Consider the following 110,753-nt stretch of genomic DNA (forward strand, 5'->3'; position numbering starts at 1 on the left):
CGGATCGACCTGCGCGAGCAGGTCGTCTCGTTCCCGCCGCAGCCGGTGATCACCGAGGACAACCTGACGGTGAACATCGACACCGTCGTGTACTTCCAGGTCACCGACTCGCGCGCCGCGGTCTACGAGATCTCGAACTACATCATCGGCGTCGAGCAGCTCACCACCACCACGCTCCGCAACGTGGTCGGCGGCATGAGCCTGGAGCAGACGCTGACCTCCCGCGACGCCATCAACACCCAGCTGCGCGGCGTGCTCGACGAGGCCACCGGCCGCTGGGGCATCCGCGTCGCCCGCGTCGAGCTGAAGGCGATCGAGCCGCCCGCCTCCATCCAGGACTCGATGGAGAAGCAGATGCGCGCCGACCGGGAGAAGCGCGCGATGATCCTCACCGCGGAAGGCCAGCGGGAATCGTCGATCAAGACCGCCGAGGGCCAGAAGCAGAGCCAGATCCTCGCCGCGGAAGGCCAGAAGCAGGCCGCGATCCTCGCCGCGGAAGCGGAACGGCAGTCGCGGATCCTGCGCGCACAGGGTGAACGAGCCGCCCGCTACCTGCAGGCGCAGGGCCAGGCGAAGGCGATCGAGAAGGTGTTCGCGGCGATCAAGGCCGGCCGCCCGACGCCGGAGGTCCTCGCTTACCAGTACCTGCAGACGCTCCCGCAGATGGCGCAGGGCGACGCGAACAAGGTCTGGATGATCCCGAGCGATTACGGCAAGGCCCTCGAAGGCTTCGCCCGCGCACTCGGCGCCCCCGGCGACGACGGCGTGTTCCGCTACGAGCCGCCGAAGGACGACACCCCGGCCCGCCCGGACCTCGACGACGACGAGGTCGCCGGATGGTTCGACACGAGCAGCGATCCGAAGGTCGCCGAGGCCGTGGCGGCCGCGGAAGCGGTGGCGCGCAAGGAGGTCGACGGGCCGCTGGGCGCGTCGGCGGAGCGCCGGGCGATCGGCGGGGCTCCCGCCGCCAAGCCCGAGGCTCCCGCGCCGGTCCGGGAAGAGGAGCCGCCCGCCCCGCCGGAGCGGCCGCAGCAGCCCAGCACGCCGCCGCCTGCCCAGCAGCAGCAGTCGTTGCCGCAGCCGCACCCTCCCGCAGGGCCGCAGGGCGGTCCGTACCAGGGACCGCCGCCGCAGCAGTTCGGCGGACCGCAGGGACCCGGGCCGGGCAGCGGGCCGTTCCCACAGCAGGGTCCGTTCGGCGGACCGCAGGGCGGGCCGCCGCCGCAGCGCTGATTAAGTCGCGCGAAGGGGCTGCCACTCCGGATTTCGGGGTGGCAGCCCCTTTTTCGTACGCTCAGCGGGCGTAGACGCCGACGTCGTCGATGTCGGCCTTCGAACGATCGGGCAGCGCGATCACGCACAGCACGGTCACCACGACCGAAGCGACGATGTAGATCGAAATCGAATACGGCGTGCCGGTGGTGTGCAGGAGCCAGACAGCCAGCAGAGGTGCGGGGCCGCCCGCGAACACCGACGCCAGTTGGTATCCCAGCCCCGCGCCGCCGTAGCGCAGATGCGTCGGGAAGCTTTCGCCGATCAGCGCCGCCTGCGGGCCGTACTGCATCGAGTGCGCCACCAGGGACACGATGATCGCCAGGAAGATCATCGCGTGGCCGCTGTGGGTCAGCACGGTGAAGTACGGGAACGCGATCACGCCGGTCAGCACCGCGCCGGTCAGGTACACCTGTTTGCGGCCGATCCGGTCGGAGAGCTGGGAGAACAGCGGGATCAGCAGCAGTTCCGCCGCCGCGCCGACCAGGACCGCGTTGAGCACGAACGTTTTGCTGAATTCCGGTCGTTGCACGACATAGAGCAGGACGTAACTGGTGAACAGGTAGAACGGCATCTGCTCGCTGAACCGCAAACCGGCCGACAGCAGGATTTCCCGCCAGTGGTGGCGGACGACGTCCTTCACCGGGGCTTTCGAGGTGCGGTTGGCCGCGACGGCGGCGGCGAACATCGGCGTTTCCAGGATGCGCAGCCGGATGACCAGGCCGATCGCCACCAAAACGAGGCTCAGCAGGAACGGGATCCGCCAGCCCCACGACGAGAAAGCGTCCGGAGACAGCGTCGCGGAAAGCAAGGTCATCCCGCCGGTTCCCAGTACGAGTCCGACCGGAACGCCGACCTGCGCGAAACTTGCCAGCAGCCCGCGCCGGCGCTGGTCGCCCCATTCCATGGCCAGCAGCACCGATCCGCTCCACTCGCCGCCGATCGCGATGCCTTGCACCAGCCGCAGCAGGACCAGGATCAGCGGGGCCGCGATGCCGATCGTCGCTGCGCCCGGAAGCAGGCCGACCACCGCCGAGGACAGGCCCATCAGCAGGAGCGTCACGATGAGCGTCGCCTTGCGGCCCAGCCGGTCGCCCCAATGGCCGAAGATCGCCGCGCCGATCGGGCGGGCCGCGAAACCGACCGCGTAGGTGGCGAACGACTGCATGACCCCCGCGTACGAGGAGGAAGCGGGGAAGAACAGATGGGGAAAGACCAACGCGGCGGCGGTGTTGTAGAGGAAGAAGTCGTACCACTCGATGGTGGTGCCGATCGAACCGGCCAGGGCCGCCCGGCGTACCTGCACCCGGCGGTCGCCGGAGGAAGCTTGGACTGACTGGGTGACCTCGTTGTCGCCTAGAGTCATGGTCGTGCACCTCTCGTGACGGTCGTCACACTACAGTGTGAACGACCGGCAGAGGTTTGACGATTCCTGACGTCTGCTCCGGACGGGTTGTTTCCGACCCTCCGGCACGCCGAACCCACCTGGATCGGGCGCCGTGCGGGCAGGACGCGCGACTACCATCACAGCCGTGACCGAGGACAAACCGCTGCGCGCCGACGCGCGGCGAAACCGCGCCAAGGTGCTCGAAGCCGCCGAGACCGTGTTCGCGGCGAAGGGCACCGGCGCGCCGACCGAGGAGGTCGCCCGCGAGGCCGGCGTCGGCATCGGCACCGTGTTCCGGCACTTCCCCACGAAAGAAGCGCTCCTGGAAGCCGTGCTCTACGCACGGCTGAACCGGTTCGTCGACGAGGCGGACGCGGTCGTCGCGCAGAACGCCGAGGACGCCGGAGCCGCGTTCTTCACCTTCCTCACCAGCTGGATCGAGATGTCCAGCGCCAAAAACGCCTACTTCGAAGCGCTCACCTCGGCCGGCGTGTGCGTGCCCAGCACGGGTTCGGTGATCGGGGAGCGGCTGCGGGAATCGCTCGGCGTGCTGCTGCGGCGCGCTCAGGAGAGCGGCGCGGTGCGCCGCGACGTCACCACGACCGAGCTGATCCCGGTGATCATCGGCACCGCGAAGGCGGCCGAGCACGTCGGGGCCGATCGCGAACTGCGCGACCGCACCATCGCGATCCTGTTCGACGGCCTCCGCACCTGAGTCAGCGAAGCACGGCAGCCAGCAGGTCGGTGCCCAGCGCGGACAGCTGCGGCAAGGCGAGGGAGTAGCGGACGTACCGGCCTTGGCGCTTGGCGGTGAGCAGGCCCGCCCGGCGCAAAACCGCGAGGTGCCGGGACACCTCCGGCGCGGACAGATTCCAGTTGTGCGCGAGTTCGCTGGTGGTGTGCGGGCTGCGCGCCAGCGTGCGGACCAGGCGCAGCCGCACCGGATGGGCCAGCGCGTCGAGCCGCAGCTCGACCGTTTCCAGCGGCACCGGAGCGGCCGCGTCGGCGACCGGGTATTGCACCACCGGCCGCCAGCCGGAGGCGTGCACCACGACCAGGTGCGGGCTGCCGAAGACGCTGGGGATGAACGTGACGCCGTCTTGGGCGGTCGCCTTGTCCTGCAGCTTGTCCACGACGATCCGGGACCCGTCCCCGGACAACGCGACCGCGCTGGAAACCGCGTCGAGAGCTGTACGGATTCCCTTGTGCCGCAGCAGGTCTTGTTTGTGTCGCAGGTCCGCGGCGAGCTGAGGTTCGAGTCCGGTCCAGGCGCCGTCGAAGAACGCTTCGGCGCATTGTTCGAGGGGGTCGCGGACGCGGGCTCGCGTGGCTTCGGGGTCCGTCAGGAGGCTTTCAGCGAATGCTTCCTGGCGAGGGCCGCGTGCCTGGGCGAGGTCGAGGGCACGGTCACGGGAGTCCGGGTCGGCGAGCGGGGAACGAGTCGCGATCCGGGTGCTGCCGCAGGTCGAGACGAGCGCCGCGGTCGCGTACGTTTCGTGGTCGATCGCGTCGACATCGGCCAGTTCCTCGGCGAGAGTCGGGCGCGGGCGTCCGGGCAGCAGGAAATCGGCTTGCGAGGACCGCCACAGGGAATCGGCCTCTCGCACGCGTTCGGCCAGTTCGGGCCGCATCCCGGCCCAGACCTCGCCCGCCCGCGCGGCGAACCGCGGATGATGGCCCGGCTCGGCCAGCACGTGCAGCATCGCGGTCAGCTCCGCGAGCGGCGACGCGGCGAACCGCACCTGCTCGGCCGGCTGCCCGGCGATGTCGATCCTCAACGGCACCACACCAGCATCGCCGATCGCCCGGCCCGGACCTTCGCCGGTTGACGAAAACCGCGAATCGGCGTGCTCCGGCCGAGGCGGGCGCGGGAGCGTCGAGCGTCATGACCACCAAGATCCGGCCGAGCGCGCTGGTCCGCGCCTCCGGCGGCCCGCGCTACGCGGCCGCGATGGCCGTCGACGCACTCGGCACCGGCCTGCTGCGCCCGTTCCTCCTGATCTACGGCGTGACCGTGCTCGGCCTGTCCGCGCCCGCGACCGGCGCCGCCATGACCGCGGGCGTCGTGGTCGGGCTCGGCTGCATGCCGTTCGTGGGGCGGTGGCTCGAGCGAGGCGCGCGCACCACCGTGGTAGCCGCTTCGATGCTGGTGCGTGCGGTCGGTGTCGTGCTGCTGCTGACCGCGCCGCAGGGGGAGCTGTGGCCGTTCGTCGGTGCCGCGATTCTTCTCTCTGCGGGCAACCAGGCTTGGCCAGCGGCGCACGCGGCGCTCGTCGCGACGCTCGCTGAAGGCAGGCAACGCGACGCCGCCCTCGCTGGCGGTCGTTCGCTCCGCAATGCCGCGCTCGGCATCGGCGCGCTGCTGGCGACCGCGTGTCTCGCCGGCGGCTCGAATGCCTTGCGCGCCATGGCGACCGGCACCGGGATCGCGTATCTGATCGCCGCCGTCCTGGCTTGGTCAGTCCACTTGCGAGCTCCGGCCGCCGTGGCGGAACCTGGTGCCGAGAGCGCGCCGCGGATGGGTTCGCTGCTGGCCGCGAACGTCATCTACGCGTTTTGCCTCAACGTCCCGGAGATCGCGTTGCCGTTGGTGCTGACCGCGTATCTGCACGCGTCCCCGGTGTGGTCGGCGGCGATCTTCGTGGCCAACACCGTGCTCGTCGTCGCCTTGCAGGTGCCGGTCACTGTCCTGCTGGCGCGGGTTTCCCGGCGGACCGCGCTGGCGGGCGGCGGAGTCGTGCTCGCCTTGTCGTATCTCGGCTTTCTCGCGGCGACCTTGCTCGGATCCGGCTGGGCGGCGCCCGCGATCGCCGCCGTTTCGGTGGTCTGCACCATCGGCGAGATCATCTACGCGGGCAGCGCCACCCCGTTCGTCATGGCCCTGGCGCCCGCACGCCTGCTCGGCCGGGCGGTGGCCCGCTTCGAACTGTCGACCGGCGTCGGGCTGGCGGTCTCCCCGGCGGTGCTCACCGCGCTCGCGCCGCTCGGCCCCGGCGCGCTCTGGGGCGGCCTCGCCGGAGCTACCCTGGTGTCCGCGGGCGCCGTCGCGAGGGGTGGGGGAGCCGGGCCTAAACTGAGCCAATGACCAACCGCTTAGTCTGTATTGGCGATTCGTTCACCGAAGGCGTCGGGGACGACGATCCGTCCGCGCGCAACGGGGTGCGCGGCTGGGCCGACCGGGTCGCCGAGGTGCTGGCCGCCGGGGAGCCCGGGTTTCGCTACGCCAATCTGGCGGTGCGCGGGAAGCTCCTGCCGCAGGTGCTGAACGAGCAGGTCGAGCCGGCGCTGGCGATGAAGCCGGACCTCGTCACCGGCTACGCGGGCGGCAACGACCTGATGCGGCCGCGCGTCGACGTCGACAGCCTCGCCGATTCGTACGAGCGCGCGGTGGCCCGGTTCCGCGCGGCCGGCGCGCAGGTGCTGTTGTTCACCGGCGTCGACGGCGTGGAAGACGCGCTGTTCCGGCAGATCCGCGGCCGGGTCGCGATCTACAACGAGCACGTGCGCGGCATCGCGGCCCGGCACGAGACGCTGCTGGTGGACATGTGGTCGATGCGCCAGCTGCGCGACCGTCGCATGTGGTCCCCGGATCGCCTGCACCTCAACGCGGCCGGGCACACCGAAATCGCCATCGCCGTCCTCGACGCGCTCGGTGTCCAGCACAGCGTCACGCACGCCGCGCTGGGTCCGCGGCCTCGCCTGTCGACGCGGGAACAGCGCGCGGCGAACCTCCGCTGGGGCCGGGAACACGCGCTGCCGTGGATCGGCCGCCGCCTGCGCGGCGAGTCCTCCGGCGACACGATCGCCCCGAAATACCCGGAACTGCAGTCGTTCGAAGCGGCCGACTGACCTGCCGCTCAGCCCACCAGCTGCCGCGCGCGATGGTCGGCGACGTTGACCCGCGTGCCGCAGCGAGTGGAGCAGAACCGCCGGCGCCCGTTGCGCGAGGTGTCCACGAACGCGATGCCGCACCCTTCGCGCGCACAGACGCCGAGGCGGTGCGGCTCCTCGCACACGAGATGCGCGAGCCCGCCCGCGGTGTAGGCGTAGAACCGCTCGACCACGCCCGCGCCTTCGCTGGAGTAGTGCAGATGCGGCGCTTTCCCGTCGTGACTGGCGATGTTCGGCCGACACGCGGCAACGGCGAGCAGCTCGTTTAGGAGATGGATCCGCTCGGCCGTCGTCTCCGCGACGAACACCTCGTGCAGCCGCCGCCCCCACGCGAGGATCCGCTCGGCTTCGTCCGCGGCGATGCGCGGCAGCACCATGTCGCGCGCCTGCCCGGCGGCTCGCACCTCGGCGGCCGTGACGCCGTCGCGCTGGGCAAGCGTGGCCAGGTCGGCGGCTACTTGCGCGCCCGCGCCGCCGTAAGGATTGAAGTGCACTCGACCATTACAACACGATCTGCCGCCCAGGGAAATGCTTCTCCGGAAAATAAGATTGACGCACCGCTTCGGCGTAGGTGAAGATGAATGCACCACAGCGGATGAAGGAGCGGACATGACGAACAGGCGGCAACGGGAGACGCGAGGCCAATATCCGGCCGCGGTCCGCGCTGCCCAGCGTTCCGTTCATCAGCGCCGCACCTGCCGAAAAGGCGGCCCCTCGCCGGTATCCGCTCCCTGACCTGACGCAACAGCCGTCGCGCACCGGGAGCCGCCCGTCGGGAAACCGACCCGGGTGGCTTCTTTTATCAGGGCCTCCAAACGCACTTAATTGCGCCTGTTATTTCCGCGTCGGCATTTCCTGCTGCCTATTTCGCGGACGCGGTCCTTTGACAACTGCACAGCGGAGCAAGACATTTCCGAGACTCGTCCCCGTCGCCTCACCCGCGGCCAGGACGAGCGCCGGGTCCGGCAGCCACGCGCCGCCGGACCCGCACGGTGAAGACGGGGCGGTGGCGGCCCCACCCGGCTGTAACCCGGGCGCCTTTGCGGGCAATGAGGGTTCGACTCCCTCCTTCACCACTGCGCCCTGGCCAGGGCGCGTCCTGCGGTCGTGGTGAACTCGGCGGACACGTCGGTCTTCCAAACCGAAGAAGAGGGTTCGATGCCCTCCGGCCGTTCGCGACCGGCCCCGCAGCCGGACGCAGACCCCTGTAGCTCATCGGGAAAGAGCGCCGCACTACGAATGCGGAGGCGCCAGGTTCGAGTCCTGGCAGGGGTACGGCCCCGGTGCCGAGGGGGTGCCGGGGCCTGCTCGTGCGGGTCCGGCCCGCACTCCCCGGATGCGAGGGGCATCGGCGACCCCGCCTGGTTCGGGACCAGGAGACACCGCGTTCGACCCGCGGGCATCCGACTGGCTACGGCCCGTTCCCGGTTGGTGTAACCGGCAGCATCGCGGATTTTGGATCCGCGGGCCCAGGTTCGAATCCTGGACCGGGAGCCCATGCCCGTTCGTCCAACTGGCAGGACGCCGCGCTCTGGACGCGGAAACCGAGGTTCGAACCCTCGACGGGCAGCTCCTTTTCCCGCCTCGCCGCGGGCCGTTAGCTCAATCGCGCAGAGCAGCCGGCTTTTACCCGGCGGGTTCAGGGTTCGAGTCCCTGGCGGCCCACTTTCTGACCCCAGGTCGCCGGTGTTGGCGACCTGGGGTTTGTGCTGTTCGGACGAGGTCCTCCCGACACTGCACTGTCCATTGTGGTCTCCTGTGAGCCCGAGGGCGCGGTGCAAAGCGGCCTGCCGGGGGATCGCTGACGCGAGTATCCGGACGGCGACTTCCTGGGTGACGTTTGCGTAGATGTCCGCGGTGACCTTCATCGACGATGTCTAGGCGTCAAAACCGACGTCGAACTCCGCCGGAGGTCACCACAAGCGGACCAGCCAGTGTTCCGTTCTCACGTCGAGGTCGAAGACGTCGTCGTAATCGCGGGACACCTCGGTGAGATACGCCGCGACGGAGTAGTCCCTGGCACCGGGGAGAACGAGCGCGGGGTCGTTCGGCGACGGCGCCATCGAGACGATCTGGAGCAGTTCGCCGTCTGCCGAGAGGGCGCCGGTGAATCTCCGGGTCGGTGCTGGGAGAGGAGCCGGTGCCTCGGCCCAGACCTCGACGGTCAGCCGGACGTCGGCGGTTCCCGCCTGGAGGGTGAAGAGCACGCAGGTGTCCGACGAGGTCGCCTGGCCGCTGCCGGACCGCCGCTCGCTGAGCTGGTGTGCGGCGGTGAGCACGTCGCCGGTCCCGACGGCGAACTGGTGGAATTCCGGCCTGAGTTCGGCGCGGACCGCGGCGAGAGGCGCTTCTGCCGTCATGGTTCGGCAGCGTAGTCCTCGGTTCGGTGCGCACCGGGTTCCATCGCAGGCACGGACACCGATGGAACCCTTCCCGCCGCTGAGCGCCCGATCCTCGACGGAAGAATCAAGTCGGTGTGTTCGCCGGTCATTTCAGCTGACCAGCTCTTCGAAGCGTTTTACCACTTGAGAAGGCTTGGGCATATCGGCCAGTTCTGCGCGGACCTCCTGCGCCGCGGTGCGCAAAGCTTCATCTGTGACGAGTCTCCGCAACACGGCCGCATCCAGCATGTCCAGTGCGCACGCCATGCCGGCACCGCGCGCGACGATGGCGTCGGCGTTGACTTCTCGGTCGCTCGCTCCGTCAGGAACCATCAATTGCGGCACGCCGGCATCCAGCGCCGCGTACATCGTTCCCGAGCCTCCGTGGTGCACCACGGCTGTGCAGGCAGCGAGCAGCGCTCCCATCGGCAACCAGCCACCAGCGCGCACATTGACTGGCAAGGCACCGAGCTTGTGACGGTCACGCGGCTCCAGTGCGAGCACGAAGTCCGCGTCTACCTCCGGTGCAAGCGCTAGGATCCGCTGTGCCACACCAACACCCTGCATCCGCGGCACGATCGTTCCCAGCGTCACCGCGATGAGCGCTCGCCGCGGCTTCCGGCGTAGCCAGCTCGGAAGCTCTCCGCCCGCATTGTGCGGCACAGGGCGCATCAGCCAGCCGCCGCGCCGCGCGCCGGTGATGCTCGGCGGGGCGATGTCGAGCCACGGGCCGTCGTCAACCAATTCCTGAACTCCGTGCCGCTGCAGCGCTGCGGCCATGTGCCGCAACTGCCCTGCTCGTTCCCCGTGCGAGATCCCGAGGTCGTGCCGAACCGCAGGCACGCCCACCACCTTCGCGGCCAGCAATCCGAACGGTGCCATCCGCTCGTAGACCACCAGATCAGGTCGCCACCTCTGCGCGGTGGCGACCGCCCCGTCTGCCAGCCAGTCGGAGAAGGTTCCGAAGTGCACGCCCTCCAGGTCCTCGGACACGACACCAGCCATGATGCGCTCGTTGACTTCCCGGTACCCACGGTGGAAGTCGGTGAAGAGGCTTTTCAAGGTGATCCCGGGTGCGATGTCGGCAATGGGCAGCGCCGCCTCGGCCAGCAGTTCCTCTTCTCCGCACGAGCCCATGAGCACTTCGTGCCCAGCGGCCTGCGCTGCCCGAGCCAACGGCACCAGCGGGAAAAAGTGACCGACTGCTGGCATCGAGAAGAGCAAAATACGCATGAACTTCCTCAGCGATCTGGCGGGTATGCGATGCGTCGACGACTTTGGATATTGTCCGCACCTCCGCAGGCTGGTGGCACCAGCGTCCCGCATGTCACTGGGTTGTGCGCAAGTGCTTCTCGTGTCGGCCGTGGCTCACGGCTCGTTCCGAAGGTCTCGTACGTAGCCGTCTAGTTCCGCCTGGACAATCTTGTCTGCCATGGCCTCCAGGTGTGCAACGACTCCGCGAGGCCCAGACCCTTCACCGGTGACAGATACCGAATTCGGCACATCCGGTCTGCTGCCGCCGTCCGGCAGCCGAACCCGCCCCGCCAACGTCTGCCTGCTCGCCGGGGTAGCGTAAGCCGTGCCCGAGGATCTGGACTTTTCCCCCTTTTCCGCCCCGGTCGATCCGGCGGCGGTGCTGGCCCACGCGGAGCGGAACGGCGATCGCCCGGGTCGTGACGTGGCCTGTTGTGCGCTCTGGCTCGTTTTTCTCGCCGTCGTCTTCTTCGGGCTGATCAGCGTGCCGCTGAGCATGTACCTCACGCACGCTTACCCGAGCGGCGGGTTCGGCATCCGGATCCTCGGGCTGTCGCCGTTGCTCGTCGGGCTGGCGCTGGTCGTTCCGGTGGTCCGGCTGCTGCGCAAGGACGGCGCTCGGGGGCGGATCAGCCGCTACCGCATCATGCAGTTCGCGGCGCGCAACGGGCTGAGTTATCGCTGGGCTGTCGAGAATCCGGAGCAGGCGGCCGGGATCTTCGCCGTCGGCACCCGCCGGGCGGCGGGCGACGTCGTCGTGTTCGACCAGCCGCGTCCGATGGAGTTCGGGTGGTACCAGCATGTCACCGGGACCCGCGAGGTGGCGGCCGAACGCTGGCACTACGCGACCACTCCGCTCGACTCCAAGCTCTCTCATCTTCTCCTGAACTCGCGGGCGAAGCGCACCGGCGTCCTGACCGGCGGCGCGAACGACGCACTCGGCCATCCCGACCTCACCGGCCCCGGCACGACCGTCTTCTCCGTCTCCGGTCCGTTCGGCAGGGCCCGCCAGATCCAGGCCATCCTGGACCGCACCCTCTTCTCCCCGGACCTCCTGGACCGGTACACCGCGCGTCCGGTCCACATCGAAATCGTCCAGAACCGGCTGTACCTCTTCGCCCGGAAACCGTTTGTCACCAGCGATCCGGACGACTGGCGCTGGATCGTCCGCCTGCTCGTCGACACCGCCGAACGCCTGGAAACCCCGCCCTCCTGACCGTCCGCCGGAGCCACGCCGTCGCGGTATTCGCCGCTGCCTGAGGTCGGCCTCCTGCGGAACAGCGGCCCCGTACACTTTCGTGCGAGCAGGGAGCCGACGGAGCTGAGCCGTCGTCGCGCTCGCTACTTCGCACCGAAGCGAGGCGGTATGGGCCAGGAGTACGCACTGACGTGCGAAGCGATCGACATTGTCCTCTCGGACTCGCCGCCGAAGGCGAAGCGCCTGCTGCTGGGGGATGTCCTGCGTCGCATGCTCGGGGCGGACGTCTTCGCGTCTTTCGTCTGCGATTCGTCCGGGCCGTACGCCGATCCGGTTCAGCTTGACCTCGGCGATGACGCGCTTCGCGCCTACCACCGGCATTTCCGGCACGTCGACGACCTGACCCCGAAACTTTTCGCGCGGGGAAGCGCTTCGCGGGTCTCTCCGGCTGTCGGTGTCTCCGCCGAGTTCGTCCAGGACTTCCTGCACCGCGGCGGCATGTATCACGGCATGAACTACTTCCCGGCCAATGCCGGTCCCGGTTCCGTGGACCTGCGGCTGTGGCGGGGACGCGGCGGCCGCGCGTTCACCGAGGCGGACGCGCGGGTTTTCCGGTCTTTCGGGGACTTGGTCTCCCGGACCTGGCCTCGGCAAGCCCCGTCCGGCCAGAAGCCGCTGTCCAGCCGCGAAGCCCAGGTGGCTGAGCTGGTCGCGGACGGGTACAGCGACAAGCAGATCGCCGCGGTCCTCGGCATCGCGCCGCCGACGTTGCGGACCCACCTGAGCAACGCGTTCGCCAAGACCGGTGCCGCCAACCGCGCGGCTCTGGCGGCGCACCACCTCCGCCATCGTCAGAAATGACGATGGCGGAGACCGCCCGGCATGCCGAGACTCCCGGATAAGCCTCATTCGCTGCAAAGGAGCCCCGGATGCCGCTTACCCCGGCGGGCGTCACCGCCCGCACCGCTGTCCTCGACACGGTCGAACGACCGGAACCAGGAGACTGGACGCAAACCTGTACTGCCGACGAGATCGCGGCCCAAGTGCCGTTAGCGGGCGGGAAGCCGTATCCGCTCGCGGTGAAAGCGAACATCTCGGTGCGCGGACTGCGCCGATCCGCGGGATGCGAGCTCTTGGACGTCAGGCCGGAGGAGGCCGACGCCCCGGTTGTCGCGCTGCTTCGCCGCTCCGGCGCGGTGGTCGTCGGCATGGCGAACATGCACGAACTCGCCTTCGGGATCACCTCGCAGAACGCCTCCTACGGCGCGGTGCGCCTGCCCGGCCGCCCTGGCTATCTCGCAGGGGGATCCTCGGGCGGCAGCGCCGCCGTCGTCGCGCGCGGCCATGCCGAGGTCGCGCTGGGCACGGACACCGGGGGCTCGATCTCGATCCCCGCCAGCCTGTGCGGGGTCGCGGGATTCCGCCCCAGCACCGGACGCTGGCCGAGCGCGGGCATCGTCGGCCTGTCGTGGACGCGGGACACCCCCGGCCTCTTCGCGCGATCGGTGCGACGCCTCGCCGAGATCGACCTGACGATGCTCGGCGGAACAATGGATCCGGACCAGGACTTTCCGCGTCCTCGGATCGGTGTGCCCGCAGAGCTGTTCCGCGAGCTGCACCCCGCTACGCGAGCGGCGATCGAGCCAGCCTTGGACGCGCTCGCGGACACCGTCGAGCTGGTGCCGGTGAAGCTCGCGGACATCTGGGAGCTGACCCGTGCGGCGGCGATGCCGATCGTCTGCTGGGAAGCCCGCCGTCTGCTCGGCGACGTCGCCGCCCGCGCCCTGGGCATGGACCCCGAGCAAGCGTTCGCCCGGTTGGTCGCTGACGTGCGCAGCCCTGATGTCCGGCAGATCCTGGAAGCGGAGCTAGAGTCACCGGTGTCGCCCGACGCGTACGCGATCGCCCAGCGGCAAACCGACCAAGCGAGAGCGAGCTACGCGGAACTGCTGCGCAAGCACGCACTCGACGCGCTCGCGTTCCCTACCACGCCCGCACCGGCTCCGTCGGCCGACTGCGACGGGACTGTGGAGCATCTGGGAAGCCGCGTCGACGCTTTCGAGGTCTACACGCGGAACACGACGCCAGGCGCGATGCTCGGCGCGCCCATGGTCACGTTTCCGCTGGCCACCCCCGAGGCAGGCCTTCCGGTCGGGCTGACCATCCAAGGAGCACGGTTCGACGACCGGCGGGCACTGCGCCTTGCCGAAGGAATGGCGGGGACGCTGTCGAACACTGTGGCCAAGCCGCTTGATTGATCGGGAGCGGGATGCCAGCGTCACCGCTGCACGGCTGTCTCACATCAGGCGGGGTCCGCCGAGCGCTTCGGCCCGGTTGGAGAAGACTGCTTGGGCAAGGCGTCGAGTAAGCGTGCGGGAGCCGAGGGCATCGGTGCTGTCGGCGAATTGGTCGATGGCACCGGTCAGCGGCAAGTCGCGCAGCGCGGGGTCGTGGATGGTCGCGATCAGGGCCGCGGTGAAGCGCTCGGCGTGCAGCACCCGGTAGGGCCGGTCGTGGAACGAGCGCGTGCGGGGGTCGACCGGTTCGGTGAGCCCGGTCTCGTTGTGGAGGGCGGCGACGGCTTCGTAGGCGGCGGCCAAGCAGTGCTCACGCTCGTGCCAGTCGGTCGCCGCCACGGCAGCAGCGAGTATCGGCGCGAGCCGCGTCGCGCAGGGCAAGCGGGCGAACGCGCTGCCGAGCCACTTGCTGTAGGGCGGGTAGACCCGGTTGAGGAGCAGGCACAGGCGCATCAGGTCGCGGGCGAGGCGCGCCGCGATGATCGCCGATCCGAGTTCGTCGCCGACGTCGCCGCAGCGTCCGACGAAGGGTTCTTCCTGGCTGACGCGCTGCCATTGGCAGGCCAGCAGGTAGCGCCACACGTCGTCGGGATACCAGGCCAGCTGCCGTCGGACAGGGTGAAGCTGGGCCAGGCCATCGTGGAAAACGGCGCCGGCGGTGGCCCCGGCCAGAATTTGGGTGGGAGTGGCCAGCCAGTCGAGCGTGGTGATCTCGGCTCGGGGATCGAAGCCGAGGTAGTCCGTCAGCCAGGCGCCGGGTTCGGCAATCACGGCCCCGTGCTGGACGCGTCCGAGCGCGGGCCGCATGTGCCGCGTCCCGTGGTCGCCGGTCGGGACCAAGTTGGTCGAGTAGCCAGCGATCGTGGCGGGCAGTCGCTCGGCGAATACTTCGGAAATCCTGGTGCCGTATTCAGCGAGGTCGTCGGGGCGCAGGAAAAGTTGCAGGCGCGGTCCCCAGTCGTGATCGGTGGAGCGGACGGTGTCGAACCCGAGCACTTCGGAGCCGGCACCGATCAACGCCGCGGTGTGGGTCAGGCCAGGAAAGTGGCGGGACAGCAGGGGATGGACCGCCTCGTGATAGAGGCGGTCCGACAGTTCCACGCCGGAGATATGCGCTGGAGACACGCGGAGCAGGGTGCCCGACGAGGTGCTCGGCCCGCGACCGGATTTAACGCGGGCAGATCAGTTTGCCGAGGCCAGGTCGGGGTGGCCGAGAGCCGCCCGGACGGCGATGTCGCCTACCGGACCAGGGCACCGCCTGCAGCGCAAACAAAGTAGGCGCCGCCGTTCGATGCTGCGAGAGTGGGGCTCATGTTCTTCCAGTTTCTCGCGGCGGCGGGGATTCTCGCAGTGCTGACTGTGGTTCCCGGTCCCGACATGGCGGTAGTGACCAAGCGGGCCATCGCCGGCGGGTGGCAGGACGGTCTGCGGACGGTCGGCGGCATCACCGCGGGGTTGCTGGTGTGGGGCCTGCTCACCGTGGTCGGCCTGGCTGCCCTGCTGGCCGCGTCGGCCACGGCCTACACCGTCGTCAAGCTCGCCGGAGCGGCCTTTCTGCTCGTGCTCGGCATTCAGGCACTGCTCCACAGCCGAAAGCGCCCGGCACAGTCCGGCCCGACAACGTCGCCCCCGGGCGGAAACCCGTGGCGGACCGGCCTGATCAGCAACCTCTTCAACCCGAAGATCGCCGTCTTCTACACCGGCCTGCTTCCGACGCTCGCGCCTGCGGGGCTCGCTCCGCAAGCTGGGATGGCGCTGCTGGTCTTGATCCACGCTGTCCTCACCCTCATCTGGCTCGGCAGCTACGTGCTGCTGCTGGCGAAAGCCCGCGCGTTCTTCGAAAAACCCGCCGTGCGCCGAGCCATGCACCGCATCACCGGCGTCGTCCTCATCGGATTCGGCGTCAAGGTGGCTACCAGCCAGCCGTGACCGCGCCCGCGTCATCCCGCCGCTGGGGAACGAAAACGTGTAGGCCGCAACGGCCGGAGAACAGGCTTCGAGGAGGTCGAGGCCCGCGATCCGCTGCTGACACTGCCTGGCCCTCGGCATAACAGCCGCGCTCCGCTACAAGGCAGTTACGATCCACAAGTGCCCACAATCAAGGATGTAGCGCGCCTGGCAGGCGTGACCCACGCTGTGGTTTCGCGCATCCTCAACGGCGACAAGGCGTTGCGGGTCCGGTCCGAGACCCGCGAGCGCGTGCTGGCGGCCGCCGCTGAGTTGGAATACATCCCGCATCACGCGGCGAAGGCGTTGCGCGCGTCTCGAGCCGGTGCGATCGGGCTGGCGGTGCACGACTTGAGCAATCCGGTGTACAGCGAGGTCATCAAGGGCGCGCAGGAGGCCATCAACCGGCATCGCTCAGTGCTCATGCTGGCCGACGCCGCCGAGCTTCACCGGGACGCGGCGACGTTCCGCCGGTTTGTCGCGAGCGATGCGATCGACGCCCTCCTGCTGCTGCCCGCGGGCGACGATTCCGACGCCGCGATCGCGCACTCCGCCGCCGCGCGCATCCCGACGGTTCTGGTCAACGAGCGATCCGCCGACTATCAAAGCGTGAGCGCCGACGAGCACACGGCCGGAATGCTCGCGGTGCGGCACCTGGCAGACCTGGGACACCGGGAGATCGGCCTGCTCCACCTGGACGGGGCGACGCAGCGCGGCGCGGACCGGGTCGACGGGCATGTCGCGGGGCTGCGGGAGCTGGGCCTCGAACTGGACGACCGCTGGGTCGGGGACGGCGGCCACGAGCCCGAGTCCGGACGGCGCGCACTGCTCCGGCTCGCGGAAAACGGGCCGCTGCCGTCGAGCATTGTCGTGCACAGCGTGCAGGCCGCGGTGGGCGCGCTGATCGCGGCGAGGGAACTCGGCATCGACGTGCCGGGGGAGTTGTCGATCGTCGGGTTCCACGACATGCCTTACGCCGCATACCTCGAACCGGCCCTGACTGTCGTCCGGATGGGGTTGCGCGAGATGGGCGCGGCCGCGGTCGAGACGGCGATGCGGCTGCTCGACGGCGAGACCGTGGACAAGCAGGTCAAGGTCACGGAGCCGGAGCCGCGGATCGTCGTGCGCGACTCCACGGCACCGCCGCGCGCGTCCAGTCAAAGAGGCGGTTCTCCCGCTCGTTGACGGCGGCCTCGGAGCCCCGTCATGCGTCACGAGGGTCCGAGGTTGTCTCTTTGCCAAGTTGGTAACACGTGTTACCGTCGCCTTGTTCGTGCTTCCCGGTGCGCTCGCCGGACCGTTCCCCCACGTCAAGGAAGACGCCTCATGCCGACCTCACCCAGCAGCAGACCGCGGATCGTCGCGGCCGCCGTCGCCGGAAACTTCGTCGAGTGGTACGACTTCGCGATCTACGGCTACTTCTCCGCCGTTCTGGCGAAGGTCTTCTTCCCGGAGAGCGAAGGGTTCGTGGGCCTGCTCGCGACCTTGGCGATCTTCGCGGCCGCCTTCGTCCTGCGGCCGGTGGGCGCGCTGGTGTTCGGGCACCTCGGGGACCGGCACGGCAGGCGCTGGGTCCTGTCCGTCGTGATCCTCATGATGGCGGTCGCCACCGCGTTGATCGGCGTCCTGCCCACCTACGACCAGATCGGGGCGCTGGCGCCGATCGCGCTCACCGTCCTCCGGCTCGTGCAGGGGTTCTCCGCGGGCGGCGAATTCGGGGGAGCGGCGTCGCTGCTGTTCGAGTCCGCCGACCGCCGCCGCAGAGGGTTGATGGGCTCGGCGCAACCCGCGAGCATCGTGGCCGCGCTGGCGGTTTCCGCCGGTCTGGGCACCGCGCTGACCTCGGCGATGAGCGAAGAGTTCCTGCACGGCTTCGGATGGCGCATCCCGTTCTTGCTCTCGCTGCCGCTCGGCCTCGCGGGGTGGTACATCCGGCGCCGGATCGACGAGTCGCCCGCCTTCACCGAGCTGCAGGCGACCGGCACGCTGGAGGAGGCTCCGATCAAGGAGGTCTTCCGCTCGAGCTGGCGCATGATCATCGCGGGCACCGCGGCGATCGTGTCGTGGACGGCGGGCGGTTACGTCACGCTCCAGTTCCTGCCGACGTTCTTCGAAGGCGTCCTGAAGCGGCCGATCAGCCAGGGCCTGACCGCGTCGCTGGTCGGCCTCAGCGCGTACGCGCTGTTCGTCGTCCTCGGCGGCTGGCTGTCCGACAAGTTCGCGCGCTGGAAGGTCATGCTGGCGGGCGCGGTCCTGCTCGCCGTCGTGGCGGTCCCCGGCTACCAGCTGCTCATCGCGGGATCGACCGTCGCGATCGGCGCCGCGGTGCTGTTGTTCGCCGCGTCGCTCGGCCTGGTCGCCGGCCCGACGCCCGCGCTCCTGGCGGAGCTCGCGCCGGGCAGCGTGCGGACCTCGTTCCTCAGCATCGTCTACGCGGTGGCGAACGCGGCGTTCGGCGGCGTCGCCCCGTACATCGTGGTGGCGCTCGTGTCGTCCACCGGGTCGCTCCTCGCTCCCGCGTACTACCTCGTCGTGCTGCAGGTCGTGGCGATCGCCGGCCTGGTCGCCGTCGGCATCCATCAGCGCAACCGGGCGCGCAATCCGGAGCCGCGGGCAGCGCGCCCGGCCAGCCCCGTCCATCACGACTGACAGGAGAACCCAGGCCATGACGCGCCTACGGGGGCTTACGTGGGATCACCCCCGCGCCATCGACCCTATCGTCCGCACGTCCGCGGAATACGAAGCCCGCACGGGCATATCCGTCGAGTGGACGGCGCGGTCGCTCGAGGAATTCGAGGACGTTCCGCTCGACGAACTGGCGGACGAGTTCGACCTTCTGGCGATCGACCATCCGCACGTCGGAGACGCCGCGCGCGCCGGTGCTCTCGCGCCGTTGCCGTTGGAGGTGCTCGAGAACCGGGCGACGGCCTACGTCGGGCCGAGCCTGCGGAGCTATGTGTGGGAGAACCGGCTGATGGCCCTGCCGGTCGACGCGGCCTGCATGGTGAGCGCGGCCAAGGCTGGGACCGACCTCCCGCGCACGTGGCCGGACGTCCTCGCGCAGTTGGCCGCGCTCGGGCCTGCCCGCGCTCTGCTCGCCGCGAATCCCACGCATCTGTGGGGCACTCTGCTGTCGATGTGCGAAGCCGTCCGTCCGGGCGACCTGCCCGGCTGGTGGGGCGACGACGGGCTGGATGCCGACACCGTGTCGGAGGCATTGGCATTGCTGCGCGAGGTGCTGGCGCTGCTGCCCGAGAGGTCGTTCGAGGCGAACCCGATCCAGGTGCTCGACGAACTCGCAGGCGCCGGGCCCGCGCTGTACACGCCGCTTGTCTTCGGCTATTGCACTTACGCCCGCGACCGGCGCGTCGTCTTCTCGGACGCGCCGGTCGCGGGTGGGCGGATGGCAACGGGGTCGCTCACCGGCGGGGTCGGCCTCGCCGTGTCAGCGCGGTCGGCCCAGCCGCAGGAGGCCGCGGACTTCGTCGTTTTCGCCACGTCCCCGGAGGTGCAGGCCGGGGTTTACCTGGCGGCAGGAGGTCAGCCCGCAGCGGCCCGTGCCTGGAGCGACCCGCTCGCCGGAGAGTTCTTCAGCGGAACGCTTTCGACCATGCAGCAGTCGTTCCTGCGCCCCCGGGTGCCGTCCTACCCGCGGTACCAGCGCGTGGCGGCATCTGCGCTGCACGACATGATCCGCGCGGGAGCCGATGACGCGCGGATCGTGGTGCGTCTCAACAACTTGTGGGCCGGTGCGCATGTGGGCTAGCCGCACGCTGCCGGAGATTCTCGAGCACACCTACGAGGCACACGGGGCCGCCCCCGCGCTGCTTCACGACGGACGCTGGCTCACGTTCGCCGAAACGGCCAGGCTCGCGCGAGGCATCCACGCCCTGCTCGTCGAGCACGGTGCCGCCGAAGGCGACCGCGTCGTCGTGCACCTCGAAAACGGCGTGACGACCCGGCTGCTCGATCAAGCCCTGCTCGGATTCGGCCTCGTTCGGGTCGCAGTCTCCGCGAGACTCCACGTCCGGGAGGTCGCGGCTATCTGCCTCGACGCAGAGGCGGCCGTCGTGTGCGCCGACCCCGGACAAGCCGACCTGCTGCGAGCCGCACTGCACGACGCTGGTGCCCGCACCGTCGTCGTCGGCCTGAATGCTGACTGTCTGCCGTCCCTTGACGACGGGCAGACGACAGCACCGGTGCGCCCGCAAGATGACGACGTCGCAATGCTCATGTACAGCTCCGGCACGACCGGCGCGCCGAAGGCGGCTGTGGTCACGCAAGGTGCCTGGGTTGCGCGAACCCGACACTCGCTCGCGTGTCTGCCTCCCGTGACGGAGGCGGACACGGTGGTCCTCGCGGCCCCGGCGGCCCATTTCGCCGGGTCGGTCGCGCTCGACTGCTTCATCCAGGGCGCCCGGACGGTGATCGAGCGGCGATTCGACGCCGGAGCCGTCCTCGACCTAGTCGACCGGTACGACGGAACGATCGTGCCGCTGGTGCCGGTTCTGCTGGCACGCCTCGTCGAAGCAGCGGAGGAACGGCCCGCGAGCGGACGGAACCTCCGCTGCCTCCCGTACGGCGGCTCGTCCGTGAGCACCGACGTGCTGGTCCGCGCGTCCCGTCGATTCCCGGGCGTGCTCACCCAGTTCTACGGGCTCGCCGAAGCCCTCGCACCGCTTTCCGTGCTGACACCGGCCGACCACGACGAATCCGCCGCCGTCGGCTCAGACTCGAGCCGCCTCACGTCAGCAGGCAGGTTCGTCGACGGCGTCGAGCACCGCGTCGACGACGGCGTCCTCGCGGTGCGGGGCAGCGTCGTCATGCCGGGCTACTGGCGGCGACCCGACCTCGACGCGAAGGTGCTGTCCGACGGCTGGTTCGCCACCGGCGACCTGGCTCGTGTCGACGATGACAGCTATCTGCACCTGACTGGGCGCAGCTCGGACGTCATCGTCTCCGGCGGGTACAACATCCAGCCGCGGGAAGTGGAACAGGTCATCGAGCGGGTCCCCGGGGTGGCCGACGTCGCGGTGGCAGGCGTGCCGGATCCCCAGTGGGGCGAGGCGGTGCACGCGTTCGTGGTCGTCGACGACGATGCCCTGCGCGACCCCGAAACCCTGGCGACGACCCTGCGCGACGCATGCGCGGGCGCCATCGCCTCGTACAAGAAGCCGCGGCACGTCCACGTGCGAAACAGCTTGCCGCGCAACCACTACGGCAAAGTCGACCGACGGGCCCTGCGGGATTCCGTCGCGCCCGAGCCGCCGACGAAGGAGGCAGTCGCATGACCCAGGCGCTCGAAGGGATCCGCATCCTCGACTTCACGCAGATGATGCTCGGCCCGTACGGGACGCAGATGCTCGCCGACCTCGGCGCGGACGTCATCAAGGTGGAGGGCCCCGAGGGGGAGTGGGAACGCTCGCTGGAGATGATGGGCGGCCTGGTCGCCGGGGAATCGGCCGCGTATCTCGCGATGAACCGCAACAAGCGGTCGCTCGCATTGGATCTCAAGGACCCGGCCGCGCGGGACGCGCTGCTGCGCCTCGCCGCGACGTGCGATGTCGTGGTCGAGAACTTCCGCCCGGGAGTCATGGACAAACTGGGACTGGGCTACGACGACATCCGCGCGGTGCGGCCCGACGTCGTCTACTGCTCCGGGTCGGGCTGGGGGCAGGACACGCCGTTCGCCCGCGAGCGCCGTCCCGGACAGGACCTCCTCATCCAGGCGATGTCGGGACTGGCAGCAGCGACCGGTCGACGCGGCGACCCGCCGACACCCGCCGGGACGGCGATCGTCGACCACGCCACCGCGCTGACTCTCGCGAACGGGATCCTCGCGGCTCTCGTCGCGCGGGAACGGCACGGAATCGGGCAGCGCGTCGAAGTGGACCTCTACTCGACCGCCATCGCCATGCAGTGCCAGGAGATCTCCGCTTTCCTCAACCAAGACGGCAGCTACGAGCGGTCCGAGGAAGGCATCGGCCAGGCGTGGCTGTCGGCTCCGTTCGGCGTCTACGCGGCAAAGGACGGCTGGATCGCTCTGGCGATGGCCCCGCTGGAGGTCGTCGCGGACGTAGTCGGCGACCCGTCGCTCGCCGATCTCGACCCCTGGGCGGATCGGGACGAGGTCAAGCGTCGCCTGGAGTCGCTCGTGCGCCGGGAGCCCGTGGCACATTGGGTCCAGACTCTGGGTGCCGCAGGACTTTGGGCAGCGCGCGTGCGGACCACCGAAGAGGCCGTCGCCGAGCTGCGGGAGCAGGATTCGGGCCTCCTGATCACCACCGAAGGCCCCGACGGATCCCCGATCTCGCTGATCGGATGCCCCGTCACCCTCAGCGAGACGCCCTGGCAGCTCCGCTCGGCCCCGCCGCGGGCAGGTGAGCACACCGCGGAGGTGCTGCGCGAGGTGCTCACCGACGAAGAGATTGCCCGCTTCACGACTCCCGCGGTGAGGAGTGCCGCCCATGACTGACGTCCACCCCAACCTGGTCGTGCGCGACGAGGGCGCGGTCCGGATCCTGCGGATCGAGCGCGAGGACAAGCTCGGTGCCTTCTCCGGTTCGCTGATCACCGCTCTGGGGAACGAGATCGCGGCCCTGCGCAACGCCGATGCCGTGCGTGCCGTCATCCTCACTGGCACGGGCCGGGGCTTCGTGGCCGGTGCGGACATCGGCGAGTACGGCACTTCCTCGCGAGCCGAATTCGAGGCGTACCAACGACGTTCGCGGGTGGTCTTCGACGCGCTCAGCGCACTGCCGCAACCGACCGTCGCGGCAGTCAACGGCTACGCATTCGGCGGCGGCTTCGAAATCGCCCTCTGCTGCGACGTCATCCTCTGCGCGGAAACCGCCCGCTTCGGCCTGCCGGAAATCAAGCTCGGCCTCATCCCCGGCGGAGGCGGTCCGCAGCGACTGGCCCGCCAGGTCGGCCCGAGGTGGACGAAGGAGCTGGTCCTGACCGGACGCACCGTTTACCCCGACGAGGCGCTCGCGCGCGGGGTCGTCGCGAAGGTCGTCGCCCCGGACCGGTTGCCCGCCGAGGCGCTGGAACTGGCCACGACGCTCGCTCTCCTGCCCGCCAAGGCCGCCCGCGCGGCGAAGCGACGCATCGACGAGGGAGTGGAGCAAGATCTGGAGACCGCGCTCACCGACGATCAAGCGGCGCTGGGCAGGTTGTTCGACACGCCGGATGCGAAGGAGGGCATCGACGCGTTCATCCAGAAACGCCCGCCCGCGTTCGGACGTCTCTGACGCCGCCGGGCTGATCACCGCCACAGGCCTGCGGCGGCGCGGGCGTAGTCGGCGAAGGAGACCGGCGGCCGGCCGGTGATCCGCTGGACGTCGTCGGTCACGTCGGCGGCACAGTCGTTGCGGATGCCTTCGTACATGGCGGCGTAGAAGTCGGCGACCTGACCGGGGGTGCCCCCGCCGCGCAGGGCTTCGCGGAACTCGGCCGGGTCCGTCGCTTGGTACCGCACCGGTCTTCCCGCGGCGTCGCCCACGATCGCGGCCATGTCCGAAAAGGACAGTGAATGGGGTCCGGTCAGGGAGCAGGTCTGGTGCTGATGCCCGCCCTGGGTCAGCGCGGCCGCGGCGACGGCGGCGATGTCCTCGACCGAGATCGGCGCCACCCGGCCGTCGCCCGCGGGAACCGAGACCACACCGGTACGGATTCCCTGCAGGATCGCAGGGTGTTCGGAGAAATTCTCCGCGAAGACGTTGGGACGCAATATCGTCGCGGGCACCGGCCCCGTTTCGAGGAATCGCTCGACTCCGTGCGCCGCGAATCCGCCGCCGGACAGATGCGCGGTCATGTTCGACAGATGGACGACCCGGCGAACCCCGGCGGCCTTGGCGTGGTCAAGCAGCGCCGCGACCTCTGCCGTGGGGTCGGGGCTGATCGGGAACCACTGGTAGATCGCGTCCACGCCGTCCAGCGCGGGCGGGTAGGTCGCCGGGTCGTCCCAGTCGAGGCGGACCGGCGTCACCGAACCCTCCGCGCTCCCCGGGGTCCGGCTCGCCGCCCGGATCGTGTGCCCCTGCTCGGCCAGCAAGGACACCACGCGGCGTCCGGTGCGTCCGGTCGCGCCGAGGACAAGAACTGTGGCGGGCACGCGTTCCTCGCAAGGTAGGGTCGAAACGGTAACGACATCACCGTATGAATGGGTCATCGACGCGCGCCATGACAGTTCTCGACAGATTCATGTCCGATCGGCGCCGTGCCGGAGCGAATCGGGTATGACGGTGAAGGCGGTCGGCCGTGAGCGCGACCATGTGGCCGAGGTCGTGGGCGACATCGTCGCCGCACTCCGGCGCGGCGGCGTCGTCTACGGCAGGGCGCTGCTGCACGCTCCCTGGGGCATCGCGTTCGAGTCGCGCTCGATCGCCACCATCTACGTCGTGATCGCCGGTTCCTGCGTGCTCGTCCCCGACGGCGGACAACCGCTGCATCTCGCGCAGGGAGACGTCGCGTTGCTGCCGTCCGGCGCCGGGCACGTCGCCGCCGACACCCCAGGCCGACCCGCACGCACCGTACGAGAGCTGTTCGGCGCCGACCTGGAGGAGCTGTCAGCCACCGACCTCGTCATCGAGGGAGACGGCCCCGAGACCGTTCTGGTCTGCGGCGCGTACCTGCTCGAACCGGCACCGCAGCACCCGTTCATCGCCTCGCTGCCCGACGTCGTGCACGTCACGGCGAGCCAAATGCGCGGCACCTGCCTCGCCGCCGCCGTCCACTTGCTCACCACCGAGGTCGACCAGGCCGGCCGCGGCACGCCCGCCGTGGTGGCCTCGCTGCTCGACCTGCTGTTCACCTACACCCTGAGGTCCTGGTTTCTCGGCCAGCCCGACCAACTGGTCGGGTGGGCGCACGCGCTCCACGACCCCGCGGTGGGCCCCGCGCTCGCGCTCCTGCACGACGACCCCGGCAAACCCTGGACTGTGGAGGCACTCGCACACGCCGTCGGCGTCCCGCGAGCCCGGTTCAGCCGCCGATTCGCCTCGACGACCGGTCACGCCCCCATGGAGTACCTCGGAATCTGGCGGATGACCGTGGCCGCCCGCCTGCTGCGCGAGGGGCAAGCGCCTCTGCGGCAGATCGCGCGGAAGGTGGGGTACGACTCGGAATTCGCGTTCGCGCGCGCTTTCAAACGGGTCGTGGGGCACGCTCCTGGTCGCTATCGCGCGATGCACCGTCGCAATGAGGGCGCGGCTGATCCGCGGCAATGACTCGTGGCCCAGCTGACCCGGCTCCGACGTCCGGGAAGGCAGCTTCGATTCCTGCCGGAGCGCGATTGCCACCCGGACGATCGTCAGCATATGCTGACGGCCATGTCGATGATTGCCGATCTCGACCGGGCCGTTCGCGGAGCCGACCCCGATGCGGGATTGCGGGCTGTGGCCCGGCTTCGCACGCTGGTCGAGCAGTTGGAGGCCGAGCAGGTGGCGGCGGCGCGGCGGAACGGATGGTCGTGGCGGGACATCGCTGTCCGCCTCGGTGTCACCAAGCAGACCGTGCACCGCAAGCACCACCGCGCCGAGGGGGCCTGATGTTCCGAGGAGATCACCCTGAGCTGAGCCAGGTGGTGCGCCAGGCGATCACGCTGGCGCGCGGCTTCGGACATCCGCGCACAGGCAGTGAACATCTTCTGCTGGCCCTCGCCGCGGGCAGTTCCGTCGCCGCAGTACTGGCCAGCCACGGAGCGACCGGTGAGGCGATCCGCCGGGCCGTTCTTCTGGCTGCTCCGGCGGGCGCTGGCGCGGCCGCGGACCGAACTGTCCTGGCGCCGCTCGGGATCGATCTCCAGGGCCTGGCCGGGTCAGCACTCGACCGCCCGCCTGTCCGCGAACCGTTGCTGCCTCTTGGAACGACGGAAGCACGCCGACGATGCGCCCGGCAACAACCTCCGCTCGGATTGGACGCGCAAGCGGCGTACGAGGCGTCGTTGCGGCTCGCCCTCGCCCGCCGGGAACGGGAGCACCGGACCGAACACCTGGCCTTCGTGCTGGTCGCGCTTGATCCCGGCACGTCGTGGGTCTTCGACGTCGCAGGCGTCGATCAACGGGCCCTGCTCGCCGGCCTCGCCGCGGCCTTCCCCATCCCGCAGCGCAATCCGGTGCTGCGAGCCGAAAGACGGCTCGGGTGCCGCTTCCGTCATCGCGACCTCGTGCGGCGCTACCAGCGCACGACAGGACGCACAGTCTCCGCGGGGGACGCCGTCGCCGCACTCATCGTCGCCTGATCTCCGTCCTCATCGGACGGTCCTCGCGCGGGGTTCGGTGCCACGGCGCGCGACTCCGACCCGGTTGAAGCCGCGGAAGTCCCGCTCCGCCCTGCGGCAATCCGTAAGGGTTGAACTGCACTGAACCATTACCGCACCATGACGGCATGGAAGAAAACCGTTGCCCCCGTTGCGGCTGGCCCCTGGCCGAGCTGCCCGCCTCCGCTGTCGTTCCCGCGTCGGCGGCCAGCCGGACCGAGTACGTGCGTTGTGTGTGCGGCAGCTGGATCGCCCGGCTCGGCGGGGTTGTCGTGGGATCTACCCGGCCGCGCTGACTACCAGTGTTCGGGGCGGGCCAGCCGTGAAGGCAGCTTGGTCGCAGCGTCGCCGCGGGCGGCGTTGACTTGGGACTGGGTAAGGAAAAGGCTGTCGGTGAAGTCGGCGCCGCGGATGTCGGCGTCGCGCAGATCCGCACCGATGAGGTCGGCGCGGCGCAGGTCCGCGCCCCGGAGATTGGCGGCGATCAGGTACGCGCCGCGCAGGTTCGTGCTGCGAAGGTCCGCTCCGGCCAGTTTCGCGCCGATCAGATCGGCCCCGCGACGGTCCTTCTTGCGTCCGGCGCCGGCGCGGACCAGTTCGCTGGTGCGCGCCAGCAGCGGGTTCACCTGGGCCCGGCGTGCGTCGACGTCGATCGCCAGCACTGCGTCCGCCTGTCCGGCGGTCGTCTGCTCGATCTCGGCGATCGCCGCGTCCAATTCGGCGTGGATCTCGCGGGTGGCGGCCAGCGAGCGCGCCTCGGTGAGATACCAGAGCAGCTCGTGCAGGTGCCGCATCACGGGCAGCGCGGCGAACATCTGCTTGCGGGTTTCGGGAGCTTCGCGCCAGCTGCGGCCGCTGAAGGTCACCTGCGACACTTGCTGTCCGGCACCGAAGCAGTCGTACCCGGTGCAGCCCGCGAAACCCTTGGGGCGCAATTGATCGTGGATGCCGCACCGGAAGTCGTGCCGCAGGTTCGGGCACGGGTCGCCGGCGCGCTTGTCGATGGCGAAATCGGCGGATTTGGTGAAAGTGAGCGCGACGCAGCAGAGCGCGAAACAGCTCCCGCAGTCGGCGGTCAGGATACGGCGGTCGGACAAGGTCTCTCCAGCGAAGGCGGGCGAACCTGTCCAGCGTAGCCGCCGCTCAACTCCCGGCGACGACCACGACGCGTCGGCGGCGCGTGCGCATCGCCAGGGCTGCGAGCACGAACACCTGAAGCTCCGGTTCTACGCCGGGCAGGTCAGCCGAGCTGGCGGAGACGGTCCCGGCCTCGTCGACCCGAGCGTGGTCGCGGCGGCCGGTCCGCCGGAAGCGCAGCACCTCGTCGCCGCTCTCGACGCTCCAGTTTCGCGCGCCCGGGCGGCGAGTGCTGGCGAGCACCGACCCGTCGGCCGCCAGCAACTGGTAGGTGCCGAGCCGACGGCGGATCCGGTAGCCGGTGCCGTCCAGCCGAAACTGTCCTCCGGACCGGCCTTCGACCACGGTGAGCGGGCGGTTGTCGCTGGTGATCTCGTATTTCGTCAGGCCCGATTTGGCTATGTGCAACATGGAGCCACTCCACCATCGACCCGCCGGGACGGCCCGTGCCGTTTGTCATGGGTGATCATCAGCGAGTCACCCGTACCATGATCGACGTGCGCGAACCCGATCCGGACCGGTTCTCGGCCCGTCAGTGGCCGGACTGGAGTTTCTGGACGGACGCGCGCAGCGGGGCGCCCGCCCGGCACCCCGGCCGCGTCCGGTCCGTGGTCGTCAACGGACTCATGATGGGCTTCCTGGCCGCTTGGGTCATCGCGCTCTCGGACGGGCGGTACGGGCCGGTGCGCACCGGGCTCGTTTTCGGCTTTCTCGGCTGCTACGCCCTCGCGTACCTGCTGGTCCTGTGGTTCGGCCCGCTCGCGCTGCGGCGGCAGCGGATCGCGATGGTGGCGGCGATGTTCGCGCTCGGCGCCACGCCCGCGCTGATCCTGAGCTCCCCGGAGTACCTCACCGGGCTCACCTACGCGATCGCGACCGGCCTCATGCTGTTGCCGCTGCGGTTCTCCCTGCCGCTCGGTTTCGGGACGGCCGTCGCGCAGATCGCGTGGATGGCGATCGGGGAGGGCCGGGTCAGCTGGGGCGAGGTCCTGACGCTCGTGGCCGTCACCGCGATCCTCGGCGTCGTCTACGCGCTCACGTTCACCATCGGCCACCTCAAACTGGCCCGCGAGCAGATCCGGCGGATGGCCGTCGACCAGGAACGGCAGCGCGTCGCCCGCGACCTGCACGACGTCCTCGGCCACAGCCTCTCCACGATGACGCTGAAACTCGGCCTGACGCGGCGCATCCTGGAAACTTCCGGCGACACCGCGGCGGCGCTCGGGGAGATCCGGGACCTGGACGACCTGTGCCGGGAAGCCCTTTCCGACGTCCGCGCTACCGTGTCCGACTACCGCACAGTGTCGCTCGCGACCGAAGTCGCCGGCGCCCGGATGGCACTGCGCGCCGCCGGAGTCCACGCCGACCTGCCCGCGCCCGATGCCGCGGCCCCTGAACTGCAGGGCGTTTTCGGTTACGTAGTAAGGGAAGCCGTGACCAACGTGCTCCGCCATTCCGACGCCCAGCGCTGCACGATCCGCGTCGGCCGCGACTGGCTGGAAGTCGCCGACGACGGCACCGTCCCGGACGGCGTCGTCCCCGGGCACGGTCTCACCGGCCTCGCCGAGCGGATGGCCGCGGTGTCCGGCTCGCTCGAACACGGCCGCGGCCCGCACGGCGGATTCCGGGTGCTGGCCCGCGGACCGGCTGGTGCGGCGTGATCCGGGTCCTGCTCGCCGACGACCAGGCGCTCGTGCGCGGCGCGATGGCTTCCCTGCTGCGGATGGAATCGGACCTCGAGGTGGTCGCCGAGGTCGGCTCCGGCCTCGAGGTCGTGCCCGCCGCGCAGCGGACCACACCCGACATCGCGCTCGTCGACGTCCAGATGCCCGGCCGCGACGGGCTCGCCGTGACCGCCGACCTGCGCCGAGAGCTGCCGGACTGCCGCGTGCTGATCTGCACCACCTTCAGCCGCCCCGGGTACCTGTCGCGCGCGATGTCCGCGGGCGCGGCCGGGTTCGTGGTGAAGGATTCGCGCCCGGAACAGCTGATCAACGCGATCCGCCGGGTGCACGCCGGACTGCGGTTCGTGGACCCAGCCCTCGCCGCCGAATCGCTGGCCAGCGGCGCGAGCCCGCTCACCGACCGCGAGGCGGACGTCCTGCGCGCCGCGGCGGAAGGCGGAACCGTCGCGGACATGGCGACCGCACTGGGCCTGTCGGCGGGGACCGTGCGCAACCATCTGTCGTCGGCGATCGGGAAGACCCAAGCCCGCACCCGCGCGGAAGCGGTCCGGGTGGCCGAAACGAGCGGATGGCTGTAGCGGCCAGAGCTGGACCAGGCCGTCGCCGACCGAGTCGGGAAACTGGACATCCCGGTCCTGGCGTTCCTGGCCAAACACCAGGGGCCCGGTGGCACCGTGTCTCTGCGTGGCACCACCGGGGAGCCAGGGGAGTCAGGACAAAGGCTGGTCGATCTGCTCGCGCAGGATGTCGCCGTGGCCCGCGTGCCGGGCGAATTCCTGGATCATCGCGAGCAGCGTCCAGCGCATGCTGACGGTTCCCTCACCGGGGAATTCCTTGGTGTCGTCGAGTTCGAAGCGCGCGGCGATCTCCCGCGACCGCTGGCTGGCGCGCTCGTACTCGGCGATCACATCGGCCACGGTCTCGTCGTCGGTGACGGTGAAGGTGCCGACGTCGCGCTTCGAGTAACCGTCGCATTCGGACTCCTCGAGCCCGGCCCAGAACCGCTGGAACCAAATCCGTTCCGCGGCGGCGGCGTGCTTGACCACGGAAATCGGCGTCGACAACGACGCGACGAGCCGCCGTCGGGCGTCGGCTTCGGACAGGCCGCGCAGGGTTTCGACGAGCGCTTCGCGGTTGCGGTCGAGCGTGTTCTCGAGGAGAGCTCGTTCGGTACCGTCGGTGAGGCGTTCGGTGGGCATGGTTCTGCTCCGTTTCTCGGGCATGGCCGGGGACGACCTGACGAGGCAGGGATCGATGAAGTGCGCCGATGCGGGCCAGGAAAAGCACCGCAGGCAAGAACAGTCGGCCGGGAAGAACCGGCGACTGAGATCATTCAACCACAACCCAGCCGGGCACGCGGCCGCCTCAGTGCCCAGCCTCCTCTTCCGCCTCCTCGGCCTTTTCTGCTTCCCGCAGGCGTTTCAGCTCGTCCAGCTCAGCCTGCTGCGCACTGACGCGAGCGCGCAGTTCCCCCAGCTCAGCGTGCAGCGGCGCCAGCGTTTCGGCGTACCCCTTGGTCGCCTGGCTCAACTGCGCCGCTGACTCGGCGACCCGCTGATCCGCCGCGAGCTGGACCCCGCGCACCCGCTCGTCCGCCTCCGCCGCGTGCTCGCGCATCCGCAGTTCCTGGTCGCGCAACCGGCTTTCGTGCTCGGCGGCCAACGACGTCCGCAGTTCCTGCTGTGCCTCCGCTGCGTCGCGACGGGCCTGTTCGAGATCCTCGACCGCCGTCGCGCGCAACGCCGAGATCTCGCGCTGCAACCCCGTGACCCGGTCGTGCGCCGCTGCCGCCTGTTCGAGCGCGCGCTGACGGTTGTTCTCCGCCTCATCACGAACGGCCAACGCCGCTTCCTGCGCTTTCCTGGCCGCAGAAGCATTCGAGAGCGCACTGTCGCGCTCGGCACGGTCCACTTCGGACTGCTTCTTGGCCTCCGCCTCAGCCGCGCGCGCCTCCTCCGCGGCAGCCACCGCATGCGCTCGCTCCGCGTTCGCCACCCGGGCCTGCTCCAGCGCCTCGTCGCGAGCCGCCTCAGCCTCTTCCCGCGCTTTGAGGGCCGCTGCGGTCTGGTCGGTGACGTGCGTGCGCAGCGCGGACAGCTCCGCGTGCAACGGGCCCAGCGCCGACAGCGCCGAGCCGAGCTGCTCGTCGAGCGCCTGGGTGTCGAGCAGGGTCATCGGCTGGTCGGGACCGTAGACGGTCACCCAGATCTCGCGCTGCTCGTCGAGCATCGCGCACGTGACGACCTTCGCGCCCCATCTGCCGTACCGCTCGGGGTCGGCCGGGCAGTACGGCGTCGGCCGCCCGCCCTGGCGGGGGATGGGCGGCAGCGGCTGACCGCAGTAGGCGCACCCCGCCTCGTCCCCGGCGGCCAACGCGCGCACGGTCGCCTCCCGCCGTTCCTCCCGGCTCCCACGCCGGATCGGCGGCCCACCCGTCTCCATCGATGCCCCTTTCCGCAGGTGGAACCAAGCCTACAGTTTCAGTAGCGATACTCAAACACCGGGTATTGCTTTCATAACTGGAACACACGACAAGGATCAGGAGGGGAGAACTATATGGATAACTGAGATTATTAATATGGTTGTGGCGCAGGCGGCTCGGAGAGCCAGCGAAGGCCCTCGGGGGTGGGTGCCGGAGCGAAATTTTGTGTCTTGGCGAGCGGCTGAGCCCGGGTCGGCCGTCGATGCACATCGATCGTAGGCGCGCCTGTGCGGAAGTTCGGCGGACAGGCCGGAGATCTCAGGCGGACGAGATGGACGCCGATGCGGAAGCGGGGGCCTGAACCCGAGGCGTGGGTTGAGGCGAGACGGACAGCGGCCTCACCGCTGGCAGCCGCCCCCTCGCCGCGAGCCGCCCTAAAGCGACCGGCTCACCACGCTGAACGCCCGCTCCGTCGAGAACCCCAGCCGGTGGTTCACCTCGATCATGTGCGTGTTGCCCGCCCCGGTGGCGGTCCAGACCTGCGCCGCGTCGACCCGGTCCGCCGTGAACCACCGCAGCATCGCGGCCTTCATCGCCAGCCCCAGCCGGTGTCCGCGATGGGCGGCGAGCACGGCGGTGTCGCCCTGCCGCAGCCGCTCCCGCATCAGCGGACGCACCTCCATCTGCGTCAGGCCCACGACCTCGCCACCAGGATCGACCGCCACGACCGTCCGGTGCTCGATGTCCCGCTCGCGATACGACGCTTCCACCCGGCGGACCCGGTCTGCCGTCCACTCCACCGCGCCCAGCTCGGACTCGCCGAGCGGCGCGTCGCCGATCGCGGCACGAGCCTTCGCGAACGCCTCGACAAGGTCGTCCGGCGCGGCACCGATCCACCGCACCAGCCGGTATCCCGAGGGCACGGCCACCTCCCACCGCCCGCGGTCGACGTCGCCCAGTTCCAGGATCTGCAGGACAGTGGTGTGCACGAACCGGAACCCGAGCCGCTGAGCCCAGCGCTCGCCGGGACCGCCGAGGGTGAGATTCCATCCCTCCACCTGGGTCCGGCCGCGGTCCCGCAGCATCGCCTCCACCGTCCGCAGAAACTCCGTCCCGATGCCCTGGCGACGCACTTCCGGACGCACCTGGATCCGCACGACGGCGAGATGCCGGTTCCCGTCGGCGGGCAGGTTCACGATCGCCCTGGCGACGAGGCGGCCGTCCCGGTACGCGGTCCACACCAGCTGCTCGCCCGCTTGGACCTGCGGCGCGCGCAACGCGGAGATCGTCTCCTGCCGCGTCAAGGCCGGACGTTCCGGGAATTCGAGCCGATAGACGGAAAACTGCAGTTCGTGCAGCTCGTCCCACTCCGCGTCGCTTGCCCGGTCGACGTCGAACGCCCGCACGTCCAGCACTGTCGCCCCCTGCTCGGAAACCCGCCCCTCCCGGCAACCTACCGCCAGTGCACCGAGGTTTTCCGCCGAATGGACACGTGGACCGGCAGCGCCGTCAGCCCGCGCAGGGTCGCGGTGTCCTCCCAGGCCGGACAGCCGGCCAAGGTCAGCGTGATCCCGTTGTCCCGCAAGCAGTCGAAGAGCGTCCGCAGCTGCAGGCCGACCAGCGCGGCGCCGAGACAGGAGTGCGCGCCGCGGCCGAATCCGAGGTGCAGGCCGCGCCGGGGCCGCGGATTCACCTCGTCCGGGCAAGGAAACACGGCGGGATCCCGGTTGGCGGCGGCCAGCAGCACGATCACGACGTCGCCGCGCCGGATGCGCTGTCCGCCCAGTTCGCCGTCGGCGACGCAGATCCGGCCGTCGGCTTGCACGGAGCCGTCGAGACGGACCAGTTCGTCGGCGAGATCGTCCGCACCGTCCAGCGCGGACAACTGGTCCAGCAGGCCCGGCCGGCGCGCCAGGCGCAGCAAAGCCGCGCCGAGCAGGCGGCTGGACGATTCGTAACCCGCGTGCAGGACCGCTCGGAGCGAGTTCGCCAGCAGGTCCGCGGAGATGCCGGGACGGACGTACCGCGCACGGCGGGCGGCGGCGACGAAACCGGTCTGGTTGTCGTCGGCCAGCCAGCCCGCGACGAGCTCGCTCAGCCGCGCCCGAGCCTGGTCCCCGGCCTCCGCCCGGGACGGGTCGAGACCGGAATCCATGCTGCGCACGATGGCGTTGGAGTAACGCTCGAACTCCTCGCCGTCCGGCCGTTGCACGCCGAGATAGCGGCTGATCGTGTCGAGCGCGACGGGGCGGGCGAAGCCCCACACCAGGTCGGCCGGGCAGTCGTCGGCGAGCGCGAGCAGTCGGGAGGTCATGGTCGCGCGCAGGCGGTCGGCCATCGCGCGTTGCGGCACCTGGTGCAGCGCACAGACCAGCAGGCGGCGGATCCCGGTGTGCTCCGGCGGGTCGAGCTGCTGCAGGTTCACCGACGCCGCGGGAACGTCGGTCCCGACGCGGCGGAAGTCCGAGGCGTAGCGGGCGGTGTCGGCGAGCACCTGGCGTCCGGCCGCGTGTCCGGTGACGACCCAGGAGTCCAGCATTCCGTGCCAGTACACCGGATGCGCCTCGCGCAGCCTGCGGTAATACGGGTGCGGATCGGCGAGCACGCGCGGGTCGAGCGGCTCGTAGTACGGGTCGTCGTGCGGTGCCAAGACGTCCTCCGGTTCCCGGGCGGGCACGCCGCGGTCGAGTCGGAGCGGGCGCGGCGCGGCCGCCCGGCCACGACGCGCCCGCACTGCGCTTGCCGGGTCAGTGGCGGTACAGCATGGGGCTTTCACCTCCCGATTTCCTTTCGCGGCAGCAAGGAATCGCGCCGGGGCGGGCGAAAGCCGGCGGGCGCGTTCTCCGATGCGGGGCGACGCTGCCCGGGCCGTGGCCCATCGTGGCCGGGGCGCCTTGTCGAAACCTTGCCGTCACCTTGAAACCGCGGCGGCGGGACTGGTATCCCGGAAACAACCCAGGGAGGTTCCGTGAGCGGCACCGAGGTCAGGGTTCTCGGAGAGGTCGAAATACGGGTCGGCGAAAGGATTCTCGCGTTGGGCCCGCCGAGGCAGCGCCGGCTCCTCGCGGCGCTCCTCATCCAGCCGAATGTCCAGATCTCGACCGGCGAGCTGATCAGCCGGGTCTGGAACGGCTCCCCGCCGGCACGCGTGCACAACGCGCTCTACAGCTACGTTTCCCGTCTCCGCGCGGTGTTCCAGGACAGCGATCGGCTGGTTCTGACGCGCGGGCACCGCGGATACGTGGTGATCGTCGACGAGGACGACATCGATCTGTGCCGGTTCCGCGGGCTGGTGGCGCGGGCGCGGAAGTCCGGCAGCGATCGGCGGCGGGCGAAACAGTCGTACGAAGCGGCGTTGTCGTTGTGCCGGGGCGTGCCGTTCGTCGATGTCGACGCCGGGTGGCTGGTCGATCTGCGCGCCCGGTTCGCCGGCGAGCGGCTCGGGGCGGAGCTGGATCTGTTCGACATCTGCCTGCGGGAAGGCAAGTCGTCGGAACTGCTCGGCCCGCTGAACCACTACGCCGCCGAACATCCGCTGGACGAGCGGATCGCCGCGCAACTGATGACAGTGCTGTGCCGGCACGGGCGTCAGGCGGACGCGCTGCGCCGGTACGCCGGGTTGAGCCGCCGCCTTCGCAACGAGCTGGGCGTCGATCCCGGCACACGGCTGGTGGAGTTGCACGGCCGGATCCTGTCCGGCGCGTGTCCTTAACCCGGCAAAGCGGCCTTCAGCAGCAGATCCCGCAGCGAGAGCGCGACTTCGGACGGCTTTTCGGGCAAGAGGACGACCTGGTCGGCAGTCGTCGAAGGACCGGTCAGCGGGATGATCCGCAGCCCGGGCGGCTGGTGGTCCAGGGCCGACTCGACGGTGATCCCGATGCCCGTTCCGGCCGCGACGTGGGCGGCGATCGCCTGCACGCTGTCGGCGGTCCGGATGATCCGCAAGTCCGCTCCGCTGATCTGGAACGCGGACAGCAGCCGGTCGCACAGCCCGCTGTTGATCTGGTGCGGCCAGGTCAGCAGCGCGGTCGACGACAGCTCGGCGGCGCTCAATTCGGCATGTCCGGCAAGGGAATGCGCCGCGGGCACGAGCGCGACGAACCGTTCGGCGGACAGCACTCTCGCCCGCACGCCGTTGATCCCGCCGGTCGCCCAGCCGATGCCGAGCCCGACGGTTTCCGCGCGCAGGGCCGCGAGCTGCGCGGTGGTCGGCATCGGCTCCGGCACGATCGTGACGTCCGGGAACCGCTCGCGCAGCTGCGGCAGGCAGCGCATCAGCACCTGGTGCGCGGTGTATTCGGCGTGGGCGACGACGAGCGTGGTGCGCGCCCGGTCGCCACCGGCCAGGGATCGGCCGCGTTGCTGGAAGCGGCGCAGCTGGTCGAGGGTGGCGTGGGCGTCGGGCAGGAGCGCTTCGCCGAGATCGGTCAGGGAGACGCGGCGGCTGGTGCGGTGGAACAGCTTGCCGCCCAACGTTTTCTCGAGACGGCGGACGGCGTCGCTGACGGTCGGCTGTCCGCGGTGCAGGCGTTCGGCGGCGCGGCCGAAGTGGAGCTCCTCCGCGACCGTGACGAACGCTTCCAGCTCGATCCTGTCCACCGGATCAGGCTAGCCCGATCAATCGGTGTGACCGATCGCTGGGTGTTGGAGAACGGCGTTGATGGCACCCAGCGATCGGGATGAGATGGGGAGCAAGCAGGGGATTTCCCCACGACCGGAAGAAGTTTTCGCATGACAGCCAATGCCGTTGACGGCATCCCGCACGCCACCGTGACCGTCGCCTGCCATTCGGTGCACGGGCACACCCGCCTCCTGGCCGAGCACCTCGCCGAAGGGGCGCGGCAGGTGCCGGGCGTGGAGGTGCACCTCGTCGACATCCGCGCCGAGGACGTCGCCGCGGGCCGCTGGCACGACAGCGAGGTCATGGCGTTGCTGGACCGTTCCGACGCGATCGTCCTGGGCTGCCCGACTCTGATGGGCAGCGTGTCGGCGGTGTTCAAGGCGTTCATGGAGGCCGCGTTCACGCCGTTCACGACGCAGGCGTGGAAGGACAAGCTGGCCGGCGGGTTCACCATGTCCGCGTCGCAGAGCGGCGACAAGCTGGCCGTGCTGCAGCAGCTGTCGGTGTTCGCGGCGCAACTGGGCATGCAGTGGATCGGCGTGGGCGACATGCCGGGCAACAACTGGAGCGGCGGCACCCGCGACGACGTCAACCGGCTCGGCTCGTGGCTGGGGCTGATGAGCCAGAGTCACGCCGACCTGGGCCCGGAGGACGCCGGTTCGCCTGGCGACCGGGTCACCGCGCAGCGGTACGGCGAGCGGATCGCCCGGCTGGCGCAGCGGTGGGTCAACGGCGTGCCGTACGAGACCGGCCGGATGACCGAACACGAGGCCCGCGCGCTCTCCGCCTCCCTCCGGGAAGCAGTGGCCGGGTGAGTTCGCGGTCGGTGAAGGGCTCCTTGCGGGAATCTAATTCCCGCAAGGAGCCCTTCACCGACCAGGCAGGCCTAGGTCCCGGCGACGAACTCGGCGAGCAGGCCGTGCGGTGCGTCGGGACCGAACATCTGCCGTTGCAGGTGCGCGCCCTCGGCGGCAGTTTCCGCGCTGCGCGGGAACATCGCCTGCTCGTACTCGGCGAGCGCGGCCTCGACGTCGCCGGGATGGGCGGCGAGCGCGATCCCGAGTTCGGCGCCGTCGAGCATGGCCAGGTTCGCGCCTTCTCCGTTGGGCGGGGCGAGGTGCGCGGCGTCGCCGATCAGGGTCACTCCCGGCACCCGCTCCCACCGGTGGTCGATCGGCAGTCCGTAGTGCGGCCGCAGGACCGGCGCGGTGCTGGTTTCGGTGATCAGTGTGGTCAACGCCGTCGACCAGCCCTCGTACTCCGCTGCGATCCGGGCGGTCGCAGCGGCTGTGTCGGCTGTGTCGGCGAAATCGATGCCGTCGAACCATTCCAGCGACCGTTCCAGCCCGAGGTAGGCGTGCAGGATCCCGTCGCGCTCGCGGTGCGCGGTGATGCCGTGGCCCGGCGCGAGCACCAGCAGCATCCCGCCGCCGACGGCCTCGGCCGTGGCCGGGAACCGGCGGTCGGAGTCGTGGACGAAGGTCTCGACCGAGGACACCCCGCTGTACTCCGGCTTCGCCGAGGACAGCAGCGGCCGGACCCTCGACCAGGCACCGTCCGCGCCGACCAGCAGGTTCGTGGTGACCGTGGTTCCGTCCGCGAAGGTGACCTCGTAGCCCTCGGCCAAGGCGCGCACGCCGCTGACCTTGTGTCCCCAGTGGACGGTGCCCTCCGGCAGCGAGTCGATCAGCAGTTGCCGAAGCTCGCCGCGGTGGACTTCGGGGCGGCCGCCGGTGCCGTCGTCGGGTTGTTTGAACAGCACTGTCCCGTCCCGGTCGAGCAGCCGCAGTTCTTGTCTCCCCTCCAGGACCAGGGTGCGGAATTCGGCGGTCAGCCCGGCGGCTTCGACGGCGAGCTGACCGTTGTAGTCGTGGATGTCGAGCAGGCCGCCCTGGGCGCGCGAGGTCGGGGACGCCTCGGCTTCGTAGACGGCGGCGGGGATTCCGCGGACGTGCAGGACGCGGGCGAGCGTGAGACCGCCGAGCCCGGCGCCGACGATCGTGACGGGTGTGTTCATGACACGGCTCCTTCGAAAGAGAAGTTCTGGTACGCCATTCCATATTGGAACGGCGCTCCAGATGTGTCAAGATAGGCCCATGGCTACGGGGACGCGCCGGGCACAGCGGCGCACGGAGGCACTCTCTCGGGAGCGCATCGTCGAAGCGGCGGTGGAACTGCTGGACGCGGCCGGCGAGAGCGGCCTGACCTTCCGGGTGCTCACCGAGCGGCTCGCGACCGGTCCCGGCGCGATCTACTGGCACGTCGCGAACAAGGGCGAACTGCTGGTCGCCGCGACCGACGCGGTGGTGGCGGACGCGCTGGCGGCGGAGTCGGCCGGCTCGCCGCGCGAGGAGGTGCACGCGGTCGCGCTCGGGCTGTTCTCCGCGATCGACGCGCATCCGTGGCTGGCCGCGCAGCTTCTGCTCCAGCTGTCCCGCAGCCCCGGCGGACCGGTGACGCCGCGGATCCTCGAAAGCCTCGGCCGCCGGGTCCGCGCGCTCGGCGTGCCCGAGGAGCACTGGTTCACCGCGACGTCGGTCCTGATGCACTACGTCCTGGGCGCGGCCGGGCAGAACGCGGCGAACAGCCAGGTCACCGAGCCGGACGCGGACCGGGCCGAGTTCCTCGCCGCCACCGCGGAAGCGTGGGAGGCATTGGATCCGGAGGAGTACGAGACCACCCGGGCGATGGCGGGCCAGATGAGCGAGCACGACGACCGCGAGCAGTTCCTCGCCGGGATCGATCTCGTGCTCGCCGGGGTCGCCGCGCTGTATCCGGGCGGGCGCGCATGACCCTCGCGCTCACCGATGCCGGGGGAGCGGGCAAGGACGCGCGGGAGCGGTTCGGGGAGTTCCTGCGCGTCTACGCGTCGGTCAACACCCGCGTCGCCTACGCGACCGATCTCGGCATCCCGCTCGACTGGGTGCCCGGCTACCAGCCGCCGGACCCGGGCCGTCGCCGCGGCCGGGCGCGGCGGACCGATCCGGACGCGCTCGCGTGGCTGCCGTGGTGCCTGCGCAACGGGTTCACGTCGTTCGCAGACGTCCGGGTGGAGCACGTCGAGCAGTGGCTGGACGAGCTGGCGCGGGCCGGATACCGCGACGCGACGCGCGGCCGGATGCTGTCGGCGGTGTCCGCGTTCTACCGCAAGTACCTGCTGCGGGAGGGCTTGGCCGGGCACAATCCCGCCGCGCTCGTCGACCGGCGCGCGCAGCATCTCAACCGGCCGTCCGGCGTCCCGTCGCAGACCGCGCGCTGGTCTTTCGACGCGTGCCGCGCGTTGCTGCTCGCCGCCTGGCTGCTGGTCGACCACAGCCGGAACGGCCCGCGCGACCGGGCGATGGTCGAGATCCTGATCGGCACCGGGGTGCGCGCGGAGGAACTCGTCGGCGTCGACCTGGCCGACTACCGGCGGCCGGCCGCGGGCGGCATCGGCGTGCTTCGCGTGCACGGCAAGGGATCCAAGGACCGCGAGGTCGCGCTGGCCGCACCGGTGGCGGACGCGCTCGACGCCTATCTCGCGGACCGCGTCACGCCGCAGGTCCCGGCGCTGCGCGGGCAGGTCGGCGCGAACCGGGCGGAGCCGCTTTTCGTCACCAGCACCGGCGCGCGCGTGCACGTTTCGCACGTGACCGCGTTGCTGCGGCGGCTGTGCGCGACGTTCTGCCAGCCGCCCAAAACCGCGCGGCTGCGGGAACTCCACGACACCGCCGAGGCCCGGTTCGTCGCGACCCACCTGCAATCGTTGTGCGACACCGTCCACCCGCATTCGGCGCGCCACTCCTACGCGACGCACGCGATCGAGCGAGGGGTCCCGCCGCGCCAGGTGCAGCGCGACCTCGGGCACGCCGCGTTGTCGACCACGGAGGGGTATCTCCACGACGAGAACGCCATCCGCGATTCCGCCGCGCACGAACTCGCTCCGGCGCTGCACCGCGGGTGGCTCGGCTGATCATCCGCCGCTGATCCGGGCGAGCCGCTGGGCTTGTCCTTGGTGCAGATCCCGGACCCACTCCCAGCCTGGCTTGGCCGACGGGCCGATCCGCGGGTCGTCGGGTTCGCGGCCGTCGCGCAGCGCCTGTACGTACGCGCGGTCGAGGTCGATTCGCCTGCTGATCTGGTCGGTTCCGACGGATCCGTGGCCGGGGATGAGGACCTCGACGTCGTCCGCCACGGCTTCGAGCGCCCGCAATCCGGCGAGGTAGTCCTCGATCGGGTCGGCGGCGGTGTCGAACATCGGGACTAGGACGTCGGAAAGCATGTCGCCCGCCACGAGAACCCCGCGTTCCTCGATCAGCAGCGCCGCGTGCCCCGGGGAGTGAGCCGGATGTTCGATGATCCGGGCTCGCGGGCCGTCCCACGGAACGTAGGCGGTTCCGGCGGGCAGGCCGGTGATGCGGCCGAACAGGTCCAGCGGCACGTCGCCGGCGATCTCCGGCGGCAATCCCTCGGCGATGAGGGTTTTCCAGTCCGGCTTCGCCAGCAGGTCCCGCAGATCGGCCGCACACCGGGCGGTGCCGTAACGGGGCGCGTCGCCGAATTCGGCGTGCCAGAGCGCGTGATCCCAATCCGGATGCGTCGCGAAGCCTGCCGCGACCGGCTGGCCGAGTTCGCGCAGATCGTTGGCGAGGCAGGTCAGTTCGTCATCGGTGAGCCCGGGATCGACGAGCAGCACGCCCTCCCGGCCCTGCACGACGATCGCGTTGTTCTCGAGCAGTTCGCTCTGGTGGACCAGCACGCCCTCCGCCGCCTGGCTGAGCATGGCGGCACCCCCTTCCGTTCGTGATGCGCGACGGTATCCCGAAGTGATGGCAAAGTGCAAGCACTATGTGTTGCCGCGTCAGCGGTCAAGCCTCGATGAACGGTTCGGAGCACAACGTGCAGGCGATCGGCCCCAGTTCCAGGATCGACCGGGCTGCGCGGATCCGGCGGGGCGGTTCGCATCGGCAGATCGCCGCGACGTAGTTGGGCCCGCCGCGATGCGCGCCGCGGCCGTCGACCGGAGCGATCACCACCGGCGGCGCGAGCGGTTCGGCCACCTCGTCCGGCCCTTCGGGATCGTTCGACGGGGCCGCGACGGCGCGGCGCGCGACTTCCTGTTCGGTGTGTCGCCACACGGTCAGCGCGTCTTCGAGCCGGGAGAGTTCTCCTTCGTATGCCTTGAGAGTCGCGGGGAGGGCGGTCGTCGCGGACCAGCCGATCCGGTCGGCCTGTTCGGCGCGCAGGCCGAGTTCGGCGGCGAGCGCGGCGAAGCGTTTGTTGTGGTAGCGGCCGTCGCTGACGTCGACGATGTCGCGGGTGGCGGCGAGTCCGTGCGCGGCCTCGTGCAGTGTGGTGGAGAGGATCTCGGCCGCGCCGCGCCGGAGGCCTTCCGCGCCGAGGAAGAACTCGGCGCGCGGTTCGACGCCGTCGCCGACGTGCCAGCGGGACCGCGCGAAATGGCCGTGGATCTCGGTGGCGGTGCCCATCGTTCCGGACGCCAGCACGAGAATCGCTTCGGGAACGTCCGCGTGCCGCCGCCGGATTTCGGCCCACAGCTGTTCCATCGCGTGCATGACGCGGGTCGTCGGGCCCAGCGCGGCGGTGTTCATGCGCCCATCTTGCCGCTTAAGCGGTAACTAGCTCAGGGAGAGTCCGGAGAGCACCCGGTCGAGGCCGGCGGAGAAGACGGCGTCGCCGTCGGGGTGGACGGCGTCGCGCGCGGTGCGGAGGAGGGTGGGGTAGCGGCCGGAGTCGAACATCCGCTGCAGGTACGGCGCGGCGGCGCGCTGCCAGCTTTCCTCGTCGAGGCCGGTGTCGCTGATGAGCCGCCGCTCGCGGATCTCGCTGCGCACGGCGCCGGTGACATAGGAGTGCACGGTGAAGACCGTGATCATGGCGTCCTCGATCGGGCCCGGACCGGCCGCGGCGGCGAGCGACGCCTCCAGGTAGGCGAGCGCGTTCGGGCCGAGCCCGGGCCGTCCGCCGATCAGGTCCGCGAACCATTCGTGTCGCTGGACGGCCGCGCGGCAGCCGTGGGCGAGCGCGCGGAGGGCGGCGAGCCCTTCGGTTTCCGGGTCCGGCAGCGGGATCTCGCCGTAGACGGCGTCGGTCATCAGGTCGAGCAGTTCTTCTTTGGTGTCGAGGTAGCCGTACAGCCGCATCGGCCCGGAGCCGAGCGCGGCCGCGACCTTGCGCAGCGACACTGCTTCGAGCCCGCCTTCGTCGGCCAGCGCGCAGGCGGTCTCGACGATGCGGGCGCGGCTCAACGGCGCCGGCGCCGCGCGCGCCGGCGGTTCGGGCCGTTCCCACACCAGTTCGTCCATGCTCGCTCCTTTTCGGGTGACAGTACCGGGGCGCTTCCGATACGGTGTATTTAGTAAATACGGTGTATCGAGGGGATGTCATCATGCGAATCGTCATTGCCGGGGGCGGGCTCGGCGGGCTCACCTGCGCGCGGGTGCTGCGGGCGCACGGCGTCGACGCCGTGGTCTGCGAACGCGACGCCAGCCCGGAAGCCCGGGTGCAGGGCGGCACGCTGGACCTGACGGTCGACGAGGGCCAGTGGGCGCTGCGCGAGGCCGGTCTCGAGGCCGGTTACCGCGCGATCGCCCGTCCCGAGGGCCAGGACATGGTCCTCTACGACTCCGCGGGAACCCTGCTGCGGCAGGAAATCACCCCGGACGAGGGCGAAGCGCGCTGGGGCCGTCCCGAGGCGGACCGGCCGGCGCTGCGGAAACTGCTGCTCGACGCGCTCCCCGAGGAGACTGTCCATTGGGGACACGCGGTGACCCGGGCGGAGCCGCTCGGCGACGGACGGCACCGCGTCCATCTGTCCGGCGGCGAAACCCTGGAGTGCGATTTCCTCATCGGCGCGGACGGAGCCCGGTCGAGAATCCGTCCGCTGTTCACCGACGCGGAACCGGCGTACTGCGGCGCGCACGGGATGGAGCTGGTCATCCATGACGCGGACCGCGCCTACCCAGCCGCATCGGCGCTCGTCGGGCGCGGCGGCTTTTCCTCGATCGGGGATCACCAGACGCTTTCCGCGCAGCGCAACGGAGACGGCACGATCCGCGTCCACCTGACCCTGCGCTGCGCCGAGGACTGGGTTGAGACCTCGGGGATCCCGTTCGACGACCCGGATCGCGCCCGCGTCGCGCTGAAGGAGTTGTACGCCGGATGGCCGGAGGAGTTCCTGGCGTTGCTGGACGCGACGTCCGGGCCGGTGCTGGTGTATCCGCTGACCGCGCTGCCGGTCGGGTTGCGATGGGACCCCACGCCGGGCGTGACGCTGATCGGGGACGCGGCGCACCTGATGTCCCCGTTCGCCGGACAGGGCGCGAACCTCGCGATGCGGGACGGCGCCGAGCTTGCCCTTGTTCTCGTTCAAGGCGGCGACGTGCGGAAGTTCGAGGAGGCGATGTTCGACCGCGCCGAACCGGCGGCGCAGATGTCGGCGGACAACCTGGAGCTGTTCCTGTCCGACGGCGCGGCGGAGAAGGTGCGGCACCTGTTCGCGAAAATGTCCGGGGAAGAGGACTGATCTAGCCGAGTGTTGCCGGGCCTTGGCACACCGCGTTTTCCGCGACTGCGGGCGTTTCCCGGGCATCTTGCTTTCGGCGTGCGCTGACCGCGGCGTGCTGGTTCAGCTCGCGGGACCTGTTCAGGCGGGTTCGCGCAGGCGGTAGTGCTGCGGACTGCGGCCGTACTCCCGCTTGAACGCGGTGCTCAGCGTGAAGGGGCTGCGGTAGCCGACCTGCCGGGCGATCGCGGTGAGCGTCGCGTCGGGTTCCTGCCGCAGGAGATCGGCGGCGAGGGCGAGCCGCCAGGTGGCGAGGTACGTCATCGGCGGCTCGCCCACGGCGTCGGTGAACCGCCGGGCGAGCGCGGCGCGGGAAACCCCGGTCGCGCTGGCCAGCCCCGCGACGGTCCACGGATGCTCGGGCCGGTCCTGCAGGAGACGCAGCGCGTGCCCGGCCACCGGGTCGCCGTGCGCGCGGTACCAGGCGGGCGCGGCCGGGTGGTCGAGCCATTCGCGCAGGACGCGGACGAGCAGGAGGTCCAGCAGCCGGTCGAGGACCGCTTCCTGGCCGGGGACGTCGCGCTCGATCTCGTCGGCGAGCATCGTGACGAGCGGGTCCGGACTGTTTCCGGCGCGTGCGGTGACGACGCTCGGCACCGCGGCGAGCAACCGGCGCGACACCTCGCCGACGGTCGGGTAGGTCCCGGTGAGCAGCACCGTCGGACCGTCCGCGTCGCCGCCCCAGGTGCGGACGCCGAACTCGGTCAGGTCGGTGAGATGCCCGCCGTCCGGGGTGACGCACTCCTGCCCCGGCCGGATCACCGCTTGCGGCGGCGTCCCCGGCCCGTCGGCGACGAGGTACGGCTCGGGCCCCCGGATGACGGCGACGTCGCCCGCGTCCAGGCGCACGGCTTCGGCGTTGTCGGGCACCAGCCAGGCATCGCCGCGCACGACGGCGAGCACGGTCAGCGGCGCTTCGTCCTCGATCCGCAACGACCACGGGGGCCGCAGGACGGACCGGAGCAGGAACGCGCCGTGCGCACGGGGTCCTTCAAGCAACGCGGTGAGCGGGTCCACGCTGCTGAGAGTAGCGCTGCGGCAAGGGAAAGCTCGGTGGTTCCGGGGGCCCTGCTGGCTGGGATCGCGGCACTGCGGGCGGCACGCGCGGAAGTGCGGTTCGCGTCGCCCGCAGTCCTAAGCCCGCCATTCCAGGCCGCGCCTCCGCGCGTGCCCGGTTCGCTCGCGCTCGCGAACAAGCCCACCACGTCGGAAACCGACCTCGCCCTGGTCTCTCGGTCGCGAACTGGTTGCCGTTTTCCCCGAATACCGGCGACCGTTCAGACCGCGAGCATCGCCGCCGCGATCTCCTCGGCGGCAGCGTCCGGAATCGCGCTGGCGGCATCCTCCACGACTACCAGCCGCGCGCCGGGGATCTCGCGGGCGAGGGCTTCCCCGTTGCCGACCGGGAAGAACGCATCTCGGCGGCCGTGCAGCACGACGGTCGGGATCGCGAGTTCCGGCAGGCGTTCGCGCCACCGCGGTGTGCAGTCGAGTTTGGAGAACACCATGCCCAAGTGATTCGCCAGTTGCACCAACGGCTCCGTGCTGGCCGCGCGGTCGAAGATGCGTTCAGCGGCGGTTCGGGCCTCGTCGGGGTCGTTGCCGAGAATCTCGGCGCTGACGGCGGCGCGTTCGGCGACGGCGGCACGGTCTGACCAGTCGGGCATCGGAAGTGCGAAGACTTTGTGCATGACTTTCGCGTCGTGGTCGGGCAGATCGGGGTCGACGGGGCCTGGCGCGACGGGGCGCGTTCCGTACAGCGTGAGGGCGGAGAAGGCGGACGGGTGGTCGAGGGCGGCGACTTGGGCGACCATCCCGCTGACCCCGACCCCGGCCAGGTGTGCGGGCCGGTCGTCGAGTTCTCGGGCGAGGGCGGCGGCGTCGGCGGCGAGGTCGCGCAGGGTGTAGGCCGGGGCGTTCGGATCGAGAGTGGTCGAGGCGCCTGCGTCGCGGAGGTCGTAGCGCACAACGTGCCGTCCGCTTCGGGCGAGTGCTTCGCACAAGGTGTCTGGCCAGGACAGCATCGTGGGGCCGCCGGCGAGCAGGACCAGCGGTGCGGCCGGGTCGCCGAAATGCTCGGTGCCGAGCGTGACGCCGTTCGGAAGGGTGTGCTGCATGGAGGTCTCCTGCTGAGACGATCGCGCATGGTTCCGAGCGGATAACCGATGGATCGTCTCGCGGTCTTTGGGTTGACTTGGGGGCGTGCTGGGGGACAAAACGGAAGGCAAGACGATGGTGATCGTTTCGAAGGCGGTTCTCGTGGCGGCAGTGGTCGCGGCGGGGCTGATCGCGGGGTTGTTCTACGCGTACACGGTGTCGGTGATGCCGGGCCTCGCCCAGGCCGACGACCACACGTTCGTGACCGCGATGCGCCGGATCAACGACGTCATCGTGAACGGCTGGTTCATGCTGTCGTTCCTGGGCGCGCCGCTGCTCGCGGTCGCGGCGGTGGTCCTGCACTTCACGAGCGGGGCGCGGGGCGGGCTGCCGTGGCTCGTCGCGGGTGCGGTGCTGCTGGTGGCGATGGTGATCGTGACCGGCGCGATCAACGTGCCGATGAACAACGCCCTCGCCGCGGACACGGCCGACTTCGCCGCGCTGCGGGCCCTGTTCGAGGAGCCGTGGGTGCGGTGGAACACGGTGCGGACGGTGGCGTCGGCGGCCGGGTTCGGGTGTCTCGTGGGCGCTTTGGTGACCCGGAGCGCGTGACTCCGGGCCACCGGCCGGTCAGTCCGCGAGCCGGAAGCAGAGGTCGGTGTCCCAGTTGTTCGGGTCCGGCTCCGCCTGCGGGTTCGTGCGGTAGATCTCGAGCCGGGCGGTCCAGTGCTCGCCGTCGGCCTCGACGGTGCGGTCCCAGCGAACGTCCTCCTTCTCGCCCCAGGCGAGCAGGTCGGCGGTGGCCGCGAAGAGGCCGCTCGGCGCGCCGTGGTGGGTGGCCTGGGCGTATTTCCCGGCGGGCAGCACGGCGTTGAAGTACTCGTCGCCGAGGTCGACGGCGTCCGTGACCGGGACTCCGACCTCGACGGTGACGGTCTCCATGTCCGTGCCGAGCACCAGATAACGGAAGAACGGCGCGCAGGCGGGTTCGAGGCCGCGTTCGGCGAGCGCGCCGACGATCGCGGCGATCCGGTGCGCGACCTCGGCCATGCCGTCGAATCCGACTGTCGCGCGGTAGCCGACGTAGCGCTGCTCGTTTCTGTCCACGATGGAGGGCATGGGGTTCCTTTCGGTTCGGGGCTCCGGCCTCAGCCGAGGAGCGGGCGTACTTCGATCGTTCCGTATGCGGCGGCCGGATGGCGGGACGCATGCTCGACGGCCTCGTCGAGGTCGGCGCATTCGAGCACCGCGTAGCCGCCGATCTGGTCCTTGGTCTCGGCGAACGGCCCGTCGCTGAGCAGGACGTCGCCGTCGCGCATGCGCACCGTGGTGGCCGTCGCGGGCGGGTGCAGGCCTCCGCCGCCGACGAGGATGCCGCGTTCCACGAGGTCCTCGGACCAGCCGCCGCAGCCGATCGCGAGCTGTTCCTCGGTGGGCGCTTCGGACCCGGCGATCATCAGGAGGTAGCGCACGAGTTCTCCTCGGTGAGAGTTTCGGCGAGGCGAGCGGCGAATGCCTCGGGTTCGACGGCGAATCCGGCGTGGTCTCCGGGGAACCGGACAGGTTCGCTGCCGAGCGCGCGGGCCAGTCCGACGCCTGCCTCGTACGCCGGGGTGCCGATCGCGTCGCCCACCGCGACGACGATCCGGGTGTCCGCGGCGGCGAGCGCTTCGAGGTCGGGTTCCCACGCGCCGATCGCGCCCATCAGCTTGCCGAAGAAGACCTCGAAGTTGCCGCGCATCTGCTTGCCCTGCTCGATTTCCTCGGCGGTGGGGTGCTCGGGCGGCGGCGGGATCTCGAATCCGCTCGCGGCCATGAACGCGCCCAGGGCCGCGTCGATGCCCTGCTCCCGGTAGATCGCCGGGATGTCCGGGAAGTCGGCCAGCAGTTCGCCGAGATAGCGGCTGACCGGCGGTTCGTGCGCGACGAGCGTTCGCACCGCGGCGGGGTAGCGGGTGGCGTGTTCGAGCATGGTGATCGCGCCGCCGCTGTTGGCCAGCACGGAGACCGGTCCGCCGTCCAGTTCGGCGAGCAGCCGCTGCACGTCCTCGGCGTGCTGGCCGACCAGGTCGTCGTCGAGTTCGGTGGTGCGGCTGCGCGAGATGCCGCGCGGGTCGAAGGTGACGACGGTGTAGCGGTCGGCGAGGAACGGGCGCAGCGCGGCGAACGCGGTGGCGTCCGCGGGCCCGCCGGGCACCAGGAGCAGCAGCGGTCCGGAGCCTGCGACGTCGCAGCGGAGTTCCGCGCCGGGCACGCGAAGGGTTTTGGTGATCATGGCTGTCCTTCCGGGGTCGGTTTGCCTTCCCGACGAACGGAAGAGGCCGAGACAGACACCTCGGGCGAAGAAATTTCCGAAAGTCTTCTCCGGAGGTAGCTGCGTTCGGCTCCGGTGCGGGCCAACGCGAGCGCTTCGGCGTACGCGACCTGGGCTTCTTCGGTGCGGCCGAGACGGCGGAGGAAGTCCGCGCGGGTGGCGGGCAGCAGGTGGTAGTCCGCCAGCTGCCCGGTCAGCCGGTCGGCGAGGGCGAGCCCGGCTTCCGGTCCGGCGGCCATCCCGACCGCGACCGCGCGGTTCAGCTCGACCACCGGCCCCGGCCGGAACCGCCGCAGCTGGAGGTAGAGCCCGGCGATCTGCGCCCAGTCGGTGTCCTCGGCGCGCGCGGCGGTGGCATGGCACGCGGCGATCGCGGCCTGCACCTGGTACGGACCGGGACTGCGTCGGCGCAACGCTCCCTCGAGCAACGCGGTTCCCTCGGCGATCGCGGTGGTGTCCCACCCGCTCCGGTCTTGTTCGTCGAGCGGGATCAGCTCGCCGTCGGGCCGGTTTCGCGTGCCGCGGCGGGCGTGTTGCAGCAGGAGGAGCGCGAGCAGGCCGGTGGCTTCGGGTTCGTCCGGCATCAGGGTGCACAGCAGCCGGGCCAGCCGGATGGCTTCGCCCGCCAGGTCGGGGCGCTGGAGATCGTCGCCCTCGCTGGCCGCGTAGCCCTCGTTGAACAACAGGTACAGCACGCCGAGCACCGCGGCGGTGCGTTCGGGCAGCAGATGGGCGGGCGGCACCCGGTACGGGATCCCGGCGGCGCGGATCTTGCGTTTCACCCGCACGAGGCGCTGCGACATCGTCGATTCGGACACCAGGAACGCGCGGGCGATCTCCGCGGTGCTGAGTCCGGCCAGGGTCCGCAGCGCGAGCGCGACCTGCGCTTCGAAGGCGAGCGCGGGGTGGCAGCAGGTGAAGATGAGCCGGAGCCGGTCGTCTTCCACTCCGCTGGCTCCACTGTGGACAGCGGCCGGTTCGTCCGCGACCGCCAGCCGCGCGGCCTCCCGGAGTTTGTCCTGTCCCGCCACAGCTCGCCGGAGCCGGTCGACGGCACGGTTGCGCGCCGCGGTGGTGAGCCACGCCCCGGGACGGTCCGGAACGCCGTCGCGCGGCCAGGTCCGCACGGCGAGCGCGAACGCGTCCTGCGCGCATTCCTCGGCCAGGTCCCAGTCGCCGGTGACGCGGATCAGCGTGGCCACGACCGAGCCCCACTCGTCGCGGAACGCCTGCGCGACAGCGGCTTCGACCACGTCGTGCTGCCCGGTCACCGCGCACTCCCTTCTCGTGCTGGTCGGCGGACCAGTTCCGCCGACACTCTCCGAACGGTAAACCGGGCCACCGACAATTTCGCGCGATCAGGCTCCGGCTAGCTGTCCGATCCCGTCGAGGATGCGGCCGAGCCCGAACCGGAAGTGGTGCTCGGGATCCGACGACCCGCCGTAGGTCTGCCCGGCGGTGGTGCCGACGCGGCTCGCGCGCGGGAAGTGCACCGGATCCGCCGCCGGGATCTCGGCCAGCACCGGCGCGGAGCGGTTCCACCAGTCGAAGTCGGTCATGCCGCTGCGCCGCGCGGCGCGGGTCGCGTCCACCGAACCGCGCGCCGCGCCCGCGACCAGTCCGTTGAGCAGGCTGACGATCGCGTCGAGCTGGACGTCGTCGAGGTCGAGTTCGTCCATCGCGGCCAGTTCGCGCTCGTATTTGGCGAAGCTGTGCGGGCCCAGCGTCGGGCGGCCGACGCGGATCTCCAGCAGCCACGGATGCCGGTGGTAGAGCCGCCACAGGTCCTCGGCGACCGCGGCGAGCCCGGCCCGCCAGCCTTCCGGCAGCTCGCCGGGGAGTTCGCCGTGCGCGTGGTCGAGCATCAGCTCCAGCAGTTCCTCGCGGCCCGGCACGTAGGTGTAGAGCGACATCGTCGCGACGCCCAGCTCGTCGGCGATCCGGCGCATCGTGACCGCGTCGAGCCCGTCCGCGTCCGCGACCCGGATCCCGGCCGCCACGACGTGCTCGACCGACAGCTTCGGTTTCGGGCCGCGGCGCGGGGGACCGGGCACGCCCCACAGCAGTTCGATGGTCCGCCGCGGATCGCCCGGCTCCTCGATGTCCATTTCGCTCCTTGTACGCAGTACAGAGTTTTCCGGTAGACTATCCCGGACAGGCCAGCCAGGGGAGGGCGGAGCACTGAATTCTGTAGTGGTGGAGCCGGGCCGGACCGTGTTCTGGAGACCGGACGGCGCGGAGCCGGACGGTCCCGGGGCGCCCGGCACGGTCGAGGTCGTGCTGCCGGACGGGGTGCGCACGGTGCCCGCGCTGCGGTTGCCGACCGCGGAGGCGGTGCCGGTGCTGCGCGCGCTCACGGATCCGTCCGCGCGGTTCTGGGCGCTGGCCGCCGAAGCCGCGGAACGGCTCGCCTCGGCCGGGTGGACCGGACCGCTCGACCCGGCCGAGGAAGCCTGGCTGCGCCGCCTTGCCGAAGCGATGCCTCCCCGCGCCCACGCGACTCCGATCCCTGGCGACCCGGCGCGGTTGCCGGAGCCGTATCCGCTGCTGATGCGGTTCCTCGGCGACGTCGCCGGAGTGGAGCCCGCGCTGCGCGTCTCGCTGCGGATCGAGTCCGACGATCTGGCGGGCGGCCGGTTCCGCGCCGTGGTCCAGGTGCACGGCGGGACCGAGCCGCTGGTCGACGCGGAAGAGCTGTGGCGCACCGGAAGCCAGGAGGCACGACACGAGGTCCTGCTGGCGTTGCGGCACGGAGCGGAGGTGTGGCCCGCGCTGGCTCCGCTGCTTTCGGCGGCGGTTCCGTCGGCGGTCGCATTGGGAGACCGCGAGATCGCCGAGCTGCTCGCCGGCGCGCTCGACGCCGCCGAATTGGCGGTGCACTGGCCCGCGGAGCTGACCGGGCTGGCCGCGTGCGCGGTCGTCCGGCCGGGCGACGCGCCGTCCGACGCGCGGTCGTTCTTCGGCGGCGACCGGGTGCTGCAGTTCGACTGGCAGCTCGCGCTGGGCGACAGCGAGCTGAGCGTCGCGGAACTCGACGCGCTCGCCGAGGCGCAGCGTCCGGTCGTCCGGCTGCGGGACCGGTGGGTGCTGCTGGACCGCACCACCGCCGACCGCGCCCGTGATCGCACGCTCAAGCCGTTGACCGCGATCGAGGCGCTCGGCGTCGCGCTCACCGGCCGCACCGAGGTCGACGGCGAGCTGGTCGACGTCCGCGCCGACGGCTGGCTGGAAGACCTGCGCGCGCGGCTGTCGGCCGATCCCGAGCCGGTGCCGCAGCCGGCGGGGCTGGCGGCGACCCTGCGCGATTATCAGCTGCGCGGCTTGCACTGGCTCGACACCGTCACCGGGCTGGGTCTCGGTGGCTGTCTCGCCGACGACATGGGGCTCGGCAAAACCGTCACGCTCATCGCCCTGCATCTGCACCGGAGCGCCGGTCCGACGCTGGTGGTGTGCCCGGCTTCGCTGCTGGGCACGTGGGAAACCGAGATCCGCCGGTTCGCGCCCGGGGTCCCGGTGCGCCGGTTCCACGGCGCCTCGCGGTCGCTGGACGAGCTCGACGGCGGCTTCGTCCTCACCACCTACGGCACGCTGCGCACCGACCCCGCGCCGCTGGCCGAGGTGAGCTGGGATCTGCTGGTCGCCGACGAGGCGCAGCACGTGAAGAACCACCGCTCCGACACGGCGAAAGCGTTGCGGCTGCTGCCTTCCGCGGCGAAGGTCGCGCTCACCGGCACGCCGGTGGAGAACACGCTCACCGAACTGTGGGCGATCCTCGACTGGACCACGCCGGGTCTGCTCGGCCCGCTCGCCGATTTCCGCCGCCGCTGGGGGAAGCCGGTCGAATCCGGGGCGGACCCGGCGGTCGCCGGGCAGTTGTCCCGGCTGCTGCGGCCGTTCCTGCTGCGCCGCCGCAAATCCGACCCGGGCATCGCGCCCGAGCTGCCCGCCAAGACCGAGACCGACCGGCCGGTGTCGCTCACGACCGAGCAGGCGTCGCTGTACGAGGCCACCGTGCGCGAGCTGATGGCGGACATCTCCGCGAGCGACGGCATGGCCCGCCGCGGCCGGGTCGTCAAGCTGCTCACCGCGCTCAAGCAGATCTGCAACCACCCCGCGCAGTACCTCGGCGAGCCCGACGACAGCACGCTTTCCGGCCGGTCCGGGAAGCTCGAGCTGCTCGACGAACTGCTCGACACGATCCTCGCCGAGGACGGCGCGGTGCTGGTGTTCACCCAGTACGTCGTGATGGCACGGCTGCTGGAACGGCACCTCGCCGCGCGCGGCATCCCGTCGCGGCTGCTGCACGGCGGCACCCCGGTCGCCCGGCGCGAGGAGCTGGTGCGCGGCTTCCAGAACGGCGACGTGCCGGTGTTCCTGTTGTCGCTCAAAGCCGCGGGCACCGGGCTCACCCTCACGCGCGCCGATCACGTCGTGCACTACGACCGGTGGTGGAACCCGGCGGTCGAGGACCAGGCGACCGACCGCGCGTACCGGATCGGGCAGACCCGGCCGGTGCAGGTCCACCGGCTGGTCGCGGAAGGCACGGTCGAGGACCGGATCGCGGTGATGCTGCGGGAGAAACGCGCGCTCGCCGACGCGGTGCTCGCCTCGGGCGAGGCCGCGCTCACCGAACTCACCGACGACGAACTGGCCGAGCTCGTGACCCTCCGGAGGCAGCGATGACCGACCGGGTCCGCGGATTCCCCGCGTTCCCCGCCCGCCCCGGCCGCGGCCCGTTCGCCCGCACCTGGTGGGGCCGCGCGTGGCTGCAGGCGATGGAGGACACCGCGCTCGACCTGCGGCAGCTGAAGAAGGGCCGGAGCTACGCCGCGGCCGGACTGGTCGGCCCGATCACGGTCAGCCCAGGCCTCGTCACCGCGACCACCGAGGACGCCGACGACGGCCCGTACCGCACGGGCGTCCACCTGGCCGAACTGTCCACAACGGACTGGGAGCTGCTGCTCGACCGCGCCGCCGACCACTCCGGGCACCTCGCCGCGCTGCTCGACCGGCATCTGCCGCCGGAGCTGGCCGAGGTCGTCCCGCTGCTGCCCGGCATCGGCGACCTGGACCCGGACTGCGACTGCCCCGGCTGGGAGCTCCCGTGCCGGCACGCCGCCGCGCTGTCGTTCCAGGTCGCGTGGCTGCTCGACGCCGACCCGTTCCTGCTGCTGCTCGCGCGCGGCCGGACCGAACAGGAAATCCTCGACGAACTCGGCCGCCGCACGGCCACCCGGGTCACCACGGGAGTGCTGGCCGCGGACGCGTATGCACGGGAGGTGCCGCCGTTGCCGGATCTCGCGGAGTTCACGCCTCGCGTCCGCTGAACCCTCGCGCACAGTCACCGGGGCCCGGTCACTCGATCCGGTGGACTCGTCTCCGGTGGCTGTGCGTCCTGACCTGCGGTATCGGCGGACACCCCGGCCCGCGCGGCGATCATGCTTTCAGCAGGATTTCATAGCTTCTCCGTAGCTTTCCGAATGCGTTCAGTAACCTGCTGACCATTCGACGCGGAGGGGACCCGATTGTGAAGAAAGCCAGGAGGATCGCGCTGATCGGCGCTGTCGTCGCCACGCTCGGCGCGGGATTCGCCAGCGCGGCACCGGCGTCCGCCGACGGCGCGCACTACTACATCCTGATCGGCGGCACCTGTGACGGGAAGGCGTCGGTCTACCATCCGGAGTGGCTGCGGGGCGGGATCGCGCGGGTCGTGGACTATCCAGCCGGAGCCGCCGGCGCCCCGAACTGCGACCAGACCCCGATGGACCAGAGCGTCAAGATCGGACACGACCGAGGCCGCCAGGTCGTCCAGGACGCCTACCGGGAGAACCCGAACGCCGAATTCACCGTCGTCGGCTACTCCCAGGGCGCGATCGTCGCGAACATGGTGCTCAACGACATCGCCGACGGCCAGCTCGGCGTCGACAAGGCGAAGTTCAGCGCGAAACTCTTCGCCGACCCGATGCAGCCGCCCGGCCCGGCCGGAACCGGGATCAGCTCGACGCTCCCGCCGGGCACCGGACTGCCATCGCCGTTCGGCGGATACGTGTCGTTCGGCGCGGGCCGCCCGGACTTCGACGGTGTCCGGTCCATCCGCTACTGCATCCAGACCGACGGCATCTGCGACTTCGACCCGATCCAGGCCGCGGGCGGGTATTTCGCCCAGCACTGGTGCTACCAGTGGCCGCGCCCGTCGGACCAGCGGTCGATCATGGGCGACACCATCGCCGACGGCGTCTACACCAACACGTCCGTGCGACTGGGCAAACAGGACTGCTGGGGCGGTCCGGTGCATCCCTGACCGCCGCCCGAGCGGGTTTCCCAACACCCCCAGCGAAGCCGGGAAGCCCGCTCGGGCCCTGCTACGTCCTCATCGCCGCGCGCCGAACCAATGCAACAGGCGCGTCTCCAGTTCCCGCTGATCCTCGCCGGTCCAGACCACGTGCCCGTCCGGCCGCAGCAGCACGGCCGGGACGTCGAGGTCCTCGCTCACGTCCACGACGCGGTCGACCCGGTCCGCCCAGCCCTCCGCCGACAGCCGCCCGTTCTGGTCCAGCAGCAGCCCGCGGCCCTGGTGCATCAGCTCGTACAGCCGCCCGCGCTTGAGCGCCAGGTCCGGCATCCGCCGCCCGAGCAGCGGATGCCCCTCGCCGAAGTCGTAACGGATGTCGAGCGCCAGCACCTTCTCCAGCAGCAGCCGGTTGACCTCCTCGAAAGCCATCAGCTCCGTCATCAGCCGCCGCATCGCGCGCCCGTCGGGATCGGGCGACATCACCACGGCCTGCGCGCGGACGTTGTCCAGCACGGCGTCCGCGACCGGATGCCGTTCGGCCTCGTAGGTGTCCAGCAGTCCCTCCGGAGCCCAGCCGTTGACCTCGGCCGCGAGTTTCCAGCCGAGGTTGAACGCGTCCTGGAGGCCGAGGTTGAGCCCCTGCCCGCCCAGCGGCGGGTGGACGTGCGCCGCGTCGCCTGCCAGCAGCACGCGGCCGACGCGGTAGTGCTCGGCCTGCCGGGTCGCGTCCCCGAACCGCGAGAGCCAGCGAGGGGAGTGGACGCCGAAGTCCGTCCCGGCGTACTCCCGCAGCTGGTGTTTGACCTCGTCCAGCGTCGGCGTCCGCGCCTCCCGGTCCTCGACCACGCCCGCGGCGGGCACGACCACGCGGAACATCCCGTCGCGGAGCGGCCCGACCCCGAACCACAGCTGGGTCTTGCGGATTTCCATTACCAGCGCGGCGACTTCGGCGGGATCCGCGGTCGCCTCCATCTCGCCCAGCAGAATCTCGCGCCGCGCGGGCTCGCCCGGGAACGCGACACCGAGCGCCTTGCGCACCGTGCTCCGCCCGCCGTCGCAGCCGACGAGGTAGCGCGCCCGCAGTTCGCCGCCGTCGGCCAGCGAGACGGTCACCCCGTCGTCGTCCTGGCTCAGCCCGACGACCTCGCACCCGCGCCGGATCTCCGCGCCCGCCTTGACCGCGTGCTCGGCGAGCAGCCGGTCGGTGATGGGCTGCGGAAGCCCCAGCACGTACGGATGCGAGGTGTCGAGCCGCTCCGGCGCGGGCCGCGCGATCCCCGCGAAGAAACCCCCGACCGGGTGCGTCGAACCCTCGGCGAGGAACGGCTCCAGCATCCCCCGCTGATCCAGCACCTCCATGCTGCGCGAGTGCATCCCCAGCGCGCGCACGAACTTCGGCGGTTCCGCCTCCTTCTCCAGCACGACCACGCGCACCCCGTGCAGCCGCAGCTCCGCGGCCAGCAGCACGCCCGCCGGCCCGGCCCCCACCACGATCACGTCCGTCATGAACTTCTCGTCCCCTGTACCGGAGCCGGTTTCCGCCCGCGGCATTTCCGCAGGCAGTGGCTCCGGCGGACGATTGTGGAGCACCACCCGGGCCTTGCCGCAAGCCCCGGGGTGCGCTATATGTTGAAGGGGACAGGGAGAAGTCCCTGCCCCCTTCCGTCCCCAGTGGACTTTCCTCAGCCCTCCTTGCGGGCCATCAAGTACGCCTGCTGGGTCGCTTCGAAGCTCGGTCCCGGCTCGCGCACCAGACGCGCGTCCACCACGAACCCGGCGTCGGCGAGCAGCTGCGCGACGAAGTCCGGGTCGAGCCGGTACGCGTCGGCCGCGATGTCGTGCCCGTAGGCGTTCTCGATGCGGCGACGATGGTTGTCGCCCACCTGGAACGCGGTCAGCAGCCAGCCGCCGGGCCGCAGCACCCGCGCGAGTTCCTTGGCCACCACCGGAAGCTCCTCCGGCGGCGTGTGGATCAGCGAATACCACGCGAGCGCCCCGGCGAGCGAGCCGTCGGCGAGGTCGAGCGCGGCCAGCGAGCCGACCTCGAAGCGCAGGTGCGGATGCGTCCGGCGGGCGACCTCGACCATCGCGGGGGAGAGGTCGACGCCGAAAACGTCCAGCCCCAGCGAAGCGACGTACCCGGTGAGACGGCCGGGGCCGCAGCCCAGATCGCCCACCGGGCCCTCGCCGGTCAGCTCCGCGAACGCGCCGAGCATCGTCCGGTCCCACGTGCTCGACTCGAGGAAATCCTTCAGCATTTCGGCGTACGACTCGGCGACAGTGTCGTACGCGGTCCGCGTCTCGGTTACGTAAACAGGTTCGGTCACGGGCAGGGACAGTAGCCCTCGCCGCCAGGCCCTGTCCGGCGAAACACGCGGACTAGACGCGGGCGCGGGCGATGATCGCGGAAGTGTCGGTTCCAGCGGGCAAAGTGCCGAAAGCCAAGCCCCAGTCGCCGCCGAACCGCGTGCCGCAGAACGCGTCCGCCACCGCGCGCGGCGCGTGCCGCACGAGCAGCGAACCCTGCAGCACCAACGCCATCGACTCGACGACCCGCCGTGCCCTGAACTCCAGATCGTCCACATCGGACAGATCCTTCTTGAGCCGGTCGACCGCGTCGTCGAGGCGCGCGTCCCCGCCCGCAGCCTGCTCCACCTCGGCGAAGAAAGCCGCCACGGACTCCGGCTGCCGTCCCATCGCGCGCAACGCGTCGAGCGCGGCGACGTTGCCCGAGCCCTCCCAGATCGACATCAGCGGAGCTTCGCGGTACAGCCGCGGCATGCCCGATTCCTCGACATACCCGTTGCCGCCAAAGCATTCCAGCGCCTCGGCCGCGTGCATCGGAGCCCGCTTGCAGACCCAGTACTTGGTCACCGCGAGCCCGAGACGACGGAACGCCTGCTCCTGCTCGTCGTCGCGCCGGTCGCCCGCGGCCGCGAGCCGCATCGACGCCGCCACCGCCGCTTCCGCCTCGATCACCAGGTCTGCCAGCACATTCGCCATCAACGGCTGGTCCACGAGCGCCTTGCCGAACGCGTGCCGGTGTGTCGCGTGATGCACGGCGCGCACCGCGCCCAGCCGCATGCCCGACGAACTGCCGAGCGCGCAGTCGAGCCGGGTGTTGTTGACCATTTCGATGATCGTCCGGACCCCGCGGCCCTCTTCGCCGACGAGCCAGCCCACCGCGTCGTCGTACTCGATCTCCGACGACGCGTTCGACCGGTTGCCGAGCTTGTCCTTCAAGCGCTGCAACCGGATCGGGTTCCGGCTGCCGTCCGGGAGAACGCGGGGGAGCAGGAAGCACGACAGCCCGCCGGGGGCCTGCGCGAGCGTCAGGAACATGTCCGACATCGGCGCGCTCGTGAACCACTTGTGCCCGACCAGCCGGTAAGTCCCGTCGCCCGCGGGCCGCGCCGCGGTGGTGTTCGCGCGGACGTCCGAACCGCCCTGCTTCTCGGTCATCGACATGCCCGCGATCAGGCCGCGTTTCGCGGTCGGCTCGCGCAACCCGAAGTCGTACTCGGTCGACGCCAGCAGCGGCTCGTACTTCTCGGTCAGCTCAGGATTCGCGCGCAACGCCGGAACCGCCGCGTACGTCATGGAAATCGGGCAGGTGTGCCCGGCCTCGGACTGGCTCCAGACATAGAACTTCGCCGCCCGCGCCGCGTGCGCCCCCGGCCGCTCGTCCCGCCACGGCGCGGCCTGCAGCCCGTGCGACACCGCGACGCTCATCAGGTCGTGCCAATGCGGATGGAACTCGACCTCGTCGATCCGGTGGCCGAACCGGTCGTGCGTGCGCAGCACCGGCTCGTTCTCGTTGACCAGCCGGCTCCACTCCCGCACCTGCTCGCTGCCCGCCAGCCGCCCCAGCTCGTGCAGCTCGTCGACCACCCACGACGCCTCCGTGCGCCCGACCGCCTCCGCCAGCGCCGGATCGGCGGCGACGTCGTGCTCCAGCGGCGGAACCTGATTGACGACCTCATGCGTTGCGGGCATCCGAACCTCCCAGTGACCGCACGACGAACGTGCTCAACTCGCTGACCTCCGCCGACCCGCCGCTGGTCAGCGGGCCGATCAAGACTTCCGCCGCGGCGCCGACCAACGCCGCCGCACTCGCCGCGGCGTCCTGCGCGGGCAACACCCCGGCCCGTACGCCTTCGGCGACGTGCTCGGCCACGACGTCCCGGAACACCCGCCGGAATTCGAGCCGCTCCGCGTCGATCACCGCGTCCACGGGCTCCGCCAACAGGGCGTACGCAAGCCTCGGGGCTTTCAACGCCCGCACCGCGAACGTCTCGAACACCGCCACGACGCGGGCCACGGGATCGGCCGGTCCAGCTGCCGCTGAACGCACCGCCTCGACCTCGCGGGAGACGACCTGCCGGAAGACCCGCACGACGAGGTCGGCCTTGGTGGGGAAGTGCCGGTACACCGTGCCCACGGCAACACCCGCCCGCTCGGCGACGGCGGCAACCGAGCAGCCCGAGTAGCCGTGCTCGGCCAGCTGCTGCACGGTGGCGTCGAGGATGCTGTCCCGGAGCGCGTCGAGGCGCTCCTGGACCTTGGGCGTTCTGCGGTAAGCCACGGCAAGAAGTGAACCACCGATTCACAACTTGCGTCAACGGTGCGGCTCGCATCCCACGATGGGCAGGGTCAAGCACCTCTCCCCGGCGGCGCGGCCGGAACGGCACGCCACCGACGGTCTTCCACCAGGGTATGGAGCAGCCCTACGCTTGGCCGAAGGTGCGAAAGCCGCTGTAGACGCGGGCCGCGGGCGGGGGACGGCGTGGAAGACTTTCTCCGGTTCGGGACGGCAGGGGGACGGGTCGGCGCGGAAGACGCTGGCCGGTTCGAGACGGCGAGACTGGCCGTTCGCCGTCGGCGAGTGGGCGTGCTCATGGCGGTCTCCGGCATCGTGCTGTTCAGCGTGTTCGTTTCGAGCGGGGTCTTCCTGCAAAACCGCGCGGACGACCTTGCTGCCAGCGGAGTTCGGGTGCAGGGCACGGTCGTCGTGGTCAACGGCGATCGCCCCTCGCGGTCCGGCTTCGTTCATGTGCGTTTCATGGTGGACGGCGACGACCGGGTACGGGTGCTCAGCAGGACATCGAGCGAGCCCGTTCCGCGGGTCGGGGACACGGTCACCGTGATGTACGACCCGGCAGACCCCGACCGGCTGCGCACCAGCGACCTGGCCAACGACCCATGGGGGCTCACCGTGGCGATGGTGTTCAGCTTCGTGCCGTCGTTGTGCTTGATTCCGGGCGGGTTCTTGACCTGGCTCGACCGGGAGCGGAGGCTTCGGGCGCGTTCTTACGTCCGGAGCAAGGCACCGCGCCCCCGTCAAGGACGTGACACGCTGGTGCTGTGGCGGGACTTCGACCCGGCCACCCCGCGCCGACCGGCGCGCAAGCGCCCCGACAGCCGCGCCTGAAGCGGATGCGGGCGGAGCGGGGATCCGTCCAGGTTTCCCGCGCGGCCCGCACCGAGAGCGCCGGACTCGCGCTCGTCGCGATCAGCACGGAAGGCGAAGGTTTCGGCTGCCACCTGCACGCCGGTACAGCGTAGCGAGAATTCCGTGACGGGCCGGTTATTCGCTTGCCGTACCACCTCTCTCGCCAGGACCATGCCCGGTATGCGCTTCTCGGTCAACATCCCGAACTTCGGCGATTTCGCCGACGCCCGGACCGTCGCGAGAGTGGCCGCGGCGGCCGAACAAGAAGGCTGGGACGCGCTGTTCCTCTGGGACCACGTCGTCCACGACAAGGACAAACGCCGCGGCCAGCCGTTCGGCGATCCCTGGATGCTGCTGACCGCGGCCGCGCTCGCGACCTCCACCCTCAAGCTCGGCACGCTGGTCACCGCGGTGCCCCGCCGCCGTCCCGAGCACCTCGCCCGCCAGGTCGCCACCCTCGACGCCCTCAGCGGCGGACGGGTCATCTTCGGCGCCGGCCTCGGCGGACCGATCCAGGACGAATTCGGCAGCTTCGGCGAACCCACCGACCCGGTCCTGCTGGCCGAGCATCTCGACGAAAGCCTCGGCCTTCTCGACCAGTACTGGTCCGGAAACCCCGTCAACCACGACGGCAAGCACTACCAAGCCCGCGACGTCACCCTCCTGCCCGCCACCGTCCAGCAGCCGCGCCCGCCCGTCTGGCTCGCCGCCGTCTGGCCCAACCGCCGACCCGTCCGCCGCGCCGCGCGCTGGGACGGCATCGCCCCGCTGTTCACAAACGCCACCCACGGCGTCGTCCCGGCAGCGGAAGACGTCCGCGATGTCGTGTCCTACGCCCGAAAACACGGCGCGGGGGAGAAGTTCGAATTCGTCGTCGGCGGCCGCACCCCGGGCGACCCGGCCCGAGCCCGCGACCTGATCGCCCCGCTCGCCGAAGCCGGCGCGACCTGGTGGGACGAACGGCAGCTGATCACCACCAGCGACCTCGACCGCCTCGAACCCACCCTGCGCCGCATCAGCCAAGGACCGCCCAGGGGAGTGGACTAAACCTCGACCGCCAGCGCCTCGCTCAACCGCTCCGCCAACGGCTGCACCGACTCCGCCGAAACGCCGTTGTCGAGACCAGCGGCAGGGAGGAAACGAACGGTCGTCCCGGTAGTGCCATCCGCAGGCACCGCAACCAGATCGTCAACCGGGACGCCGTGGCGATACCGCTGCGTCCACGCCCCCTCCGCACGGCGATTCGTGTGCACCAGCCACTCGCTCAACGCCGCGACCACCGACATCCCGTACCGCGGATGCCCGTCCGGGAGGGGAGTGGCAGGCGGAAAATCGAAGTACTGGAAGTCTTTCGTCGCCATCACCGGCTTCCGCACCGGCCGCCCGTCGTCGCCGACCGCCATCTGCGTCCCGCGACCGTCGTCCGCCACCGAAACCGAACCGTCCGGGTGAAATTCGACGACCGCCCGGCCCGCACCCAGATCCTCGGCCTCGTCCGCGGCGTAGGCGAGCACCTCCAGAATCAGGTGACACAGTCCGGCCGGCGCGTACCGATCCGGGTTCTCGCGGATCAACCGAAGGTGCTCAGGATCGTGCTCACGGGACCAGTCGTGCGTCGTCGGCTCCGGCAGCGGCATCCACCCATCCTGCCACCGATCCTTGACTTGGTCCGCGCTCCAGCACCGACCTTCGCGGCCATGACCACAACGCTCATCACCGGTGCCACCAAAGGACTCGGCTACGAAACCGCCCGCCGCTTGGTTGCCGCCGGACACACCGTCTACATCGGCGCGCGCGACGCCGCCCGAGGTCAGCGGGCCGCGGCGGAACTCGGCGCACGAACCGTTCAGCTCGACGTCACCGACGACGCGTCAGTCCTCGCCGCGGCGAAAACCGTCGAAGCTGACGGGGGACTGGACGTCCTCGTCAACAACGCAGGCATCGCCATCGAACTGGGCAGCGATGGGGAACCGGTCGGCGCACCGGACGTGACTGCCGACCTGATGCGGGAAACGTTCGACACCAACGTCTTCGGCGTCGTGCGAGTGCTTCATGCGTTTTTGCCGCTCCTGCGACGTTCGTCCGCGCCGGCGGTGGTGAACGTCAGCAGCGCGCTGGGGTCGCTGGGCAGGATGGCCGACCAGGCGACGCATCAGCACGCGTACCGGGGCGTCGCGTACCCGGCGTCGAAGGCCGCAGTGAACATGGTGACTGTGCAGTACGCGAAGGCGTTCCCGGAGATCCGGATCAACGCCGTCGAACCCGGCTACACGAACACGGACATCAACGGACGCCGCGGCGGACAGTCCGTTGAGCAAGGCGCGGAGATCATCGTCCGGATGGCTCAGGTGGGCACGGACGGACCGACGGGCACGTACGTGGACATCGACGGTCCGCTCGTGTGGTGAGGACGGAATGGCTGGAATACTCGTACTGTGGACGAGTATTGCTGGCCAGACGAGCGTCTCGTGGGCCGGGCTCGTGCGGCATGGGCGGCGACGATCGAGTCCTCGCCGGTGGGGACGTCGATTACGGGCAAGGTGATCGGCCGACAGCGGTTCGGAGTATTCGTGCGGATCGATGGCGTGCCCGACGCGCTGGGGTTGGTTGAGGTGACGGCGTTGCCGTGCGGCACGTCGCTGCCAGCGGTCGGAGACGCCGTCGTCGGCGAAGTGCTGTGGCACGCCGCCCATAACCACCAGATCAGGATCCGACCGTCCCGGCACTGACTCTCAGGCGGGTGAGTGGCCTGCGGTGCTGCCCAAGCAGCTTACTTGACATAATGTACATTATCGGCGTTTTGGCGACCTGCGGATCAGTGCACTGAGGAGGGGTTTCTCCAGAGGTTTCTGACGCTGTCGCACGACTTGTCTCCGCACGCGTCCTCTGGAGCATTCCTGACTCGCCGAGCATCAGCTGGCTTGCCTCTCCGTCGCAGGCGGACGCCTGGACCAAGCTCCTGCGGAGCCTCAGGTGCCGTCTCGGCGAAGAGCCTGGAATCCCCGACGGGATCCACCGGGTGCAGTCGTGCTTAATTCGTCACCGTGACGAATTAAGCACGACTGGCTGGACGTTGAGGTTGGAGCACAACAACTTTCTCCAGCGCGCTGAGGCTGACTCAGACGACCTGAAGATCCACTCGACTAGATGAACGCGTCGCAGACCGGACCCAGCGTCAGGTGGATTCGCTGCACTGAGGCACGCGTGAACACTGACTTTTCACGCAACGCAGGGAGCATCCAGATGCGAGTGGAGTGATCGAAAGGCGCTGTCCCCCAAGGGGATCCAGCCCCTTCTCAAACCTCGTCAAACCCCTTCCACGGCCATGTTTCATGCATAATCGCTATTATGCATCATATATCAGACAACAGGTAGTGCCGAAGCAGCGTCGAAATTGTCGGTGCTGTGCGGTACAAGATCACTATGCTCGTTTCCGAGGCACAGCAAGCGTTCTTCGCGGCACGGCGGCCGCGCAAGGACTCGCCGCACACCACTGCCGCTTATCGGCGCGATCTCGCCGGGATCACCGCTCTCCTGCTGGCCGAGCTGGGTCGCGACGAGGCGGACGTCGAAGAGCTGACAGCGCCGGTGCTGCGGGCTGCCTTCGGCGCGTTTGCCGACAACCACGCGAAAAGCTCGGTGTTGCGCGCGTGGTCGACGTGGAACCAGTTCCTCACATTCTGCGTGTCCGACGGACTGCTCCCGGGCAATCCAATGGGAGCCGTCGCGCGGCCCAAGACTCCCCCGCTCACTCCGAAACCGTTGCGGGGAGAGGAAACTCCCGAGCAGCTGCTCACCGCGGCGGCCGACGGTGCGCGACGCGCGCGGGATCCTTGGCCGGAGCGGGACGTGCTGGTTCTGGCGCTCGGACTGGTCGCGGGCCTGCGGGCAGCGGAAATGCGCGCGCTCACGCCGCGGTCGGTCGTCGGGCGAGACGGTGAGCTGAGGCTGCATGTCCACGGCAAGGGCAGCCGGGACCGGTCGATCCCGGTGCAGCCGGCGATGGCGAAACTGATCGAGGACTATCAGGCTTCGTGCCGTCGACGGTTTCCCCGGCAACGTTTTTCGTCGAACGAGCCGCTCCTGCGGGACCGGGCGGGCAACCCGATCGGCCGCGGTGCGCTGGAGTATCTGGTGAAGTCGTGTTATCGGTGGGCGGGTTTGCACGACCGCGTGCCGACGGGCGCGAATCTCCACGCGTTGCGGCACACCTTCGCCACGCGGCTGGCCGAGGACGGTGCGACCGCGTCGGAGATCATGTCGCTGCTGGGTCACGCGAGCCTCGCGACGAGTCAGAACTACATCGAAGCGACGGGCCGGGAACAGCGAGCCGCCGCGGCGAGCAACCGCACTTATCGGGCGCTCAACGGGTTGGCTCGGGAGGAGTCTTCTCGAGAGGGCACTGCGCGGGAGGCCGATGTGATTGCATGAGCGCGTGACTGACGAACCTTCGCGCGTCGTGCGCGCCAGCCGTGAGATCGAGGCACCGGCGGAGCGGATTTTCGAGCTGATCGCCGACCCGGCGCGGCAGCCCAGCTGGGATGGCAACGACAACCTGGCCGAGGCGAAGCCGGGCCAGCGGGTGCACGCGGTCGGCGAGGTGTTCACGACGACCCTCACGAACGGCTGGGTCCGGGAGAACCGCATCGTCGAGTTCGAGGAGGCGCGCCGGGTGGCGTGGCGTCCGTCGGAGCCGGGCAAGGAGCCGCCGGGGCATTTGTGGCGTTGGGAACTGAACCCGCTGAGCGCGACGCGGACTGAGGTGACGCACACCTACGACTGGTCCGAGCTCGATCCCGACGACACGATGCGCAACACCCGCGCGCGGTCCATGACGGCGGACAATTTGACGGCGTCGCTGGAGAATTTGGCGCGGGCGGCGGAGCTTCCGCAGTCGTAAGCCGGGGCCCGCGCGCGGATTACAGCGAGTGCGCGCTGAGTGCCACAGGCGATCCAGGCCCGGGATGCAGCGACCCCGCCGCAACGAGCCGAGCGGATGCTGGTTCTCGGCCGTGTCAAGGAACCCCTGCCCGCGCGGAGGCCACCATCAGCCTCTCCCCTGTGCCCGGCGTGGCTGAACAGGTCCTGTTCAGCCACGCCGTCCCGGCGTTATCGGTGTGCGCGCAGGGCGGCAGCGAGCCACGCGAAAGCAGGCACGCTGCGCGGTTCCGGCGGGCGATTGTCGATCAGGCTCAGCAGCTCCCAGTAGCGTTCGACGCGCGGTTCGGCGACCAGGTCAAGCCATTCGAGCAGGGCTCGCGAGTCGCAGTCAGCGGGCACGATCCGGTCGAGGGTCGCGTGACCGGCAGCCGATTCCGGTGCGATCCCCTCCTCCGCCGCGGGACCAGCGTGTTCGAGGACGCCCGGGCGGATGGTGAGGCCGAAGTCGATGCGGTAGTCGGATTCGCCGCGGAGCACCATCTGCCGCATCGTGTGCTGGAAGTCGTCGTCGGAGACGAGTTCGGCCAGCTCTATCCAGGCGTCCACCTGAGCGGAAGTCGGGTCGTCGGGCAACCGCGGTGGCATCTCTCGCATGAACTCGGCGATGACCAGAGCGTCCGGGTCGTCGACCCCGGCGAAGATCTTGTCGACGAAGCCGTCGATGAGCTGTTGCCGTTCGTGGGCCGGCAATCGGGCGAGTTCGTGCATCAGGGACAGTCCTTCGGTCTTGTTGTCTCGGCTGAGGGCGTTGAGCAGGACCGCGCGGTTCAGCCGCAAGAGCTGGATCTGGGCTTCGAGTGCCTCGACGTGGCTCGCGGCGACTTCGGCCAGCGTGGATCGGCTGTCGAGTACCTCGCGCACCGCGTCCAGGCCGAAGCCGAGTTCGCGCAGCGTCCTGACCAGGTGCAGGCGGCCGACCGCGTCGGCGCTGTAGAGCCGGTAGCCGCCCGCGGACCGTTCCGCGGGCGGGATTACTCCGCTGTCGGACCAGAATCGGATCGTCCGCGCGGACAGTCCGGTGCGGCGGGCGAGCTCTCCGATCGGGTAGCGGCCGGTCGCTTCGTCCATGCCCTCACTCTGCACCTTCCACCCGCTGGAAGGTCAACTCGAATTCAGGCGGCCGTCGTGCTCCGGGGGAAGTCCTTGCGCTTGATCTTCGCCCGCCGTCCGTCCGGGTGGTGGAACACGATCCCTTCGGCGAGGTGGCCCGGCGAGAACTTGCTGTCCAAAGTGGTCAGGAACTCGCGCAGGCCCTGGTAGCTGCGCGGGACGTCCTGCACCGCGGGTGCTTGGAAGTCGAACGGCACGCACCGGTGCTCCGGCAAGGCCAGCGGGTTGCCCTGGATGCGCGGCCCGAGCGCTTCGCACGGGTGCTCTCCGTCCGCCCATTCCGACACGTCGGTGTTCCCGGCGGCGGCGAGGATCCACTTGTCGTCGGCGGAGGTCTCGTCGGTGTCGACGTACCAGCCGTCCACGATGCCTTGCTGTTTCTGAGCCTTGCTGGGGTTGCGGCGCTTTTCGACGCGGACCAGGAGGCCGGAGCGGACGGTCAGGCGGACGTTGGTGCCGTCGAGTTTCTCGGTCCCCACTCCGGCCCCGTCGAAGACCCACGCGCATTCGGCGCGGGGCCGGTCGACCACCTGGAAGCGCTCGTCGCGTTCGAAGAGCGTGGGGATCTTCTCCATGACTTGGTTCCCTCTCCTGACGTGCCCCAGTAGTTCCTCATGGCTGACGACGCCCTCGGCCAGTCCGCTCGCCAGCGACCGGACGAGGTCCGCGACCGACACGTCCGCTTCGACCGCGACGTGCTTCAGCGCCTTCTTCTCCTCCGGGGAGATCCAGGCGACCAGCCGCGACCAGCCTTCCGGGGGCGTCCAGCGCGCCGGGGCCGCGGGGTTTTTGCGGGGCCGGCCTCGCCCTCGGGGTTCGTCCATGGCGGGAACACCAGAGCCGCGAGGGCACTTGTGTCAATTGGCATAACAAAAAATAGCCAGCAGGTCAGACAGCGATTTTCGGGGAAAACAAATAGCCTCAGCGAAGCTGTTCGAGATCCTTGGCCGCCGTAGCGATCTCCTCGGCGAGCTGTCGCAGCTCCCCCGCAGTCGCGCCGTCCTGGGCAGCGGTCACGATGTCCTCCGCCGCGCAACGCAGCTGGAAGAGCCGGTCCTGCAACGCGGCGATCTCGGTGTCCGACAGCACGACCGCGTCCTCGGGCAGGCCGCTGCGCTGCAGGGCGGTCCGGCGTTCGTACGCGCGTTGGCGGCAGGATTGCCCGCAGTAGCGTCGGCGGCGTCCGACGTTGCCCGCTTCGGGCAGGCGGCGGCCGCACCAGCCGCAGTGTTTCGGGGCGTTCGTGCGGCGCGGCACGACGCGTTCGTCGCCGGTCAGAGCGGTTTCGGCCAGTTCCCTCACCCGCCGGACTCTAGCTGTCCATCACGTTCTCACGACGGGGCCACACCGATGGCGCAGACTGGAAGCATGCGTCCACCGTTTCCGTACCTCGCCGACTCGCTCCCCCGCGCCTTCGCCCACCGCGGCTGGCATCTCGGCGACCTGGAGGGGCTGGAGAACTCGCTGCCGGCGTTCCAGCGCGCGGCGGCCGAGGGGTATCGCTATCTGGAGACCGACGTGCACGCCACGTCGGACGGTGTGGTCGTCGTCCATCACGACGCGACGCTCGATCGGACGACCGACGGGCGCGGGGCGATCGCGACGCAGACCTGGGCGCAGCTCAAGGACGTGAAGATCGACGGCCGGGCGCCGTTGTCGCGGCTGGAGGATCTGCTCGAGGAGCTGCCGGAGGCGTTCTTCAACATCGACGTGAAGGCCGACGGCGCGGTGGTCCCGTTCGTGCGGGCGCTGCAGCGGACCGGGGCGATCGACCGGGTCGCGGCGGCGTCCTTTTCGGACTCCCGGCTCGCTCGGCTGCGCCGGCTGGCCGGGCCGAAGCTGCTGACCGCGATGGGGCCGCGGTCGGCGTTCCTGTTGTGGGCGAACGGGTGGGCTCCGCTGCTGCCGATCAGCCGGTTCTCCGCGGGCTGGCTCGCGCAGGTTCCGGTGCGGCAGGGGCCGTTGACAGTGGTCGACCGTTCGTTCGTGAAGTCGGCGGTGCGGCGCGGGTTCGAGGTGCACACGTGGACGATCGACGACGCGGACCAGATGCGGACGCTGCTGGACCTCGGCGTGCACGGCATCGTCACGGACCGGCCGGATCTGCTGCGCGAGGTGCTGCGGGAACGGGGTGCGTGGAAGTAGCGGACAGAAACTGACCGCTACTCGAGGCAGGATCAAGGGCGTGCCGAAGACCTCCGCGCGGCTGTTGTCGCTGCTCTCGTTGCTTCAGGCTCGGCGGGATTGGCCGGGCGCGCTGCTGGCCGAACGGCTGGAGGTCAGTCCGCGCACGGTGCGCCGCGACGTCGACCGCCTGCGGGAGCTGGGCTATCCGATCGTCACGACGAAGGGGCCGGACGGCGGTTACCGGCTCGACGCCGGTGCGCGGCTTCCGCCGTTGCTGTTCGACGACGACCAGGCGGTCGCGCTGGCCATCGCGTTGCAAACGGCGACCGGAGCCGGCATCGAGGAGGCAGCGAAGCGGGCGCTGCAGACCGTGCGGCAGGTGATGCCCGCACGGTTGCGGCATCGGGTGGACGCCTTGAGCTTCACTGCCGTCGAGCACCCGGCTCCCAGCGCGGATCCGCAGACCCTCGTCGCGTTGAGCGCCGCGGTGCGGGCCCGGGAGGTGCTGCGATTCGATTACGCCCCTACGGATACGCCGCCTCGGCGCGTGGAGCCGCATCATCTCGTGACGTGGGGCCAGCGGTGGTATCTGGTCGCGTGGGATATCGATCGCGAGGACTGGCGCATCTTCCGCGCGGACCGGATCACGCCGCGGACGCCCACCGGGCCGCGGTTCGCCGAGCGCGGGCTGTCCGACGTCGCCGCGTTCGTGGCCGCCAAGTTCCGCGGGACGGATCTGTCCGGCGAATGGCCCTGTCGCGGCGAGGTGATCCTGCGTCTCCCGGCGACCGAGGCGGCGAGCTATCTGGCCGACGGGGTCGTCGAGGCGCTCGGGCCGGACCGGTGCCGGGTGAGTCTCGGGGCTTGGTCGTGGCGCGGGCTGGCCGCTTCGTTCGGCCGGGTCGACGCTGATCTCGAAGTCGTCGGCCCGGCCGAACTCGCGGAAGCGTTCCAGCAGCTCGCCGCGCGCTACGCCGAAGCGGGGCGGGTCAGCGCGGAGCCTTGCCCTCCCACGCGGCCTTCCACGTCTTCGGACCGAGCCGGCCCGAGTCGTTGATGCCGTTGGCGCGCTGCAGGTCCAGGACCGCGGTGCGGGTCTTGTCGTAGTAGCAGCCGGTGCCGCTGAAGCCGTAGCCGAAGGCGTTCATCCGCAGCTGGAACGTGCGCAGCGCGGGCGCGCAGTCGCCGTAGGCGTAGACGAGGCCGGGCCAGGCGGGAGTCGCGCCGGGCGGTCCCGGGGGCGGGGTGGGCTGCGGCTTGGGCGCGGGAGGCGTCGGCAGTCCGCCGCCGCCGATGTAGGCGGCCTCCTCCCAGGACGGGACGCGCTTGCTGCGGGCGTCGCCGTCGTTGGACAGGCCGAGCATGCCGCCGCATTCCCACGGCTGCCAGCCGCGCATCCGGTACAGGTACAGCGCGCGGTAGTCCTGCTCGCGGGGGCTGGCCTGGTCGGGGCGGCCCTGGCCGCCGACGCTGCGCCAGGTGGAGAGGTCGAACTGGTAGGCGCCGTAGTAGCCGTTGCCGGTGTTGATCGTGTAGCGGCCGCTCGACTCGCACATGCGGAGCTTCGCCCAGGTGTCCGAGCGGGGGTCCGCGGAGGCGGCGCCGGTGACGACGAGTTCCATGCCGAGGACGGCGACCACGAGCAGCAAGGCTCGAGCGGCGGCCCGTCTGGCAGTGCGAACGCGGTTGGTCATGCCACGCACACTAAGCACGTGACTCATGGACCACAAGAGTCACACCACGCACAGCAGTCTCACATGACACGCCCGGATATCCCGGCAGCGACACGCCCGGCCCGGCGTGTCGCGTGTTCCTGCGCGCGGCGTGGCGGAAACCGGAAGCGACGAACCGGACACGGTTTGCCCCCTTCGGCGGTAGCGGCTGCCCTCTCGGCAGTAATGTCCGGCGCGACCTGGAGATTCATGACCGAACGAGGAGCCGTGGATGACGCTGGCCGAGACCCGGGACAGCAAGCGGGAACGGTGGGGCTGGTACTTCTACGACTGGGCCAACTCGCCGTTCTATTCGTCGGTCACGACCGTGTTCGGCGCGCTGTACATGAGCACCGTCGCGGCGGCGGACGCGAAGCAGAACATCACCCTTAACGGGGACAGGGCTTGTCTCGACGCGGCCGGAGCGGACGACAAGCTCAACCACTGCGACGTGTCGGTGTTCGGCCTCCACTTCCCCGCCGGTTCGCTGTGGGGCTACCTGCTGTCGGTGGCGACCGTGGTGCAGGTTCTGGTGCTGCCGATCGCGGGCGCGGTGGCCGACCGCAGCCGCAACAAACGCAAGATCCTCGGCGGGTTCGCGGCGCTGGGCGCGGTGGCGTCGGCGCTGATGTTCTTCATGGCCGGTTCGGACTGGCAGCTGGGCGCGGCGCTGTTCATCGTGGCGAACATCGGGTACGGCGGTTCGCTGGTCGTCTACTACTCGTTCCTGGTGGACATCGCGACGCCGGACGAGCGCGACGACGTTTCGGCCAAGGGCTGGGCGTTCGGCTACCTCGGCGGCGGGCTCGCGCTCGCGCTGCAGCTCGCGTTCTACCTCAGCCGGGAGTCCCTCGGCATCGACACCGGTCTCGCGGTGCGTATCTGCTTCCTGACTTCGGGCATCTGGTGGGCCGTCTTCACCATCCCGACGCTGCGGCGGCTCCCCCGCGTCCACGTGCCGACCGAGGCCGCGCGCGGGGTTTCCGTGCTGCGGTCGGGTTTCCGCGAGCTGCGCCAGACGCTCGCCGAGGCGAAGGCGTATCCGCTTACGCTCGCCTTCCTCGGCAGTTACCTGCTCTTCGCGGACGGCATCAACACCGTCGTCACGGTCTCGGCGCAGTACGGGAAGGACGAGCTGCGGTTCTCCGACGAAGTGTTGATCATCACGGTGCTGGTGATCCAGTTCCTCGCCTACGCCGGCGGCGTCCTGCACGGCCTGCTCGCGCGGCGGCTCGGCGCGAAGCGGACGATCCTGGTCAGCCTCGTGCTCTGGGTCGTGGTGCTCGGCGGGGCGTACTTCGTGCAGCCGAGGCAGCCACTGCAGTTCTTCGCCGTGTCGATCGGCATCGGGCTGGTGCTGGGCGGGACGAACGCGCTGGCCAGGTCGCTGTTCAGCCAGATGATCCCGGCCGGGAAAGACGCGCAGTACTACTCGCTCTACGTCGTGGGCGAGAAGGGCACGTCGTGGCTGGGGCCGCTGGTGTTCGCCGGCGTCGGGCAGGCGACCGGGTCGTTCCGGCTGGCGATCATCGCGCTCGTGGTGTTCTTCGTGCTCGGGTTCGTGTTCGTCGCGCTGGTGCCGGTGCGGCGCGCGATCGCGGCCGCCGGCAACCGTCCGCCGGAGGTGCTGTGAGGCCCAGATAGGGTCGGGCGTCGTGACCGCTGCAGACGACGTTGTTCTCGAGGACCCCACCGACGCGCTTTCCGCGGCCCCGCCCGCCGGGGCCCGGCGCAACGGTCCCGCGCGGGGACGGCTGAAGTTCTGCTACGGCCCGATGGACTGCGGGAAGTCGACGCTCGCGCTGCAGATCGACCACAACCACGCGCGCCAGGGCCGCCGCGGGCTCGTGCTGGTCCGCCACGACCGGTCCGGCGCGCCGCAGATCACCAGCCGGATCGGCATCGCGCGGCGGGCGACCGAGGTCGCGACCGGCACCGACATCCGGGACCTGGTGCGCGAGCAGTGGGCGCGCGGGCAGCACGTGGACTACGTGATCGTGGACGAGGCGCAGTTCCTCTCCCCCGTCCAGGTCGACCAGCTGGCCGAACTCGCCGACGAGGCGGGCATCGACGTGTACTGCTTCGGGATCGCGACCGACTTCCGCAGCACGCTGTTCCCCGGGGCCGCCCGGCTGTTCGAACTCGCCGACGAACTGCAGCCGGTCCAGGTCGAGGTGCTCTGCTGGTGCGGGCTGCCCGGCCGGTTCAACGCGCGGGTCCGCGACGACGTGATTCTCCGTGACGGAGACACCGTTGTGGTAGCAGATACCGAACACTCCGTAGTTGAACCTTCAGCTTCAGCACGGTCTGATGCCGAAATGGTCACGGTCCGTTATCAGGTACTGTGCCGTCGGCACTTCCGCTCGGGGGATCTGGGACCCGCTGCCGCCCAGCACGGTCAGTTACGGTTGTCCTAGAGCTAACCTAACTAGCCCGACTGGGGGATATCCGCACTAAGAAGGCGGTATCCGCGTCACGTCAGAGGGCGAAACGACTCCCTCTGGAGGAAGCTGAAGACCACGGGTGACGCAGCTCATCGTGAGCAGCGACATGGGGCGCCGGGAATCTCTCGGATGCCTCGTTCGTTGCATAGGGTGAGCATCACCCTGGCTCCACCCGGAGCTGACTGAAAGGAATCCCACTATGGCCGACCGTGTTCTCCGTGGAAGCCGGCTGGGAGCGGTCAGCTACGAGACCGACCGCAATCACGACCTCGCTCCGCGCCGTACCGTGCGCTACTCCTGCCCCAAGAACCACGAGTTCGAGGTGCCGTTCTCCGACGACGCCGAGATCCCGACGGTGTGGGAGTGCCGCCTGCACGGCAGCGAATCCGAGATCGTCGACGGCGGGCAGCCCGAGCAAAAAAAGGTCAAGCCCCCCAGGACCCACTGGGACATGCTGCTGGAGCGCCGCTCCATCCCCGAGCTCGAGGACCTGCTGAACGAACGTCTCGCCGAGCTCAAGGGACGCCGGACCAGCCGGTCCGCTTGAGCCTCGGCCAGTAGCTGGCTCCCACCACCGAACAGGAACGGCCCCCGCGACCTCCCCCCGCGGGGGCCGTTTCGCGTCCGCGGCACGCCGGGGACGCAGAGCGCGGCCAGCCGGTCCGGCGCGGAGGCCGATCGCCGTCTGCGTTTCGCGGGCGGCTTTCCTCGCGCGCACCGGGTCCACGCCCAGCGTTTCGCCGCCCTCCGCGAGCGTCGGCCGGGTTCAGGCGGCCGCGTCGGCGCGGGCCTGCCGCCATCGCGGGCTGTCGACGTAGTGGTTGTCGTACTGCTCGGACGACGCGGCGATCTCCTTCGGGTCCGCCTCGCCGCGGGCGACGCGGTCGAGCAGCCGGTAGTAGTCGAAGCGGTCCATGCCGGGCGTGAAGACCACCAGGACGTCGGCGGCGGAGCCGGCGGCCGGGCCGAAGGCGTGCGGGACGGTCGGCGGCACGGCGAGGAAATCGCCGGTTTCGAGGGTGTGCAGGTCGTCGCCCGCCAGGACCTGGAGTGCGCCGCCGAGGACAAAGAAGAACTCGGTCGCGCGGGTGTGGAAGTGCGCCGGGGTGCCGAAGACTCCCTCGTTCAGGGTGGCGCGGTTGGTGGTGAAACCGCCGGAGTCGGCCAGCAGCGTGATCAGGCTGCCGGGAGCGTCGGAGAGGACTTCGGCGGCGGCGGAGCGGATCAGGGTGGTTTCGGACATCGTTTCCTCCGTGCGGTGCGGGGTGAACAAGGACTACTTTTCCGTCGCTGAGCTGGGCGAACAACGACGAAGTGCGCATCGGTTGATAAGCTCTGGGTTATCGATCGGAGGCGTGGGTGGAACACCGGGACATCGAGGTTTTTCTCGCGCTCGCCGAGGAGCTGCACTTCGGCCGGACCGCGGAACGGCTGCGCGTGTCGCAGGCGCGGGTCAGCCAGTCGGTCAAGACCATGGAGCGCCGGATCGGGGCGCGGTTGTTCGACCGCACCAGCCGGCGGGTCTCCCTCACTCCGATCGGCCGCGGGCTGGAGGCCGACATCCGGCCCGCCTACCGGCAGCTGCTGGCCGGGATCGAGCGCGCGGTCGCGGCGGGACGCGGCGTCGAAGGGACCTTGCGCCTCGCTTTCGAGGCTCCGGCGGTGGCGAACCTGATCTCCGACGTCACGGGCGCGTTCCGGGCCCGGCACCCGGGCTGCGAGGTCGACATCAGCGAGGCGCCGTTCGAGGACCCGCTCGCCACGCTCCGCTCCGGCGAGGCCGACCTGGCCGTGGTCCTGCTGCCGGTCGCCGACTCCGCGATCACGACCGGGCCGGTCGTGCACACCGAGCCGATGGTGCTCGCGGTCGCGTCCGGGCATCCGTTCGCCCGCCGGGAGTTCGTCACCTTGGAGGATCTCGGCCGCGACACGGTCCTGCGCGCCGCGCACCCGCCGCCCGCCTACTGGCGGGAGCCGCCCGAGCCGTGGACGACGCCCGCGGGCGTTCCGGTCACCCGCGGGCGCGCCTATCGCACCTTTCAGGAACTTCTGCTGGTCATCGGCGCGCGCGAAGGAATCTGCCCGTTGGCCGCGCACGCCGCGGAGTACTTCGCGCGACCGGGCATCGCCTTCGTGCCCTTCCGCGACGCTCCGCCGGCGCAATGGGGAGTGATGTGGCGCAGCGCCGGGGAGACCGCGCTGGTCAAGGCGTTCGCAACGACAGCCGCCGAGCTCCGGCCTTAGCCACAGCCCACACGGCGAACGCGCACCCGGCGAACGCCGCGCCCAGGATGCTGGAGCCGGTCCAGCCCGCCGCCGCGAACGCGGTGGTCGTCGTGGCCGCGCCCAGGGCGGAGCCGAGCGAGTAGAAGATCATGTAGCCGCCGATGACGCTGCTCGTGCGGTCCGGATGCGCCGCGGTGAGCAGGTGCTGATTGCTGACATGCACTGCCTGCACAGCGAAATCGAGCACCAGCACGCCCACGCCCAGCAGCCACAGCGACGGCTGCCCCGCCGCCAGCCACGACACCGCGAGCAGGACCAGCGCTCCGCCGGTGACAAGGCTCGTGTGTCCCCTGTCCGCCCAACGTCCCGCGCGGGCGGCACCGAGCGCGCCTGCCAGACCCACCAATCCGAACAGGCCGATCTGCGCGGTGCTCAGGTTCCACGGGGCGGCGGCGAGGGGCAGCGACAGGCCGCTCCACAGCGCGCCGAACGAAGCGAACAGGAAGAACGCGATCAGTCCCCGCGAGAGGAACAGCGGCTCGCGGAAGAGGCCGCCGAGCGACGTCACGACCTGGCGGTAGGTGGTGCCGTCGCGGCGCGGGTCGGGCGGCATCGTCTTCAGGACGAGACCGGCGAGCGTCACCAGCAGCACCGCGAGTGCGACGTAGACGCTGCGCCAACCCCACAGTCCGGCCAGCGCACCGGCCGCGACGCGTGCGCCGAGGATGCCGATGACCACGCCGGAGGTCACGACGCCAAGCGTGCGGCCGCGTTCGTCCGAAGTGGACAATGCGGCGGCGTAGGCGACTGTTGTCTGCACGACCACCGCGAACAGGCCCGCGAGCGCTAAACCGGTTAGCAGCAGCCAAGTTTGGGTGGCGGCTGCGGCCAGTACCGCGCCCACGGCGGTCAGCAGCAGGTGCCCGGCGATGAGCTTGCGGCGGTCGACGAGATCGCCGAGCGGGACCAGCACGGCGAGTCCGGCCAGGTAGCCGAGCTGTCCGGCGGCGACGATCCAGCCCAATCCGGCGTCCGGCACGCCCAGGTCTCCGCCGATTTCGGCCAGAACCGGCTGAGCGGCGTAAATGCTCGCGACGGCGACCGCGCACACCGCGGCGAACACCGTCCGGCGGCCCGTGGTGAGGCCCATGGCTCCCCCAATCAGTAGCGAATTGCAACTGATTGCACCGTACGGCAGGATGGTTTCAAAGAGCAACTCATCAAGGAGGCGCGCCCGTGGGCGAGAACCCGGCCTGGACCGACCCGACGTGTCCGGTGGCCCGCACCCTGGACCTCGTCGGCGACCGGTGGAGCCTGCTGATCGTCCGCGACGCGATGGACGGCGCGCGGGCGTTCACCGACTTCCAGCAGCGCACCGGCATCGCCCGCAACATCCTCACCGACCGGCTGCGCCGCCTGGTCGAGCGCGGCGTCCTCGACCGGCAGACCGCGGAGTCCGGCAAGCGGCAGGTCTACTCGCTCACGCAGGCCGGGCGCGATCTGTTCACCGTCGTCGTCGCGCTCCGGCAGTGGGGCGAGCGGCACGCCTTCTCCCCCGGCGAAGACCACTCCGTGCTCGTCGACGAGGCCGGTCAGCCGGTTCCGCCGCTCATGCCGGTCGCGGCGAGCGGCGCGGCCGTCGACGTCGGGACGACCTCGGTGCGCAAGGTTCGCTGAATTCCCCCTGCCCCTTGCTCCGGGGACGCGACGGGCCTATTGTCAACGTACTGCTTGATAAAGAGATCGGTTGATAAAGATGTCCGTTGACAACGTCGAGGACCGGCTGGACCGGGCGTTCACCGCGCTGGGAGACCCGATCCGGCGTGCGCTGATTGCCCGGCTCTCGCTCGGCGAAGCGACCGTGAACGAACTGGCCGAGCCGTTCCCGGTGACGAAACAAGCCGTGTCGCGGCACGTCCAGGTGCTGGAGGCGGCCGGGCTCATCACGCGCAGCCGCGACGGCCAGCGCCGCCCGTGCCACCTCAACGCCGCCGCTCTCGAAGAGCTCACCAGCTGGATCGACGCCTACCGGCTGACCCGCGAACGCGAATTCCGCCGCCTCGACAGCATCCTCGAAGAGACCAGTGCCCTCGAAAAGACCAAGGAGCAAGACCGATGACCGCGACCACCATCTGCGCCCAGCCCGGCAGCCCGTTCATCGAGGTCGTCCGCGATTTCGACGCGACCCCCGCGCAGTTGTTCCGCGCCTTCACCGACCCTGACCTGATCACCCGCTGGCTCGGTCCGCGCGACATCGAAATGCGCATCCTGGAGTTCGACGCGCACTCCGGCGGGGCGTACCGCTACGTGCATCGCGACTCCGACGGCGGCGAGTACTTCTTCCACGGCGTCTTCCACGCGGTGGAGAGCGCCGAGCGGATCGTCCAGACCTTCGAGTACGAGGGCGCGCCGGGCAACGTCAGCCTGGAGACCATGACCTTCGAGGACCTCGACGGCCGGACGCGGCTGCGGACCCGGTCGGTCTTCCCGAGCGTCAAGGCGCGCGACGCGATGGTCGCGAGCGGGATGGAGCGCGGGATCCGCGATTCGATGGACCGGCTCGGCGAACTCGCGCGCGACGCGGACCGGCCGGGAGCGAGCCGGGTGGTCGTGGACATCTCGATGTCGCTGGACGGCTACGTCACCGCTCCGGGAGCCGGTCCCGACCACGGGCTCGGCATCGGCGGAGAACCGCTGCACACCTGGGTGTCCGACCCGACGCCGCGCGATGCGGAAATCCTGCACCGGTCGTTCACCGACACCGGAGCGGTGGTCATGGGCCGCGCCATGTTCGACGTCGTGGACGGCCCCAACGGCTGGGCCGACGAGGACGGCTACGGCGAGGGCGAGGACCGGATCCCCGCGCCGCCGGTGTTCGTCGTCACCCACGCCCGGCCCGAAAAAGTGCGGCTGGGCAAGCGGTTCCGGTTCGTGACCGACGGCCTCGAAAGCGCGATCGAGCAGGCTCGCGCGGCCGCGGGCGGAAAGAACGTCACCGTGGGCGGCGGCGGGTCGATCGCGTCGCAGGTCCTGTACGCCGGATTGGCGGACGTGCTGCGGATCCACCTCGCGCCGATCGTCCTCGGCGACGGAACTCCGTTGTTCCCCCGAGGAAATCCCGGGCCGGTGCGCCTCGAGCCGCTCGGTGCGGTGTCGACGCCAGGCGCCGAACACCTCACCTACCGCGTCCTCAACTAGAAAACCGTCAGCCTCGGCCCAGCAGCTTCTTCAGCTGGGCCAGGCGGCGCTGCACGCCCCACTCCGCGACCCGGAAGAACGCCTCGGACATGATGCCGCCGCTCATCTTCGACACGCCGATCTCCCGGTCGGTGAAGGTGATCGGCACCTCGACGATGTCGAACCCGGCGTCCGCGGTGCGGCGCGTGAGGTCGATCTGGAAGCAGTAGCCGTGCGAGGCGACGTCGTTCAGCGCCAGCTTCTCCAGCACCGGACGGCGGTACACGCGGAAACCCGCGGTCATGTCCGCCACCTTGATGCCCAGCGCGATCCGCGAGTACAGGTTCGCCCCGCGCGAGAGCAGCGTCCGGCGCAGCGGCCAGTTCACCGTGCTGCCGCCGGGCACGTACCGCGACCCGATCGACAGGTCCGCGTCGCCGACCGCGTCCAGCAGGCGCGGCAGGTCCTCCGGCGCGTGCGAACCGTCGGCGTCCATCTCCACGAACGTCGCGTAGTCGCGCTCCATCCCCCAATGGAACCCGGCGATGTAGGCCTTGCCGAGGCCCTCCTTCGCGGTGCGGTGCAGCACGTGCACCCGCTTGTCCCCGGCCGCGCGCTCGTCGGCCAGCTCCCCCGTGCCGTCCGGGCTGCCGTCGTCGACGACGAGCACGTCGACGTCCGGAAGTGCCTTGTGGAGCCGGTCCAGGACCGGGCCGAGGTTCTCCCGCTCGTTGTAGGTCGGGATCACCACCAGCACCGGTTCGATCGTTTCGGCCCCCCGCGGCGCCTGCGCCATCCGTCTCCTCCGCATCCGGCGAGTCAGCCCGCCGTTTCCCCTGCTGTGGTCCCCGTTGTCACTGTCTTGCCGGTACCGCGCCGGGTGCGAAAACGGAGCACGAACCCGCCGGCGACACCCGCGATCGCCAACGCCAGCAGTCCGTACTCCGTCCACGCACCGATTCGATCCGACAGCGTAGTCTGCGTGCGCAGCGGCACGCGCCCGACCAGGGCATCCGCCGTGAAAAGCCCGGTGGAGCTGGTGATCGTCCCGTCCGGGGCGACCAGCGCGCTCACCCCGGACACCGCCGACACCACCACCGCGCGCCCGTGTTCGACCGCGCGCAGCCGCGCCATCGCCAGCTGCTGGTAGCTCATCTCCCCCGGCCCGTACCACGCGTTGTTCGTCGGCACGACGAGCAGTTCGCCGCCCGCGTTCGCCGCGTCGCGCGCGGGACCGTCGAACGCCGACTCGTAGCAGATGAACACGCCGATCTTGGCTCCCGCGACCGACAGCGCGGCATTGGAGCCGTCGCCGGGCCGCATGTCGCGGGTGTCGTCGATGAACGGCGTCACCAGCCGCGCGATCGCGCGCGCGGGCACGTATTCGCCGAACGGCACCAGATCCTGCTTGACGTAACGCTGTCCCGGCCCGGTGTTCGGATCCCAGACGACAGCGGAGTTCTCCGCCGCCCCGTCCGGCGTGCGCACGAGCGCGCCGATGATCCCCGGGGCGCCGAAGGCCGACAGCATCTGGTCGACGCCCGGGTCGTCGCCGTCGAGCGGAGTCGAGGTTTCCGGCCACAGCACCAAATCCGGCTTCGGCGCCTGTCCTGATTGGACCTTCTGCAGCAGCCGCGAACTTTCGGCGAGAGCGTTCGCGCGCAGCACCCCGCGCTGTCCCTGCAAAGCCAGTCCGATGTCGGGTGCGTTGCCCTGCACGGAGGCGACGGTGAGCGAACCGTTCTGCGCCTCGGTCCCGATCGTCGGCCACACCGCGAGCCCGGCCGCGGCGGGAAGCACGGTGGAAACAGCGGGCCACACCAGCGCGCGGTCCCAGGCTTTGCGCGTGCGCCACAGGCTGCTTATCGCGGCTGCGAGGCCGAAACCGGTGAGCACGACGGCGAAACCGACCAGCGGCGCGCCGCCGACCGACGCCAGCGACAGGAACGCGCCCTCGGGCTGGCTGAACGCGACCCGGCCCCACGGGAACCCGCCGAACGGGAACCACGTGCGCGGCGTCTCGAGCGCGACGAACACCAGAGCGCCCCAGAGCGGCGCGAGCGGCAGCCGCGCCACGACCCGGATCAGCCACCCGGCGAGTCCGAAGTAGAGCGACAGCGCGAACGACAGCGCCAGCCACGGCAGCGGCCCGAAGTCGCGGCCGAGGAAGTCCTGCAGCCACACCAGCAGCGGCACGAAGAACGCCATGCCGAACACGAAGCCGTACCCGAACGCGCCGCGGAACGACCGTCCACGAAGGACCAGCGCGAACGCGGCGAACGCGATCGGGGCCAGCCACCACAGCGGGCGCGGCGCGAAGCTGAGGTAGTAGCCGTAGCCCGTCGCCGCCGTCGCCAGGACGCGCGCGAGCCAGGGCTTCCACGCCCGCTTTCGCTTGGTCTTGTGCGGAACGCCCGAATCGGCGTCCGCCACGCTCACTGCCACACCCGGAACTCTAAGCGGCCGGTGTGAACTCGTCGTAGATGACCGTCCCGCCGCGGACGGTGCGCAGGCAGTGCGGCAGCGGCGCGCCCGGCTCCAGCCTCGGCAGCGGCGGCACGCCCGAACGCGGGTCGGTGGACCAGCGCTGCACGCGGCTGTCGGCCGTGGCGACGACGAGGTCGGCCGCGTCCCAGATCGCGTAGTGCGCGGGTGCGCCGGGGACGAGGCTGCCGGTGACGCCGTCGTTGACGCCTGCCGCGCGGTGTCCGGCGCGCGTGTGCGCGGTGAACGCGGCGCGGGCGGAGAGGCGCGCTTCGGGAGTGTGGTGGTGCACAGCCGCGCGTACGGCGGCCCACGGGTCGACTGCGGTCACCGGGGCGTCGCTGCCGAAGGCGAGCACGACTCCTTCGGCAGCGAGCTGCGCGAAGGGGTTGAGCGCTGTCGCGCGGGTGCCTAGGCGTTCGGAGTACATGCCGGAGTCGCCGCCCCAGGCTTCGTCGAACAGCGGCTGCACGGACGCGACGACGCCCCATCCGGCGAGTGCGCGCGCCTGGTCCTGGGTGACCATCTCCAGGTGTTCCAGCCGGTGGTGCCGCGCGGCGAGGGGACGCTGGCCGACCTGCTTCTCGGCGAGGCGGAATCCCTCGATCACCTCGCCGACGGCGGCGTCGCCGATGACGTGGAATCCAGCCTGCAGCCCGGCTTCGGTGCAGGCGACGAGGTGGTCGGCGATGACCGCGGCGTCGGCGTAGAGGGAGCCGGAGGTGCCGGGCTCGTCGGAGTACGGCGCGGCGAGGGCGGCGGTGCGGGAGCCGAGGGCTCCGTCCACGAAAAGGTCTCCGGCGACGCCGTGCGCGCCGAGGCGGCGGGCGGTGTCGAGGGCGTTCAGCTCGCCCCAGTAGCCGACGACCTCGGGCAGGGCCGGGTCGGCCAGCGCCAGGAGGTCGGCGAAGTCTTCCTCGCCGGAGATGTCCGGGCCCGCGCATTCGTGCACCGACACGATCCCGCGCGCGGCGGCCGTCGCGAGGAACGCGCGCTGGGCTGCCTGGCGCTGCGCCCGGGTGACCGCGTCCCGGGCGGCTCCGCGGACGAGGTGGTGGGCGGCGCGGGTGAGCGGGCCGTCGGCGGACCATCCCGCGGCGGACTCGACACCGGGCGCGAGTTTCGTGAGCGCGCTCGAGACCAGCGCGGAGTGGACGTCGACGCGGCTCAGGTAAACGGGCGTGTCCCCGGCGGCGGCGTCGAGTTCGGCGCGGCTCGGGAGTCGCTGGTCGGTCCAGGACGACTCGTCCCAGCCGTGCGCGAGCAGGACCTGCCCCGGGACGACGGCCCCGCGCACCGCGGCGAGCAGGTCGGCGGAGCCGCGGACCGCGGTCAGGTCGAGGCCGGTCAGGTGCAGGCCGGTGGAGGTGGCGTGCACGTGCGCGTCCACGAACGCCGGCGCGACGAACGCCCCGCCCAGGTCGACCACCTCGGCGTCCGGGTGCAGCGCGCGGGCCGGGGCGTCCTGGCCGACCCACACCACCGTGCCACCGGAAACCGCCATCGCGGTGGCGTCCGGGGAGGACGGGGTGTAGACGCGGCCGCCGAGCAGGAGCGTGGTGCTGTCGTTCACTCCCCGAGTCTCCCGCCTGGTCCCCCGAGCAGGGCAGACCGGGTCATCCTGCAGAAAGATTTACGGTCGACTAACGTTATGGCAGGATATTTTCACGCGTTCCCGACGACTAGGAGTACAGATGACTGCGATCCAGGAACCTGTGCCGACTGCCGCCGCCTTCGACCAGCCGTACGAGTACGTCCGCGCAGAGTTGGCAGAACCCGACTGGCGCCGCTTCCCCGGCTGGCACGACGTCACCGAAGCAGAGTGGCGGGACGCCCAGTGGCAGCGCGTGCACTGCGTGCGCAACGCCAAGCAGCTGCGGGCTCTGATGGGCGACCTGCTGGAGGAGCGGTTCTACGAGGACCTGCTCGCCGACCAGCGCGAGATGGCCACGATGTCGATGCTGCTGCCGCCGCAGATGATCAACACGATGGCCCCGCACGCGGGCACCGACCCGGCGAAGGTGACCGAGGCGTTCTACGCCGACCCGATCCGCCGGTACATGCTTCCCGTGCGCAGCGACCGGGACCCGGCGTGGCCCAGCCACCCGCACGCCGAACGCGACTCGCTGCACGAGGCCGAGATGTGGGTGGTCGAGGGGCTCACCCACCGCTATCCGACGAAGGTGCTGGCCGAGATGATCTCGACCTGCCCGCAATACTGCGGGCACTGCACCCGGATGGACCTCGTCGGCAACTCGACCGAGCAGGTCGAGAAGCACAAGCTCGCGCTCAAGCCGGTCGACCGGCAGGACGCCATGATCGACTACCTGAAGCGCACCCCCGGCGTCCGCGACGTGGTCGTCTCCGGCGGCGATGTCGCCAACGTGCCGTGGCCGCAACTGGAGTCCTTCCTGATGCGGCTGATGGACATCGAGACGGTGCGCGACATCCGCCTGGCCACGAAGGCGCTCGCGGCGCTGCCGCAGCACTGGCTGCAGCCGAAGGTGACCGAGGGGCTGCAGCGGGTCGCCCTTACGGCACAGGCCCGCGGGGTGAACCTGGCTATTCACACGCACGTGAACCACGCGCAGTCGGTGACGCCTTTGGTCGCGGAGGCGGCGCGGACGGCGCTGCAGGTCGGTGTGCGGGATGTGCGGAATCAGGGCGTGCTGATGCGCGGGGTCAATGCCACTCCGGCGGCGCTTTTGGATCTTTGCTTTGCCTTGCAGGGTGAGGCTAACATTTTGCCTTACTATTTTTATATGTGCGATATGATTCCGAATGCGGAGCACTGGCGGGTTTCTGTGCATGAGGCGCAGGAATTGCAGCATTCTATTATGGGGTATCTGCCGGGGTATGCCACGCCGCGGATTGTGTGCGACGTTCCTTATGTCGGGAAGCGGTGGGTGCACCAGCTGGCGGAGTACGACCGCGATCTGGGGATTTCGTACTGGACGAAGAACTACCGGACCGGGATCGAGCACGAGGACCCGGAGGCGTTGCAGCGGAAGTACCCGTACTACGACCCGATCCAGACCCTGCCCGAAGCCGGGCAGAAGTGGTGGGCCGAGCAGAAGGACCGGTAGTCCCGAGCGCTTGCCCGCGGCTGACTGTCACGGGATCCGCGCCCTGTCGTGGGCGAACCGTGCAGAGGGAAGAAAACTTCGAAGTGGTGCCTGGCCAGCGGGTATACCGTCGGCCAGGCACCTGCCAAAATGCCGTGCCGTCGGCGCGGTGAAACAGGCCGACCTGTGCGGCGGTCGAGTCCGGACTCGACCGCGAGAACGCACGTCCGCGATTCTGATCGGCGGATGGCTCAGATGCTCCGCAGCGGACACTCACGCAATAATTCCGGCTGACCGGTCCGCGTGCCGATATTTGGCCATCCGAAAAGCATGGGACGACTACTCGTTCCAACCGCATCGGCCATTTCCGAGGTGCCTGCAACAGCGTTCGCTTTGACAGGAGGTCAGACCGCGGACGCTTGGCGTGCGCAAGGAGTTCTCGCGGAGCGCCTGCACGCCTCCACCGACGAAGCTTTTGTCCACTTGCGCAGCCACGCACGCAACCAGTCCCGGAAACTTCACGACCTCGCCTCGGACCTCGTACGGAGAAACGACGCCGCCCAGCTGCGCAGCAACATCGAACGTCCCGGAAGCGGTCGTGCCGCGCCTCAGTCGAAGACGACGACGCTGCGCGCGATCTCGCCCTTCTCCAGCTTCGCGTACCCCTCGTTGATCCGATCGAGCGAGATCGTCTCGGAGACGAGGTCGTCGAGGTTCAACCGGCCTTGCTGGTACAGCTTGGAATACAGCGGGATGTCGACGCCCGCGACCGTCGCGCCCATGAAGACTCCGCTGAGCTTCTTGTTGCCGCGCAGCAGGTCGCCGGCGGTGAGCGCGGCCGAGGTTCCCGGCTTCATTTTGCCGACCACGTAGGTCGAGCCCCCGGCGTCGGTGATGTCGATCGCCTGCTGGACGGTCTGCGGCAGGCCGATGACTTCGAAGGCGTAGTCGACACCGGCTTTGCCGACGATTTCCCGCACGCGGGCGGGGAGATCGGCTTCTTCGGCCGGGTCGACGACATCGGTCGCGCCGAACCTGCGTGCGAGCTCGAGCTTCGCGCGCTGCAGGTCGATCGCGATCACGTGGCTGGCCCCGGAGATCGCGGCTCCCTGCACGACGTTCAGGCCGACCCCGCCGCAGCCGATCACGGCGACGGAGTCGCCGAACCGCACGCCCGCGGCGTTCTTCACGGCTCCGACGCCGGTGATCACGCCGCAGCCGAGCAGCGCGGCACGGTCGAAGGGGACGGTGCGGTCGATCGGGACGAGGTTGCGTTCGTGCACCAGGATCTGCTCGGCGAAGCCGCCGATGTCACCGATCTGGCTGACCGGGACGCCGTGCATCGAGTAGCGCGGCTTCTCGCCGGGGCCGCGGCGGATCGCGCCGGGGTCCGTGCAGTTGGTGGGCACGCCGCGCAGGCAGTTCGCGCAGCGGCCGCAACTGGAGATCAGGTTGGCCACGACGTGATCGCCGACCGCCACGTCAGTGACGTCCTGTCCGACCGAGGACACGACCCCGGCGACCTCGTGGCCGAGCACCAGCGGCACCGGCCAGCCGAAGTCCGTCTTCATGGTGTACAGGTCGCTGTGGCACAAGCCGCTGGCTTTGACGTCGACCACGACCTCGTGGGCCAGAGGCGCGGCCAGGTCGATGTCGCGGATCTCGAGGGGCTTGCCCACCTCGAGCAGCACTGCCGCTTTCATGGTTTCTCCTGATTTCTTGTCCTGCGTTCCGGGGCCACGAATCGAGCGAGCGGAATCAGCGAATGGGCCAGTCGAGATCCGCGGGGATGCCGATGCTGTTGATCTCGACGAACTCGTCGAAGCCCTCGGGGCCGAGCTCGTACCCGAGCCCGCTGTCCTTGACGCCGCCGAACGGCGCGGCGAGCCCGGCCGGGAGCCCGTTGACTTCCGTCATGCCGGTCTCCATGCGAGCAGCGAAACGCGTGGCGCGCATCGGATCGGCGGAGTGCACCGCGCCGCTGAGGCCGTAGCGAGAATCGTTGGCGATCGCCAGCGCCTCTTCCTCGGTGTCGTACTCGAGCACCGAGATCACCGGACCGAACACCTCCTCCTGGGCGATGTTCATCGACGGGGAGACGCCGGTGAAAACGGTCGGTTCGACGAACCAGCCCTTGTCCAGCCCCTTCGGCCGGCCGCCGCCGACGACCGGGACGGCGCCTTCCCGCACGGCCGTGGCGATCATGCCCTCGACGCGGTTGCGATGCAGAGAGCTCACGAGCGGTCCGAAGTAGACAGTCGGGTCGAGCGGGTCCCCGATCTTCAGTGCGCGGATCCTCGCGACCAGCGCGTCGACGAACTGCCCGGAGATGGTCCTGGGGAGGATGATCCTCGTCTTGGCGGTGCAGACCTCGCCGTTGCTGCGCAGCGCGGCGTGCATGACCGTATCGACGGTCGATTCCACGTCGATGTCGTCGAGCAGCACGGCGGCGGACTTGCCGCCGAGTTCGAGGGTGACCGGGCGCAGCAGGCCCGCGCACACCGCGGCGATGCTCTTGCCCACGCCGGTCGATCCGGTGAAGGAGATCGTGTCGACCCCGGGGTGCGAGACCAGGTGCTCGCTGGCCGGGCGATCCCCGGACACGATGTTCAGCACGCCCGCGGGAAGCCCTGCCTTCTGCGCCATCTCCGCGAAAAGGTACTGGTTCAGCGGCGCGTCCGGAGCGGACTTGACCACCACGGTGCATCCGGCCAGCAGAGCCGGCGCAAGTTTCATGATGGTGATCAAGTGCGGCGCGTTCCACGGGACGATCGCGCCGAGCACCCCGGTGGGACGCCGGTGCACGAGCGCACGACCGGAGGGTGCCTCGCGGATTTCCTCGAACGGGTAGCTCTGGGCGAGCTCGATCATCTGATCGACGATCAACCGGGCTCGTTGCGCCTGGATGGGGACCGAGTGCTGGATCGCCGTGCCCATCTCCGCGGAGACCAGCTCGGCCATCACCCGCTCGTTCGCCTGCATCTCCGCGCTGAGCCTGCGCATGACCTCCGAGCGCTCGGCCAGCGACATCCGCGGCCACGGGCCCTTGTCGAACGCCTCGCGGGCCGCGGCCACGGCGCGGTCGACGTCGGCCTCGACGCCCATGGGCACCGTCGCGATGATCTCTTCGGTGTACGGGGAAATCACGTTCAGCTTCTCGTCGGTGGACGGGGCGACCCAGTCGCCGCCGATGAACAGGCTGTCGTAGCGGCCCTGCCACAAGTTGTCAGGCATTGTTTTGCTTCCTCTCCCGCCTTCCGGCATCGGATAAGTTCGTCGTCCCAGCCGCCGACACCAGGTGTCGACGCCGGGGGTGCCCGCCGCGAACGCGGGCGAGCCGGTTATCGCGCGCCGACCGGGCTCTGCGCCGCGGCGATCTTCTCCACGGCAGCACCGGCATCGCGGAGAAGATCAAGCGCCGCAGCGGTGTCCGCCGAGACAGTCGGCCCTTGCGCGCCGCCGGTGTTGCTGTGCGGCGCGGAAAACTCGGGAGCCTGCGCGACGGCGTCGAGGACGCGGGAGTGCATCTCGACCTGAGCACAGACGGCTGCGCGTTCGTCGTCGTTCCAAAGTGGAGCGAGCGCGGAAAGCGCCGCAATCTGGCGGCGCACGCTCGTCACCGCGTCGATGGCCAGGGCGAGGGTGTCGTTCGGCCAGCGGCCGCGCCGGTCGCGGGGCTCGTCACGCGCGCTGCGGGCCGCGGCGGTGAACTCCAGTCCGGTCAGTCGTGCGCGCACGGTGCTGTGTGCGACAGCGAGCCGGTGCGGCTCGTCGTCCGCCGTCCAGAGGAGGACCAGCGCGTCGATCTGCCGCGCGGCAGCTTCGGCCCACTCGGTGAGGCGCTCGGTGAGCAGCCGTCGCTGCCACGTGGGCGCGACGAGATAAGCGGCGAACGCGAGCAGACAGCCGATGACGGTGTCGAGGCCGCGCGTGGTCGCGCCCAGCGGGCCAGGCGTGAGTGAGCCGATCCAGGCGACTACCCAGAACATGGTGTACGGCTGTCCGCAGCTGCGGAACGCGAGGTAGCCGTAGAACAGCAGCAGGAGCACGGCGGCGTGCAGGACCGGGATCGCGGGCAGGAAAGAGAGCGCGACTCCGAACGCCGCGCCGGCGACGGTGCCGATGGTGCGGCCGATGCCGCGGGAGAACGTGGAACCGTAGTCCGGGAACACGATCAGCGCCGCGGCGACGACCACCCAGAAGCCATGCCCGGCAAGGAAAGCGTCACGTCCCAGCCAACTGCCCGCGGCCATGCCGACGACCTGCGCGATGACGCACACGACAGCCAGCCGCACGGCGTGGTGCAGGATCGGGGAACCCCAGCGCAGCTCGTCCCGCAGCAGTTCGAGCGAACTCGGCGCGCGCCGCTGGTCCGAGGCCGGAGGCACTTCCCCGCCTGCAGTCAGGCGGGTGGCAGTGTCGACCGCACGGGACAGGGCGAGTTCGAGGCCGTCGCCCGGCTGGTGCGGCCGCGAGGCGGCGGCGAGAGAGCTGCCCTCGCGCGGCCGGGAGATCGCCGAAGCGACCGCCCTGAGCTGGTCGCAAGCGGCCGCACGCCAGCGAGCCGACGCGGCGTCCGTCCGATTGCCGAGCGCGCGCATCTGCTGGCCGATCTCCTCGCCGCGTTCGACGAGCTGCGCGAGCCGGTCGAGCTCGCGGTGGCTCCGGCGGCGCAGCAGCGCCAGGCTCCGTTCGGCCGCCAGCAAGGCAGAATCCTCCGACTCGCCGGTGGCGATGGCGAGATACAGACCCGCGACGGCGCGGCGCTGCGACGAGTGCCGGGACCCGTAGGGCGGCAGCAGCTGCGCGAGGAACATGATCGCGAACCCGAGGGAGAAGAACCCGACCGCGCCGCCGACGCTCGCCGGGGCGATCTCGGCGAACGCCAGGAACACGATGGTGACCACCGTCATCCGGATGCTGAGGCTGAGCGCCACGGCCCGCAGCAGCCCGGCGACCAGGAACAGGACGAAAACGAGCGGCAGCGCGACCGCCCAGTTCCCGCCGAGAAGCACCCCGAGGGCCGCGGCGGCGATCTGCGCGAGACAGGTCACCGCCGTCGCGACGATCCGGGACCGGTTGTGCGGCATGACCGCGGCGATCGCGGCCAGGAACGCGCCGACCGTGACCAGCAGCTGCTCCCCCGGGTCGTGCAGGAGGTAGCCGACGATCGCCGCGACCAGCATCCCGATCGCCACGCGCAGCAGCTTGCGGGGTTCCTGCAAGGGTTTGCCCGGTCGCATGCCGCGACGCGCGGCGTCCCGGAGAGCAGCCCAGTCCATGGCAGACAACGCTTTCTCTAGAAAACTGATGGGTCGGCCGTCGCGGCGGAGATCAGCTGTCCCCGCTCGAGCCGAGGTTTCGGTGGATGCGCGACAGCAGCGGCCAAGCCGTCTCGCGATCGACGCCGGAGATCAACCCGCCGAGCCACTGCTCCACCAGCGGCAGGACGACCTGGACCCGGTGCTCTCCGTCCGAAGTCGCTGTCAACGTCTGAACCCGCCGGTCGGCCTCATCGCCGCCCCGCACAACCAGGCCTCGCTTGACGAGCCCGTCGACCAGGCCGGTGACGGTCGCCCGCTTGACCTCGAGCTCCTCGGACAGCCGGGCCGGAGTGATCCCGCGAGTCTCGCTGATCGCCAGCAGCGCCGCGAACCGACCGCCCGACAGGTCGTGCTCGGCCAGCAGCTCGTTGTAGCTGTCGTCGATCCGACGTGCCGCCGCCAGCACTCCCATCGCGAGCCGCGCGTCGTTGCCGCCGAGGCGACGCAACAGCAACCCTTGCCTCTTGCCCAACAACTCATCCATAGCCACCATACTATCAGGTGCCTAACTACCTTGTTCGCCAGAGGCATCGAGCCACGGCCGACCGCGCGGGCGAGCGCCGCGCCGGAGCCTGTCAGCCGTTCGCGCCCGGCAATCGCGGCGGATTCCCCGGCGGCGGCACCGGATTCGGCCTCATCGCACGGAGCGCGGCCACTACCAGACGAGTCGGTCCCCGTCGGTGCCGGGCTTGTTCACGCCCAGGTTCTCCCGCACGTGCTTCTCCGGATGCGCGACGAGGTCGGCGACAACCGCGGCGACGCTCTTGCGGGACACGGTGGTGCCCTTGAACGGCTCGTCCCGCTGGGTCACCTCGTAAGCGACCTCGTCGGCGTCGGAGAGCCAGGCCGGGCGCAGCACCGTGTAGTCCAGCCGGGAGGCCTCGATCGCGTCGGATGCTGCCGCGTAAGTGTCGAGCGTGGACGCGCCGATCGTCTCGCGGTTCCAGCGGCCGAACTCGCCAGGCACCTCGTGGTAGATGCCGAGCGCCGTGACGAAGACCAGCCGCTTGACGCCCGCGGCCTCCATGGCCTCGACAATGGCCCTCGCCTGACGGTCGATGTCTCCGGCGAGATTCGCGTAGACAACGTCCTGTCCGCGAACGGCCTCCGCCAGTGCGGTCCGGTCGTTCACGTCGCCCTCGATGACGGTCGATCCATTCGGCACCTTGCTGATGCGGGCCTTGCTGCGGGCGAAGAGGGTGAGCGTCGTGCCCTGGTCGGCGAGCATGCCGACAGCCCAGGACGCGATCTGCCCGGACGCGCCGAGCACGAGGACTTTGGTCATGATGACCCCTTTCGCGAAAAGGTGAGTTCGCCGACCGGAGGCCGAAACCTCCTTGGTGTTCGGCGGATTCGGCCCCGGCTCCGACGGTAGGCCAGACGGCGGGTGCACAGGGGGGTGCTCTCAGCCCCTGCCTCGACGTCGCCGGCCTTCCTAGCGTGGGAAGCACCGAAGGGAACCGACCGAGGAAGCGAGAGAGACTGTGCCGAGCAAGATCGAGCAAGTCAGCGTGAAAGCGCTCTACTGGGACATCGCGGCGGACGTGTACTTCCCGCCGGAGTTCGACGAAACCAAGAAGTACCCCGTCGTCATCACCGCGCACCCGATCGGCAGCTGCAAGGAGCAGACCTCCGGCAACGTCTACGGAACGGCGCTCGCCGACGAAGGTTTTGTGGCGGTCGCCTTCGACGCCAGCTTCCAGGGCGCCAGCGGCGGCGAGCCGCGGTTCATCGAAGACCCGACGCTGCGCGTGCAGGACTTCAGCTACGTCATCGACTACCTCGTCGCCCAGTCCTATGTGGACGAGGACCGGATCGGCGTGCTGGGCATCTGCGGCGCGGGCGGCTACTCGGTGAACGCGACCATGACCGAACGCCGGATCAAGGCGCTCGGCACCGTCGCGGGCGCGAACTACGGACGGCTGATGCACGAGTCGTTCACGAACTACGACCCGATCGCCGCCCTGGAGGCGATGGCCGCGCAGCGTACCGCCGAAGCCCGCGGCGCGGAACTGCGCGTGGACGACCTGCTGCCGCCGTCGCCGGAGAAGGCCCAGGAGCTGGGCTTGACCGAGATCGACGTCGCCGAGGCCACCGAGTACTACCGCAGCGACCGCGGCCGCAAGCCGCACGGGCTCAACCGGGCGCTGTTCTCGCACCAGGCGACCGCGGTCGGCTGGGACGCGTTCAACCGCGCCGAGGTGCTGCTGACCCAGCCGCTGATGGTCGTCGTCGGCGACAAGCCGGGCGCGTTCGGGTCCTACCGGGACGGCCTGGAGATCGTCCGCCGCGCCCGCTCGGAGAAGAAGGAACTCGTGGTCGCCGAGGGCTGGTCGCACTACGACCTCTACGACAAGCCGGAGCCGGTGAAGATCGCGCTGGAGCGGCTCGTGCCGTTCTACCGCGAGAACCTCTGACCCGCCGCCGGGGCGGGGGGGTGCTGTCGTCCCCTCCCCCGGACCGGCCGGACCGCCTACCGTGTGGAGGATGAGCGTGGCGGCGGATCTCAAGGAGTTCCTGGTCTCCCGCCGGGCGAAAGTGACGCCTGACCAGGTCGGGCTGCCCTCGTCCGGACGCCGCCGGGTACCCGGGCTCCGGCGCGAGGAGGTCGCGACGCTGGCCGGGGTCAGCCCGGACTACTACGTCCAGATCGAACGCGGCCGCGCCGGCGACATCTCCGAAGAGGTGCTCTACGCGATCTCCCGGGCACTGCTGCTGAACGACGTCGAGACGGCGCATCTGTTCGGCCTTGCCCGCGCCCGGCCCCGCACCGGCGCCCGGCGCGCCCCCGACCGCGTCCCGGACGGCGTGCTGCTGATGCTCGACCGCACGCCCGACCTGCCCATGCTGGTGCAGAACGGCCGCCTCGACCTCGTCGCGGCCAACGACCTCGGCCGCGCGCTGTACTCGGACGTCTACGACCGTTCCCCCGGCACGCCCAACCTCGCCCGGTACGTGTTCTTCGACGACCGCTCGGCCGAGTTCTTCCCGGACTGGGGCCTGATCGCCGACTACGCGGTCTGCCTGCTGCGCGCCGAGGCCGGACGCGCGCCGTACCACCGGAAACTCACCGAACTGATCGGCGAACTGGCCACCCGCAGCGACGAGTTCAAGACCCGCTGGGCCCGCCACGACGTCCGGACCCACGACCGCGGCGAGAAGCAGTTCCGCCATCCGGTGGTCGGCGACCTGACCCTGCGCTACGAAGGGCTCGCCATCCCGGGCACCGACGGGCTCAGCCTCTACAGCTACCTCGCCCCGCCCGGCGACCATTCCGCCCACGACGCCCTCCTTCTCCTCGCCAGCTGGGCCAAGACCCACGCGGAACCCGCCGCGGACCCGTCCGTCAGCCCGCCTCGAACGCCCTGACCGCCTCGGCCGCGGTGACGGGCCGCGCCAGGTAGCCGCCGATCAGCCGCTCCGCCGCGGCCTGGTCCCCGGCAGTCACGGCGGCGGTGCAGTCGGTCAGCAGGTACTGCTGATAGCCGAGATCGAACCCGGCCGCGGCGGTGAGCAGGACGCACCGGTCGGTCACCACCCCGGCGTAAAGCACCGTCCGCACGCCGAGGTTCCGCAGCACCTGGTCGAGATCCGAGCTGCCGAACGCTCCCGAGCCGGACTTCGTGACCACCAGGTCGCCGGGCGAGTAAAGGCCGTCGAGAGGTTCGGCGGCCCAGTTTCCTTCCCACGCCTCCGCCGCCCGCACATACGCCCGCAACGCCGGCACGATGTCCGCGCAATCGACAGCCCGGCTGGCCAGTCTCGAATGGACGATCGCCGCGCCCGCGTCCCGGGCCGCGGCCAGCACCCGCGCCAGTGCTGGGACCACGACGTTCTCGCACCGTGCGGTCTTGTAGTCCCCGGAGGCCACCCGTGCGCTGAACCCGGCGCGGTGCGCCTGCCAGTTGATCAGGTCGACCAGCACCACCGCCGCGCTGCGCGGGGCGAAATCGGCCCACGGATCGTCCGGATCGAACGTCCGCGAGTTGTACCAGCGCCCGCTCAGCGCGTCCGGCAGCATCACGGGACCTCCTCAGTGGACGGTGAGGCCGCCGGTCGGGCTGGCGACCAGGCCGGTGAGGTACCGGGACTCTCCGGAAGCCAGAAACGCGACGACGTCGCCGATGTCCTCCGGAGCCGCGACGCCGAGCGGGCTGCGTTCGATGATCTTCTCGTACTGCCTGCGGTGCCGGTCGCTCACCGCGTCTTCCGATTCGAACGCGGCAGTCCACGATGGAGAGTCGCGGACCACCGTGACGCAGACGCAGTTCACCCGGATCCGGTCGCGGGCAAGCTCTTTCGACAGGACCTTGCTCGCCATGATCAAGCCGCCGGAGAAGGTGGCGATGGCGGTCTGGCCGGGCGTCGGGACCCGGCCGCCCTCCGACGTCACGAAGACGACACTGCCGCCGCCGCGCGCCCGCAGGTACGGCAGAGCCGCCTGCACGACGTTGAGTTTCGCCGCGACCGCCGAACCGATGAACGCGGTGACGCGTTCCAGATCGATGTCCGCGAACGACCCGCGCACCGCGGTGGTGCGGGCCTCGTCGTCGTTGCCGCCCGCACTCGGCACGACGATGTCGATGCCGCCGAACCGCTCGGCCGTTTCGGCGGCCACCGCGGCCATGTCCTTCACGGACCGGACATCGCCCGCCGCGAAATGGCCTTTGCCGTCCAGTTCGGCCAGCACGGCTTCGGCTTTGCGTTCGTCCCGGCCGTTCAGCACGACCGTCGCCCCGGCTGCGGCCAGCCGACGCGCCACGCCCAGGCCGATCCCGCCGGTGCCACCGGTGATCAGGGCGACTTTTCCGTCCAATGTGGTCATCAGGATCCTCCGTGCCGGTTCGCGAAACTCACCACTGCGCGCACGTTCAGCCCGTTGTGCAGGTCCGCGTACGCTTCGTTGACCTGTTTGAGGTCGTAGGTCCGGGTGATCAGTTCCTCCAGTTTCAGCGAGCCGTTCCGGTAGAGATCCAGCATGAGCGGGATCTCCCGGGCCGGGCCACCCATTCCGTAGAGCGCGCCCTGGATCCGCTTTTCCGACATGGTGAATTCGAGCAGCGGCACCGGGATCCCGATGAGGTCGTGCTTCGCCGCGCTGGTCACCACGAGGGTGCCGCCCTTGCGGACAGCCGCGTATGCCTGTGCGAGATGTTCCGTGGCGAGCACACCCACGCACACGATCGCCGAGTCCGCGCCTTGGCCGTTGGTGAGCGAGCGAGCCACTTCAGCCGCCTCGCCGATGTCCGCAAATGCTTGCGTGGCCCCGAGTTTCAGCGCCAGTTCGCGTTTCATCGCCACCGGGTCGACCGCGAGGACGTGCTCGGCCCCGACGTAGCGCGCGCCCTGCACCGCGTTCATCCCGATCCCGCCAGTGCCCATCACGATCACCACGTCGCCGGCGTCGATCTGGGCCGCGCGCACCGCGGAGCCCCAGCCGGTCGGCACCGCGCACCCGACGATCGCGGCGACCTCGAACGGGATGTCGCGGCGGATCGGCGTCGCGGACACCTCGGGGATGACAGTCCATTCGGAGAACGTGGAGAGGCACGCGTTCTGTGCGACCCCGCGGCCGTCGGCGTGCATCCGGAACGTGCCGTCGAGCTGGGTGCCGACGGTGATCAGCGCCCCGTTGTCGCACAGGTTCTGCCGCCCGGCCACGCACATCCGGCAGTGCCCGCACGCCGGGATGAACGACGTGACGATATGGTCGCCCGGCACGACCCGGGTGACGCCCGGCCCGACCTCGCGGACAATGCCGGCTCCCTCGTGGCCGCCGCAAGCCGGATAGGAGTGGAACGGGATGTCGCCCTGGGCGAAGTGGTCGTCGGAGTGGCACAGGCCGGACGCCATCATCTGCACGAGGACTTCGCCCGCCTTGGGCGGATCCAGGTCCACCTCGCGCACGTCCCACGTGCCCGGCGCTTCCCACAGCAACGCGGCGGTCGTCTTCATGAAGCACCTCCGGGGTAGCAGGCACGCAGGAAACTCCGGTACGCGTCGACCATCCCGGTGCTGTGCGATTCGCCCGGGATCAGCTCGGTGCTGACTCGCAGGCCCGGCAGCGGGCGCTCGGTCACCACGTCGAGGAAGCGCAGGAACTCGATGGCCAGGTGCCGGTAGAACTTGCTGGGGCCGAGCATTTCGTACGCGTTGACGGTCAGGTGCAGGAACGTTTCCCCGGGCAGCCTGCGCAGGTTTCCGTAGCGTTCGTAGATGCGGCTGTCCGGCACGACCACTCCCGGGCTGCTGGCACCGAACCGGCTGAAGAGGGCGGAACCCGAGGTCAAGGCGAACAGGGTGAACAGACCGCCGTAGGAGTAGCCGAACAGTCCGACATCGTCGGAGCGGAACCGGTACCGGGACTTGATCTCCGGATGCAGTTCGGTCTCCAGGAACGCGAGGAAGTTGTCCGCGCGAGCGTTCTTCTGCTGCGCGAAGAAGTCGTCGCACACCGATTCCGGCACCGCGCCCGATTCAACGCCGAGCCGGTTTCGGATGTGCGCGCGCATGAAGTCCGGCACGCCCTCGCCAGGGGGAACCAGGTCGCGGTTGCGCAAGACCAGCTGGTTTGGCGCGTCTTCCGCGACATAGCCGACGTTCACCTGGACATACGGCTCGACCGGGCGCGCCTGCTGCCGGTCGGTGAGCGCGCCGCGCAGGCCTTCGGTGAGCGGCCCGACGATGTTGCCGTCCGTGGCGTACACCAGCGGCCAATCCCCGCCGCGCTCGTAACCGCGCGGGAGAAAGACGCTCACCGCGAATCGGGCGCCGACCGCGGCCGAGTCGACCTCGAAGTACTCGGCGGGCATCGTCACGAGACGCCCTGGGACGTGAGCGAGGTCCACGTCCGGCGAGAGCGGCCCCGCAGCACGCGGCCGAACGCCGAGCCGGTGAGATGACATTGCGCGGCAACAGCGTTGGGGTCGCCTTCCAGCTCGTCCATGATCCGGGCGCGAGTCTGTTTGCCCAGTTCGGCGTCCACCTCGAAGACCAGGGAGACCTCGTTGTCGGTGAGCTGCACCGGGCAGTGCAGCACGTCGCCGAGGATCAACGCGCGGTTCTGCCCGGACGAAACGACCAGCGAACAGTGCCCCGGGGTGTGCCCGGGTGTCGCGACGACCGAGACGCCGGGCGCGATGACGTTGCCGTCCGAAACCGCGTCGATCCGTCCTTCGAGCGGAGCCAGCACGCCGTCCGGGTCGGGGCCGACCGCCGCCAGCGGGTTGTCGCCGAGGGCCTGCCAGTACTCGACTTCGCCTTCGCCGACGAGATGGCGGGCATTGCCGAAGGTGGGGGCGTCGTTCTGCGCCGTCCAGCCGACGTGGTCGATGTGCAGGTGCGTGTAGAAAACCGTGTCGATGTCTTCGGGAGCCAGGCCTTCCTCGCGGAGGCTGGTGAGCAGCCGTCCGGAGCGGAACACGCCGTCCGCGGCGGGGAAGTCGACGGTGTGGTCGCCGAATCCTAGGTCGACGAGGATCTTGCGGTCGCCCGTCCGGATCAGGAACGTGCCGAGGGAGAGCAGGAGCTTGCCGTCGGCGTCGAAGAGTTCCCGGTGCGCGTTCCACAGCTCCGGGGTGCCAGCCGGGAACAGCGCGGTCTCCGAGACGCTGGCCTCGCCGTCGGGCAGGTAGGTGATGCTGATGTCGCCGACGGAGATCGTTTCCCGGGGCGAAACTTGTGCGGACATCGTTGTCCTTTCGGTCGTCAGGCGGAGTGGACGATGACGCCGCGGATGTTGCGGCCCGCTTTCAGGTCGTCGAACCCGGCGGCGACGTCGTCGAGGGCGTAGCGGGTGGTGATCAGTTCGTCGAGCTTCAGCACGCCCTGGCGGTACATCTCCAGCTGCGCCGGGATGTCTGCGGTCGGCGAACTCGCGCCGAACAGCGAACCCTGCAGGCGTTTTTGGTAGAGGACCAGCTCGTGCAGGTTGAAATCGCCGTCGCGGACGAAGCTCTCCCCCAGCCCGACCGCGACGCACGTGCCCGCCTTGCGGACCGCTTCGAGTCCCTGGCCGAGATGCCTCCCGGTCACGATGCCGACGGTGACGATCGCCGAGTCGGCGCCCTGCCCGTTGGTCATCGAGCGCGCCAGTTCGGTGGCCTCGGCCATGTCTGCTACCGCGTGGGTCGCGCCGAGCTTCAGCGCGGATTCCCGTTTGAAAGCAACAGGATCCACCGCGATCACCGCGGCGGCACCGGCGTGCGCGGCACCCTGGACGGCGTTGATCCCGATGCCGCCGATGCCCATCACGATCACGACGTGCCCGGGCCGGACCGCCGCCGAGTTGAGCGCGGCGCCCCATCCGGTGCCGACGCCGCAGCCGGTCAGGCACGCGACCTCGAGCGGGATGTCCGGGTCGATCTTGATCACCGACGCGGTGGAGACGGTGGTGTGCTCGCAATAGGTCGAGAGACCGGCCATCTGGCCGACCGGCCGCCCGTCGAGCGACAGCCGGAACGACGTCGGGTCCTCCGGCCGCGCGCCGGTGCCCAGCGAGGCACCGAGGTCACAGAGGTTCTGCAGGCCGCGGGCGCAGAACCGGCAGCGGCCGCAGACCGGGAGGAACGAGAACACGACGTGGTCGCCCTCGGCGAATCCCGGTGTGCCGGGCCCGACCGCTTCGACGATTCCGGCGCCTTCGTGCCCGCCGGCGAACGGGAGGATCGGCGGGGTCTGGTCGCCGGTGGCGAAGTGGTCGTCGGAGTGGCACAGGCCGCTCGCGACCATCCGCACCCGCAGCTCGCCCTGTCGCGGGTCCTCGACCTCCAGTTCCACGACCTCGTACCTGCCCGGCGTTTCCCGCAGCACCGCTCCGCGGGTCAGCACCCGACCACCGCACCCCGATGTGCGTTCATCGTTTTCTGCCTCCTTTTTCCGGCAGCACGGAACAGCGCTCACTGCACTCTGAGAAATGCGGCTGCCTGAGATTTCCGCCACCGGTTTCGAGGTTAGGCGGCGTACGCCGCCGGAATCAATTCGGAATCTCCGAAGCGGCAATTCGGGGAGCGGAAACCGGGCGTCCCCGCGGCTCTCGTGAGTGCTGCCGGTTCTCACCGGCGGCACTCACGAGGTCGCCAGCGGGGGTTCGTCGACGGGCCGGTCCAGCAACTGCTCGATCAGCGCCCGGCACGCCGGTCCCGGACGGCGGCCCGCGGCGGTCGCGAGGTGGATCTTGCGCTCCGCCCACGGTTCGGCGAGTTCGACCACCGCGACCCGGTCGAGGAATTCCCGCGGCACCATGCATTCCGGCTGCGCCGCGACCCCGAGCCCGGCCTGGACCAGGCTCAGCGCGACCTCGCCGCTGCGCACGCTGAACGCCGGTTCGAACTCCTCGCCCAGCCGGCGCGCCGCGGCCCGGAACGCGCCCGCCATCGGGCCCACCGCGATCAGGGGTTCCGGCAGCAGCTCCGCGAACGTCACGCTCAGCCGGTCGGCGAACCGGTGCCCGCGCGGCAGCGCCACCACGATCCGGTCGCGGCGGTACGGCGTGACGTCGACACCGGTCAGGTCGAGCTCGTGCGCGGCGGCGAAGACGCCGAGGTCCGCTTCGCCGCGCGCGATCTCTTGCAGGATTTCCTTGTTTTCGATTTCGTGGACGATCAACCGGACCTGGGGGTATTGCCGGTAGAATTCACCGAGTTCCCGGGCGAGAAAGGGCGCGAAGATCGACCGGGCCGACGCGATCGTCAGGTCTCCCTGCATTCCCTCGGTGAACGCCGCGATTTCCGACCGGATGTCCTCGAGACTGCCGAAGATCTTGCGCACGTGCCGCGCCAGCACCGCGCCCGCGGGCGTCGGCAGCACGCCGCGCGGGCCCCGGTCGAGCAGTTCGATGCCGGCGATGGCCTCCAGATCGTGGATCCGTTTCGTCGCCGTCGACGCCGAGACGTTCTCCCGGATCGCGGCCAGCCCGATCTGCTTCTCCTCGACCGCGGACAGGAACAGCCGCAGGGTCAGGAGGTCGACCTGCCGGATCAGGTGCAGCCTGTTGAACGCGCTCACGCTTTACCTCTATCACGCCGGCTGCGCGGGCACCCGTTCCACGAGGTTGACTTTCACGTGGTCAGGACGCTTCAAAGTGCCGTCCGGGACCAGCGTGACGGCTGTTTTCACGTTCAGCGCGGACCGGATCCGGGTCTCCAGGGACGTCCGGAGATCAGCCTGTTCCTCCGAAGCCAGCCCGGCCGCGTGCTCGACCACGAGCGGCAGCGGCTTCTGCGTCGAATGCCCCTCGAAGTCCGCGCGGATCCGCATCTCCCCGGTGGTGACCGGGGCCAGCTCCGCCACCAGTTGCTTGATCGCCGACGGGAACACGTTGATCCCGCGCACGATCAGCATGTCGTCGGTCCGGCCGATGCACCGCACCGTGTACCCCGTCCGCCCGCACGCGCAATCGGTCCCGGTGACGATCACGTGGTCTCGCGTCCGGAACCGCACCAGCGGCGACGCCTGCCGCCGCAGCGCGGTGTACACCAGTTCGCCCCGCGCGCCCTCGACCGGAGCGATCTGCTCGCCGGTGTCGGGGTTGATCAGCTCGGCGACCATCAGGTCCGGCGACAGGAAGTGCATCCCGTTCGCGGCCTCGCATTCTCCCCAGTAGGTGCACGCGATGTCGGTGCCGCCGAGCATCTCGCGCGAGGTCGCACCCCACAGCGATTCCAGCTTCTCGCGCACCGCGGGCAGCCCGCCGCCGGGTTCGCCTCCGACGCTGATCGCGCGAACGCCCAGTTCGCGGGCGTCCAGGCCGACGATCGACGGGGCCTGCTCGGCGAGATAGGCGAGGAAGTACGGCGTCCCGATGAGCGCGTTCGGCCGTTGGTCCGCTTGCACCCGCAGCAGCCGCTCGGCACCCGCCTCGGCACCGATCGGGATGTCCACGATTCCCATGTGCTGCAGGATCTGCACCACCGGCAGCCCGCCGACGAACCCCTTGCTCATGCCGAACGCGTGCAGCAGGCGGTCGCCCGGCCGGAACCCGTTCGCGTACAGCGCCCGCGCGCCCAGCTCGCACCACGTTTCGACGTCGCCGCGGGTCAGCCCGACATACGACGGGCTGCCCGTGGTCCCCGAGGAGGCCTGGATCTGCACGATCTCGTCCGGGCTCGCCGCCACGTGCGCCCCCAGCGGCGGTGCCGCGGCCAAGCTCTCGCGCAGTTCCTGCTTCTCCGTGAACGGCAATCCGGCCAGGTCCGCGACCGTCCGCACCTTCGCCAGGTCGATTCCCGCGAACTTCTCCTGGTAGAACACGCTGCGCGCGGCCACATACGCCAACTGCTCCCGCAACCGGTCTTCCTGCACCGCCCGAGCCTCGCTCGCGGGTGCCGACTCGATCGCGCTCCACTGCTTTTCCGAATACGGCGCAGCCATGACACTTTCCACTTCTGTCCGGGGACGGGTTCAGGCCCGGGTCGGCAGCACCGAGCCGAGCAGGTCGTTGTCCGCGCCGATCGGGCGGACCGCGGGCAGCGGCGGCGGGCGCCTGCCGTCGAACGACAGCGGCAGCCCGACCACGCCGATCTCGCCCTCGTCGGCGGTGCCGATGATGCCGAGTTCCCGGGTCTGCTCGTGGCTGACCAGCTCCGGGGTCGTCTGCACCGGCGCGCACGGGATCCCGGCCGCCTGCAGCCGGTCTTGCCACTGCGCGCGGGTGCCGCTCGCGATGCGCTCGCCGATCAGCCGGTCGATATCGGCGCGGTTCTCCAGCCGGGCGGCGTTCGTCGCGAACCGCGGGTCGGCCGCCCATTCCGGGTGACCGAGCGCCGAGGACAACCGGGCGAACAGCGAGTCGTTGGCGCAGCTGATGATCAACGCGCCGTCCGAGGCCGCGAACGCGCGGTGCGGGACGATGAACGCCACGCCGGACCCGTGCCTGCTGCCGGGGTAGCCGTCCGCCCCGTATCCGGCGATGCCGACGGAATTCCACGCGATCGCCGTCTCCAGCAGCGACGCGTCCACCGCGGCGCCGGTGTGCTTGACGTGCCGCCGGTTGAGCGCGGCCAGGATGCCGATCACCGCCCACATGCCGGTCCCGAAGTCCACGATGGACACCCCGGCGCGCACCGGTCCGCCGTCGTGCTCCCCGGTGATGTCCATGATCCCGGAGAACGCCTGCATCAGCGGGTCGTAACCAGGCAGTTCGCGCAGCGGCCCGGCTTTGCCGAACGCGCCGATCTCACAGTGCACCAGCTCCGGCTTGGTCACCCGCAGGCTTTCCGCGTCGAGTCCGTACTTCGCCGCGCTGCCGGGCCGCAGGTTGTGCAGGAACACGTCGGCCCGCTCGGCGATGAGCCGGTGCAGCGTCGCCAGCTGCTCGCGGTCCTTGATGTCGACGCGCAGGTAGCGGCGACCCCGGTTGAGCGCGTGGAACGCCGCCCCGTCGCCCTTCCATGCGCTCGGACCCCAGCCGCGCGCGGAGTCGCCGGTCGGCCGCTCGACCTTCCACACCTCGGCGCCGAGTTCGGCCAGGATCTTGCCCGCGAACGGCGCCGACGCGCTGTCGCTCAACTCCACCACGACGATTCCGCTCAGGGGAAGCTCACGCGTCATCGCGCACTCCGATCCCGGCAGCGCCCGAGGCGGCCAGCGCACCGATCTCGTCCTCGCCGAACCCGAACTCCCCCAGCAGCTCCGCCGAGTGCTCGCCCAGCCGCGGCGCGGGGTACCGCAGCTCGGGAGCGCTTTCGCTCCACTGCTGCGGAATTCCGATGGTGCGCAGCCGTCCCTCCGAGGGATGGTCCTGCTCGGCGAAGAACCCGATGTCGCTCATGTGCGGATCGCTCAGCAGCGTCTCCGGCGTGTTCATCCGGATGACCGGGATGTCCGCCTCGGTGAGCACCTTCAGCCACTCGTCGGTGGACCGGGTGGCGAAGACCTCGGCCAGGAACGCGTACAGCTCGCCGATGTTTTCGGTCCGGCCGTGGATGTCGGCGAACCTCGGGTCCTCCGCCAAATCCGCCCGGCCGACCGCGGTGAAGAACCGCTGCCAATGCCGCGTGGTGTAGATGTTGACGCCCAGGTAGCCGTCGAGAGTCCGATACGGGCGGCGGTCCGCGTTCAGCATCCGCGCGTAGCCCCAGTCCCCGATCGGCGGCACGAAGGTGTGCCCGTAGAGGTGGTCGCCCATCGCGAAATGGGCGAACGTCTCGAACATCGGCACCTGCACCTCCTGCCCGTGCCCGGTGCGTTCCCGGTAGTACAACGCGGCGGTGACCGCCGACGAGGTCGCCATGCCGACCACCCGGTCCGCGATCGCGGTCGCGACGTACGCGGGTTCGCCCTGTCCGCGACTCTGCACCACCGGCATGCCCACCGCCGCCTGGATCAGGTCGTCGTAAGCCGGTTTGGCCGCGTAAGGACCGTTCTGGCCGAACCCGAAGCAGCCGCAGTACACCAGCCGCGGATTGATTTCGCGAGCGTCCGCATAGGACAGTCCGAGCCGTCGCATCGCCGCCGGGCGCAGGCTGTGCAGCAGGACGTCGGCCGAGCGCATCATGCGGACGAGCGCGTCGCGGCCGTCCGCATGCTTCAGGTCGAGCACGAGGCTGCGCTTGTTCCGGTTGAGGTGCAGGAAAATCGCGGCCATCCCGGGATTGCGCCGCGGGCCGACGCCGCGGGTGGTGTCGCCTTCCGGGGACTCCACCTTCGCGACGTCGGCGCCGAGATCCGCGAGCAACAGGGACGCGTACGGCCCCATGAAGTTCGAGGTCAGGTCCAGGATCCGCACACCGTCGAGCGGGCCTGCCATGTCATTCCTCCGTTGCCGGGGCGAACACCGGGAGCGTCTGCTCCCCGCGCCGCACGAAGCGGACCTCGACCGGCATGCCGATCTCGATCCCGTCCGGTTCCGCTTCGATCTGGGTGAACAGCTGGTAACCCTCCGCCAGTTCGACGAACCCGACCGTGTAGGGCACGATCGCGGCCCACACCGGCGTCGGGCCGCGCGTGATCGTGCTGTAGGACCACACCGTGCCGCGCCCCCGAGACTCTTCCCAGCTCAGCGATCGGGCGGAACAGTGCGGACAGTACGAATGCGCGGGCCATACGACCTCGCTGCACGAACCGCAGCGCTGATAAGTGAGCCGTTCGTCGTCGAGCGCCGCCCAGTACGGGTCGGCGTCCGGCAGCCGGTACGGCTGCGGCCAGTCCTCGCTCATCACGGCCTCCCAGCTTCGTTGCCGGACAACACCATCACACCCGCCGCGGCGAGCATTCCGCCCGCGCCCTGCACCAGCACCGTGCGCGGCTTCCGCTTCGGCGCCAGCCCGAGCGCGGTCCCGCGCAACTGCCGGACGGCCTCGACCAGACTGTCCATATTGCACGAGATCCCCGGCTGCCCGAAGGAAAGCCAGCCGCCGTTGGTGTCGGTCGGCAGGTCGCCGTCGATGCCGGTGCGGCCTTCGCGGTACACGTCGATGCCGTGGCCCTTCTTCGCGAAACCCAGGTCCTCCATGACGATCGGGCCCATGTGCGCGAAGTTCACCGACAGCTGCAGCATGTCCACATCGGACGGAGTGAGCCCGGACCGGGTGAACGCCTGGCGGGCGGCCTCGACCGTCGCGGTGTGCGTGAGGTTCGGGAACTCGCCGAGTCCGGCGAACCGGCCCGAGCGCATATTCATCCGGTCGGTGAGGTACTCGTGCGTGGTCGCCGATCCGTAGCCACGCACCCACACCGGATCGCGGGCTTCCTTCGCGCGCTCGGGCGAGGTGACCACCAGCGCCCCGCCGGTGCCGCCGCCCCAAGTGGAGCACATCCACCGGCGCAGCGGCGTGGCAACGTACGGCGAGGACAGCACCTTCTCGCGGTCGATCTCGCCGTGCTTGCGCTTCGCCGCGTGCGGATGCTGCGCACCCCATCGCTGGTTGGCGATAGCGACGTCGGCGAGGTCTTCTTCGGTCATCCCGTATTCGTGGAAGTACCGGTGCGCGGCCTGCGCGTACAGCGACGGGATGGTCGGGCCGTAAGGCACTTCGTACTGCGGGTCTGAATCGGCTTCGGAGCCCATCGCCACGGCGTCCACGAACAGTTCGGTCGCGTCGCTCTGGACGCACAGCACGTACTCCGCCGCGCCCGCCGCGATCATCTGCGACGCCACCGCGATAGTCGACGTCAGCCCGGCGCCGTGCAGCGTGATCTCGCTGTCGAGCGTCACCGGCATCTGCAGGTGCGAGATGAAGATGTTGCTCCACTGGGACCGCTTGTCCGCCCACGGCGAGCGCCCGGTGAACACCGCGTCCACCTGGTGCTTGCCGATCCCGGCGTCGGCCAGCGCGGCCATCGTCGCCTCGGTGGCCAACTGCAGCGGATCTTTCCGGTCGGCCTTCGACGCGTACGCGTCGCCCATCCCGACGATCGCGGCGACCGGTTCCCCGGCGCTCACTTCTTCTCCGGCTGCTTCTCCGTCGGCAGGGACGCCGCCAGCAGCGCTTCGAGGTCGTCGCGGCGGCGCAGCATCAGCAGGCTCCACTCGCTGCGCTGCACCACGTAGCCGTCCTGGTTGAGCGCCTTCATCAGGAAGGTGGTGACGCCGTACTTCTCGTCCTTTTCCTTCTTCGCGGTGACCTCGGCGGTCACGTAGATCGTGTCGTCGATCGCGACCGGCTTGAGGTAGCGCAGGTTGTCGATCCCGTAGTTCGCCTGGATCGACGGGCCGAACTGGATCAGCCCGGTCATGATCGAGTACGTCAGCGAGCCCTGGACCAGCCGCTTGCCGAACCGGGTCTGCTCCGCGTAGTGCTTGTTGGAGTGGATTTCGATCCAGTTGCCGGTGAGCGCGCAGTAGTTGACGACGTCGGCCTCGGTGATCGTCCGCCCGCCTGTGCGGAAGACCTGGCCGACCTCCAGCTCGTCGTAGGGCATGTCGATGCGGTTGTTGATCCCCATTGATCTTCTCTCCTCAGGAAAACGGGCGGGTCAGGCGGGCAAGCGCATCGACTTCGCGATGATGGTGCGCTGGATCTGCGAGGTGCCGCCGCCGATGGTCGACTGGATGCTTTCGCGCAGGTACCGCTCCATGTCACCCTCGGGCAGGTTCGCGTAGCCGCCCAGGATCTGCATGCCGTCGAGCGCGCACTGCTTCAGGGTTTCCGAGCCGTACAGCTTGGCCATCGACGTCTCCCGGGCGGCCGGCAGGTTGTCCGCCTTCATCTGCGCCGCGCGGTAGCAGAGCAGCCGGGCCGCGTCGACGCGCGTCTGGTTCTCCGCCAGCATGTGCTTGAGCACCTGGAAATCGCGGATCGGCTTGCCGAACTGGGTGCGCTGGTGGGCGTAGCGGTTGGCGTTGCTGACCGCTTCCTGCGCGTTGCCGGTGTAGGCCGCGGCGACCGCGCAGCGCTCCAGCTCAAGGTGTTCGGTGATGATCTTCCAGCCCTGGCCGACCTCGCCGAGCAGCGCGTCCGCGGGGACCCGGACCCCGTCGAGGAAGATCTCGGTGGTGCCGGTGGCGTGCCGGGACAGCGTGGGCAGCTTGCGGATGTCCAGGCCCGGGGTGTCGTTCGGGATCAGCAGCACGGACAGGCCGTTGTGCTTGTCGTTCTTGTCGGTGCGGACCAGCATCGCGATGACGGTGTCCTTCGCCGCCGCACCGCTGCACCACAGCTTCGAGCCGCTGACGATCCAGTCGCCGTTCTCGTCCTGGCGCGCGTGGGTCTTGGTGTTGGCCGCGTCCGAACCGGCGTCCGGCTCGGAGATCGAGACGGAGAACCGGATCTCGCCGTCGATGAACGGCTTGACGTAGCGGGCTTTCTGCTCCGCGGTGCCGTACTTGGTGATGTTCATCGCGGTGAACGTCGGCACCAGCACCGAGCAGGCGAAGTCGAAGCCGAACTTGCCGAGCCCCTCGGCCATCAGGGAGTAGTCGAAGATGTCCCCGCCGGAGCCGCCCTCGGACTCCGGGATCAGGATGCCGAGCCAGCCCTGCTTCGCGATCTTGGCATACGCCTCGTACGGGTACTGCCGTTCGAAATCGCAGTTCCGGACATACTCGACGGTGATTTCGTTGTCCATGAAGTCGTTGACGGTCTTCAGCCATTCCGACTGCGATTCATTGAGGAAATTCGCGCACATTTTTTCGTACTCCCATCGCGGTTTCCATCAGGTTAATGCGGCCGGACCGGAAAGCCAATTGACGATTCCCGAAGGCGGGATTCGGGTTTTCCGAACCCGGCGCGCAGGGCCGCGGCCTCCGCAGCGGAAAAGCCCCAGTCGGCCAGCGCCTCGTCCGCGTGCTCCCCCGGCGCGGCAGGAGGCCGCTGGATCGCCCCCGGCGTGCGGCTGAACCGCGGCGCGGGTGCGGGCTGCACGACGCCGTCGACCTCGACGAACGTGCCGCGCGCCCGCAGATGCGGATGGTGCGGAGCCTCCGCCATAGACAGCACCGGCGCGAGGCACACGTCCCGTCCTTCGGCGAGCGCGCACCACTCGTCACGCGTCTTCGTCCGGAACACCTCGGCGAAGCGCTTTTTCATTTCCGGCCAGCGCTGCCGGTCGTGCTGACCGGGCAGTTCGTCCTCTGCGAGCCCGAGCATCCCCAGGGTGTTGCGCCAGAAACGGGTCTCATTCGCGGCGAGGCTGATCCAGCCGCCGTCCTTGGTCTCGTAGACCTGGTACCAGGGCGCGCCGGAATCGAGCCGGTTCGTGCCGCGCTCGTCGGTCCAGTAGCCCGCCGCCCGGAAGCCGTAGAAGGCGGTCATCAGCGACGCCGAACCGTCCACCATGGCCGCGTCCACCACCTGCCCCTCGCCTGAACTGCGACTTTCCAGCAGGGCCGACACCACGCCGAGAGCCAGGTACAGCGACCCGCCGCCGAAGTCGCCGGTCAGGTTCAGCGGGATGACGGGCGGTCCTCCCTCCTCGCCGATCGAGTGCACGACGCCGGTCAGGGACACGTAGTTGACGTCGTGGCCCGCGGTTGTGGCGAGCGGCCCGTCCTGTCCCCAGCCGGTCATCCGGCCGTAGACCAGCGCCGGGTTCGCCGCCAGGCACTCGTCCGGCCCGAGTCCCAGCTTCTCCGCGACGCCCGGACGGAACCCCTCGACCAGCGCGTCGGCCCGCTCGACCATCCGCAGCACGGCGGCGACCGCATCCGGGTTCTTGAGATCCAGCGGCACGCCCCGGCGGCCGCGATGCATCAGCTCGAACCGGGGTTCGATCGGCGCGCCGCCGTCGTAGCCGGGCGGGCGTTCGATGCGCAGCACCTCGGCGCCGAGATCGGCCAGCAGCATGCAGGCGAACGGCGTCGGCCCGACCCCGCCGAGTTCGACGATCCGCACGCCCTTGAGCGGTCCGGAGTGCGTGTCTTCCATCCTCGCGACGCTACGCGCGCGCGGGGCGGAAACCTATTTCGCAAACCCGAAGCCGCGCTTCGGGAACTCCGAATTGATTACCCCGAACGGCCTGCATACGCTACGGCGACCCCGCTCGGGGCTCTATTTTGATCACATTTCCCGGTCCGCCGCACCCCATTCGGAGAGGGGCGTTCAATGACGACGCCGAAATCCCCGCCCGCACCGGAACCAGCCGCCCGCGCCCGCTCCGGCCGCCGCGCCGTCGTGGCGAGCATGGTCGGCACCACCGTCGAGTACTACGACTTCCTGGTCTACGGGGTCGCCGCCTCGCTGGTCTTCGGAAAACTGTTCTTCCCGCAGGTCGACCCGGCCGCCGGGGTCCTGCTGTCGCTGTCGACGTTCGCGATCGCCTTCGTGATGCGCCCGATCGGCGCCGCGATCTTCGGCAACCTCGGCGACCGCGTCGGCCGCAAACGCGTCCTGTTCCTGATCATGATGCTGATGGGCGTGGGCACCTTCGCGATCGGCCTGCTGCCGACCTACCACACGATCGGCATCCTCGCGCCGATCCTGCTCGTGCTCTGCCGCTTGATCCAAGGCCTCGCCCTCGGCGGCGAACAGGCCGGCGGCTTCGTGATGAGCGTGGAAAGCTCCGGCGATAAACGTCGCGGCCTGGCCGGCGCCTTCGTCAACTCCGGCGCCGGCTGGGGCTTGCTGCTCGCGAACCTGCTGTTCCTGGTGCTGAACGAACTCCCCGGCGACGCCTTCCTCACCTGGGGCTGGCGCATCCCGTTCCTGCTGAGCGCGGTGCTGGTCCTGGTCGGCCTGTACATCCGCGCCAAGCTCGACGAGAGTCCCGAGTTCGTCCGCGTGGAAAACGCCCAGGCGGTGAAACGGATCCCGCTCGCGGACGCGATCAAGCGCGGCTGGCGTCCGATGATCCTGGTAATGCTCTGCTGCCTCGGCACGCACGTCAATTTCTATGTGGTGACGGTGTATTCGCTGACCTACGGCACTTCGGTGCTGCACCAGCCGAAGACGACACTGCTGTCGATGCTGCTCATCGTGACCGCGATGTACATGGTCAGCACGCCGCTCTTCGGCCTGCTCGCCGACCGGTTCGGCCGCAAACAGGTCTTCGTCGTGTCCGCGATCGCCTTGGTGCTGACGCCGTTCGCGTTCTACCCGCTGCTGGGCAGCGGCAGCTACCTGCCGATGGTGGCTGGTTTCGTGCTGCTGTTCCTGGCAGTCAGCGCGAACTCCGCCGCGGAGCCGACGTTCTTCGCGCTCGCTTTCCCACCGTCCATCCGGTACAGCGGGCTGGCCGTGTCCTACGGCCTGGGCGCAGTGCTCGGCGGCTCGTTCGCCCCGCTGATCTCGGCAGCCCTGTTCAAATCAAGCGGAAGCTGGACCACGGTCGCGATCTACAACGGCGGCGCGGCTTTGATTTCCGTTGTGGCCGGGTTGTTGCTGCGGGAACTTCCCCGGCTGAGCACGAAAACGTCACCGGCACAGTCCGACTCCGCCCCGCAGGCGGTTTGACAGGCACCCCGGACCGGAAGGAAAGCGATCGACGCGGGCGGAAAAGACCCAGTCAACAGGGACTATGCGCACAGCCATCGCTGGATGCGTCTCAGCACCGCAATCGCGAGCGCAGGAATTACAACATTCTATTATGAGATATTTACCGGCCATGCAACGCTGCAGATTATGTGCGACGTTCCTTATCGGGAAGCGGTGAGTGCACCGGCTAGCGGAGTACGACTGCGACCAAAACGCCGCAAATGGTGTCTGACCAGCGACAATACTGCTGGTCAGACACCTGCCTTCATTCCGGCGTACCGGGCATCGCCGAGGCGTCGAAGGAGAGCAGTTCCCAGCTGTGGCCGTCCGGGTCGTCCACCGCACGGTTGTAGAGCCAGCCCATGTCCTGCGGCGGGCGAGGCTCGGACCCGCCCGCTTTGACGGCGGCGTCGGCCAGCCGGTCGACCTCCTCCTTCGACTCGGCGGGCAAGGCTAGGATCGACTCGATCGCACCGGAGGCGACCGGCCGCGAAGTGAACTGGCTGAACTGCTCGTGCGTCATGAGCTGCACGGTCACCGCCTCGCCGAGGACGACCTGCGCGGAGGTCTCGTCGGTGAACTGCGGGTTGAGCTCGCCGCCCAGCGCGGTGTAGAACGCCGTGCTCGCGGCCAGGTCGGTGACCGGCAGGTTGACATAGATCTGGGTGAAAGCCACTGGTGCTCCTCAGTTCCGGCAGCCGGGCGTTCCGGCTGACTGAGAACCTAGGGCGCTACGTCGGCGTCGGTCTTGTACAGGAGCGACACCATCTCGCCGGCGTCGGGCCGCCGCAGCTGGTTCGCCGTCCGGCCGACGAACCGGGTCAGCGACCGCGCCAGATGCGGCTGGTCGTGATAGCCGACCAGATGCACGACGTCGGTCGCGGCCACGCCCTGGCGCAGCAGCATCGTGGCCCGTCGCGCCCGCTCGATCTGCCGGATCATGCCCTGCGTCAAGCCCGTGGCCGCGGCGACCCGGCGCTGCACCGAACGCGGAGTGACCAGCACCGGCCGCTCCCCGGCGAGGACGTCGGCCACCAGCGGGTCGCGCACCAGCAATCCCGCCCGGACCAGGCGGTCCACGAAGGTCTCCGCGTTCTCGTAGGTGGGGATCTCCCACTCAGTGTTCTGCAGCACGAACGAGCGCGGAGTCGTGCACGGGCTCGACACGGTGCCGTCCACAAGGCCGCCCACGGGCAGATTCCGCAGAAAAGCGCCGTGCCGGAAGATCACGCCGAAGGCGCTGCCCAGCCCGCCGCCCAACGGAACCACGGTGGGCCGCGTCTCGGGACCGCGGACCGACACGGCGGTCACCCCGGCCGACGCCCACACCAGCAGCTCCCAGTTCGAGTTCACGACCGACACCATGCGCTCCGGCACGAACCCGCCGTGCCCGCCGTCCGGCCCCACCCGGTACACGCCCTCGATGTAGGGCGAGTCCGACACCCGGTACTCCAGCCCTGGAATTCCCTCAACCCGGTCGAGCGACACGTCCGGTATCGTAGCGGTCAGCTCCCGACGAGTCCCGCAAGAAGAACACCGCCGACGAACAAGTACCCCAGCATGCCCCGGCTGGTCTTCTCCACCGGATACGACTCCCCTGGCTTGCCGGGGATTGACGCACACCGCCAAGGCTTGCCGCACCTGCAGCGGCCGGGTCTTGCTCCAGACCGTCTTTCCTTGATTGGTCCGACCGTCCGGACCGGCATATCGGTAAACGCTGAGGTACGAAGGCGACGAAGACGGGGAAGCGCCGGAGGCCACCCCGGGCACGGCGTGGTGGCCGACGACCACAGCCGCGACGTGGGGCCAGGTGCGCATCCCCTTCTCCCGGTGCCGGAGCTTGCGCATCTGGAACGCCGAGACCAGGACCACTATCAGGACGAAGCCGCCCCAGCAGCTCCACGCCACGATCTGCACAGTGGTCACGAACCCAGCCTTCCTCGCACGGCGATGATCCGCCGATCGAGGACAAACCGAAGCGCCTGCCAGCGCTGGGACTCCGCCGAAGGCTGCACGGTTCCCTCTTGGCCCCTGGTGCTCGGTGAGCTGCCGCTACGATGAGTCCTCGTCCAGGATCAATACCGCCATGTCCAGGAGCCGTTGGTAGTACTCGAGACCGTAGGCTTCCAGCTCGGGGATGACCCGGATGAGCCGCTCTTCGCATTCGGCGAGGATGTTCCATCTCCAGTCGTCCAGGAGGCCCTGCCGCCGCAGCCAGGTGGAGATGCAACCGGCGGGGTTTGCGTCAAACATCACCATGTCGAAGCCTGCCACGTCGGCGCCTCGCCACCGGCTCGGGAACGGTGCCTTTCGGTGAACTTCGAAAAGCGCCGTGACTGCTGCTAGCCGCTCCGTGAGCTCCAACGGCTTCGTCCCCTGGGCCGACGACGAACTCGTACGGGCACACGCTCATCGGCATGAGCGGTCGGTGACAGGCATTTCTCCCTCTGGCCGTAAGCCTTCGTGAGGAAGTTGAGTGCGGTGGTGACGTAACCGAGGTTGATCGGCGGCGGTCGGTATTTCCGCCGTCCCCGGACCTCGCCGGATCTCGCCATGATCGTTTCATGTCATGCCGCCGAACCGCCGTCCTGCTGGGCGCTCTCGCTCTTGTCGCCGCCGCGTGCTCGTCGTCGCCCGAGATCGCCCCGCCGGTGATCAGTGGGTCGCTGGTGGTGGCCGGCAAGGACAAGGCAGGACAGCCGGCGGTGTGGCGGGTGACCGAAGGCGCCTCGATGCCGTTGCTGACCGGGAACGCAGCACCGCAGCTGCCCGCCGTGGCGTTGTCACCGGACGGCCGGACGCTCGCCTACGTTAACGGCGC

At 70.0% G+C, this 110,753-nt stretch carries 111 protein-coding genes, 5 tRNA genes and 1 pseudogene (2 of these 117 only partly in view); 54 read left to right on the forward strand and 63 right to left on the reverse strand.

The window, feature by feature from the left end:
* Positions 1 to 1,233: the 3' portion of an SPFH domain-containing protein gene (locus ACFORO_RS44070; RefSeq protein ID WP_377872553.1), read on the forward strand. Its footprint begins 111 nt before the window's first position; only the last 1,233 of its 1,344 coding nucleotides appear in the window; its start codon lies off the left edge, out of view; its stop codon occupies positions 1,231 to 1,233.
* 61 nt (positions 1,234 to 1,294) lie between these two features.
* On the opposite strand, the gene ACFORO_RS44075 is transcribed toward ACFORO_RS44070, so the two are convergent.
* Positions 1,295 to 2,638 carry an MFS transporter gene (locus ACFORO_RS44075; protein ID WP_377872396.1) on the reverse strand — a complete coding sequence of 448 codons (1,344 nt, stop codon included), beginning with the start codon at positions 2,636 to 2,638 and terminating at the stop codon, positions 1,295 to 1,297.
* 166 nt (positions 2,639 to 2,804) lie between these two features.
* Here ACFORO_RS44075 and ACFORO_RS44080 point away from each other — a divergent pair, with 166 nt between their 5' ends.
* Positions 2,805 to 3,374, forward strand: coding sequence for a TetR/AcrR family transcriptional regulator (locus ACFORO_RS44080; protein WP_354744331.1), 570 nt, complete (start codon positions 2,805 to 2,807; stop codon positions 3,372 to 3,374).
* A gap of 1 nt (position 3,375) precedes the next feature.
* Here the strand turns inward: ACFORO_RS44080 and ACFORO_RS44085 are convergent, their stop codons facing one another.
* A complete protein-coding gene (locus tag ACFORO_RS44085) occupies positions 3,376 to 4,443 on the reverse strand; it encodes a DUF5937 family protein (protein WP_377872398.1) in 1,068 nt (355 codons plus the stop codon).
* A gap of 101 nt (positions 4,444 to 4,544) precedes the next feature.
* On the opposite strand from ACFORO_RS44085, the gene ACFORO_RS44090 reads away from it, so the two are divergent.
* Both ACFORO_RS44090 and ACFORO_RS44095 read left to right on the forward strand, forming a co-directional pair.
* On the forward strand, positions 4,545 to 5,744 hold the full coding sequence (locus ACFORO_RS44090) for an MFS transporter (protein ID WP_377872400.1): 1,200 nt from the start codon (positions 4,545 to 4,547) through the stop codon (positions 5,742 to 5,744).
* Complete coding sequence (locus tag ACFORO_RS44095; RefSeq protein ID WP_354744337.1) at positions 5,741 to 6,508, forward strand: SGNH/GDSL hydrolase family protein; 768 nt, start codon at positions 5,741 to 5,743, stop codon at positions 6,506 to 6,508. Before ACFORO_RS44090 ends, ACFORO_RS44095 begins: the two co-directional genes overlap by 4 nt.
* Positions 6,509 to 6,516: 8 nt before the next feature.
* Here ACFORO_RS44095 and ACFORO_RS44100 read toward each other — a convergent pair whose 3' ends face one another.
* Together ACFORO_RS44100 and ACFORO_RS44105 are read right to left on the reverse strand one after the other, a co-directional pair.
* A complete protein-coding gene (locus ACFORO_RS44100; RefSeq protein WP_377872401.1) occupies positions 6,517 to 7,044 on the reverse strand; it encodes a CGNR zinc finger domain-containing protein in 528 nt (175 codons plus the stop codon).
* A 7-nt stretch (positions 7,045 to 7,051) separates the two neighbouring features.
* Positions 7,052 to 7,234, reverse strand: coding sequence for a hypothetical protein (locus tag ACFORO_RS44105; protein WP_377872403.1), 183 nt, complete (start codon positions 7,232 to 7,234; stop codon positions 7,052 to 7,054).
* Positions 7,235 to 7,651: 417 nt separating this feature from the next.
* On the opposite strand from ACFORO_RS44105, the gene ACFORO_RS44110 reads away from it, so the two are divergent.
* From ACFORO_RS44110 to ACFORO_RS44130, 5 genes are all read left to right on the forward strand, one after another.
* Positions 7,652 to 7,724: transfer RNA gene (locus ACFORO_RS44110), tRNA-Gly, on the forward strand.
* Between the two features lie 27 nt (positions 7,725 to 7,751).
* Positions 7,752 to 7,825: transfer RNA gene (locus ACFORO_RS44115), tRNA-Arg, on the forward strand.
* A 147-nt stretch (positions 7,826 to 7,972) separates the two neighbouring features.
* Positions 7,973 to 8,044, forward strand: a tRNA-Gln gene (locus tag ACFORO_RS44120).
* A gap of 4 nt (positions 8,045 to 8,048) precedes the next feature.
* Positions 8,049 to 8,120, forward strand: a tRNA-Gln gene (locus ACFORO_RS44125).
* A 21-nt stretch (positions 8,121 to 8,141) separates the two neighbouring features.
* Positions 8,142 to 8,215, forward strand: a tRNA-Lys gene (locus tag ACFORO_RS44130).
* Positions 8,216 to 8,463: 248 nt separating this feature from the next.
* Here ACFORO_RS44130 and ACFORO_RS44135 read toward each other — a convergent pair.
* Positions 8,464 to 8,910: a hypothetical protein gene (locus tag ACFORO_RS44135; protein WP_377872405.1), complete on the reverse strand. Its 447-nt coding sequence runs from the start codon at positions 8,908 to 8,910 to the stop codon at positions 8,464 to 8,466.
* A 132-nt stretch (positions 8,911 to 9,042) separates the two neighbouring features.
* The gene (locus tag ACFORO_RS44140) at positions 9,043 to 10,164 is read right to left on the reverse strand and encodes a glycosyltransferase (RefSeq protein WP_377872406.1); all 1,122 of its coding nucleotides are present in this window, start codon (positions 10,162 to 10,164) and stop codon (positions 9,043 to 9,045) included.
* Between the two features lie 346 nt (positions 10,165 to 10,510).
* On the opposite strand from ACFORO_RS44140, the gene ACFORO_RS44145 reads away from it, so the two are divergent.
* The 3 genes from ACFORO_RS44145 (at position 10,511) to ACFORO_RS44155 (ending at position 13,641) form a co-directional block, all read left to right on the forward strand.
* The gene (locus tag ACFORO_RS44145) at positions 10,511 to 11,401 is read left to right on the forward strand and encodes a hypothetical protein (protein WP_377872407.1); all 891 of its coding nucleotides are present in this window, start codon (positions 10,511 to 10,513) and stop codon (positions 11,399 to 11,401) included.
* A 150-nt stretch (positions 11,402 to 11,551) separates the two neighbouring features.
* Positions 11,552 to 12,244, forward strand: a complete 693-nt coding sequence (locus ACFORO_RS44150) for a helix-turn-helix transcriptional regulator (RefSeq protein WP_377872409.1) — start codon at positions 11,552 to 11,554, stop codon at positions 12,242 to 12,244.
* Positions 12,245 to 12,312: 68 nt separating this feature from the next.
* Entirely contained in the window at positions 12,313 to 13,641 is a 1,329-nt protein-coding gene (locus ACFORO_RS44155) for an amidase family protein (RefSeq protein ID WP_377872411.1), read from the forward strand.
* 39 nt (positions 13,642 to 13,680) lie between these two features.
* Here ACFORO_RS44155 and ACFORO_RS44160 read toward each other — a convergent pair whose 3' ends face one another.
* Positions 13,681 to 14,781: a DUF4037 domain-containing protein gene (locus ACFORO_RS44160; RefSeq protein WP_377872412.1), complete on the reverse strand. Its 1,101-nt coding sequence runs from the start codon at positions 14,779 to 14,781 to the stop codon at positions 13,681 to 13,683.
* A 210-nt stretch (positions 14,782 to 14,991) separates the two neighbouring features.
* Between ACFORO_RS44160 and ACFORO_RS44165 the strand changes: the two genes are divergently transcribed.
* From ACFORO_RS44165 to ACFORO_RS44195, 7 genes are all read left to right on the forward strand, one after another.
* On the forward strand, positions 14,992 to 15,609 hold the full coding sequence (locus ACFORO_RS44165) for a LysE family translocator (RefSeq protein ID WP_377872414.1): 618 nt from the start codon (positions 14,992 to 14,994) through the stop codon (positions 15,607 to 15,609).
* Positions 15,610 to 15,768: 159 nt separating this feature from the next.
* Positions 15,769 to 16,812, forward strand: coding sequence for a LacI family DNA-binding transcriptional regulator (locus ACFORO_RS44170; RefSeq protein ID WP_377872415.1), 1,044 nt, complete (start codon positions 15,769 to 15,771; stop codon positions 16,810 to 16,812).
* 141 nt (positions 16,813 to 16,953) lie between these two features.
* Entirely contained in the window at positions 16,954 to 18,276 is a 1,323-nt protein-coding gene (locus ACFORO_RS44175; protein WP_354744429.1) for an MFS transporter, read from the forward strand.
* Positions 18,277 to 18,292: 16 nt separating this feature from the next.
* Positions 18,293 to 19,393 carry an extracellular solute-binding protein gene (locus ACFORO_RS44180; RefSeq protein WP_377872416.1) on the forward strand — a complete coding sequence of 367 codons (1,101 nt, stop codon included), beginning with the start codon at positions 18,293 to 18,295 and terminating at the stop codon, positions 19,391 to 19,393.
* Positions 19,383 to 20,918 carry a class I adenylate-forming enzyme family protein gene (locus tag ACFORO_RS44185; protein WP_377872554.1) on the forward strand — a complete coding sequence of 512 codons (1,536 nt, stop codon included), beginning with the start codon at positions 19,383 to 19,385 and terminating at the stop codon, positions 20,916 to 20,918. Before ACFORO_RS44180 ends, ACFORO_RS44185 begins: the two co-directional genes overlap by 11 nt.
* Positions 20,915 to 22,102, forward strand: coding sequence for a CaiB/BaiF CoA transferase family protein (locus ACFORO_RS44190; protein ID WP_377872418.1), 1,188 nt, complete (start codon positions 20,915 to 20,917; stop codon positions 22,100 to 22,102). The genes ACFORO_RS44185 and ACFORO_RS44190 overlap by 4 nt, the downstream gene beginning before the upstream one ends.
* Positions 22,095 to 22,880 carry an enoyl-CoA hydratase/isomerase family protein gene (locus tag ACFORO_RS44195; RefSeq protein ID WP_377872419.1) on the forward strand — a complete coding sequence of 262 codons (786 nt, stop codon included), beginning with the start codon at positions 22,095 to 22,097 and terminating at the stop codon, positions 22,878 to 22,880. Before ACFORO_RS44190 ends, ACFORO_RS44195 begins: the two co-directional genes overlap by 8 nt.
* A 14-nt stretch (positions 22,881 to 22,894) precedes the next feature.
* Here the strand turns inward: ACFORO_RS44195 and ACFORO_RS44200 are convergent, their stop codons facing one another.
* Positions 22,895 to 23,743, reverse strand: a complete 849-nt coding sequence (locus ACFORO_RS44200; protein ID WP_377872420.1) for an NmrA family NAD(P)-binding protein — start codon at positions 23,741 to 23,743, stop codon at positions 22,895 to 22,897.
* Positions 23,744 to 23,867: 124 nt separating this feature from the next.
* On the opposite strand from ACFORO_RS44200, the gene ACFORO_RS44205 reads away from it, so the two are divergent.
* From ACFORO_RS44205 to ACFORO_RS44215, 3 genes are all read left to right on the forward strand, one after another.
* Complete coding sequence (locus ACFORO_RS44205) at positions 23,868 to 24,857, forward strand: AraC family transcriptional regulator (protein WP_377872422.1); 990 nt, start codon at positions 23,868 to 23,870, stop codon at positions 24,855 to 24,857.
* 108 nt (positions 24,858 to 24,965) lie between these two features.
* A complete protein-coding gene (locus tag ACFORO_RS44210) occupies positions 24,966 to 25,178 on the forward strand; it encodes a sigma factor-like helix-turn-helix DNA-binding protein (protein ID WP_377872556.1) in 213 nt (70 codons plus the stop codon).
* A complete protein-coding gene (locus ACFORO_RS44215; RefSeq protein ID WP_377872424.1) occupies positions 25,178 to 25,870 on the forward strand; it encodes a Clp protease N-terminal domain-containing protein in 693 nt (230 codons plus the stop codon). The genes ACFORO_RS44210 and ACFORO_RS44215 overlap by 1 nt, the downstream gene beginning before the upstream one ends.
* A 314-nt stretch (positions 25,871 to 26,184) precedes the next feature.
* Here the strand turns inward: ACFORO_RS44215 and ACFORO_RS44220 are convergent, their stop codons facing one another.
* Together ACFORO_RS44220 and ACFORO_RS44225 are read right to left on the reverse strand one after the other, a co-directional pair.
* On the reverse strand, positions 26,185 to 26,985 hold the full coding sequence (locus ACFORO_RS44220) for a pentapeptide repeat-containing protein (protein ID WP_377872427.1): 801 nt from the start codon (positions 26,983 to 26,985) through the stop codon (positions 26,185 to 26,187).
* A 46-nt stretch (positions 26,986 to 27,031) separates the two neighbouring features.
* Entirely contained in the window at positions 27,032 to 27,436 is a 405-nt protein-coding gene (locus ACFORO_RS44225; RefSeq protein ID WP_377872428.1) for a hypothetical protein, read from the reverse strand.
* An 86-nt stretch (positions 27,437 to 27,522) separates the two neighbouring features.
* Between ACFORO_RS44225 and ACFORO_RS44230 the strand changes: the two genes are divergently transcribed.
* Together ACFORO_RS44230 and ACFORO_RS44235 are read left to right on the forward strand one after the other, a co-directional pair.
* Positions 27,523 to 28,686 (forward strand): sensor histidine kinase, encoded by a 1,164-nt coding sequence (locus ACFORO_RS44230; protein ID WP_377872430.1) that lies wholly within the window; start codon positions 27,523 to 27,525, stop codon positions 28,684 to 28,686.
* Positions 28,683 to 29,288, forward strand: coding sequence for a response regulator transcription factor (locus ACFORO_RS44235; protein WP_354744449.1), 606 nt, complete (start codon positions 28,683 to 28,685; stop codon positions 29,286 to 29,288). The genes ACFORO_RS44230 and ACFORO_RS44235 overlap by 4 nt, the downstream gene beginning before the upstream one ends.
* A 132-nt stretch (positions 29,289 to 29,420) precedes the next feature.
* Here the strand turns inward: ACFORO_RS44235 and ACFORO_RS44240 are convergent, their stop codons facing one another.
* The 4 genes from ACFORO_RS44240 to ACFORO_RS44255 form a co-directional block, all read right to left on the reverse strand.
* Positions 29,421 to 29,909, reverse strand: coding sequence for a DinB family protein (locus ACFORO_RS44240; RefSeq protein WP_377872431.1), 489 nt, complete (start codon positions 29,907 to 29,909; stop codon positions 29,421 to 29,423).
* A 166-nt stretch (positions 29,910 to 30,075) separates the two neighbouring features.
* Positions 30,076 to 31,152: a hypothetical protein gene (locus ACFORO_RS44245; RefSeq protein ID WP_377872433.1), complete on the reverse strand. Its 1,077-nt coding sequence runs from the start codon at positions 31,150 to 31,152 to the stop codon at positions 30,076 to 30,078.
* A gap of 414 nt (positions 31,153 to 31,566) precedes the next feature.
* The gene (locus ACFORO_RS44250) at positions 31,567 to 32,547 is read right to left on the reverse strand and encodes a GNAT family N-acetyltransferase (RefSeq protein WP_377872434.1); all 981 of its coding nucleotides are present in this window, start codon (positions 32,545 to 32,547) and stop codon (positions 31,567 to 31,569) included.
* 38 nt (positions 32,548 to 32,585) lie between these two features.
* A complete protein-coding gene (locus ACFORO_RS44255) occupies positions 32,586 to 33,782 on the reverse strand; it encodes a cytochrome P450 (RefSeq protein ID WP_377872436.1) in 1,197 nt (398 codons plus the stop codon).
* Positions 33,783 to 34,100: 318 nt separating this feature from the next.
* Between ACFORO_RS44255 and ACFORO_RS44260 the strand changes: the two genes are divergently transcribed.
* Positions 34,101 to 34,844 (forward strand): AfsR/SARP family transcriptional regulator, encoded by a 744-nt coding sequence (locus tag ACFORO_RS44260; RefSeq protein WP_354741791.1) that lies wholly within the window; start codon positions 34,101 to 34,103, stop codon positions 34,842 to 34,844.
* On the opposite strand, the gene ACFORO_RS44265 is transcribed toward ACFORO_RS44260, so the two are convergent.
* Positions 34,841 to 35,731, reverse strand: a complete 891-nt coding sequence (locus tag ACFORO_RS44265; RefSeq protein WP_377872437.1) for a LysR family transcriptional regulator — start codon at positions 35,729 to 35,731, stop codon at positions 34,841 to 34,843. The two genes, ACFORO_RS44260 and ACFORO_RS44265, sit on opposite strands and share 4 nt — an antisense overlap.
* 132 nt (positions 35,732 to 35,863) lie before the next feature.
* Here ACFORO_RS44265 and ACFORO_RS44270 point away from each other — a divergent pair, with 132 nt between their 5' ends.
* Positions 35,864 to 36,568 (forward strand): flavodoxin family protein, encoded by a 705-nt coding sequence (locus ACFORO_RS44270; protein WP_377872438.1) that lies wholly within the window; start codon positions 35,864 to 35,866, stop codon positions 36,566 to 36,568.
* 71 nt (positions 36,569 to 36,639) lie between these two features.
* Here ACFORO_RS44270 and ACFORO_RS44275 read toward each other — a convergent pair whose 3' ends face one another.
* A complete protein-coding gene (locus tag ACFORO_RS44275) occupies positions 36,640 to 37,770 on the reverse strand; it encodes an FAD-dependent oxidoreductase (protein WP_377872440.1) in 1,131 nt (376 codons plus the stop codon).
* A gap of 79 nt (positions 37,771 to 37,849) precedes the next feature.
* On the opposite strand from ACFORO_RS44275, the gene ACFORO_RS44280 reads away from it, so the two are divergent.
* Entirely contained in the window at positions 37,850 to 38,545 is a 696-nt protein-coding gene (locus ACFORO_RS44280) for a TetR/AcrR family transcriptional regulator (RefSeq protein WP_377872441.1), read from the forward strand.
* Positions 38,542 to 39,705, forward strand: a complete 1,164-nt coding sequence (locus ACFORO_RS44285) for a tyrosine-type recombinase/integrase (protein WP_377872442.1) — start codon at positions 38,542 to 38,544, stop codon at positions 39,703 to 39,705. The genes ACFORO_RS44280 and ACFORO_RS44285 overlap by 4 nt, the downstream gene beginning before the upstream one ends.
* Here the strand turns inward: ACFORO_RS44285 and ACFORO_RS44290 are convergent, their stop codons facing one another.
* From ACFORO_RS44290 to ACFORO_RS44300, 3 genes are all read right to left on the reverse strand, one after another.
* Entirely contained in the window at positions 39,706 to 40,515 is an 810-nt protein-coding gene (locus tag ACFORO_RS44290) for an MBL fold metallo-hydrolase (RefSeq protein ID WP_377872444.1), read from the reverse strand.
* An 85-nt stretch (positions 40,516 to 40,600) separates the two neighbouring features.
* Positions 40,601 to 41,344, reverse strand: a complete 744-nt coding sequence (locus tag ACFORO_RS44295; RefSeq protein ID WP_377872446.1) for a hypothetical protein — start codon at positions 41,342 to 41,344, stop codon at positions 40,601 to 40,603.
* A 27-nt stretch (positions 41,345 to 41,371) separates the two neighbouring features.
* Positions 41,372 to 42,058: a TetR/AcrR family transcriptional regulator gene (locus ACFORO_RS44300; RefSeq protein ID WP_377872448.1), complete on the reverse strand. Its 687-nt coding sequence runs from the start codon at positions 42,056 to 42,058 to the stop codon at positions 41,372 to 41,374.
* Positions 42,059 to 42,141: 83 nt separating this feature from the next.
* Between ACFORO_RS44300 and ACFORO_RS44305 the strand changes: the two genes are divergently transcribed.
* Positions 42,142 to 43,278, forward strand: a complete 1,137-nt coding sequence (locus ACFORO_RS44305) for an FAD-dependent oxidoreductase (RefSeq protein WP_377872449.1) — start codon at positions 42,142 to 42,144, stop codon at positions 43,276 to 43,278.
* Positions 43,279 to 43,398: 120 nt separating this feature from the next.
* Here the strand turns inward: ACFORO_RS44305 and ACFORO_RS44310 are convergent, their stop codons facing one another.
* Together ACFORO_RS44310 and ACFORO_RS44315 are read right to left on the reverse strand one after the other, a co-directional pair.
* Complete coding sequence (locus ACFORO_RS44310; protein WP_377896767.1) at positions 43,399 to 44,334, reverse strand: AraC family transcriptional regulator; 936 nt, start codon at positions 44,332 to 44,334, stop codon at positions 43,399 to 43,401.
* A 260-nt stretch (positions 44,335 to 44,594) separates the two neighbouring features.
* Entirely contained in the window at positions 44,595 to 45,434 is an 840-nt protein-coding gene (locus tag ACFORO_RS44315; protein ID WP_377872451.1) for an alpha/beta fold hydrolase, read from the reverse strand.
* Positions 45,435 to 45,549: 115 nt separating this feature from the next.
* Between ACFORO_RS44315 and ACFORO_RS44320 the strand changes: the two genes are divergently transcribed.
* On the forward strand, positions 45,550 to 46,026 hold the full coding sequence (locus tag ACFORO_RS44320; RefSeq protein ID WP_377872557.1) for an anthrone oxygenase family protein: 477 nt from the start codon (positions 45,550 to 45,552) through the stop codon (positions 46,024 to 46,026).
* Positions 46,027 to 46,044: 18 nt separating this feature from the next.
* On the opposite strand, the gene ACFORO_RS44325 is transcribed toward ACFORO_RS44320, so the two are convergent.
* The 5 genes from ACFORO_RS44325 to ACFORO_RS44345 all read right to left on the reverse strand — a co-directional run bounded on the left by ACFORO_RS44325 (position 46,045) and on the right by ACFORO_RS44345 (position 49,836).
* Positions 46,045 to 46,533 (reverse strand): GyrI-like domain-containing protein, encoded by a 489-nt coding sequence (locus ACFORO_RS44325; RefSeq protein ID WP_377872453.1) that lies wholly within the window; start codon positions 46,531 to 46,533, stop codon positions 46,045 to 46,047.
* A 29-nt stretch (positions 46,534 to 46,562) separates the two neighbouring features.
* Positions 46,563 to 46,886, reverse strand: a complete 324-nt coding sequence (locus tag ACFORO_RS44330; RefSeq protein ID WP_377872455.1) for a YciI family protein — start codon at positions 46,884 to 46,886, stop codon at positions 46,563 to 46,565.
* Positions 46,871 to 47,689, reverse strand: coding sequence for an alpha/beta fold hydrolase (locus tag ACFORO_RS44335; protein ID WP_377872456.1), 819 nt, complete (start codon positions 47,687 to 47,689; stop codon positions 46,871 to 46,873). The genes ACFORO_RS44330 and ACFORO_RS44335 overlap by 16 nt, the downstream gene beginning before the upstream one ends.
* Positions 47,686 to 48,999, reverse strand: a complete 1,314-nt coding sequence (locus ACFORO_RS44340; protein WP_377872458.1) for an RNA polymerase sigma factor — start codon at positions 48,997 to 48,999, stop codon at positions 47,686 to 47,688. Before ACFORO_RS44340 ends, ACFORO_RS44335 begins: the two co-directional genes overlap by 4 nt.
* A gap of 87 nt (positions 49,000 to 49,086) precedes the next feature.
* A complete protein-coding gene (locus tag ACFORO_RS44345) occupies positions 49,087 to 49,836 on the reverse strand; it encodes a TetR/AcrR family transcriptional regulator (protein ID WP_377872460.1) in 750 nt (249 codons plus the stop codon).
* A gap of 106 nt (positions 49,837 to 49,942) precedes the next feature.
* Between ACFORO_RS44345 and ACFORO_RS44350 the strand changes: the two genes are divergently transcribed.
* The 3 genes from ACFORO_RS44350 to ACFORO_RS44360 all read left to right on the forward strand — a co-directional run bounded on the left by ACFORO_RS44350 (position 49,943) and on the right by ACFORO_RS44360 (position 54,029).
* The gene (locus ACFORO_RS44350; RefSeq protein WP_377872461.1) at positions 49,943 to 52,411 is read left to right on the forward strand and encodes a DEAD/DEAH box helicase; all 2,469 of its coding nucleotides are present in this window, start codon (positions 49,943 to 49,945) and stop codon (positions 52,409 to 52,411) included.
* The gene (locus ACFORO_RS44355; protein WP_354741825.1) at positions 52,408 to 53,055 is read left to right on the forward strand and encodes an SWIM zinc finger family protein; all 648 of its coding nucleotides are present in this window, start codon (positions 52,408 to 52,410) and stop codon (positions 53,053 to 53,055) included. The genes ACFORO_RS44350 and ACFORO_RS44355 overlap by 4 nt, the downstream gene beginning before the upstream one ends.
* Before the next feature lie 200 nt (positions 53,056 to 53,255).
* Entirely contained in the window at positions 53,256 to 54,029 is a 774-nt protein-coding gene (locus ACFORO_RS44360) for a PE-PPE domain-containing protein (RefSeq protein WP_377872463.1), read from the forward strand.
* 69 nt (positions 54,030 to 54,098) lie between these two features.
* Here ACFORO_RS44360 and rox read toward each other — a convergent pair whose 3' ends face one another.
* The 4 genes from rox to ACFORO_RS44380 all read right to left on the reverse strand — a co-directional run bounded on the left by rox (position 54,099) and on the right by ACFORO_RS44380 (position 58,605).
* Entirely contained in the window at positions 54,099 to 55,526 is a 1,428-nt protein-coding gene (gene rox, locus ACFORO_RS44365) for a rifampin monooxygenase (RefSeq protein ID WP_377872465.1), read from the reverse strand.
* Between the two features lie 176 nt (positions 55,527 to 55,702).
* Positions 55,703 to 56,347 (reverse strand): class I SAM-dependent DNA methyltransferase, encoded by a 645-nt coding sequence (locus tag ACFORO_RS44370; protein WP_377872466.1) that lies wholly within the window; start codon positions 56,345 to 56,347, stop codon positions 55,703 to 55,705.
* A 52-nt stretch (positions 56,348 to 56,399) separates the two neighbouring features.
* On the reverse strand, positions 56,400 to 58,016 hold the full coding sequence (locus ACFORO_RS44375; RefSeq protein ID WP_377872467.1) for an acyl-CoA dehydrogenase family protein: 1,617 nt from the start codon (positions 58,014 to 58,016) through the stop codon (positions 56,400 to 56,402).
* Entirely contained in the window at positions 58,000 to 58,605 is a 606-nt protein-coding gene (locus tag ACFORO_RS44380; RefSeq protein ID WP_377872468.1) for a TetR/AcrR family transcriptional regulator, read from the reverse strand. Before ACFORO_RS44380 ends, ACFORO_RS44375 begins: the two co-directional genes overlap by 17 nt.
* A gap of 201 nt (positions 58,606 to 58,806) precedes the next feature.
* On the opposite strand from ACFORO_RS44380, the gene ACFORO_RS44385 reads away from it, so the two are divergent.
* Together ACFORO_RS44385 and ACFORO_RS44390 are read left to right on the forward strand one after the other, a co-directional pair.
* Positions 58,807 to 59,451: a DUF3592 domain-containing protein gene (locus ACFORO_RS44385; RefSeq protein WP_377872469.1), complete on the forward strand. Its 645-nt coding sequence runs from the start codon at positions 58,807 to 58,809 to the stop codon at positions 59,449 to 59,451.
* 201 nt (positions 59,452 to 59,652) lie between these two features.
* Complete coding sequence (locus ACFORO_RS44390; RefSeq protein WP_377872470.1) at positions 59,653 to 60,519, forward strand: LLM class flavin-dependent oxidoreductase; 867 nt, start codon at positions 59,653 to 59,655, stop codon at positions 60,517 to 60,519.
* Here ACFORO_RS44390 and ACFORO_RS44395 read toward each other — a convergent pair.
* Complete coding sequence (locus ACFORO_RS44395; RefSeq protein WP_377872471.1) at positions 60,516 to 61,109, reverse strand: hypothetical protein; 594 nt, start codon at positions 61,107 to 61,109, stop codon at positions 60,516 to 60,518. The two genes, ACFORO_RS44390 and ACFORO_RS44395, sit on opposite strands and share 4 nt — an antisense overlap.
* A gap of 60 nt (positions 61,110 to 61,169) precedes the next feature.
* On the opposite strand from ACFORO_RS44395, the gene ACFORO_RS44400 reads away from it, so the two are divergent.
* The 4 genes from ACFORO_RS44400 (at position 61,170) to ACFORO_RS44415 (ending at position 64,372) form a co-directional block, all read left to right on the forward strand.
* Positions 61,170 to 61,880 carry an SDR family NAD(P)-dependent oxidoreductase gene (locus ACFORO_RS44400; RefSeq protein ID WP_377872472.1) on the forward strand — a complete coding sequence of 237 codons (711 nt, stop codon included), beginning with the start codon at positions 61,170 to 61,172 and terminating at the stop codon, positions 61,878 to 61,880.
* A 27-nt stretch (positions 61,881 to 61,907) separates the two neighbouring features.
* Positions 61,908 to 62,201 carry a hypothetical protein gene (locus ACFORO_RS44405; protein ID WP_377872474.1) on the forward strand — a complete coding sequence of 98 codons (294 nt, stop codon included), beginning with the start codon at positions 61,908 to 61,910 and terminating at the stop codon, positions 62,199 to 62,201.
* 676 nt (positions 62,202 to 62,877) lie between these two features.
* Positions 62,878 to 63,903: a tyrosine-type recombinase/integrase gene (locus tag ACFORO_RS44410; RefSeq protein ID WP_377872475.1), complete on the forward strand. Its 1,026-nt coding sequence runs from the start codon at positions 62,878 to 62,880 to the stop codon at positions 63,901 to 63,903.
* A 4-nt stretch (positions 63,904 to 63,907) separates the two neighbouring features.
* Positions 63,908 to 64,372 carry an SRPBCC family protein gene (locus ACFORO_RS44415; protein ID WP_377872476.1) on the forward strand — a complete coding sequence of 155 codons (465 nt, stop codon included), beginning with the start codon at positions 63,908 to 63,910 and terminating at the stop codon, positions 64,370 to 64,372.
* A 209-nt stretch (positions 64,373 to 64,581) separates the two neighbouring features.
* On the opposite strand, the gene ACFORO_RS44420 is transcribed toward ACFORO_RS44415, so the two are convergent.
* The 3 genes from ACFORO_RS44420 to ACFORO_RS44430 form a co-directional block, all read right to left on the reverse strand.
* On the reverse strand, positions 64,582 to 65,481 hold the full coding sequence (locus ACFORO_RS44420; protein ID WP_377872478.1) for a helix-turn-helix domain-containing protein: 900 nt from the start codon (positions 65,479 to 65,481) through the stop codon (positions 64,582 to 64,584).
* A 44-nt stretch (positions 65,482 to 65,525) separates the two neighbouring features.
* Complete coding sequence (locus tag ACFORO_RS44425) at positions 65,526 to 66,347, reverse strand: hypothetical protein (RefSeq protein WP_377872480.1); 822 nt, start codon at positions 66,345 to 66,347, stop codon at positions 65,526 to 65,528.
* A 97-nt stretch (positions 66,348 to 66,444) separates the two neighbouring features.
* Complete coding sequence (locus tag ACFORO_RS44430) at positions 66,445 to 66,825, reverse strand: hypothetical protein (protein WP_377872482.1); 381 nt, start codon at positions 66,823 to 66,825, stop codon at positions 66,445 to 66,447.
* A 66-nt stretch (positions 66,826 to 66,891) separates the two neighbouring features.
* On the opposite strand from ACFORO_RS44430, the gene ACFORO_RS44435 reads away from it, so the two are divergent.
* Both ACFORO_RS44435 and ACFORO_RS44440 read left to right on the forward strand, forming a co-directional pair.
* Entirely contained in the window at positions 66,892 to 67,668 is a 777-nt protein-coding gene (locus tag ACFORO_RS44435) for a glycerophosphodiester phosphodiesterase family protein (protein WP_377872483.1), read from the forward strand.
* Between the two features lie 40 nt (positions 67,669 to 67,708).
* Complete coding sequence (locus ACFORO_RS44440) at positions 67,709 to 68,707, forward strand: helix-turn-helix transcriptional regulator (RefSeq protein WP_377872485.1); 999 nt, start codon at positions 67,709 to 67,711, stop codon at positions 68,705 to 68,707.
* Here the strand turns inward: ACFORO_RS44440 and ACFORO_RS44445 are convergent.
* Positions 68,640 to 69,344 (reverse strand): transglycosylase family protein, encoded by a 705-nt coding sequence (locus tag ACFORO_RS44445; RefSeq protein WP_377872486.1) that lies wholly within the window; start codon positions 69,342 to 69,344, stop codon positions 68,640 to 68,642. The two genes, ACFORO_RS44440 and ACFORO_RS44445, sit on opposite strands and share 68 nt — an antisense overlap.
* Before the next feature lie 250 nt (positions 69,345 to 69,594).
* On the opposite strand from ACFORO_RS44445, the gene ACFORO_RS44450 reads away from it, so the two are divergent.
* From ACFORO_RS44450 to ACFORO_RS44460, 3 genes are all read left to right on the forward strand, one after another.
* Positions 69,595 to 70,995, forward strand: coding sequence for an MFS transporter (locus ACFORO_RS44450; protein WP_377872487.1), 1,401 nt, complete (start codon positions 69,595 to 69,597; stop codon positions 70,993 to 70,995).
* 22 nt (positions 70,996 to 71,017) lie between these two features.
* Positions 71,018 to 71,779 (forward strand): thymidine kinase, encoded by a 762-nt coding sequence (locus ACFORO_RS44455; RefSeq protein ID WP_354741862.1) that lies wholly within the window; start codon positions 71,018 to 71,020, stop codon positions 71,777 to 71,779.
* Between the two features lie 226 nt (positions 71,780 to 72,005).
* Complete coding sequence (locus ACFORO_RS44460) at positions 72,006 to 72,353, forward strand: RNA polymerase-binding protein RbpA (RefSeq protein ID WP_009078445.1); 348 nt, start codon at positions 72,006 to 72,008, stop codon at positions 72,351 to 72,353.
* A 219-nt stretch (positions 72,354 to 72,572) separates the two neighbouring features.
* Here ACFORO_RS44460 and ACFORO_RS44465 read toward each other — a convergent pair whose 3' ends face one another.
* Positions 72,573 to 73,049 carry a cupin domain-containing protein gene (locus tag ACFORO_RS44465; RefSeq protein WP_377872489.1) on the reverse strand — a complete coding sequence of 159 codons (477 nt, stop codon included), beginning with the start codon at positions 73,047 to 73,049 and terminating at the stop codon, positions 72,573 to 72,575.
* A 116-nt stretch (positions 73,050 to 73,165) separates the two neighbouring features.
* Between ACFORO_RS44465 and ACFORO_RS44470 the strand changes: the two genes are divergently transcribed.
* Positions 73,166 to 74,050: a LysR family transcriptional regulator gene (locus ACFORO_RS44470; protein ID WP_377872491.1), complete on the forward strand. Its 885-nt coding sequence runs from the start codon at positions 73,166 to 73,168 to the stop codon at positions 74,048 to 74,050.
* On the opposite strand, the gene ACFORO_RS44475 is transcribed toward ACFORO_RS44470, so the two are convergent.
* Positions 74,010 to 75,182, reverse strand: coding sequence for an MFS transporter (locus tag ACFORO_RS44475; RefSeq protein WP_377872492.1), 1,173 nt, complete (start codon positions 75,180 to 75,182; stop codon positions 74,010 to 74,012). The two genes, ACFORO_RS44470 and ACFORO_RS44475, sit on opposite strands and share 41 nt — an antisense overlap.
* An 86-nt stretch (positions 75,183 to 75,268) precedes the next feature.
* On the opposite strand from ACFORO_RS44475, the gene ACFORO_RS44480 reads away from it, so the two are divergent.
* From ACFORO_RS44480 to ACFORO_RS44490, 3 genes are all read left to right on the forward strand, one after another.
* Entirely contained in the window at positions 75,269 to 75,709 is a 441-nt protein-coding gene (locus ACFORO_RS44480) for a winged helix-turn-helix transcriptional regulator (RefSeq protein WP_377872493.1), read from the forward strand.
* Positions 75,710 to 75,788: 79 nt separating this feature from the next.
* Positions 75,789 to 76,151 carry an ArsR/SmtB family transcription factor gene (locus tag ACFORO_RS44485; RefSeq protein WP_377872494.1) on the forward strand — a complete coding sequence of 121 codons (363 nt, stop codon included), beginning with the start codon at positions 75,789 to 75,791 and terminating at the stop codon, positions 76,149 to 76,151.
* Positions 76,148 to 77,230: an SRPBCC domain-containing protein gene (locus tag ACFORO_RS44490; protein WP_377872496.1), complete on the forward strand. Its 1,083-nt coding sequence runs from the start codon at positions 76,148 to 76,150 to the stop codon at positions 77,228 to 77,230. Before ACFORO_RS44485 ends, ACFORO_RS44490 begins: the two co-directional genes overlap by 4 nt.
* 7 nt (positions 77,231 to 77,237) lie before the next feature.
* On the opposite strand, the gene ACFORO_RS44495 is transcribed toward ACFORO_RS44490, so the two are convergent.
* Genes ACFORO_RS44495 through ACFORO_RS44505 form a run of 3 tightly spaced genes read right to left on the reverse strand, consistent with a single transcriptional unit; the run spans position 77,238 to position 81,266 of the window.
* On the reverse strand, positions 77,238 to 78,005 hold the full coding sequence (locus ACFORO_RS44495) for a polyprenol monophosphomannose synthase (RefSeq protein ID WP_354741876.1): 768 nt from the start codon (positions 78,003 to 78,005) through the stop codon (positions 77,238 to 77,240).
* Positions 78,006 to 78,028: 23 nt separating this feature from the next.
* Positions 78,029 to 79,654, reverse strand: a complete 1,626-nt coding sequence (gene lnt / locus ACFORO_RS44500) for an apolipoprotein N-acyltransferase (RefSeq protein WP_377872499.1) — start codon at positions 79,652 to 79,654, stop codon at positions 78,029 to 78,031.
* Between the two features lie 10 nt (positions 79,655 to 79,664).
* Entirely contained in the window at positions 79,665 to 81,266 is a 1,602-nt protein-coding gene (locus tag ACFORO_RS44505) for an amidohydrolase (protein ID WP_377872501.1), read from the reverse strand.
* A 121-nt stretch (positions 81,267 to 81,387) separates the two neighbouring features.
* On the opposite strand from ACFORO_RS44505, the gene ACFORO_RS44510 reads away from it, so the two are divergent.
* Together ACFORO_RS44510 and ACFORO_RS44515 are read left to right on the forward strand one after the other, a co-directional pair.
* A complete protein-coding gene (locus tag ACFORO_RS44510; RefSeq protein WP_377872502.1) occupies positions 81,388 to 82,779 on the forward strand; it encodes a KamA family radical SAM protein in 1,392 nt (463 codons plus the stop codon).
* Positions 82,780 to 83,088: 309 nt separating this feature from the next.
* Positions 83,089 to 83,289, forward strand: a pseudogene (locus ACFORO_RS44515) (ANTAR domain-containing protein); the annotation flags it as partial.
* A gap of 77 nt (positions 83,290 to 83,366) precedes the next feature.
* Here ACFORO_RS44515 and ACFORO_RS44520 read toward each other — a convergent pair.
* The 5 genes from ACFORO_RS44520 to ACFORO_RS44540 form a co-directional block, all read right to left on the reverse strand.
* Complete coding sequence (locus tag ACFORO_RS44520; RefSeq protein ID WP_377872503.1) at positions 83,367 to 84,461, reverse strand: Zn-dependent alcohol dehydrogenase; 1,095 nt, start codon at positions 84,459 to 84,461, stop codon at positions 83,367 to 83,369.
* Positions 84,462 to 84,516: 55 nt separating this feature from the next.
* Complete coding sequence (locus ACFORO_RS44525; protein ID WP_377872504.1) at positions 84,517 to 85,992, reverse strand: aldehyde dehydrogenase; 1,476 nt, start codon at positions 85,990 to 85,992, stop codon at positions 84,517 to 84,519.
* Between the two features lie 107 nt (positions 85,993 to 86,099).
* Complete coding sequence (locus ACFORO_RS44530) at positions 86,100 to 88,040, reverse strand: FUSC family protein (RefSeq protein ID WP_377872506.1); 1,941 nt, start codon at positions 88,038 to 88,040, stop codon at positions 86,100 to 86,102.
* A gap of 52 nt (positions 88,041 to 88,092) precedes the next feature.
* Positions 88,093 to 88,566 (reverse strand): MarR family winged helix-turn-helix transcriptional regulator, encoded by a 474-nt coding sequence (locus ACFORO_RS44535; RefSeq protein ID WP_377872507.1) that lies wholly within the window; start codon positions 88,564 to 88,566, stop codon positions 88,093 to 88,095.
* 171 nt (positions 88,567 to 88,737) lie between these two features.
* Positions 88,738 to 89,367, reverse strand: a complete 630-nt coding sequence (locus ACFORO_RS44540) for an NAD(P)H-binding protein (RefSeq protein ID WP_377872509.1) — start codon at positions 89,365 to 89,367, stop codon at positions 88,738 to 88,740.
* A gap of 199 nt (positions 89,368 to 89,566) precedes the next feature.
* On the opposite strand from ACFORO_RS44540, the gene ACFORO_RS44545 reads away from it, so the two are divergent.
* Both ACFORO_RS44545 and ACFORO_RS44550 read left to right on the forward strand, forming a co-directional pair.
* Entirely contained in the window at positions 89,567 to 90,499 is a 933-nt protein-coding gene (locus ACFORO_RS44545) for an alpha/beta hydrolase (RefSeq protein ID WP_354741130.1), read from the forward strand.
* A gap of 70 nt (positions 90,500 to 90,569) precedes the next feature.
* On the forward strand, positions 90,570 to 91,451 hold the full coding sequence (locus ACFORO_RS44550) for a helix-turn-helix domain-containing protein (RefSeq protein WP_377872510.1): 882 nt from the start codon (positions 90,570 to 90,572) through the stop codon (positions 91,449 to 91,451).
* Here the strand turns inward: ACFORO_RS44550 and ACFORO_RS44555 are convergent.
* The 15 genes from ACFORO_RS44555 to ACFORO_RS44625 form a co-directional block, all read right to left on the reverse strand.
* Positions 91,429 to 92,103, reverse strand: a complete 675-nt coding sequence (locus ACFORO_RS44555) for a cysteine hydrolase family protein (protein WP_377872558.1) — start codon at positions 92,101 to 92,103, stop codon at positions 91,429 to 91,431. The genes ACFORO_RS44550 and ACFORO_RS44555 overlap by 23 nt on opposite strands.
* A gap of 12 nt (positions 92,104 to 92,115) precedes the next feature.
* Complete coding sequence (locus tag ACFORO_RS44560) at positions 92,116 to 92,907, reverse strand: SDR family NAD(P)-dependent oxidoreductase (protein ID WP_377872512.1); 792 nt, start codon at positions 92,905 to 92,907, stop codon at positions 92,116 to 92,118.
* On the reverse strand, positions 92,907 to 94,037 hold the full coding sequence (locus ACFORO_RS44565; RefSeq protein ID WP_377872513.1) for an NDMA-dependent alcohol dehydrogenase: 1,131 nt from the start codon (positions 94,035 to 94,037) through the stop codon (positions 92,907 to 92,909). Before ACFORO_RS44565 ends, ACFORO_RS44560 begins: the two co-directional genes overlap by 1 nt.
* A complete protein-coding gene (locus ACFORO_RS44570) occupies positions 94,034 to 94,894 on the reverse strand; it encodes an alpha/beta hydrolase (protein ID WP_377872559.1) in 861 nt (286 codons plus the stop codon). Before ACFORO_RS44570 ends, ACFORO_RS44565 begins: the two co-directional genes overlap by 4 nt.
* 2 nt (positions 94,895 to 94,896) lie before the next feature.
* On the reverse strand, positions 94,897 to 95,772 hold the full coding sequence (locus tag ACFORO_RS44575) for an MBL fold metallo-hydrolase (protein ID WP_377872515.1): 876 nt from the start codon (positions 95,770 to 95,772) through the stop codon (positions 94,897 to 94,899).
* Positions 95,773 to 95,789: 17 nt separating this feature from the next.
* Positions 95,790 to 96,911 carry an NDMA-dependent alcohol dehydrogenase gene (locus ACFORO_RS44580; protein WP_377872516.1) on the reverse strand — a complete coding sequence of 374 codons (1,122 nt, stop codon included), beginning with the start codon at positions 96,909 to 96,911 and terminating at the stop codon, positions 95,790 to 95,792.
* A 237-nt stretch (positions 96,912 to 97,148) separates the two neighbouring features.
* Positions 97,149 to 98,087, reverse strand: a complete 939-nt coding sequence (locus ACFORO_RS44585) for a LysR family transcriptional regulator (RefSeq protein ID WP_354741122.1) — start codon at positions 98,085 to 98,087, stop codon at positions 97,149 to 97,151.
* A gap of 12 nt (positions 98,088 to 98,099) precedes the next feature.
* Positions 98,100 to 99,452 (reverse strand): phenylacetate--CoA ligase family protein, encoded by a 1,353-nt coding sequence (locus tag ACFORO_RS44590; protein ID WP_377872518.1) that lies wholly within the window; start codon positions 99,450 to 99,452, stop codon positions 98,100 to 98,102.
* A 30-nt stretch (positions 99,453 to 99,482) separates the two neighbouring features.
* Entirely contained in the window at positions 99,483 to 100,631 is a 1,149-nt protein-coding gene (locus ACFORO_RS44595; protein WP_377872520.1) for a CaiB/BaiF CoA transferase family protein, read from the reverse strand.
* Positions 100,621 to 101,829 carry a CaiB/BaiF CoA transferase family protein gene (locus ACFORO_RS44600; protein ID WP_377872522.1) on the reverse strand — a complete coding sequence of 403 codons (1,209 nt, stop codon included), beginning with the start codon at positions 101,827 to 101,829 and terminating at the stop codon, positions 100,621 to 100,623. The genes ACFORO_RS44595 and ACFORO_RS44600 overlap by 11 nt, the downstream gene beginning before the upstream one ends.
* 1 nt (position 101,830) lies before the next feature.
* Complete coding sequence (locus tag ACFORO_RS44605) at positions 101,831 to 102,238, reverse strand: Zn-ribbon domain-containing OB-fold protein (protein WP_377872523.1); 408 nt, start codon at positions 102,236 to 102,238, stop codon at positions 101,831 to 101,833.
* Entirely contained in the window at positions 102,238 to 103,464 is a 1,227-nt protein-coding gene (locus ACFORO_RS44610) for a thiolase family protein (protein WP_377872524.1), read from the reverse strand. Before ACFORO_RS44610 ends, ACFORO_RS44605 begins: the two co-directional genes overlap by 1 nt.
* Complete coding sequence (locus tag ACFORO_RS44615; protein ID WP_354741110.1) at positions 103,461 to 103,967, reverse strand: MaoC family dehydratase; 507 nt, start codon at positions 103,965 to 103,967, stop codon at positions 103,461 to 103,463. The genes ACFORO_RS44610 and ACFORO_RS44615 overlap by 4 nt, the downstream gene beginning before the upstream one ends.
* Before the next feature lie 30 nt (positions 103,968 to 103,997).
* On the reverse strand, positions 103,998 to 105,149 hold the full coding sequence (locus tag ACFORO_RS44620) for an acyl-CoA dehydrogenase family protein (protein ID WP_377872525.1): 1,152 nt from the start codon (positions 105,147 to 105,149) through the stop codon (positions 103,998 to 104,000).
* A gap of 32 nt (positions 105,150 to 105,181) precedes the next feature.
* A complete protein-coding gene (locus ACFORO_RS44625; RefSeq protein ID WP_377872526.1) occupies positions 105,182 to 106,387 on the reverse strand; it encodes a CaiB/BaiF CoA transferase family protein in 1,206 nt (401 codons plus the stop codon).
* 177 nt (positions 106,388 to 106,564) lie between these two features.
* Here ACFORO_RS44625 and ACFORO_RS44630 point away from each other — a divergent pair, with 177 nt between their 5' ends.
* On the forward strand, positions 106,565 to 107,911 hold the full coding sequence (locus tag ACFORO_RS44630; protein WP_377872528.1) for an MFS transporter: 1,347 nt from the start codon (positions 106,565 to 106,567) through the stop codon (positions 107,909 to 107,911).
* Positions 107,912 to 108,197: 286 nt separating this feature from the next.
* On the opposite strand, the gene ACFORO_RS44635 is transcribed toward ACFORO_RS44630, so the two are convergent.
* The 3 genes from ACFORO_RS44635 to ACFORO_RS44645 form a co-directional block, all read right to left on the reverse strand.
* Positions 108,198 to 108,608: a VOC family protein gene (locus tag ACFORO_RS44635; RefSeq protein WP_354741102.1), complete on the reverse strand. Its 411-nt coding sequence runs from the start codon at positions 108,606 to 108,608 to the stop codon at positions 108,198 to 108,200.
* Positions 108,609 to 108,655: 47 nt separating this feature from the next.
* Positions 108,656 to 109,858, reverse strand: a complete 1,203-nt coding sequence (locus tag ACFORO_RS44640; protein ID WP_377872530.1) for an AraC family transcriptional regulator — start codon at positions 109,856 to 109,858, stop codon at positions 108,656 to 108,658.
* A 126-nt stretch (positions 109,859 to 109,984) separates the two neighbouring features.
* Positions 109,985 to 110,206: a hypothetical protein gene (locus ACFORO_RS44645; protein ID WP_377872532.1), complete on the reverse strand. Its 222-nt coding sequence runs from the start codon at positions 110,204 to 110,206 to the stop codon at positions 109,985 to 109,987.
* Positions 110,207 to 110,496: 290 nt separating this feature from the next.
* On the opposite strand from ACFORO_RS44645, the gene ACFORO_RS44650 reads away from it, so the two are divergent.
* On the forward strand, positions 110,497 to 110,753 hold the 5' portion of the coding sequence (locus ACFORO_RS44650; protein ID WP_377872533.1) for a TolB family protein. Its footprint extends 877 nt past the window's final position; only the first 257 of its 1,134 coding nucleotides appear in the window; the start codon lies at positions 110,497 to 110,499; its stop codon lies beyond the right edge, outside the window.

This window comes from Amycolatopsis halotolerans, from assembly GCF_042647905.1.
Taxonomy (GTDB): Bacteria; Actinomycetota; Actinomycetes; order Mycobacteriales; family Pseudonocardiaceae; genus Amycolatopsis; species Amycolatopsis halotolerans.

Bases quoted from the DNA above. Each gene is read 5' to 3' on its own strand.
- ACFORO_RS44565 (WP_377872513.1), bottom strand. From the start codon at position 94,037: ATGAAGACGACCGCCGCGTTGCTGTGGGAAGCGCCGGGCACGTGGGAC.
- ACFORO_RS44210 (WP_377872556.1), top strand. From the start codon at position 24,966: ATGATTGCCGATCTCGACCGGGCCGTTCGCGGAGCCGACCCCGATGCG.
- ACFORO_RS44225 (WP_377872428.1), bottom strand. From the start codon at position 27,436: ATGTTGCACATAGCCAAATCGGGCCTGACGAAATACGAGATCACCAGC.
- ACFORO_RS44155 (WP_377872411.1), top strand. From the start codon at position 12,313: ATGCCGCTTACCCCGGCGGGCGTCACCGCCCGCACCGCTGTCCTCGAC.
- ACFORO_RS44485 (WP_377872494.1), top strand. From the start codon at position 75,789: ATGTCCGTTGACAACGTCGAGGACCGGCTGGACCGGGCGTTCACCGCG.
- ACFORO_RS44510 (WP_377872502.1), top strand. From the start codon at position 81,388: ATGACTGCGATCCAGGAACCTGTGCCGACTGCCGCCGCCTTCGACCAG.
- ACFORO_RS44395 (WP_377872471.1), bottom strand. From the start codon at position 61,109: ATGCCGCTGCCGGAGCCGACGACGCACGACTGGTCCCGTGAGCACGAT.
- ACFORO_RS44090 (WP_377872400.1), top strand. From the start codon at position 4,545: ATGACCACCAAGATCCGGCCGAGCGCGCTGGTCCGCGCCTCCGGCGGC.
- ACFORO_RS44240 (WP_377872431.1), bottom strand. From the start codon at position 29,909: ATGCCCACCGAACGCCTCACCGACGGTACCGAACGAGCTCTCCTCGAG.
- ACFORO_RS44445 (WP_377872486.1), bottom strand. From the start codon at position 69,344: ATGACCAACCGCGTTCGCACTGCCAGACGGGCCGCCGCTCGAGCCTTG.
- ACFORO_RS44280 (WP_377872441.1), top strand. From the start codon at position 37,850: ATGGCTACGGGGACGCGCCGGGCACAGCGGCGCACGGAGGCACTCTCT.
- ACFORO_RS44075 (WP_377872396.1), bottom strand. From the start codon at position 2,638: ATGACTCTAGGCGACAACGAGGTCACCCAGTCAGTCCAAGCTTCCTCC.
- ACFORO_RS44400 (WP_377872472.1), top strand. From the start codon at position 61,170: ATGACCACAACGCTCATCACCGGTGCCACCAAAGGACTCGGCTACGAA.
- ACFORO_RS44205 (WP_377872422.1), top strand. From the start codon at position 23,868: ATGACGGTGAAGGCGGTCGGCCGTGAGCGCGACCATGTGGCCGAGGTC.
- ACFORO_RS44465 (WP_377872489.1), bottom strand. From the start codon at position 73,049: ATGTCCGAAACCACCCTGATCCGCTCCGCCGCCGCCGAAGTCCTCTCC.
- ACFORO_RS44555 (WP_377872558.1), bottom strand. From the start codon at position 92,103: ATGCTGCCGGACGCGCTGAGCGGGCGCTGGTACAACTCGCGGACGTTC.
- ACFORO_RS44135 (WP_377872405.1), bottom strand. From the start codon at position 8,910: ATGACGGCAGAAGCGCCTCTCGCCGCGGTCCGCGCCGAACTCAGGCCG.
- ACFORO_RS44140 (WP_377872406.1), bottom strand. From the start codon at position 10,164: ATGCGTATTTTGCTCTTCTCGATGCCAGCAGTCGGTCACTTTTTCCCG.
- ACFORO_RS44190 (WP_377872418.1), top strand. From the start codon at position 20,915: ATGACCCAGGCGCTCGAAGGGATCCGCATCCTCGACTTCACGCAGATG.
- ACFORO_RS44535 (WP_377872507.1), bottom strand. From the start codon at position 88,566: ATGGATGAGTTGTTGGGCAAGAGGCAAGGGTTGCTGTTGCGTCGCCTC.
- ACFORO_RS44540 (WP_377872509.1), bottom strand. From the start codon at position 89,367: ATGACCAAAGTCCTCGTGCTCGGCGCGTCCGGGCAGATCGCGTCCTGG.
- ACFORO_RS44285 (WP_377872442.1), top strand. From the start codon at position 38,542: ATGACCCTCGCGCTCACCGATGCCGGGGGAGCGGGCAAGGACGCGCGG.
- ACFORO_RS44520 (WP_377872503.1), bottom strand. From the start codon at position 84,461: ATGAAAGCGGCAGTGCTGCTCGAGGTGGGCAAGCCCCTCGAGATCCGC.
- ACFORO_RS44550 (WP_377872510.1), top strand. From the start codon at position 90,570: ATGAGCGTGGCGGCGGATCTCAAGGAGTTCCTGGTCTCCCGCCGGGCG.
- ACFORO_RS44620 (WP_377872525.1), bottom strand. From the start codon at position 105,149: ATGTGCGCGAATTTCCTCAATGAATCGCAGTCGGAATGGCTGAAGACC.
- ACFORO_RS44630 (WP_377872528.1), top strand. From the start codon at position 106,565: ATGACGACGCCGAAATCCCCGCCCGCACCGGAACCAGCCGCCCGCGCC.
- ACFORO_RS44420 (WP_377872478.1), bottom strand. From the start codon at position 65,481: ATGGACGAAGCGACCGGCCGCTACCCGATCGGAGAGCTCGCCCGCCGC.
- ACFORO_RS44435 (WP_377872483.1), top strand. From the start codon at position 66,892: ATGCGTCCACCGTTTCCGTACCTCGCCGACTCGCTCCCCCGCGCCTTC.
- ACFORO_RS44215 (WP_377872424.1), top strand. From the start codon at position 25,178: ATGTTCCGAGGAGATCACCCTGAGCTGAGCCAGGTGGTGCGCCAGGCG.
- ACFORO_RS44530 (WP_377872506.1), bottom strand. From the start codon at position 88,040: ATGGACTGGGCTGCTCTCCGGGACGCCGCGCGTCGCGGCATGCGACCG.
- ACFORO_RS44195 (WP_377872419.1), top strand. From the start codon at position 22,095: ATGACTGACGTCCACCCCAACCTGGTCGTGCGCGACGAGGGCGCGGTC.
- ACFORO_RS44345 (WP_377872460.1), bottom strand. From the start codon at position 49,836: ATGGACATCGAGGAGCCGGGCGATCCGCGGCGGACCATCGAACTGCTG.
- ACFORO_RS44300 (WP_377872448.1), bottom strand. From the start codon at position 42,058: ATGGACGAACTGGTGTGGGAACGGCCCGAACCGCCGGCGCGCGCGGCG.
- ACFORO_RS44625 (WP_377872526.1), bottom strand. From the start codon at position 106,387: ATGGAAGACACGCACTCCGGACCGCTCAAGGGCGTGCGGATCGTCGAA.
- ACFORO_RS44525 (WP_377872504.1), bottom strand. From the start codon at position 85,992: ATGCCTGACAACTTGTGGCAGGGCCGCTACGACAGCCTGTTCATCGGC.
- ACFORO_RS44390 (WP_377872470.1), top strand. From the start codon at position 59,653: ATGCGCTTCTCGGTCAACATCCCGAACTTCGGCGATTTCGCCGACGCC.
- ACFORO_RS44095 (WP_354744337.1), top strand. From the start codon at position 5,741: ATGACCAACCGCTTAGTCTGTATTGGCGATTCGTTCACCGAAGGCGTC.
- ACFORO_RS44590 (WP_377872518.1), bottom strand. From the start codon at position 99,452: ATGGCTGCGCCGTATTCGGAAAAGCAGTGGAGCGCGATCGAGTCGGCA.
- ACFORO_RS44560 (WP_377872512.1), bottom strand. From the start codon at position 92,907: ATGACCACATTGGACGGAAAAGTCGCCCTGATCACCGGTGGCACCGGC.
- ACFORO_RS44175 (WP_354744429.1), top strand. From the start codon at position 16,954: ATGCCGACCTCACCCAGCAGCAGACCGCGGATCGTCGCGGCCGCCGTC.
- ACFORO_RS44320 (WP_377872557.1), top strand. From the start codon at position 45,550: ATGGTGATCGTTTCGAAGGCGGTTCTCGTGGCGGCAGTGGTCGCGGCG.
- ACFORO_RS44290 (WP_377872444.1), bottom strand. From the start codon at position 40,515: ATGCTCAGCCAGGCGGCGGAGGGCGTGCTGGTCCACCAGAGCGAACTG.
- ACFORO_RS44150 (WP_377872409.1), top strand. From the start codon at position 11,552: ATGGGCCAGGAGTACGCACTGACGTGCGAAGCGATCGACATTGTCCTC.
- ACFORO_RS44595 (WP_377872520.1), bottom strand. From the start codon at position 100,631: ATGACGCGTGAGCTTCCCCTGAGCGGAATCGTCGTGGTGGAGTTGAGC.
- ACFORO_RS44180 (WP_377872416.1), top strand. From the start codon at position 18,293: ATGACGCGCCTACGGGGGCTTACGTGGGATCACCCCCGCGCCATCGAC.
- ACFORO_RS44495 (WP_354741876.1), bottom strand. From the start codon at position 78,005: ATGGCGCAGGCGCCGCGGGGGGCCGAAACGATCGAACCGGTGCTGGTG.
- ACFORO_RS44325 (WP_377872453.1), bottom strand. From the start codon at position 46,533: ATGCCCTCCATCGTGGACAGAAACGAGCAGCGCTACGTCGGCTACCGC.
- ACFORO_RS44460 (WP_009078445.1), top strand. From the start codon at position 72,006: ATGGCCGACCGTGTTCTCCGTGGAAGCCGGCTGGGAGCGGTCAGCTAC.
- ACFORO_RS44490 (WP_377872496.1), top strand. From the start codon at position 76,148: ATGACCGCGACCACCATCTGCGCCCAGCCCGGCAGCCCGTTCATCGAG.
- ACFORO_RS44425 (WP_377872480.1), bottom strand. From the start codon at position 66,347: ATGGACGAACCCCGAGGGCGAGGCCGGCCCCGCAAAAACCCCGCGGCC.
- ACFORO_RS44355 (WP_354741825.1), top strand. From the start codon at position 52,408: ATGACCGACCGGGTCCGCGGATTCCCCGCGTTCCCCGCCCGCCCCGGC.
- ACFORO_RS44575 (WP_377872515.1), bottom strand. From the start codon at position 95,772: ATGTCCGCACAAGTTTCGCCCCGGGAAACGATCTCCGTCGGCGACATC.
- ACFORO_RS44600 (WP_377872522.1), bottom strand. From the start codon at position 101,829: ATGGCAGGCCCGCTCGACGGTGTGCGGATCCTGGACCTGACCTCGAAC.
- ACFORO_RS44475 (WP_377872492.1), bottom strand. From the start codon at position 75,182: ATGGGCCTCACCACGGGCCGCCGGACGGTGTTCGCCGCGGTGTGCGCG.
- ACFORO_RS44165 (WP_377872414.1), top strand. From the start codon at position 14,992: ATGTTCTTCCAGTTTCTCGCGGCGGCGGGGATTCTCGCAGTGCTGACT.
- ACFORO_RS44295 (WP_377872446.1), bottom strand. From the start codon at position 41,344: ATGAACACCGCCGCGCTGGGCCCGACGACCCGCGTCATGCACGCGATG.
- ACFORO_RS44335 (WP_377872456.1), bottom strand. From the start codon at position 47,689: ATGATCACCAAAACCCTTCGCGTGCCCGGCGCGGAACTCCGCTGCGAC.
- ACFORO_RS44450 (WP_377872487.1), top strand. From the start codon at position 69,595: ATGACGCTGGCCGAGACCCGGGACAGCAAGCGGGAACGGTGGGGCTGG.
- ACFORO_RS44605 (WP_377872523.1), bottom strand. From the start codon at position 102,238: ATGAGCGAGGACTGGCCGCAGCCGTACCGGCTGCCGGACGCCGACCCG.
- ACFORO_RS44615 (WP_354741110.1), bottom strand. From the start codon at position 103,967: ATGGGGATCAACAACCGCATCGACATGCCCTACGACGAGCTGGAGGTC.
- rox (WP_377872465.1), bottom strand. From the start codon at position 55,526: ATGACGGACGTGATCGTGGTGGGGGCCGGGCCGGCGGGCGTGCTGCTG.
- ACFORO_RS44315 (WP_377872451.1), bottom strand. From the start codon at position 45,434: ATGCAGCACACCCTTCCGAACGGCGTCACGCTCGGCACCGAGCATTTC.
- ACFORO_RS44375 (WP_377872467.1), bottom strand. From the start codon at position 58,016: ATGCCCGCAACGCATGAGGTCGTCAATCAGGTTCCGCCGCTGGAGCAC.
- ACFORO_RS44105 (WP_377872403.1), bottom strand. From the start codon at position 7,234: ATGAACGGAACGCTGGGCAGCGCGGACCGCGGCCGGATATTGGCCTCG.
- ACFORO_RS44270 (WP_377872438.1), top strand. From the start codon at position 35,864: ATGACAGCCAATGCCGTTGACGGCATCCCGCACGCCACCGTGACCGTC.
- ACFORO_RS44245 (WP_377872433.1), bottom strand. From the start codon at position 31,152: ATGGAGACGGGTGGGCCGCCGATCCGGCGTGGGAGCCGGGAGGAACGG.
- ACFORO_RS44275 (WP_377872440.1), bottom strand. From the start codon at position 37,770: ATGAACACACCCGTCACGATCGTCGGCGCCGGGCTCGGCGGTCTCACG.
- ACFORO_RS44185 (WP_377872554.1), top strand. From the start codon at position 19,383: ATGTGGGCTAGCCGCACGCTGCCGGAGATTCTCGAGCACACCTACGAG.
- ACFORO_RS44305 (WP_377872449.1), top strand. From the start codon at position 42,142: ATGCGAATCGTCATTGCCGGGGGCGGGCTCGGCGGGCTCACCTGCGCG.
- ACFORO_RS44570 (WP_377872559.1), bottom strand. From the start codon at position 94,894: ATGCCCGCCGAGTACTTCGAGGTCGACTCGGCCGCGGTCGGCGCCCGA.